Genomic DNA, 115,343 nt, shown 5'->3' on the forward strand with positions numbered 1-115,343 from the left:
TGAATACCTATGCATCCTGAATTACACCATATCGACCTCGACAGCCTGGTGCGCATGCACCAGTCCGCCGCATTCCGCCTCCAGGCGGCCCTCCTCGGAGGAGCCACCTGGCAGGAGGTTCAGGACCAGCGTGAGCTGGTGACCGAGCTTTCCATTGCCATCCAGAAGCGGCGCACCCTGAACGGGAGCCCCGCCGATATGCCCGGGCGCACCCGCGGCGGCGGTGAGCACTCGCCGGCCGACCGGGAGCCCTGACCGGTTCCCGACGCAGCAAAAACGATATGGGGCAGCCTTCGGCGGCCCTTTTTTATTCCGGGCCGGTAACCGGAACGGATTTTGTCCTTTTTCTCCTGCTAAACCTATGACAATGGATGAATTCTACTCTGTAGAGCTCGACACCTTGAAGCACCTTTATCAAACCGAGCTCCATCAACTAAGCAATGCCCTCCTGCAAGGTGCGGCCTGGGAGGAAGTAAGCGTACTCCGGTCGATGGTTACCCGCCTCGAGCGCGCCATCGCCGACCGCACCGAGCCCCCGCGCGTCCTGCATTCCGCCCCGTTGTTCTCCAGCCTGGCAAGGCATTAAGCTCCTCCCTATTTCTGGTGAGTGCCCGTACTTAACGGACTGGTTCCATCTGCGTGTGCCCGTACGAGCGCGCGTACGTGCCTGTTCGGGCACCGGCGGCTGCGGCCTGCGCGGTTGCCACCCGCAAGCCCCGTCCTGCGTGCCGGCAACCGGGTATACGGACCAGCACAGGAGCGCCAGGATCGCTACCCGGCGCATCGGGCGCCGGTTCGGTTTGCGGTTGTCCCTGACCGGGAGCGGGGGCCGCTATTTGTCGAAGAAGTACCCATGAAAGGGTATACATATAGGAGAAATACGGTATTTAGAGGGTTTTTTTACCATTCATCGATGGATTAGCTGCCTAATCATTTGGAATATTGGCTTCAAGCCGTACTTTAGTTGCTCCATGAAGCCGATAGAATTCAACCGTACAGAACTGGCCATCATCAAGATGATCTGCAAACAGCAAACCGCCAAGGAAATGGCGGACAAGCTCGGGCTCAGCTTCCGGACCGTGGAAGAGTACCGGGGATCCATCCAGAAAAAGGTTAAAGCCAAAAATCTGGTAGGGATCGCCCTGTATGCCGTGAAGCAAGGGCTCGTGAAGGTCTGAGCTGAAAAGCGCTAACTGCAGATGTCCTCCGGGGACGGCGCGCCGTCCTGTATTCGCGTGGACGCATCAATCTCTCCTCCTCAGTTTCATCGCTGACCGGGGCCTAGCGCCTTACGCCCCCGAAAAACGCGGTTTCGTTACCGGTTTTCCCTTACCCACTGCCTGCCCCGGGGCCGCAAACCCGCTGCCCGCCTTTATCCGACCCACATCACAACGCCCGGCCGCGTAAAAAAAGAACCGGGCCTCAAAAGGCCCGGCAACGGTCATCTATGAACCACATTTACGGGTATCAGGACAAGAAGCGGGCCTTGGGGAATCTTGCCGTCAACGCCTGCTTTTACCCGTTCTGCGCCCGAAACAGTGCCCCCCGCTCAGTAAAACATTCCGCAAAACGACGCCTGCCGGCCCAGGCCGCAGCCGGCCACCGGTTATGCACAAGCAGTCCGTTCAAGTCATCCCATGCCGGGCTATAAACCTTGTGAAAAACGATGGCGCCCGGGAGGATACCCGGCGGGAGATGCAGCGTAGCCCGAACCCGGGAAGCGGCACATGGCGGTGCGGTAGCCATACGTGCGTCCGACGCTGCTCCTGGGCCGCCGATTACCGGGCACCGGCGTGCCGTGCACCTGCATGCGGAAACCTTCCGCGCAGACCGCCATGCGGGCCCCGTGTATAAATACGGGTAGGGTGCCGCCATTGGGGAAAGAAGGGCCGCAACCGCATTGAATTGGGGTCCGGACAACGGCAAGGCCCTTATATTGGCCATGGCACCGCAATTGAATCAGTAGTAGCCCCGAAATCCGAGTGAATATGATGCGACGTTTAATGTGCTACGCGGCTTTTGCCCTGTTCGTGTTCAGCTTTACCTACACCAGCAACTCCGACGCCGCTTCTGCGGCAGCGGCGGTTTCGAAGAGCACGGAGAAAAAGCCGGTCCCTTCGAAGCCGGCAGCCCCGGTACGGTAACCTCATTCCGCTGAAACACCCACGTGGTCAAGACGCGCCCTGCGCGTCTTTTTTACTATGCCTTCCGGCTCAGGGCACGCCACAGCACGATGCCTGAAACGGCCAGCAGCAATGTGCCGCCACCCAGTATCCAGACAAGCCGCTCCTTTTTAACTACCGGCTCCAGTCGTGGCTCGTGCAGCTTGAACCGGTACGGCTGCTCCGCTGCGTAGGTGTACTCGTTCTTAAGCCCCTGTTGAAGCCGGGCGAGCTGCCGGTACCTGAGGTCGAAAAGCGATCCCTTGTATCCATACGCCGCCGCCGCATCGAATATGCGCAGTGCATCAGTGGTATTGTGAAGTATGGCGGTAAGGTTGCCCATATCAAACAGCAGTTGCGCCACGATGGAATCGGGTGGCGGCACGAGGCCCATGCGCTCCTCTAGCTGATATTGCAGGGCGATGCGTACTTCCTCTGCCCGTGTGGTGTCAAGACCGCCCAGCTGTGGCACTTTATCGTTCCCGGAATCGAAACCCAAAAGGCCCATCGTGCTGAGCGGCAGCTTTCCGAGCTTGACCTTCAAAATATTCACATGGATCCATTCGGATCCATCATGGGCCGCCGGGTTGATGCGGATGGCCCACCCGATCCAGAGCAAGGCGGAATCGTTCTTCCCGATCAGCTCGTAGAGCGTGCCCAGGTTGGCAGCCGTGCTGTAACGCCCCGGGGCGCGGCGCTCGAGGTCCAGAAAGACAGCACGCGCCTCGGCATACCGCTCCAGGTAGACAAGGTGCAGCCCATAATCGGAATAGGCGTCGAGGTCGCCCTTACGGCGCCACTGCGCATCCAGCTCCTGCAACCGGGTTTGGCGGTAAGCCAGGTTTCTGGCAGTATCTCTGACGTGAGGCGTCCATAGGGTATCGTTATACACCTCGCGCCTGTCGAGGGTATGCTTCAACTCGTTGAGGCAGGCATGCGCCGGCAGGAAGAAGAACAGGAGGACCAGGATAAGCAGCAGGCAGCGCCCCATAACGACCGGTTTCTATTAAAGGTATTCATTCATGCTTAGCCTGCAAGCCGCTATGCCCCAAAAGAGCAGTACCCACCGCATTTCTACGGTCTGCCTTGGAGCGCCTGCCGTCGCTACAACACATATAGCGGGAAGGCATCATGGTTTTATACCGCCTGTCGGGTATCCGGCCAACCGCACGGGCGCCTTATCTTGTGCGCAGCACAAAACCGGAGCTACATGAAACCCTTCCTCCTCCCCCTCGCACTCCTTGCCACGGCCACCCTGCAGGCACAGGAGCCGATCCTCTTTTCGTCGGCCGGCCGCTGGGGCTACCTCCACCCCAAAGACAGCTCCGTGCTCATCGCCGCGCGCTTCGACAGCGCGCGCGTCTTCTCGGGACGGTATGCGCCGGTGCTGCAGGGGGGCAAATGGGGCTTTATCGATGCCGCCGGCACCCTGCTGGTGCCGCCGCGTTACGACGATGCCGACCATTTCGCCGAAGGCCGCGCCCCGGTGCTGCGGCATGGCCGCTGGTACTTCGTGGATCCGCAGGGCCGCGAGCTCGGCGCCGGCTACGAAGAAGTGGCGTCCTTCAGCGAGGGCCGGGCGGCCGTGAAGCGGGATGGCGCCTGGGGCTTCATGGATACTGCCGGCCGGGAGCTGGTACCCCCCGTGTTCCGCACCGTGCGCGACTTCTCCGAAGGACGCGCCGCCGTAGAAAAGGGCGGCGCCTGGGGCTACGTCGATGCCTCCGGCAAGCTGCTGGTGCCCATGCAATACAGCAGCGCCGGCGACTTCCGCGATGGCTTCGCCCGCGTGGCCCGAGGCAGCCGCACCACCCTCATCGACAGGGGCGGGCGCGAGCGCTTTGCGCCGGTGAGCGAGATGATCCAGAGCTGGAACCGCGACCTGGCGGCCCTCATGCAACACGACACCGAGCAGGTGTTCCTGCTCAACACCCGCACCGGCAAGCGCATCGGCACCCAGGTCTGGAACGAGGTGAACCTCTACGCGCTCCCGGGCCTCGCTGTGGTCACCAACAACAACCTGGTGGGCATCGTGCATCCCGACGGCCGCGTGCTCACGCCCCCGAAGTACGGCGCCATCGGCACGCTGCACCGGGGCCTTGCCGAAGTGGAAGCCGAGGGCGGCCTCGGCTACCTCGACTCCACCGGCCGCGAGGTGCTGCCCCCGGAATACGAGACCGTAAGCCTCCAGGCCTTCAATGGCAACTATGTTATCCACGCATACCGCCAGGGCAAGGAAGGACTGTTCGACCAGCGTGGACGCACCATCGTGCCCGTTCGGTACACGGGTGTGCAGCCGGTATACGACCGCCCCTTTGTGGAGGTGTCCAGCAGCGACAGCGCGGGGCTATATGACGCGCGGGGAAAAGTGATCGTACCGCTGGGCCTCCACAGCATCAGCCTGCCCCGGAAGACGCGCCTCATCGAGGCGGAGCGTGAAGGGCTGACCGGCCTCTACGATACGAAGGGGCGCCTCGTACAGCCGTATAAATACAACTACGTGGGCCACCATCCCGAGGCGGGCCTTATCGTGCTCGGACTCGAAGAGCAATTCTACCTCGCCGACAGCAACGGCCGGCTCCTGCTTCCCGATGCCTTCGACTACCTGCGTCCCGGCTCCGACGGCCGCGTGCTGGCGAAGCGCGGCGAAACCATCGGCTACCTCGACCGCTCCGGCAGATTGGTCATACCGTACCGCTATACCGATGCGACTCCGTTCAGCGAGGGCCTCGCGGCGGTGAAGGAGGGCGAGAAATGGGGCTATATCGACCGCTCCGGGGCCTGGGCGCTGCGCCCGGCCTGGCGGGTGGCCGGCGCTTTCTCGGGTGGCCTCGCGCCGGTAAAGGAAGGGGCGCTCACGGGCTTCATCAACCGCAAGGGCGTGCTGGTGGCGCCCTATGCCTATACCGAGACAGGCACCTTTTCGGAGGGGCTCATCGCCGTAAAAAACGACAGCGGCTGGGGCTATCTTGACGCAACGGGCACCGAAGTGACCGCACCGCAATTTGCCGAAGCCGGCGCCTTCGCGGAAGGCCTCGCCGCGGTGCGCGTTGGCGACAAATGGGGGTATCTCGACCGGAACGGCACCCTCGTCATCGCGGCGCAATACGAGTCTGCCGACGGATTTGAAAAAGGCGCCGCCACGGTGAAGCGGAACGGGAAATACTTTACGATCAATAAGCAGGGACAGCTGGTGGAGTGAGGGGTGGCTGCCGCGCCGGCGGAAGCCTGCGCCGCCGGGCCCTCTGCATGCACCACTTACCCCAGCGTGTTGGTTGAGAATCATCGACCTCCGGCCATCGGCTGGAGCAGCTGCAACGGCTCCATTGAACCCGGAAGTTCCCGCTTCGAATAACTACTACATCCGTCGTTTCTTTGCACCTGCCTTTTTATGCCCCGGCGGGCGAAGCCCAAAACCTTCCAAAACCTCCAAAACCTTTTCTCTGATGCTCGAGCCCCAGACCCTCCGATACCTCTCCGCCCTCAAGGCCAACAACAACAAGCCCTGGTTCGACGCGCACCGCACGGCCTACGAGGCGGCCCGCATCGACTTCGGCAACTTCATCCAGCTGCTCATCGACGCACTCGGCAAGCACGACCTTTCCGTGGCCGGCTTAACATCGCGCGACTGCCTCTTCCGCATCAACCGCGATATCCGCTTCTCCAACGACAAAACGCCCTACAAGTCCAACTTCGGCGCCTCCATCAAGCGCGGCGGCCGCAAGAGCCCCTTCGCGGGCTACTACTTCCACCTCGAGCCGGGGGGCCACTCCTTCGTGGGCGGCGGCCTCTGGCTCCCCGACGCGCCGAAGCTCAAAACGATGCGGCAGGAGATCGACTACAACTGGGCCGAGTTCCGCGGCATCCTTACCGACAAGACCTTCAAAAAGACCTTCACCGACCTGTACCGGGGCGACGACCAGCGGCTCTCCACGATGCCGAAGGGCTATGAGAAAGACAACCCCGCAGCCGAATACCTCAAGCTCAAAAGCTTCATCGCTGAAACCCGCATTGCCGACGAGGCCCTCACGAAGGCCAGCCTCCATAAGAAAACGCTGGAGGCTTTCGTGGCGCTGAAGCCCTTACTCGACTTCATTAACCGGGGCATAGAGTAAGCCAAAACAAACCCTGCCTGCGGCAGGGTGTCCACGCGGCGGCGCGGCGGGGAACGGCGCAACGTTCCACTTTTTCCTTGATCTTGAATCTGCATGGCAATGCACGGAATGCGGCAGTGTGATCCTTCGATACCTTAAATATGGTTTTTTACCCGTTTGAAAAACAGGAAAAAACCAGAATTCAATGGTGCTTTTCACCTTGCTTGAACGTACTGCAAGTGAACCTTAGCGAAAAAATCATGGTGCTGCTTACTGAAAATCAGATCGCAGATTCCATTCTCGATTGCGCTTTTAAAATCCACCGCAGGCTGGGGCCCGGGTTGCTGGAGAGCGTTTATGAAGAGATCCTGTGCTATGAGCTTCGCAAACTCGGGTTCTTCGTAGAGCGCCAGAAAAATATTACGCTGATTTACGACGAGCTGGTTATTCCTAGGTCATTCCGAGCCGATCTGATCGTGGAACGTCTTGTTCTAGTCGAGCTGAAATCCGCGATTGACTTGCATAAGGAATATTACAAGGTGCTGTCTACCTACCTGACCGTGACCCATATCAGGTTGGGTTTGCTTATCAACTTCGGCGCGCCCCTACTCAAAGATGGGATCCGTCGGATCGCCAATGGATTATAAGCGCTGCGCCGCCCCCCGCCGCGTCGCTGCGTGCGCTCTCCGCTTGCGGAGGCATCAGCTGCGAACTCTTTCGCGTGCTTTTTGTTAGGGTTATCACTACAATTTCTTTCTTATGTCCAAAGTCTGGTTCATCACCGGCGCCTCGAGTGGGCTCGGCGCCGCCCTCGCCGCCGCCGTGCTTCAACGGGGCGATTCGGTTGCCGCCACCTTCCGCAAGGCCGAGCAGGCCTCCGCCTTTTCCCAGCAGGATCCCGTGCGTGCCCAGGGCATCGTGCTCGACCTCACCGACGGCGCCCGCATACCGGCGGCGGTGCAGGAAGCGCTCGCGCACTTCGGCCGCATCGACGTGCTCGTCAACAACGCCGGCTACGGTACCATCGGCGCCATCGAGGAGTTTACGATGGACGAGATCCGGGCGCAGTTCGAGACCAACTTCTTCGGGATGGCGGCGCTCACGCAGGCGGTGCTGCCCCCGATGCGCGCGCAGGGCAGCGGGCACATCCTCCAGCTCTCCTCGGCTGCAGGCATCAAGGCCACGGGTGGCTTCGGCGTATACAACGCGTCCAAGTTCGCGCTCGAGGGTTTCAGCGAAGCGCTGGCGCAGGAAGTAGCCCCTTTCGGCATCCGCGTCGTAATCGTGGAGCCCGGCCCCTTCCGCACCGAGTTTGCCGGCTCCTCCGTGCAGCTCGCCGCCCGCCGCATGGACGAATACAAGACCACCCCCGTAGCCCAGATGTATCACTATATCAGCCGCATCCACGGCCGCCAGGAAGGCGACCCGCAAAAGGCTGCCCGCGTGCTCGTCGACTACGTGCACAACGGCAACGAAACACTGCGGCTGCCGCTGGGTAAGCATCCCATCGATGTCATCAAGGCAAAGCTCAAATCAGTGGAACAGGACCTCGAAACGAACCGGGCGATTGCGTTGAGTACGCTGGTTGATGTTTGAGGAGAGGTGTTGAAGGTTCTTAAGGTTTTTAGGGTTCTTAAGGTTGGTGGGGAAAACAGCAGATTCGGGAAAAAAGACCGCTTCCTGGAGAAAAATCCCGCTTCCTGGTTGCCGTTGGAGCGAAAGGGCCATGCTAGCTTTAGGTATGCCCACATTCAAACGCTTTGAGGATATTATCGCTTGGTAACTTGCGCGAGATCTTTGCCGGGAAATTTACGTGATCAGCAATAGCACTGGTTTAGGAAGGGACTTCAAGCTCCGCGATCAAATCAACGCCTCTTCGGGCTCGCTCATGGACAATATTGCTGAAGGCTTTGGGCTCGGTGGCAACAAAGAATTCATCCAATTCCTCGAGATCGCGCACGCTTCCGGAGCTGAAACGCAATCGCAGCTGTACCGTGTACGGGATCGACAGTATATCCTTCAGCCTGATTTTGAGCGATTATACAAATTAGCCGGGCGCTCCAGGAAAGCGATCATGGAGCTGATTAACTATCTGGGCGGAAGCGATCTTCGGGGCCCTCGATTCAAATGAGCAGGCCCCGATGAAAAAAGTTCGGGAAAACCCGAACCCTAAAAACCTTAAAAACCATCAGAACCCTAAGAACCGGGCTCGATAAGCTTTTCCCGAAGTAAGTACTCCGCAATCTGCACCGCATTGGTAGCCGCACCCTTCCGGAGGTTATCCGAAACGATCCACATGTTGACGGTCTTCTCCTGCGTTTCGTCGCGGCGGATGCGGCCCACGAATACTTCGTCCTTTTCATGTGCCCACAGGGGCATCGGGTAGAGCTGCTGCGCGGGATCGTCCTGCACGATGACACCGGGAGCCTGCGCCAGCACGTCGCGGAGCTCGCCCAGGTCGTATTCGTTGGCGAACTCCACGTTCACGCTCTCGCTGTGGCCGCCCACCGTAGGAATACGGACCGTGGTGGCCGTAACGCGGATGTTGTCGTCGCCCATGATCTTCTTCGTCTCGTTCACCATCTTCATCTCCTCCTTCGTGTAGCCGTTGTCCAGGAAGACGTCGATCTGCGGGAGGGCATTGAGGTCGATTTGATACTTGTACGCCATCGGGCCTTCCTTACCCTGCCGCTCGTTCATCAATTGATCCACGGCCGCCTTGCCGGTGCCGGTGACGCTCTGGTAGGTGCTCACCACCACGCGGTTGATCTTGTATTTGTCGTGCAGCGGCTTCAGGGCCACCACCATCTGGATCGTGGAGCAATTCGGGTTGGCGATGATCTTGTCGGTGTTCTTCAACACATGCGCATTCACCTCGGGCACCACCAGCGGGCGTGCGGGGTCCATGCGCCAGGCAGAGGAGTTGTCGATGACGGTGATACCCGCCTCCGCAAAGCGCGGCGCCCACTCCTTGGACGTATCGCCGCCGGCCGAGAAGAGCGCAATCTGCGGGCGTGCCGCGATGGCGTCTTCCATGCTCACGATGCTGTAGGACTTCCCTTTGAAGGTAACCTGTTTCCCCACCGAGCGGGCCGAGGCCACGGGCACGAGTTCAGTTACCGGGAAATTGCGCTCTTCGAGCACCTGCAGCATCTTGGTGCCCACCAGCCCGGTGGCACCCACAACGGCGATCTTCATAATCTGAGTTTAAGGAAAGCGAAGTTACGGGATCGCTGATCCTTGATCTCAGATCTCGGATGTGTGATCTCAGATTTCAGATCGGTGATCCCCCCATGCGTCAGCCATAGATCCCAGATCCGAGATCACACATCTGAGATCCCCTCTGGTGTTTTTCCCACCGTCCGGCCGGAAAATCCCAGCCGGCGCGGGTCTTCTTCCTTTGTCCGGGGGCCTGGGCCGCGACAATTTTACAACACCATGCGGATCCTTTTCTCTTTATTGCTCCTGGCGCAACTGCCCGCGGCGGCACAGCAGGCCGATGACTTTAACGACGGCGACCTGACTTCCGGCACTGCCTGGACCGCTACGCCGGCGGCCTGGACCGTCAACAGCAACGGGCAATTGCAGAGTGCCGCTACCACCCCCAATAGTTCCTTCGCGATCGCCGCGCCGAATGCGCTTGCATCAGGCGCTCAGTGGGACCTGTGGCTGCGCCTCGCCTTCAACCCGTCTTCGCAGAACTATGTCGATGTCTGGCTGCTGTCGGCTACGGCGCAACCCGACGACCCGGCAAACCGTGGTTACTTCGTCCGCATCGGTGGCGCCGCCGACGAGCTGGCGCTGTACCGCAAGGACGCGGGCGCGCCCGTCAAGATCATTGACGGCGTCGATGGCCAGCTCGACCGCCCCGACAACGAGCTGCACCTGCGGGTGCTGCGTACCGCCGCCGGCGGGTTTCGCCTGCAGCGCAGTAACGGCGGGGCCTTCGTTACGGAAGGGACGGCTACCGACAGCACGTATACGGGTAGCGCCTGGTTCGCCATCGCGGTGCGCCAGAGCACGGCCTCTTTCTTTGGGAAACACTATTTCGACGACCTGCGCATCGCCCCCTACGTGCCCGATCTCGACCCGCCGGAGCTCGCCCGGGTAGTGGCGATCGCCGATACGCTGGTAGACGTCTACTTCTCCGAGCCCGTGGACCCCGCCGGCGCGCGCAATCCCGCAAACTACTCCGTGAACGAAGGCGTCGGAGCACCGCTCTCGGCTACGGGCGATGCTTCCGACGGAGCGCTCCTGCACCTCCGCTTCGCCGGCGCCCTGCCGCAGGGACGTACGCTGCTGCTCACCGCCCGCCGCATCCGCGACGAAGCCGGCAATGAGCTCGTGCAGGACACCGACAGCTTCGTATGGTATGTGCCCCGGCGCAACGACGTGGTGATCAGTGAAGTGATGGCCGATCCATCGCCGCCGCAAGCGCTGCCGGCGGTAGAGTACGTGGAGCTGCGGAACCGATCGCCGTTCCCGGTACCGCTAAGGGGCTGGCAGCTGGCGTCAGGAAGCAACCGGAGCGGCCCCCTTCCCGACCTGGTGCTGGCCCCCGACTCCTTCCTGATTGTGTGCGCTCCGGCTGCCGCAGCCTCCTTGCTGCGTTTCGGCCGCGTGGCTGCACCCGCATCCTTCCCTGCGCTCGGTAATGATGGGGATACCCTGGGCCTTGTTAACGCTGCCGGCGCAGTGGTGCACTCCCTGGTCTATACAAAGAGCGACTACGGCAGTGCGGTCAAGCAGGAAGGCGGATGGAGCCTCGAACTCGTGGACGCCACGCAGCCCTGTCGTACCCGCGGCAACTGGAAGGCAAGCCGGAACCCCGAAGGCGGTACGCCCGCACGCAGGAACTCGGTAGAAGAAGCCTTGCCGGGCTCAGTGTTCCCGCAGCTCCTTCGCAGCTATGTTGCCGACAGCGCTACCCTGGTGTTGTTGTTCAGCGATGGCCTCGACAGCGCAGCGGCGGTGCAGGCGCAGTATGGGTTGAGCAACGGGGTGCAGGTGCTTACGGTGGGGTGCAGGCCGCCGCTGTTCCGGGAGGTCTGGTGCCGGCTGGCAGTACCCTTGCCGCAGGGAGCGCAAGGCACCGTGCAGGCAACAGGGCTGGCTACCTGCACCGGTGCGGTGCCGGCAGGTGCGACAACGCGCTTTGGCCGACCCGTGCTTCCGGATACGGGCTTCCTGGTCTTCAACGAGCTGCTCTTCGCACCGACGCCGGCGGGGGCCGAATTCGTGGAGCTCCTGCACCGGGGCGCCCTGCCGGTGGATGCGGGGCAGCTCTACCTCGCCACACGGGCGCCCTCCGGCAGCCTCGGCGCACCCATGCGGCTCTCGGATGATCCCTTTACCCTGTACCCCGGCGATCACCTCGTGATCAGCGAGGATGCGGCGGGGGTGCAGCGGGGTCACTTCGTGGCGCAGGAGGGGCTGCTGTTGGAGCTGAAAGGCATGCCGGCGCTACCCGACGGAGGCGGCACGCTCGTCCTGCTCAACAGCGCGGGAACGATCCTCGACGAGGTACGCTATGCGCCCGACTGGCACTTCGCGCTGGTGCAGGATCCGCATGGGGTTTCCCTCGAGCGCATCCGGCCCGGGGGCCCTACGCAGGATGCGGGCAACTGGCATTCGGCGGCCCGCACGGCGGGCTACGGGACGCCCACCGCGCGCAACTCGCAATACGCTCCGGAAGGAAACGAAGAGGCAGGCGCCGTAACTGTGCGTCCCGCGGTATTCTCGCCCGACCACGACGGGCACGACGATCTTGCCTTTATCGACTACCGGCTCGAGCGGGGTGGCTATGTGGCCAACTGTAGCATCTTCGACGCCTCCGGGCGGCCCGTGAGGGCCTTGCTGCGCAATGGCCTGCTCGGGCCACAGGGCACCTGGAGTTGGGATGGGCTGGATGACGCGGGTAGAAAGCTCCCGGTCGGCGTCTATATCATCTTCACGGAGCTGTTCGCGCTGGATGGAACGAAGCAACGGTTCAAGAAAACGGTGGTGCTGGCGCGGAGGCTGTAGGTCTATTGGTCTATTTGTAAGGGGGCGTTCACAGTGCAGGAGTTTTCGCTGGGCTGGAATTCATTGCGGGCGCAGTGTGCCTAGGGTTCGGGAAAATCTACTGCATGATGCGGAAGGCGACTGAGGGGCCCAGGCCACATGGCCAGAAACCATGGAGGCTGGTTCATGATCGAATAGCCAGGGCTGCCCCCTTCGCGGAATCTATCCCGCCACCAGCGGGACCACGGGGGACAACGTGGGTTAGTGAAGGGGCAACCGGCAATGTCGTACCTTATCCGGTTAATCTTTCACCCGCTCACGTATAATACGGACTGATCAGCGCATACACGATCGGGCCCGTGACGGCCACATAGAACCAGATGGGCCAGGTGATCTTCGCGAGCTTGCGGTGGCGGGCATTCTCGCCAATGAGGGCGCGGTAGGCCGTGAAGAGGATGAAGGGAAGGATAATGGCCGCCAGCACGATGTGCGTGGCCAGGATGATATAATACACCGTCCGGATGGTGCCCGTGCCGCCGAACTTCGTTTCGCCAGCCAGCAGGTGGTGCGCGATATACGACACCAGGAAAAAGATGGACAGGATCATCGCGCCCATCATGATGCGGCGGTGCGTGTCGTACTTGCCGTTCTTCGCGGTATAGAGGCCCGCGAGCAGTAGTACTGCCACCAGCGAGTTGATCACGGCGTTGATCTTCGCGAAGATGTGCACGTCGAAGCCGGCGTCGATGTCGAGCTTGACGCGGCCCAGTACCACAACGGCGGCAAAGACCACAAAGGAAACGAGTAGGATAAGCGTACGGGCGCGCTTGTCATTTTTGCTGATCAGCAATGCCATGGGAGCGTTTGTCTTTTTTCAGGTAATACGAAAAGGCCATCAACCCGGCGATGAGCGCGAATGCGAGTACCGCTATGAGTTCCAGCTTGCCGGCGAAGATGCCCTTCTTCTTCGGGTCCTTTTCGAGCGAAACGAGGATGATGTCGCGCGACAGCTGGCCGATGGACGCCGTGTCCAGCCCATGGTAATAGCCACGGATGTTGCGGTTCTTGTCGATCAGCACCAGCATATCGGTATGAAGGAAGCTCGTGTCCACACCCTTTCCATCAACAGCCAGCACCTTCATATCGTTGATCGAAAGGTCATAGATCTCTTTTTTATCGCCGGTGAGCAGCCACCATTTGTCGGGGTCGATACCATAGCGATCGGCCCAGGCCTTAAGTGCGGGCACCGAGTCGCGCTCGGGGTCTACGGAGAAGGAGAGCAGCTGCACATAGCGCGGCGCCTGGTCGCCAACCCGCTGGCCGCTGCTGAGGCCGTCTTGCAGACGCTTCATGTTCATCGTCATCCGCGGGCAGATGGTGGGACACTTCGTGAAGAAGAAATTGGCGACCACCACCTTGTTCCGGAACGAGTCGGTGTTACCGACCCTGGCCCGCATCGACTCCCAGGTCACCGTCTGCCCGAGCTGGTTGGTGAGCTTGAAATCCGGGATGCGGTGCCACAGGGTATCGTTGACCTGCTTCCCGTCAATGGTACGCGACGAAACGGAGTCGTAAATGTAATGACGTGGCATCGGCACTACGTCCTTGCTGGCCTGCTTCACGATGAAGTAGCCCACAAGCGGCAGGAGGAGGGCAACGAGCAACCCGTATATGGCGGTCTTGTTCACGGTAGGAGGTTGGTGGCTTTCGGAAAGGTGATCGACGGAGCCTGGTGGGTATAAAAAACCGTCGCCCGCAAAGGTATGCAGGCGACGGCTTCGTTATTTACGTCATGCGGAATTAATGCAGGCCGGTGGCGCGGGTCGTGTCGGCCTTCTTCATTTCGTGCTGCATCGTCGTCTCCTGGTAGTACTTGTCGTAGCGGTTCCGGAGGGTGCGGAAGGAGTTACCGTCCCACAGGAAGGCCGCGATGAACCAAACGAAGAGGAGCAGCGGCATCACGATGGTCATGATCATGTTGCGGATCTCGTCGCCGAGGTGCATGAAGATGCTGACGATGTAGAAGGCCTTGGCGATCGTGAGGATGCAGATGACGCCTTTGAGCAGCAGCAGTACGAAGGACGACATGTCCATAGCGTACATGGCCAGGCCGAGGCCGAGCTCGATAACCGTCAGCACCGACAGGATGATGGTCGTTTTCCAGATGCGGCTTGTGCCGTGCGAAGGCTCGTGGTGATAGGTGATCTCGGGGCTGTGCGTGTTGCTATGCAGGTTGTGTGCCATTGTGTCTTTTTTGTTCGTGAAAGCGGGGAAAGGGTCGGGTTAGATCAGGTAGAAGCAAAGGAATACGAATACCCATACGAGGTCTACGAAGTGCCAGTAGAGACCAGCCTTCTCGATCATCAGGTAGTGGCCGCGCTTTTCGAAAACGTTGTTGCGGGTCATGAGCAGCATCACGATGTTGATGATGACGCCGGAGAATACGTGGAAGCCGTGGAAGCCGGTGATGGCGTAGAAGTAGCCGCCGAAGGCTACCGGGCCGGCCTCACGCACATGCATGTCGGCAAGGTGGATCATGCCGCGCAGCTTGTCGTCGCTCATGGCGAGCAGCTGCTCGTGGGTGAAGCTTTCGTTGTGGAGGTGTGCGAGCTTGGCGAGGCCTTCATGCGGCGTGGCGGCAAGTGCCTGCTGCAGGGCCGGACCTTCTACCAACGGACCCCAGGGGTTAACGGAGGTGGTCTGGCCGATCACTTCGAGGGCGCCGTTCATCAGCACGGGGTGCTCACCGAAGATGAGGTGGTTCCATTCCCAGGCCTGGCAGCCGAGGAATGCGAAACCGCCGATGATGGTCCAGATAAGCCATTTTTCTACCCCTTTCTTGTCGTTGTGGTGGCCGGCGTGTACCGCCAGTACCATCGTCACCGAGGAGATGATGAGGATGAAGGTCATTACCGATACGAACGCGAGCGGCAGGTTGGCGTGGCCGGTAAAGGGCATCGCGTTGAACACCACGTTCGGGTCGGGCCAGTAGTTCTGGGAGAAGCGAATGGTACCATAGGAAATGAGGAAGGCGCCGAAAGTGAAGGCGTCACTCATGAGGAAGTACCACATCATCAGTTTGCCATACTCCACATTGAACGGGCTTCGTCCGCCCGCCCACCATTGCTTACCCGTTACGACAGCAGATTGAGCCATATTTCAGTTTTACTGTTTGAAGTTTGAGGTTTGACGTTCTTCCCGTCGCACCTGGTTTTATTTCTCATAAGGGCCGCTGGCTGTGGATCCCGTTGCTTCAGGCAACTTCAAACCACAAACATCAAACCCCAAACTTATCCCTTATCCGATCCACACAAAGAACACCAGCAGGTAGAGCCACAGCACATCAACAAAATGCCAGTAGGTCGCCATCACTTCTACCGGCACCACGTTGTAGCTTTTGCTCCGGCCGAAGAACGCCTTCAGGAACACTATTGCCAGGGCCACCACGCCGCCGATGACGTGCACTGCGTGCAGGCCGGCGATGACGTAAAGGAACTGGCCGGCACCCGCTCCGCGGAACTGGACTCCGTGCTCCCAGAGCCAGCGGAAGCCGGCATACTGAAGGGCTACGAAGGCGAGGCCGAGCACCAGCGTCACTACCAGCAGCAGGCGGTAGCGTTGCAGGGCACGCTGGCGGAACGAGCGGAGCGCGAGGTGCATCGTAATGCTGCTCAGCACGATCGCCGCCGTCGAAAGCCAGAACGCAGAAGGTGTCTCCACCCCTTCCCAGTTGGCCTGGTTGCGCTTCACGATGTAGGCAGACGTCAGGCCTGCGAACATCATCAGGATGCTGCCGATGGCCACCCAGAGGGTGAACTTGTGGGGATGTATCTTCTGTCGTTGTGTCGTGCTCACGATGTCCATCTCTCGTTTTATCAATCGGTTCTTATAATGGATCCCTTGCGGGACCTTGTCTTACAACTTGTCGGCCAGCAGCGCCAGCAGCACTACCGGCAGGTGCAGGTAGGAGCTGAACATCACGCGCCGGGCGGCCTTGGCATCGTTCTCGCGATAGAGCCGCACGCACTGGAACACCAGGAAAGCGTTCGTCAGCGTCACGATGATGAGGCTCGTGGTGCCCGTCATGCCCGTATAATAAGGCAAGGCGCACACCGGGATCAGCACCAGCGAATAGATGATCGTCTGCAGCGCCGTGAACTTCGTAGGCCCTTTCTCGCTTGGGAGGAGCTTGAAGCCCGCACTCGAGTAATCGCGGTGCGCTACCCAGGCAATGGCCCAGAAATGCGGAAACTGCCACAGGAACTGGATCGCAAAGAGGATCCAGCCGCCCACGTTGGAGTAGGTCCGCTCTCCCACCGCAATCGTGTCGAAGGGCATGAACCGGTCGGTACCCGCCACCCAGCCGATGAGGCAGGGAAGGGCGCCGGGAAATGCTCCCACAAACACGGAGATCGCGTTCACCTTCTTCAGCGGCGTATACACGAAGGCATACAGGAACAGGCTGAAGGCGGCGATGCCAGCAGAGAGGAAGTTGAAGAAGTACGCCAGGATGCCCACGCCGGCGAAGCCGGTGATAATGGCAAAGGCCCATCCTTCGGTTGCCGACATCCGCCCGGAAGCGATCGGCCGCTTGGCTGTCCGCTTCATCACGGCGTCGGTGTCCTTCTCCACCACCATGTTGATGGTATTCGCGGAGCCTACGACCAGGAAACCGCCCACGAACAGCAGGGCGATCATCGTCCAGTCGAAGGCCACCACGTTGGGTGCCATCAGGTAGCAGACCACGCTCGAGAAAGTGACCATGATGTTCAGTGATGGCTTCGTCAGCTGCAGGTAATCCTTGAGCCGGCCGGGCGGCTTTTCCGCCGGCGCCTCTCCCTGATTCATCAAAACGTCCTTTCCGGTTTGCAAACGATCGATTTCAAATAACTAAATCGGATCCCACAATATCAATCACACAGTATGCGCAGCGGCTTAGTGCTTCGTCTCGTTGGGGCCCAGGGGCTCCGTTTGCGGGATGAAGTCACGGCCGTCTTTGCTGTAGTCGTAGGCCCAGCGGTGTACCTCGGGGATCTCGCCCGGCCAGTTGCCGTGGCCCGGGTTGATCGGCGTGGTCCACTCGAGCGAAGCAGAACCCCAGGGGTTCAGGCTGCGCACCTTGCGGCCTTTGAACATGGAATAGAAGAAGTTGAACACGAACAGCAGCTGCACCGCGAAGACGATGATCGACACGATGGTGATGAAGATGTTCAGGTCGTTGAAGTGGTTGAACGAGCTCCACAGGCGGAAGTCGAGGTAGCGGCGCGGAACACCGGCCATGCCCTGGTAGTGCATCGGCCAGAAGATCAGGTAGGCACCGGCTAGCGTCACCCAGAAGTGGATGTAGCCCAGCGTGTTGTTGAGGTAGCGGCCGAACATCTTCGGGAACCAGTGGTACACACCGGCGAACATGCCGAAGAAGGCGGACACACCCATCACGATGTGGAAGTGCGCGATCACGAAATAGGTGTCGTGCAGGTGGATGTCGAGCGTGGAGTTACCGAGCCAGATACCCGTAAGACCACCCGAGATAAAGAGGCTCACGAAACCGATCGAGAACATCATGCCCGGCGTGAAGCGCAGGTTGCCGCGCCACAGCGTCGTGATCCAGTTGAACACCTTGATGGCCGAGGGGATGGCGATCAGGAGCGTCAGGAGCACGAAGAACGCACCGAGGAAGGGGTTGAGGCCCGACACGAACATGTGGTGCGCCCATACGAGGAAGGCGAGGATGGTGATGGCGAAGATGGAGCCAACCATCGCCATGTAGCCGAAGATGGGCTTGCGCGAATTGACCGACATCACTTCGGATACGAGACCCATCGCCGGGAGGATGATGATGTATACTTCGGGGTGACCCAGGAACCAGAAAAGGTGCTGGTAGAGGACCGCCGAGCCGCCTTCGTTGGGGAGCACCTGGCCGGCCACTACGATGTCGCTGAGGTAGAACGAGGTACCCAGGTGACGGTCGAACAGCAGGAGGATGAAGCCCGAGAAGAGCACGGGGAAGGAGAGTACACCGAGGATCGCGGTAAAGAACAGCGCCCAGATGGTAAGGGGCAGGCGCGTCATGCTCATGCCCTTCGTACGCATGTTGAGGATGGTAGCGATGTAGTTAAGACCACCGAGCAGCGACGACACCACGAACAGCGCCATCGACACGATCCAGAGGTCCATACCGATCTTGGAGCCGACCGAGGCCTGGCCGAGGGCCGACAGCGGCGGGTACGAGGTCCAGCCACCGGAGGCGGGGCCCGTCTGTACGAACAGGGAGGAGAACATCACCACGGAGGCGATGAAGAAGAACCAGTACGACAGCATGTTCATGAACGGCGAAGCCATGTCGCGGGCACCCACCTGAAGCGGAATGAGCAGGTTCGCGAAGGTTCCCGACAGGCCGCCCGTCAGTACGAAGAACACAAGCACGGTACCGTGCATGGTGATGAGCGCGTAGTAGAACTCGGGCTGGATCTGACCGCCCTTGGCCCAGTTACCGAAGAATGTCTCCAGGATGGGGAACGACTCGTCGGGGTATGCCAGCTGGAGGCGGAACAGCACCGAGAAGAGACCGCCCACGATCGCCCACAGCATACCCGTGATGAGGAACTGCTTCGCGATGGTCTTGTGGTCCATGCTGAAGATGTACTTCGAGATGAAGGTCTCCTTGTGGTGGCCATGGTCGTGGCCGTTGCCGTGATGGTGATCCACATGCAGGGCGCCGTGTGTGTCGGCGGCGGATTGCGTGTTGTGGTGTGTATGCTCGTTCATAACTTAAAGCTCTTTTGGATGGGTTGTCAAAGGGTTAGCGGTTCAGCATGGCGGTGGGCTGGGCGGCCGCGGCGGCACTGTCGGCAGACTGAACCGGCTTCATGTTGGTACCGCCCGGCTGTGCTGCGGGAGCGGCGGGGGCTGCGGCCGGTGCGGCACCGCCTTTGGCGGCGAGGTACTGCGGCTGCTTCGTAGCGATCCAGGCGTTGTACTCTTCCTGCGTTTCCACGATCACCACACCGCGCATCGAGAAGTGGCCCTTGCCGCACATCTGGTCGCAGGAGATCTCGTAGTTGAAGTCAGGACCGTATTTCTCTTTCATCTGGCGGGTCGTGAACTTGGGGGTAAACCACATGGTGGTGGGGATACCCGGAACGGCGTCCATCTTCATGCGGAAGTGTACTAGGCCCACGTCGTGGATCACGTCCTTGGCGCCGATGATGAACTTGACGGGTTTGTTGACCACTACGTGTACCTCACCGGTAGTATAGATATCATCGTGGTTGGCAGGGTCGTTCCAGTTCTGACCGAGGGGGTTGGCCGTAGCCTCGTTGATGTCTTTGTAATAGCGCTTGCCAAACTGGCCGTCCTTACCCGGGTAGCGGAACTCCCAGTTGAACTGCTTGCCCCACACTTCCACTTCCTGCGCGCCCTTGGGGGCCTCGCCGGTGATCTGGAACCAGTAGTAGAGACCGAAGCCCACGAGGATGGTGAGCGTGATCGCGGGGATCACGGTCCAGATCAGCTCGAGCTTGTTGTTGTGCGGGTAGTAGAACGCTTTGCGGCCTTCCTTCTCCTGGTACTTGTAGGCAAACCAGAAGAGGAGCACCTGCGTGAGCACGAATACGGCGCCGGTGATCCACAGGGTGATCATCAGCATCGAGTCGATGCGCTCGCCGTGGTTGGAGGCAGCTTCGCCCAGCACTTTGTCCTTCAGCGCCTCGTGGCACCACACCACCCCGATGAGGCCCAGGATCAGGAAGGCCAGCAGCAGGAAGGCGTTGATGCGGTTGTTCTCTTTCCGGGTCTTTTCCTCACCCCGCAGGATGGACACATATTCGCTGGCTTTGGCGATCTGGAAGATGATCAGGAATCCCAAAATGACAGCTACTACAATCCACGAAATAGACATATCGTTATACAATTTGAATGGTCATCATCGGCACCGGTGTCCCTTTCGGAACGCATGTGCAAATTTCGTTATAGATTCAGCCTTTCGGCGTCTTTCAATGGTTATAAAACACTTAAGAAACGGTGCCCTTGTGGCACCTTTTGCTTAGGTGTGGTGCACGATGCTCTCCTTCAGGAACGGGTGGTTCTTGGCGTAGAGCGGCGCGCGGCTCAGGGAGCGCGAGGTCACAAACATGATCAGTCCGACGAAGCCGAGGCCGATACCGAGGTCATAGAGCATATTGGGCACGTGGTCTTCGGAAACGCCCGGCATCACCATCTGGTAGAAGTCGATCCAGTGGCCGAAGAGGATCAGCACGGCCATCATGGTGATGGTGCCGTAGTTCCGCTTGGAGCCGCGCCGCATCAGGATCAGCAGCGGTGCCAGGAAGTTGATGATCAGGTTGGCGAAGAACAGGAACCGGTAAGGTCCGTGCACGCGGGGCTTGAAGTAGATCGTTTCCTCGGGGATGTTGGCATACCAGATCAGCATGAACTGGGAGTACCACAGGTAGGTCCAGAAGATGGAGAAGGCGAACATGAACTTGCCGAGGTCGTGCAGGTGCTCGCGGGTCACCAGCTCCAGGTAGCCGTTGTTCTTCAGGTAGATGACGAAGAGGGTGATGAGTGCGATACCGGCTACGAAGGAAGAAGCGAAGGTGTACCAGCTATACATGGTGGAATACCAGTGAGCGTTGATGCTCATGAGCCACAGCCAGGGAATCGACGACATCACGGTGAGTCCGAACAGTACCGCGTAGGCAGCAGCCCATACGGTGTTGTTCCAGATATAGCGCTTGCCGTCTTCGCGGCTGAGGGGAGCGTTATCGATCGAGCGCGAGCGCTTGCGCATCTGCGCGCCGAGGAGCCACCAGCCCACAACGGTGATAATGGTCCAGACGATGTAGAAGGTCTTGTTGAGGAAGCCTTTCTTGGCATTCAGGATCTCGTCGTGCTTTACGTGCTCGGCGTCGGTCCAGTGGTAGATGGCGTGGTCGCCGCCCATTACAATGGAGAGCAGTACGATAAGAGCGATTACGCCGACGACGGGCACGCAGGACGAAACGGCTTCGGTGACACGGTTGAAGGACATTTGCCAGCCGCCCCAGGCGAGTGTGGTAGCGCAGATGAAGAACATGGCGGCATTTACCACCAGGAGGAAGTAAACACTGTTCTGAAGCAGGGAGGCCCAGAAGCGGGCGCGGTCATGTACCGCATGGGCGTCGGCACCGCCATGGGCGCCATAGGCGAAGTAAAGGAGGACCAGCGACAGAAGGCCCACCCCCATCAGAATGAAGGAGAAGGTTTTATATCGCTGGGGAACTAGGTATTGCTCTTTGAGGGCTGCCATTGCTATACTTTATTAAGAGTCGTTCGGGTTGATTAGCGGGTTTGGGTCGTGTCGGTGCCAGCGGCTGCACCGGTAGTGGCCGTTGCAGCGGCAGCGGTGGTGTCGGTGCCGGTGGCAGCGCCCCCGCCCTGCTTGCTGCGGATATAGTTGGTGATCCACCAGCGCTGCTCGGGGTGTACCTGCGAAGCGTAGGCGCCCATCTGGCCCTTGCCGTAGGTGATCACGTGGTAGATCTGTGCGTCGGAGAGCTTCTTGGTGTAGTCGTCGAGGAGGTTACGCGGAGCTGCCGGGTAAGGGCCGTCGCCACCCTTCCAGAGGGGACCGTTGCCATCGAGCTTGGAACCGTGGCAGATGCCGCAGTTGATCAGGTAGAGGCGCTCGGCTTCTTTCAGCTGGGCGGCCGTTACGTTGCGGGGCTGCGTCAGGCTCACAAAGGAGGCGGCACGGGCATAACCACTATCGCCTTCCGGGAGTTCGAAGTGGTTGGCGTCGCCGCGGGCCATGGTGCCGGGTACGGGCATTCCGTTCCAGTAGGCGCCACGCTTCGAAAGGTCGTGGTCCTCGGGTGTATTGTTATAGCCGAGGGCCTCATACGCGCGGCTATAGTACATGTCGGGCATATAGGCACGACCGGGGTCGTTGCCAGAGGCGCCCCCGCAGGCAGCGAAGCTGAGGGTGAGCGCAATGAATCCGGTGAGAAGCAACAATTTTTTCATCATTCCTTGTTTTATCAGCCAGCTACCGCCACTTCGTTATTGTAAAGTTTTTGCTCTTTGTCGTAGCGACCCATCCACCAGCCGGTTTCCTTGGTCACCACCTCTACGCCCTGGGCGCCGGCGCTCTGCAGGAAGCTCATGATCTCCTGCTCGTTGGAGCGGTCGCTGAGCTCGATGGCCATCGTGAAGGTGTCGTCGGTGGAACGCGGGTTGAAGTGGTCCTTCTTCACGAAGGGAGCCAGCTGGCACAGGTAGCAGAAGGTGAGTACCATGCCCACGGCCGCGAAGAGTACCGTCAGCTCGAACATGATGGGGATCCACGCGGGCAGCGAGAAGAAGGGCTTGCCACCGATGTTGAGCGGCCAGTCGGCGGTCAGCGTCCAGGTGATGAAGCTGAAAGCCGTTGTGGTACCCGTGATGCCGTAGATAAAGCCGGCGGTGTGCAGGCTCGTATCGCGGAGGCCCATGGCCGTATCCAGGCCGTGGATCGGGAAGGGCGTATACACATCATGGATCTTGTAGCCGGCCTTACGCACCGCCTTCACGGCGGGGAAGAGTACCTGCTCGTCGTAGAAGTTGCCGACAACGAATTTTTTGAGCGCCATAGTTTTTATTTGGTCCACCGCGGCCCGGGGGCGTTGGCGTTGCTATTTAATGTGTTCCAAACTGCGTTTCCGGTTGCCGGCCGTGGAGCGCCGGCGCCGGTTGGGTTCTTAGTGATGCGTGTGCTCGTGTGCGAAGTGCTCCACGGATTCCTTTTCCACCGGTTCCATCTTCTCCTTGTACACGTCGCCGCTTTTCTTGAGGATGTGCTTGATCTCGGCGATGGCAATAACAGGGAAGTATTTCGAGAACAGGAAGTAGCAGGTGAAGAAGAGGCCGAACGTTCCCATGTAGAAGCCGATCTCCCAGATGGTGGGGGTGTAGTAGGGGCTCCAGCTGGAGGGCAGGTAGTCGCGGTACAGCGAGGTCACGATGATCACGAAACGCTCGAACCACATACCAATGTTCACGATGATCGACATGAAGAAGGTGACTAGGATGTTGCGGCGCATCTTGCGGAACCAGAAGATCTGGGGGGAGATCACGTTACAACCCATCATCAGCCAGTAGCTCCAGCCGTAGGGAGAGGCGAGGCTTACGCGGTTCTGCTCGAAGGCGTACCACTCGTACTTCACGCCCGAGTACCAGGCCATGAAGAGCTCAGTGAGGTAGGCGATACCTACAATGGAGCCGGTGAGTACGATCACCTTGTTCATCACCTCGATGTGCTCGAGGGTGATGTACTCCTCGAGGCCGAGCACCTTACGGGTCACCAGGAGCAGGGTCTGCACCATGGCGAAGCCGGAGAAGATGGCGCCTGCCACAAAGTAGGGCGGGAAGATCGTAGTGTGCCAGCCGGGGATCACCGAGGTGGCGAAGTCGAAGGATACGATGGTGTGTACCGAAAGTACGAGCGGCGTGGAGAGGCCGGCGAGTACGAGCGACAGGGCCTCGTGGCGCTGCCAGTGCTTCGTGGAGCCGGTCCAGCCGAAGGCGGCGAGGCCATAGAACATCTTGCGCCACTTCAGCTTGGCACGGTCACGCAGGGTGGCCATGTCGGGCAGCAGGCCGGAGTACCAGAAGAGGAGCGATACGGTGAAGTAGGTCGAGATGGCGAATACGTCCCACAGCAGCGGCGAGTTGAAGTTCACCCACAGCGGGCCGCGCGTGTTGGGGTAAGGCAGGGTAAAGAAGGCGTTCCATACACGGCCCATGTGCCAGATCGGGAACTGGCCGGCGCACATTACGGCGAAGATGGTCATGGCCTCGGCGGCGCGGTTTACACCCGTACGCCAGCCCTGGCGGAAAAGCAGGAGGATCGCGGAGATCAGCGTACCGGCGTGACCGATACCTACCCACCATACGAAGTTGGTGATGTCCCAACCCCAGCCGATGGTGCGGTTCAGGTTCCACTGGCCCGTTCCGTACATCACCTCCTTGGTTACGGAAACGATGCCGAAGAGCAGCAGGAACACGGAAATGATAAAGCCGATCCACCACAGCTTGCTGGGCTTCGTCTCCACCGGGCGGCAGATGTCCTCCGTAACCTGGTGGTAGGTCTTGCTACCTTCTACAATCGGTGGTCTTACCTGCGATTCGTACTTAAGTAATGCCATATTGTTTGTCGTTCGGCCCTCTGCGTGCATCGGGCCCTTTTAGAAACTTTTTTATTCGAAGGAATCGCAATTGCCGATTCCCGATTACCGATTCCCGTTCTTAGTCGTGTACCGGGGTCGCAGCCGGCTTCTCGCCGTGCTCCTTCACGCCGCCGTGGTCTTCCTGGCGACCGTGGCCGCCCATGTTCTCGGGGTTCACCGGGATCTCCTTGGAGTTGCGCACCTTGGCCAGGTAGCTCACGTTGGGGAGGGTGTGGATCTGCTCGATCACGTGGAAGAGACGGTTCGGGTTGTTCTTGCGCCACTGCGATACGGTGCTGTTCGGGTCGTTGGCGTTGCCGAATACGATCGCGTTGGTGGGGCAGGCCTGGGCGCAGGCGCTCTGTACTTCGTCACCACCGAGGGGACGGTTCTCGAGTTTCGCCTTCAGCTTGCCTTCCTGGGTGCGCTGCACGCAGAAGGTGCACTTCTCCATCACACCGCGCGAGCGCGTCACCACGTCGGGGTTCAGCACCATGCGGGTAAGGTCGTCGTTCATCTGCTCGATCACGAAGTCGCGGGCACCGACGCCGGACTCGGGTCCGAGCTTGCCGTGGGTGGAGGCGCCGGTGTAGTCGGCCCAGTTGAAGCGGCGTACTTTATAAGGGCAGTTATTGGCGCAGTAGCGGGTGCCGATGCAGCGGTTGTAGGCCATCTGGTTGATGCCTTCCGAGGAGTGCATGGTGGCTGCTACCGGGCAAACGTTTTCGCAGGGAGCGTTGTCGCAGTGCTGGCACAGCATGGGCTGGAATACTACCGCCTTCAGGTTGTCGGCATTCTCGCCTTCGCTTACGAAGTAGCGGTCGATGCGCAGCCAGTGCATTTCGTGCGCACGGAGCACTTCGCTCTTACCCACCACCGGCACGTTGTTCTCGAGGTGGCAGGCCACCACGCAGGCACCGCAGCCGATGCAGGAGTTCATATCGATGGCCATGCCCCACTTGGCGCCGTGGAAGCCGTGGTCGTAGTTGTTGCCGCCTTTCTCGTTCGGCTTCGCATAAAGCGTGGCCTCGTGGCGGTAGTCGCCGGTCTTCTTGGCGTAGTCGGCCACGAGCTCGTCGCGCTGGTGGCGGAACTTGGTGGGCTCCAGCAGGAAGGCGGCCATCGTGGTCTCTTTCACCACTTCCTGGCGGTTCTCGTAGGAGTTGTGCACCTGCGTCTGGGCGATCTTGTACTGGCCCTTCTCGGAGATGACCACTTTGCTGGCGGCATTATGGTAGTCAACGGTGTTGCCGTTGAAGCGGGCGAAGGGGAACACGTTCGGACCCGTACCGGCTGCTGCCTTGCCATAGGCTTCGGAGCGGCCGTAGCCGACGGCGATGGCGATGGTATCCTTCTCCACGCCGGGGATTGCGAGCACGGGGAGCGTGAGGGTCACGCCGTTCACCGTGATGTCGATCTGCGGCTTCTCTCGGTAGTATTCGTAGTCGGAATCGAGCTCGATGCCCAGCTCCTTGGCCTTGGCCACGGAGATCATGGCGAAGTTGTCCCAGGTAGCTTTGGTGATCGGGTCGGGCAGCTCGAGCAGCCAGGGGTTGGCGCTTTGCTTGCCGGAGCCCATGGCAACGTTCTGGTACAGCACCACTTCGTTGGCGGGGCGGGTAGCGGCGGCAGAGAGGGCCAGCACCGCTGCGCCTACACCACCGCCATTGAAAGAGCCGGCCTGGCCGCCGCCTGCGGGAGGCGTGGCAAAGGTGGTCGTAGTGCCGTCCGTGTTGATGGTGTCGGTAACGAAGCTTCCGGAGGTGGCAGTGGCCGGTGCGGCAACGGTGCGGCCGTTGGCGAGCACGCCGTCCTGCAGGGCTCCGTCGAATCCGGCGGCGCCACCGAGCTTACCGCTCCAGTAGCCGCGGAAGTAGGTTTCCCAATCGGTATTGTTGCCGCTCCACTTCAGCAGCGAAGTCTGGAAGGGGCGGGTCTTGAACAGGGGGAAGATGGTGGGCTGGATGAAGGAGATATTACCGCTGCGCGATTCGGCATCACCCCAGCTTTCGAGGTAGTGGTGCGAAGGCACGGCGTACTGGCACAGGGCCGTCGTCTCGTCCATCTTGGCGTTGAAGGAAACGGAGAGGCGTACTTTCTTCAGGCCGTCGGTGAAGCCTTTGGCGTTGAAGTAGTCGTAAGCGGGGTTGGCATCGTACACGAGCAGGGCACCCACCTGGCCGGCGTTCATCGCCGTTACGAGGTCGTTCATGTCCTTGTCGATGGCGGCCTTCGTTACGAGCGGGCTACCCCAGTCGATGGTGTTGCCGTAAGCACCGAGGGCGCTGTTGATGGCGTTGACCACCGTCTGAACGTTGGGGTCGTTGGAACCGCACACCACGAGTGCGTTACGGCCGGCGGCCTTGAGCTCCGTGGCGATCTCGGCGATCTTGTTGCGGAGGATGCCGTTGGGGAGGTTGTTGGGCGTACCCGCTACGCCGAGGGCGTTGGCGAGGGCCATCACCACGTTGCCGGTTTCGGAGGGACGGTGCACATAGCGCTCGTCGGCGTTGGAGCCGGTGAGGCTCAGGAAGCTTTCGAGCTGGTAGTGCTTGTTCATCTTGGGCGCAGCCTCGTTGATCTTGCGGCCGGTAGCGTACTGGCGGGCAAAGTCGACGGGGGTGAGCCAGGTGCCGAGGAAGTCGGCGCCGATGGAGACGATGACGGCGGCGCGGTCGAAGTTGTAGCCGGGGATGGCAGACTCCTTCGGGCGGCCGAAGCCGGCCATATTGGCCTGGATCATACCGCTGTAGGAAACGGCGTCGTATTGTACGTGGCGGGCGCCCGGTACGCGGCCGAGGAACTCGGAGATGAGCTGGCGCGTGGAGGGCGAGTTGATGGTGCTGGTGAGGAGCACGACGGCGCCGCCGCCGAGGCCGGCCATAGCGGAAGCGATCTGGCTATCGAGCTGCTCGAACTTCGGGATCTCCTCCCACTTACCGTTGCCGGCGTTGCGCTGCGGGTGGGTGATGCGGAAGGTATCGTACAGGTCGAGCACGGAGGCCTGCATGCGGGGAGAGGTACCACCCTTCGTGAGCGGGGAGAGCGTGTTGCCTTCCAGCTTGATGGGGCGGCCATCGCGCACCTTGGCTACCGCGGGAATCACTTCACCGTCCTGAACGAAGGTGGTGGCGTAGTACTTGGCCACACCCGGCGTCACGTTTTCGGGACGGTTGACGTAGGGAACGGCCTTGCGCACGGGCATCTGGCAGGAAGCGGCGATGGTGGCGGCGGCAGTGCTGAAGCCTACGTACTTGAGGAAGTCGCGGCGCGGCGTCTTGGCATCGAGCAGACCCTTGTCGAGGTCTTCAAACGGCAGCTGCTCCCGGAACTCGTCCTGGTTCTGCTGCTGAAAGCGTTTGTTGTCGTTCAGTTCAGCGAAACTTTGCCAATACTTGTTTGTGCTCATATTTGATGTCTTCCCCGACGCGCTACGCGGTCTGGGTTTGTTTTAGTCTAAGAAGAATATACGGTCCTGGTGCACAGTTGTTTGTAGTGGCGTCCGTAGTCTAAGACGACGAACAGCTGTGCGGGAGGAGTGATGCAGTAATTAAAGAACTGTGTTGCCGTCTGTAGTCATGGACTACAGACAACATTTTAGTAGTGGCACTTCTGGCACTCGAGGCCACCGATGTCGGCTACTTTCACGGAGTCCATCTTGCCGGCGTTGACGTCGTTGTGGAACTTCTCGTAGATGGAGTAGAACTTGTTGCCGGTGCTGTCCTTGCCGTTGAAGAAGTTCACCTTCGTTTCGCGGTGGCAGTTGATACACCAGCCCATGCTGAGTTCCGACACCTGCTTCACCACGTCCATTTCCTGGATGTTGCCGTGGCAGGTCTGGCAGGCTACCTTACCGGCGTTCACGTGCTGGGCGTGGTTGAAGTACACGTGGTCGGGGAGGTTGTGGATCTTTACCCACTCCGGCGACTTGGCCTTGCTCGGATCCCAGGGCTTGCCCGGGGTGTAGCCGGCGTACTTATAGAGCTTCTGGATCTCGGCGGTACCGTTGATCTCGTTGCCTTCCTCGTTATAAAGCTTCGGACCTTTCTCGTAGGTGGAGATGGCCTTGTGGCAGTTCATACAAACATTAAGGGAGGGTATGGCGGCGTGCTTGGATTCCCATGCGGAGCCGTGGCAATAAAGACAGTTGATCTGGTTGACGCCGGCGTGCACCTTGTGCGAATAGTAGATCGGCTGCTCGGGCTGGTAGCCTTGCTGGCGGCCGAGGCCGATGGCGCCTTTTGCAACGTAGTAGCCGCCAACGACGAAGAGCAGGAGCGCGATGAGGGCGATGTATACTTTGTTGCGCCAGAAGGGCACCTGCTCGGGGCGGTTGATGCCTTCCTTATCGTCGGAGAGTTTCTTCAGGTTGTTGTTCACCTGCATCAGGATCAGCGCGATGATGGCCAGGATGATGGACACCACGCCGAAGATGAGCGAGCCGTTGCCTTCGCCTTGCTGGTTAGCAGCGGCGCCGGCACCATCACCACCGTCCGTCTTCTGGCCGGCAGCGGGAGCGCTTACGATATAATCAGTGATGGCGTCGATCTGCTTCTCGGTAAGCTGGGGGAATGCCTGCATGATGGCGCCGTACTTCTGCTGGAGCGCTTTGGCGTAGGCGTTACCCTGGAGATAGGATGCGGGGTTGTGGATCCACTTATAGAGCTCTTTCTGGTCGCCCCAGGGGCCGCGCTCCTTGAAACCACGCAGTGCAGGACCCGTCAGGTCCTTGTCGAGCGCGTGGCAGGTCTGGCAATTCTGCTGAAACAGTTGCTTACCTTCTTGAGCATATATGGAGAAAGAAAAGAACAGCGAAAAGAAACTGAGCAGGGCAATTTTCGTTACGCGAGTCTTAAGAAAAATCATAGATTCAACTGATCTAAATGTGGAAAATTTCCGAATCGGGTGCAAAAATATGACACGGATATTACAAAATAGCATCCCTGTTAAATTTTTTTTAACCCGCTACAGGCCTGCATTTCAGCGAATTAGATAGTGTGTGAAAAGGGGCCGCGAAAAGGTAAGGGAAAGATTCATCAAACACTCTTTTTTTTCGCGGAAATGTGAAAAAACATGACGAAGATCAGGAAATCGGAAGCACCTTCCGGAGCACAATTTTTACAGGATCGACAGCACCGTTTCCCCGATGACCGACATTGTGCTTCCTTTGCGGACGCTTCGGTGAAGCGTTCCTCAACCTAATTGCATGATCCCTACTGTTTCAGCTACCGGCCCCGGTCACACGGAGCGCATCGCGGTGTTCGCCTCGGGCTCCGGTTCCAATGCCGAACGCATCATCCGTCATTTCGCGCAGCATCCCACCGTGCAGGTAACGCTGCTGGTGTGCAACAAGCCGGAAGCAGGCGTGCGGGCGAAGGCCGCGGCGGCGGGCATCCCGGAGCTGCTCATCGAGCGGGGTCGCTTTCTCAGCGGCGATGCCTACCTGCCCGAGTTGAAGGCGGCCGGTATCAGCTTCCTGGTGCTCGCCGGCTTCCTGTGGAAGGTACCGGCAGCGCTCATCGAGGCCTACCCGCGTCGCATCGTCAACATCCACCCCGCGCTCCTGCCCCGGTTCGGGGGTAAGGGCATGTGGGGCGCGCACGTGCACCAGGCGGTGCTGGAGGCCGGCGAAACTGAGTCGGGCATCACGATCCATTACGTGGACGAACATTACGATCACGGCGACCACATCTTCCAGGCACGCTGCCCCGTGCTTCCCGGCGACAGCCCCGATACCCTCGCCGCGCGGGTGCTCGCGCTCGAGCACCGGCATTTCGCCGAGGTGGTGGAGCGGGTGGTGTTGGGGAGTGAGGGGGTGAGCGGGTGAGCGGGTGAACGGCTCACGCCTGTTAACTAAAGAACGGATGCCGAAGGCATCCGTTCTTCTTACGTCGCATCGGCCTCCGCGCCAGAGGCTCCCGGGCCCCTGTGCTAAAGCTTCGGCGCCGGTGCACCGATGGCGCGCGGGCTCACGTGCTGACACGCTCACTTGCTCACCCGCTCACTCGCTGACACGCTCCCCCTCATCGGGCGATCACAATTCGCGTGCTTAGCGCTCCGTCGCGGCCGCTGACGCGAACCGAATAGAGTCCTGGGGTGAGTACCGGAAGCGACACCGGGTGCAGTTCCTCCTTGAGGCCAACGGTCAGCTGGCGGCCGGCCACCACAACACCCGAAGCGTTGATGACCTGCACCTGCACGGGCCCTGCGGCAAAGCCGCGGAGCAGGAGGCGGAAGTCGCCTTTGGTGGGGTTGGGGAAAGCCGTTACGGAAGCCCCGGCAGCTTCGCCGTCCGTCGTCGTCACCATCGTGCCCGTGGCCGCAGGAGCCGGCTCGCTGCCTTTTACTACCTCGCCGATCGTGCGCTGCAGGCTGCCGTCGCAGCGGAAGGCATTCCAGTTTACGCATTTGTCGGAGATCACCTGCTTAGCCACGAAGAGGCCATTGAGGGTCGACGGTGTGCAGGTAGCGGGAATGACGGTGGAGCCGCAGCCCTCGCGGGAGAAGGAAGCCGTGGCCGTATTATTGGCATATTTGACCGCTACGCGGATCGTGGACATGGCCGTGAGCTGCGTTGCCTTCATCGTATACGAAATGGTCTCGGTCTGTCCGTTCTTGATGCCCTCGCCGATCGTATTGAGCTTCAGGCTCCGGAAGGGGTTGGTGGTCGTGTTCTCGGCGCTGTAGCCGATGCTGCTGCTCTTCGTCCAGGAGAGGGCGGTACCGGTGCTCAGCTCAAAGGCCATATTGCTCACTGCGTTGCCGCAGGTATTCATGACCTGGAACGTGACCGTATACGTGCCGTTGCTGTTCTGTACATAGCCCTTATAGGTGATGTAGATACAGGAGTTGTTCTGTGTGCAGTTGCTGGCCGTGGGCGCAGTGGTGGTGGGCACGCCCTGGTTGGTGCCTACACGAATGGTGCCCGTAGGTGCGTAGAAGATGCCGTTGACAACAGCGCCGCCGCCTTTCACATATACCTTATCTGCAGCTGCGTCTGCGCCGAGATAGAAGGTGACGCGGTAATTGGGGGCATTCACTACCGACTTCATGCCGACGGTGAGGCTACCGCTGATGCGTACGTTGCTGTTGGCGGCGAAGTTGGCCGTGGCGATGTTGTTATTGTTGCCGTTGCCCACCACCAGCGTCTGCAGGTTGAGGGTGGAAGCGGTGAACGTCACTTTAGCGCCCTCCTCGATGGTGACTGCGCGGAAGGTGCTGCCCGTAAGCGTTACCGTTGCGCCTTTGGACACATAGAGATCGCCGTAGTTGGCTCCGAGCGTCACCGTGCTGTTGGCGGCCACGGTGTGGTTAGCGAGGCCGGTGTAGCTGCCGCTCCAGGATTGCTGGGCCGGAAGCGTATAGCCGGCGGGGGCCAGGATCTTACCCGGCACGGTGGCCGTTGCGGCGGCGCTGATGACGGGGGCCTTCACGAAGGCGCCGGCGCCGTTCACCTTGCTGGCGCTGCCAATGCTGGCCTTGCCGGTGCTTCCGTTGACGCCTACCGAGCCGGTCTGCACGTCGTTGCTCTCGCCGAGGCTCACATTGTCGAGGCCCACGATCGTATACAGGTCCGTATTGGCCGGGGGCGTATGGGTATAGGTGGCCGGAACCGCGCTGCGGCAGCCGTTGGCGTCGGTAACATAGAGCTGGAAGCTGTTGCTGCAGCCCGGTGCAGCGGGGTTGGAGCAGCCGGCGAGCGGAAGCGCCAGGGCAGACGCGGTGCCAACCGTAGTGGAGCCATTGATCCATTCGTAGCTGCTGCCGCCCGTGCCCGTGAGCGTGGTGCGGTTGCACAGGTCGTCCTGCCCGGTCACCGAGATGGCGGCCGTGGGGCGGGGATAAATGGTCACGGTGGTGCTGCCGGTGCTGAGGTTGCCCGCGGCATCCGTGGCCGTCCAGGTCACCGTGGTCACGCCAATAGGGAAGCCTGCCTGCACCGTGGCGCCCGTGCCGCTGCCGGTGGTGGCGCCGCTGAGGGTCCAGCTAATGGTGCTGACGCAATTGTCGGTAACGGCGGCCGAGAGGATTTCGTTATCGCCTGCGCCGTCGGTGCAGTGCACGATGGGCGCCGGTGTGGAAAGCACCGGGGAGGTGTTATCCGTTACGGTGATGGCTTGCGTGCAGCTCACGGCTTCGCCTGCTGCATCGGTCACGGTCCAGGTGATGGTGGTGGTGCCGAGCGGGTAGGCCGCGTCCATCGACTGGCCGTCGCTGCGGCTGCTTCCAAGGGAAGCCGATGCCGGAGCATAGGAAGGCGCTGTGATGGCCGGAGTGGCGCCGCAGCCGGTTGCCGCAAGCGTGAGGGCGGCAGGGCAGGTCACTACGGGTTGTTGCTTGATGCCGAAATCGATCACCTGTCCGTCGGCTGCCGGGGCGCCGAATACATACTCACCGTTTACAGTGCCGTCGCCGGCGGTGCCACCCGTGCCTTCGCCGGTGTGCTTCCACTGGGTGGCATCGGGGAGGCCGGGTGCCGTAGCGGAGGCCGAGCCAGCCAGCACGAGGCGGTAGGTGCTGATGCCGGCAAAGAGGCCATCGGCGCTGCCGAAGCTGAACGTGCCGTTCGTCAGGGCACTGGAGGCGACAATGGTTTGCGTGGCGTCGTCCACGAGGTTCACATAGAGGCTGCCGCCGGCATTCGAAATGGGCGTGCCATTAATAAGGCCGTCGGTGTTTCCGTTGCCGTCGTTAAATACGGTACCGGAGATGCGGATCTCCGTTACGGTCACCTGCTGGGTGCAGGATACACGATGGCCGGCGCCGTCTACCGCAGTCCAGGTGATGACGGTGGTGCCTACCGGGTAGCAATCCGTGAGGGACTTGCCGTCGGCCCGTACGCCGGTCACGGTCACGGAGCAGTTGTCGGAGCCGGTGGCCTGGCCTACGTTCACGAAGCGGCCACAGCGCTGGTCGGCGGCCACGGTGATGGAGGCGGGGCACTCGATGCTGGGAGGAACGGTGTCGTACACGGTCACCTGCTGCTGCTGTGTGGCGCTGTTGCCGGCGGCATCGGTATACACCCAGCGCACGGTGTAGGTGCCGGGCGTGGTATAAGTGGTGGGGTCCGCAGTGGTGGCGGTGATGACGCCGTCGCAATCCTGCGCGCTGGGCGCGGTTACGGTGGCGCTGCACTCACCCGTTACTTCGGGCAGGTTATCAACGAGGGGCACCGGCACGGAGCTGTCGGTCACGGTCACGAGCTGGGTGCAGGTGGCGGTGTTGCCGGCGCCATCGCGTACCGACCAGGTTACGGTCGTGGTGCCGATGGGGAAGGTGGCGGGTGCGTCGTTGCTGTACACCAGCTCGCTGCTGGGGCAGTTGTCGGAGGCGGTGGGGCCGGGCAACGTAGCCGTGGCCCTGCAGTCGGGGCCCGCAGCCACCACAACGGCGGGTGCGCAGGTGAGGATGATGGGCTTCTGCGTATCAAGGATCGTGATGCTGAACGTCTCGGTGTTGCTGTTGCCGGTGGGGTCGGCCGCCGTATAGGTGACGTTGGTAGTGCCCACCCCGAAATAGGAACCCGAGGGGTGACTGGAAGAGAGCAGGGCGGAGCAGTTATCGGTGGCGGTCGGCAGCGTCCAGGTAATGATTCGGCCACAGCCGGCGAACTCGGCGGTGTCGACAATGGCGGCGGGTACATTCGTAAGCACCGGCGCTTCCACGTCCACTACGGTATAGACCTGTGTGCAGGTGGCCGTATTGCCGGCTGCATCGGTGGCGGTCCAGAGGATGGAGGTGTTGCCCAGCTGGTAGAGTGCGTCGAGGGGCTGACCGTCGAGGCGCACACCGGAGATGGTGACTTCGTTGCATTCGTCGCCGATCAACGGCTTCTCCACCGTTACCGAGAGGGGCGTGCCCCAGCGGGCCGTAGCGGAAGGCGTGCCTTTGTTGCCGCCTTTTACCGGGCCGCCGGTGCGGTAGTCGATGGGCATCGCATCCACGAAGTTGATGTAGGCGCCGCAAAGGCCCGGCTCGGTGTTGACGATGATGGGCGCCTTGCACTGGATGGTCGGCGGGGTCACGTCGGGCGTGTTGGTGATCGTCCAGGTGCGGGTGACCACGCAGCCGCGGCGGTCGCGGACCGTGAGGGTATAGGTACCGGGCATCACGCTGAGCAGGTTCTGAGAAGTACGCAGCGGGCTCGTGTTCCACGAGTAGGTATAGGGTGCCAGGCCGCCTGTGGGCGCAAAGATGCGGATGGAACCGGTGGGGCCATTACAGGTGCTGGGTGTGATGCTCTGCAGGTTCACGGTAAAGGGGCAGACCTGTGCTGTGGTGGTGAGGCCCATCAGCAGAGCGAGCAGGAAAAACGCAAACCGCAGTTGGGTCAACGGCCGTGCCGCTTTCATTTCTTGGCTCATAAAAAGGAGTTTTGCTTTGGTATTCGTCTGGCTGAGGGGGGGGTGCGTATGTGGTTTTTACGGACACGCATCGTGTTTTCACGCAAAAACGGAAGTCAAAGAAAAAACATCAGCAGCGTAAATGCAAGGCTTTTTAAGTGTTTTTATTTAAACTTTTCTAAGCGCAGGTCTAAACGGCACTCAATCAAGCACATCGGTGGGATTTAGCGCCCTACGACGAGCTTATGCACCTGCCGGGTCCCATTGGCTTCGATGCTCAGGAAGTAGAGGCCGGCGCTCAGCGTGCCGATCCGCGAAAGCTCGACGGCGTTGCTGCCGCGCAGTAGGTCGGCCGTCTGGCGGTGCAGCACCCGCCCGGTAGCGTCGCTCAGCAGGAGCTGGGCGCGGGCCGGGCTACCGGCCGACAGCTGGAAGCGGATCGCATCCTTCACCGGGTTGGCGAGGCCGCTGACGCTGAACTCGCCGTTGCTGCGGGCCTGGAGCACCACCACGCGGCTGTAGCGGTAGGAGCCGTCTTCGTCGACCTGGCGGAGGCGGTAATAGAGGCGGTTGTTCGGGAAGGAGGCGATGTCGTCGGAGAAGCTGTACTGGTTACGGGCGCCGCCGAGGCCGGGCACGGTGCCGATGGAGCTGTAGCTGCGGCCATCGAGGCTGCGCTCCACCACGAAATGACGGAAGCGCACTTCGTCGGCGGTGGTCCAGTGGAGGCGGGCCGTGGTTCCGCGCTTTTCCGCGGCAAACTGCAGGAGCGTGAGCGGCAGGCTGCAGGTGGTGTTCGGAACGGTGAGGGTGGTGTCGGTGGAAGAAACCTCGCCGGTCCAGAACCAGGTGTTGAGGATGCGGAAGTTGCCGTAGTCGTCGCAGAGCAGGGCCGGGGTGTTGGCGCCGCTGCCCGCGGACATCGTCGTGGGGATCACGGGCGGGTTGTCTATATCGGCCCCGTCCCAGGCCCGGTTGCCCAGGAACTGCGGGGTGCCGGCCACGTCGTGGTATTGCGATACGCCTGTCTCGCTCACGTTGAGCCCCGCGGGGGTCGTGTTGTTGTTGTTGGTGGCGCCGTTGCAGGTAGCGTCGGTGCCCAATTGCGAGTCGTCCCAGTACAGGGTGGGCTCGTAGGTGTTCGGCGAGAAGGTGGTCACGGTAAAGCCATACTGGTTGAGTTCTGCGTCGAAGAAGGGCAGGTTGGTGCGGCCGCGCATCAGCTTGGAGGAGGTGGCGATCTGGACGTTGCCCGAAACCGGGTCGCCGAGGCCGTCGAGGCCGTCCCAGTCCACTTCCACCATGCCGGGCATGGCGTTCAGGCCATATACATAGCGGTCTTCGGTGCCGGCGTCATAGCCCGGGTTGCCGTCGAGGTCGAGCAGGAGGCGGAGGTCGCCGGGAGATTTGACCTGTACGTTGAGCTTGTAATTGCCGGGGCAGCCCGTGATGCTCTTAAGCACCGGCGCCTCGGGGTCGTCGGCCAGCGGGAAGATCTCCGGGTCGGGGAAATTGATGAATACGTTATAGCCGTTGGCGAGCGTGGTCGGCGACCCGCTTTGCGACTTCGACTGGCGGCTGATGAACCAGTCGGGCTCGGTGGGGTCGGCGCCGTACTTATTGAAGTACACCACGAAGGCAAGGGGTCGGAAACCGCCCTGGAAGGTGATCTGGGCAATGGTGCTGTCGGCGGTATAGCCGTAGAACGAGTTCAGCTCCATGGGCTTGGTGATGTCGCCGCGGAAGCTCACCGGGTTGTACGTCAGGAGGCTCCAGCCCTGGGAGTAGACGCGGCCGGGCTTCACGTTGAGCGGAGTCGCTTCAAACACGGTGAAGTCGAAGAATACCAGCACGGTGTCCTGAGCAGCGAGGGCAGTCTGGCCCCCGTCGTCGCTCTGGTAGATCTCGATGAAGTACTCGCCCGCTGTGCCCGGAATGAATTCGAGGGCTTTGTATCCGCCGGCTCCGGCCAGCGTATCGGGACCGGCCTGGGCGGCGGCAAACGAGGGGATATAGCCCCGGTTTCCGGTTCCGGGGGTCACCAGGGTCGGCGGCACCACCTCCACCTCGTCGGACGACCGGATGATGCGGTAGTACACGGGAACCTGCGTGGGCGTGGGGTCGTTGCGGTTATAGGCATTCCAGCCGAAGTGAAGGCGCTCACCGGCTTTCAGGTAGAACCGGAGGCGGTTCTCGGTGGGGGCATCGCGGTAGGGGCCCGACGTCACGGAGTTGACGTTACTGATGTTGAGGCCGACGCCGTTGACCGAGTTGGTCATGACCTCCAGGGTGCCCTCGGCGCGAACGGCCAGGGAACCGACCAGGCAAAGCAGGACGAGAAGATAGCGGCCGTAGTGGCGGCCAATTCCAGGAATGCGGCTCATAAGCTTAGTTTGGCGATAGTAAATCGTGCGGTTGGAACACGGATTTTTCCTGGAATTGGATCGTACTTTTTCGAGCGGAAACCAAAACTAATCGATTACTCTTAGAAATCCTAATGCATGAGCTTCTGAATGTTTAAGCGTGGGAATAAAAGCGGTTTTTTTGTTAACCAACCCGGAAAACCAAAAAGACTGCCCCGCCAGGGCGCCTCAGCAGGCTATTGTAAGAGTGAACGATTATATTTGTTGTTCCCCCGGGAACCAGCAGCCGATGAAACCATGTTTTTCTTTACCTTCTTTGCGGCATAATGCGCTGATCTGCATGGTCTTTGCGGCAAAAAAAGCAGGAGGATCGTGATGATGACGTTGTTTGCATTCCAATTGCTGACGCCCGCAGAGCAGCTCGACCTGCTTTACGAAGCAGGTACCTACATCGGGAAGCGTAGAGTGGAGGGCCGCGTGCGGATCCTTTACCAGCTGGAAGGCTTTTATATAGAGGTGCACTACAAAAAGTACCGCTGTATTGCCGAAAAGCTGGTCTGTTTTCGCTCCACCATACCGCTGGAGCCTTATCTTGAAGCCATCGATGTAGAGCACCTGGTATAAGCTACCGACCAAAACCCGACCGACCGACACATGACCCATTCCATCACACCTAAGAATATCGTGCTTTATGCCGATGACGACCCGGATGACCTTCAGCTGGTACAGGAAGCCTTTGCCCAGTTTGCCCGGGACGTAGAAGTGGTGACCGCCTCCGACGGCGGACAGGCCCTTTCGTACCTCGAAGCCCTTTCCGACCTCGACCCGCTGCCCTGCCTGATCATCCTCGACGTCAATATGCCCGTAGTGGACGGCAAGCAGGTGCTTCGCCGCCTCCGCACCATGGAGCGCTTCGCCGAAGTGCCGGTGGTGCTGTTCACCACCTCGTCGCAACCCGCCGACCAGGGCTTTGCCGAAAAGCACGGTGCCGGGTTCATTACGAAGCCCCTGCAATTCAAGCAGATGGAGCTCATTACCGACCAGTTCATCGCCCACTGCGCCGAAGAGATCCGTAAAAAGATCCGCCGGCAGATGCAATAACCTTTTTTCTTGCTTGCTTTATGACGGGGCCGCCTGTGAGGGCGGCCTTTTGTTTATTTGTTTATTGGTCTATTTGTTTATTGGTAAAGGATCGTTTGTGTGTGGGCTACGCTTTTTGGATAGGCAAACGGAAGAAATCGGCTGCATGATGGGTTAAAGACAGCTACCGTGCCTTAGCGCCATGGCTGATCCTTACAGGATGACAAACTGGGCTGGTGAGCGCGTTCCCGTCCCGCTATTTCATCCTGATCCGTCATCAAGCGTCGTGCGTCAGCAATAAATCTGAAATCTGAGATCACACATCTGACATCCTCACCGGCGTCAGCCTAAATCTGAGATCCGACATCCGAGATCTGAGATCCTCTGTCGTGCGTCAGCAATAAATCTGAAATCTGAGATCACACATCTGACATCCTCACTCCCCCGTCTCGCTGTTGGGCGCATCCACCGGCTTCGACTGCGGCGAGCCCTTCTGCCGCAGGAAGACGGAAAACAGCACGAGCAACAGCACCGACAGGAACTCGCTCTGCCAGTTCTGGAACGACTCGAACCAGAAGCGCGTTTGTCCCAGGTAGCTCCATGCGGTTTCGGCAGGCTCCCCCTTGAGCAGTTGCTCCTCGTTGTGGTCGCGTAGGGAGCCGTGCCAATGCAGCAGGAAGGAAGCCAGGAAGAGGGCGAAGAGCAAATAGCAAAGCGAATGCTTGTAGAGGCTCCCGATCCAGCCGCCTTTCCGTACCGGCCAGGGCGCCCCGGGACGGTTCGGGTCCGGCTCGCGGTCCACCTCGTCTTTGGGGGCGTCGGGGTCTTTGGATTCGGAGGAGCCTTTTTGATAGAGGAACATCGTCAGCACCACGAAGAGCGCCATCTGGAGAAATTCGCTCTCCCAGTTTTCGAAGGTGGACTGGAAAAAATGCCCGGAGCGCAGGTACTGACCGAGCGGGATTTCGGGCGCCTTGTGCTCCTGCAGCTGCTCGTTGTGCTCGTGGTGGCCGGTCAGCACCTGGCCCACCAGCGAAACGAGGAACAGCAATCCAAAGACGATCGAAAGACCATTGTTCCTGAGCTTCTTCATACAGCCTGTTTGTGCAGCCTGTTGAAAAAACTGTTCCATTCTGCCGGGAAAGCTGCTACCCGCGCTCAGAGCCGGGCTCTACCCAGGAATCCGTGGCGATGCCGTACAGCTCATGCAATAATTCCCGCCAGGCTGCCACATTGCCCGGCTTGCCATAGTAGCCCGCGGCGCCGGAGCGGATGCACTCCGCCACCTCGGGGCCGCGCGGGGCTGTAGTGAGCAGGAAGACAATGATGGACTGATAGCGCTCGAAATCCTTGAGCACGTGCACCAGCTCCCGGCCGCCGATGGCGGGCATGTTGAGGTCGAGCACCACTACTTCGGGGAGCCCGGTGTCGGGAAGGGCATGCAGGTGCTGCAGCAGGTCGCGCCCCCCGCTGAGGATGCGGTAGTCGCCAAGCCCCTCCTCGCGGAGCAGGCGTTCGATGAGCTCACGGTCATCAGGGTCGTCGTCGACAAAAAGAATGCGGGCGCGTTGCATGGTTGTGTGTGCTGGGCGGAAAGGCAAAATAAAGGCAGGAATGGATGCCGCCAAAGTATCATTTTTGAGTGCCGCACGGCCGCCGCAAATCGGGGCTCCCGGTATGTACTGATGTGCTACCTTAGGGGACTCATGCGTACCCGCGCCCTGCCACTCTTCTTCCTGTTGCTGCTACTGCTGCGCGCCACCGGCGGCTCGACGCAGCCGCCCGCCCGGCCGGCCTTCCAGCTTTTGGAAGACCGTACAGCGCGCCTCGACGCAGCGGGCGCCCTCCGGGCCCTCCGCGAGGGCGGCTTCCGCAAGGCCCCACAGCAGGAATTGAGTCCCGGGTTCACCCGCTCCGTATTCTGGATCGCCTTCCGCATCACCCGCCCCGCCGACTCGCTGGTGCTGCATGTTTCCGAGCCCAATATCAACCGCATCGTGCTCTATGGGGTACAGGCCGGGGCACCCCGTTCCCTTTTCGAAAGCGGCGATTTCTTTCCGCACCGGCAGCGTCCCTTCCCGACAGCCGACTTCCACTTCCCGCTGCGCGACACCGGCTGGTACCTGGCGCTCATCGACAAATCGAATGAATCGCTCGAGCTGTCGTTTCACCTGCGCACACAAGAGGAGATGCGCAGGGCCGAGGGCACCAGCGCCCTCGTAGTCGCCTTCTTCACCGGCACCATTGCGCTCCTGCTGCTGTTCGGCGCCTATCTCTTCGCGTTCACGCGCGAGCGGCTCTATGCATTCTATATCCTGTATATCTTATCGGGCTGGCTCTGGGTGCTCTCCAACGGCGGCTACGGCTTTCAATACCTCTGGCCCGACAGTCCCTGGTTTGCAAGCAAGGCCAAGGTGATCTTCCTGCTCAGCACCATTGCCCTGTCGCTGCCCTTTGCCCTCCGCTACACCGGCGCCCGCCCGCATCCGTGGCTGCGCCAGACCGTTTGGGCAAGCACCGCCTTCTTCTGGGTGTGCATCGGGGCTACGCTGCTGCTCGGCGCCTACTACCATGCACCCTGGTGGCTGACGCTGCAGGGCGTGCTGGCCGGCACCGTGCTGCTGTACGTGTGCCTCATGGTTGCGTTGCTGGGCTTCTACAGCTGGCAGGGCAACCGGCTCGCCCGCTTCTACTTCTTTGCCGTGCTTACCCTCATCGCCTGCGCCCTCGTGCAGCTCGGCTCCTACACCGGCGCCCTGCCGTCGGTACCCCCTTTCTACCGGCGGTTCGGCACGGCGCTCGGGTTGCTCATCGAGTCGGTGATCCTGACGGCGGGGCTTGCCTACCGCTTCTATGAATTCCGCCGGAGCCGCGAAGAGCTCCTGCACCGCATGAACCGGCAGCAGCTCGAGAACACGCGCCTGCTTATGGAAGCCCAGGAGGCGGAGCGCAGCCAGATCGCAGGTCAGCTTCATGACGTGGCCGGCTCGCTGCTTTCGGCGGCGCGCCTGAACCTGTCGGCGCTGCGCGAGCAACAGCAACAGGAGCGCCTGCCTGCCGATCCCCGCATCCACCAGACAGAGGAAGCCCTTGGCATCGTGGCGCAGACCGTGCGCAACCTGAGCCATGCCCTGCACCCGCTGATGCTGCCGCGTACCGGCCTGCCCGGCGCGCTCCGCAAGATCACCGATATCTTCAACGCTTCGGGCAAGGTGCACATTACCCTGCTCGTGCATGGCTTCGCTACGTACGAAGAGGAGCAGCAGGCGCATTACAACGGCATCTACGGGCTCGTGTACGAGCTGCTCAACAACCTCGTGCGGCATGCAGGCGCCAGCTGCGCGCTGGTACAGGTAACGGAGCTCGAAGAGAGCTTCGCCCTCATCGTGGAAGACAACGGCGCCGGCTTCCCGCCTGCCCAGGCGGATGCTACGCCCTCGCTCGGGCTTGCCGGCATCCGCTCGAAAGTGGCTTATTTTCGCGGCGCGATCGCCATCGAGCCCAACGAACCCCAAGGCACCCTGATCACTATTGAAATACCGAAAGCGACTTATGACCTATCGTATCCTGCTGGCTGATGACCATCCCTTCCTGCTCAACGGCATCCAGTCGATGCTGGGCGAGCTTCCCGATGTGGAGATTGCCGGCACGGCCACCAACGGCACCGAGCTGCTCGGGCTCGTGGCGCGGCTGCATCCCGACCTGGTCCTGATTGACCTCAACATGCCCGGCAGCAACGGGCTCGACTGCCTGCACCGCATCCGCAGCGCGCACCCTTCGGTACGTGTGCTCATCTTTACGAGCTACCAGCAGGCCCAGCTGGTGGAGGAAGCCCGGCGCAGCGGTGCGGCCGGCTACGTGTACAAGACGGCTTCGCCCGACGAGCTGCGGGCGGCGGTGCTGGCCGTGCTGGCCGGCGGCACCTTTTTCCCCGACACGCAACGCGCGGCGCCCGACGAGGCTCCTTTCTACGACGACTTCCTGAAGAAATACCAGCTCACGCGCCGCGAGGCCGAGATCATCCGCCTCATCGTGCGCGGCGGCACGAGCCGCCAGATCGCGGGAGAGCTGCACCTCTCGGAGCTCACCGTCAACACCCACCGCAAGAACATCATGCGCAAGCTCGAGGTCGGCAACATCGCGGGGCTCGTGAGCTTCGGAAGAGCGAACAACCTCTATTAGGATCTCAGATCTCGGATGTGATGATCTCAGATCTCAGATCTCAGATTTCAGATTTCAGATTTCAGATTTGTTTCAGGTGGAGCAGTTCCTGACGTCCCGAAGCGCATAAAAAGCGACTCGAAAGCTGTCTCCATTAAGGAGAACCGGAATCTGAAATCACCCATCTGAAATCTGCAATCCACCCAGATCACAGATCCGAGATCCTAGATCTGAGATTCCCTTGCGGGTTATATTTGCCGCCTACCTAAGCCTGCCTTTCGATTGACCGTGTCCGTCATCATAGTGAACTACAACGTGCGCTTCTTCCTGGAGCAGTGCCTGCATTCGCTGCGCGCAGCGGCCCGGGGCCTCGCGGTAGAGGCGATCGTGGTCGACAACAACAGCACCGACGGCTCGCCCGAATACCTGAAGGCCCGCTTCCCGGAGCTCATCTACCAGTTCAATACCACCAACGTCGGCTTCGCGAAGGCCTGCAACCAGGGGCTGGCGCTGTCGAAGGGCGAATACATCCTCTTCCTGAACCCCGATACGCTGCTGGCCGAGGACTCCCTTCATGTGTGCCTCGACTTTTTCCGAAAGCACCCGAAGGCCGGCGGCCTCGGCGTGCGTATGATCGACGGCACCGGCACGTTTCTGCGCGAGTCGAAGCGCTCCTTTCCCGGCCCCATGACGGCACTCTACAAGCTCTTCGGCCTCTCGCTCCTCTTCCCGCGCTCGCGCACCTTCGGGCGCTACCACCTCGGGCACCTTTCCGAACAAGCCAACTGGGAAGTGGATGTGCTCGCCGGCGCCTTCATGCTCATCCCGCGCTCCGTGCTCGACGAAGTAGGCTCCTTCGACGAGACCTTTTTCATGTACGGCGAGGACGTGGACCTCTCCTACCGCATCCAGGCGGCGGGTTACCAGAACTGGTACGTGGCCGATACCACCATCATCCACTTCAAAGGCGAAAGCACGAAGCGCGGCTCGCTCAACTATGTGCGTCTCTTCTACAGCGCCATGAACATCTTCGTGCGCAAGCACTACGGCGGCGCGCAGGCCCGCGTTTTCCGCGCCTCCATCCATGCCGCCATCGGCGTGCGGGCGGCACTCGCGGCGGGCGCCAAGTTCATCCGCTGGGTGGGCCTTCCGGTCATCGACGGCGTACTCATCCTGCTCTCGTTCTGGCTCGTGAAGGAACTCTGGACCGAGTACGTACGCACCGACATCGTGTTGCCCGAACAGCTCATCCGCTTCTCGCTTCCAGCCTATGCGCTGGTGTATATCGTGACGGCTTATTACGCGGGCCTGTACGACAAGATCTACCGGCGGAGTAACTTCCTCCGTGCGTCGGCCTTTGCCTCCCTGGCGCTGCTGGCGGGTTACGCGCTGCTGCCCGAGAACCTCCGCTTCTCACGGGGCATCCTGCTCTTCGGCGCGCTGCTCTCCTTCCTGGCCGTGGGCGCCGTGCGCCGGATCCTGCTCCGCGCGGGCATCCTGCAGCGCCCCGCCGAAAGCGCCGACCGGCCCTACGTGCTGGTGGTGGCCGACGGGGCTGGCTACGCCGAGGTGGCGGCCCTGCTCGGGCGGCACAAGCGGCAGCAGAACCTCATCGGGCGGGTAGGCCTCGGCGCCGCCGAAAAGGGCTCGGTGGCCGGCCTCGCCGACGTAGACAGCGCCGTCAGGGCCCTCGGCGCCGAGGAGCTCATCTTCTCGGCAGGCGCGCTGTCGTATAAGGAGATTATCGCACAGACCGGCAGGCTGCGCAGCACGGTGCGCCTTCGCTACCACGCGGCCGGCAGCGCCTCGGTGGTGGGCTCCGACTCGAAAGACTCCTCTGGGGAGGCGCTCTCGCTCCACGAGCCGCTGCAGCTGGCGCTGCCGGGGCCGCGGCGCGACAAGCGCCTTCTCGATGTGGCGCTGAGCGGCGCCTTCCTGGTGACGCTGCCCGTGCACCTGCTGCTCGTGAAGCAGCCCGGGCGCTTCCTGAAGCACTGCGGCCAGGTGCTGGCCGGCCGCCGTACCTGGGTGGGCTATTGCAGGCCGGAGCCCGACCTGCCACCGCTGCGCCGCGGGGTGCTGCGGCCCAATGGGGCCGGGCAGCGCCTGCTGGCCGGGCTGCCGGCCGAAAGCCTCCACCAGATCGACCGCTGGTATGCCCGCGACTGGGACGCCGGCCTCGACCTGCGCATCATTTTGAAAAACTACCGTTGGCTTGGTTTATGAAGGCACTACCGGACCCGGAGCGTACCTTTAGAAAGAAAGGACCCCGGCCGGCGGCAGTTCCCCGGCACAGCGCTAAGTGAAACCGAACATTAAAGATTGTACCCCGAAAGGATGGCGAGAATCATAGACCTGAAACTACCCAAGGCCCTGGCGGCCGCCCTGCGCATCCCGCAGAACGACCCGAGGCGCCAGCAGCTCCGCGTATTGAAGAAGCTGCTCCGCAAAGCCCGCTTCACCGAGTTCGGCCAGCAATACCGCTTCGACGACATCCTGCACAGCAAGCTGCCCGACCGGCAGTTCCAGGCCAACGTGCCGGTGCACGACTACAACAGCATCTACGAGCAGTGGTGGAAGAAAACCCTCGAAGGCGTGCCCGACGTCACCTGGCCCGGAAAGATCAAGTACTACGCCCTGAGCTCCGGCACCTCCGACGCGGCCTCGAAATACATCCCCGTTACGAAGGAGATGCTGCGCTCCAACCGCGTCAACTACCTGCGGCAATGGCTTTCGCTTATGAGCTACGAGCACCTGCCCCGCAACTCGGTTACCAAGGGCTTTCTCATGATGAGCGGCGCCACCGACCTGCAGAAAGGCGCGGCCGGCTGGTATGCCGGCGACCTCTCGGGCATCCTGGCCAAGAACAAGCCCTTCTGGTTCCAGACCTTCTACAAGCCCGGCGGCCGCATTGCCAAGATCAAAGACTGGAACGAGAAGCTGCACGAGATCGTGGAGCATGCGAAGGAGTGGGACATCGGCTACATCGTGGGCGTGCCCGCCTGGTGCCAGATGTGCATGGAGATGATCGTGGAGCATTACAAGGTGAAGACCATCCACGACATCTGGCCCAACCTCGGCTTCTTCGTACACGGCGGCGTGGCCTTCGAGCCTTACAAGAAAGGCTTCGAGAAGCTGCTGGCCAAGCCCATTGTCTATATCGAAAACTACCTCTCCTCCGAAGGCTTCATCGGCTTCAAGGCCCGCGAGCACGCGCAGGGGATGCAGCTCATTCTCGACAACAACATCTTCATGGAGTTCGTGCCCTTCGACGAGAACAACTTCGACGCCGACGGCAAGATGGTAGAGAACCCGAAGGCCTATATGATCCACGAGGTGGAAGAAGGCCGCGAGTATGCGCTGCTCATGAGCACCAACGCGGGTGCCTGGCGCTACCTCATCGGCGATACGCTGCGCTTCGTGAACAAGGAAAAGGCCGAGGTGGTGATCACGGGCCGCACCAAGCACTTCCTCTCGCTGGTGGGCGAGCACCTGTCGGTAGAGAACATGAACCGCGCCATCCAGCTCGTAAGCGAGGAGCTGAATATCTCCATCCCCGAATACGGCGTGGTGGGCTTTCCCTACGAGGGCCTGTTTGCGCACAAATGGTACGTGGCCTGCAACGACGACGTACCCGAAGAACTACTGGCGCAGAAGATCGACGGCTACCTCTGCCAGTTGAACGACGATTACGCCGTGGAGCGCGGCTCCGCCCTCAAGGCGGTGCTGCTGCAGCGCCTGCCCGAAGAGGCCTTCCTGAAGTTCATGGAGAAGGAAGGCAAGCTCGGCTCGCAGCACAAATTCCCGCGCGTGCTCAAAGGCAAGATGCTTCAGGAGTGGAATCAGTTTCTTGCCGAGATCGGCAAGAAATAATGTGCTAATGGGCTAGTGTGCTAATGTGTTAATCGGGGCCTTGGTGAATTCGAGGCCAGCGCCCTGTTTATAAACGGGAAACCTATCTCCGGAACGGTATTTTATTAGCACATTACCCCATCAGCACATTAGCACATTACTATATCTTCGTCGCGCATGTGGTATGCTTTGATCAAGGGTTTGTCGCTCGGCTTGCTGCTCGCCATCTCGGTGGGGCCGCTGCTGTTCACGACCATCAAGCAGAGTATCTACAACGGGCGCAGGGGTGGCTTCGCCTTCGTGGCGGGCGTGTCGATGAGCGACCTGCTGCTGGCCATCCTGGTCAACTTCTTCACCGAGCTGTTCAACAGCATCATCAACGGGCAGGACATCGTGGTGGTGATCGGCGGGCTCTTCCTCGTGGCCGTCGGCATCTACTTCCTCTTTTTCAAGCGGATCCGCGTGGTGGAAGAGGGCGCCACGCCGGAGCGCTTCCGCAAGCGCGACTTCTTCAAGGTTTTCATGACGGGCTTCCTGATGAACGTCCTCAACCCCGGTATCTGGATCTTCTGGCTCGCCGCGGCCACCTCGCTCATCAAGCACTCCATCGACCAGCGCCTCGGCATCTTCGCCATCGCGCTGCTCTTCGTGCTGGGCACCGACGTGCTGAAGGTGCTCGGCGCCGACAAGATCCGCAAGCGCCTCACGGCCCACAACATCCAGTTCATCTCCCGCCTCAACGGCTTTATCCTCGTGTGCTTCGGCGTGGGCCTCATGACCTATTACCTCTTTCTCCAGGACTGACGCGGCATGGCCAAGAAGACCCCACCCAAGAAAAGCGGCAGCCGCTTCTGGCGCATCGTAAAGCGGACGCTACTCTTCCTGTTCATCGCGCAACTCCTCTACATTGTAGTACTACGGTGGGTGAACCCGCCCATCACCCTCACCCAGATCGGTGCCCTCATCGACGGCGACGGCCTCAAGCGCGACTACGTGTCGCGCGCCGAGATTCCCGCGCACATGCGGCTGGCCGTCATCTCCTCCGAGGACCAGGCCTTCCCCGACCACGGCGGCTTCGACTGGAAAAGCATCGAGAAGGCAGTGGAGTACAACAAGAAGAAGCCGGGGCGCGTGCGCGGCGCCTCCACCATCTCGCAGCAGGTGGCCAAGAACGTGTTCCTGTGGCAGGGCCGCAGCTGGGTGCGCAAGGGATTCGAAGTATACTTCACCAAGATGATCGAGTGGATCTGGGGCAAGGAGCGCATCCTCGACGTGTACCTCAACGTGATCGAGATGGGACCGGGGATCTACGGGGTGGAAGCGGCGAGCCAACACTATTTCCGTAAGCCTGCCGCTGCGCTCTCACGCCGCGAGGCCGCGCAGATCGCCGCCTGCCTGCCGGCCCCGAAGCGCTTCCACCCCACCGGCGGCGGCTACGTGCAGCGCCGCGCCGGCTGGATCGGTACGCAGATGAATTTCCTGCAAACCGATGCGGATGTGCGGCAGGTGATCGGGCTGGAGGTGAAGAAAGAGAAGGCGCCCGCGCCGGCGGTGAAAAAGAAGAAAAAGTAAAACAAGATTTTCTTACCGCTAAGGAGCGAAGAGGCTAAGGTTTTCGCGAAGGTGAGAACGTCTATTGGTCTATTTGTCTATTGGTAAAGGGTTGTCTCGGTTCGACATATTTTATCGTACAGGAACATCCTACCGGCGGAAGGTTAGCCAACGTGGGGCCCGAGGCACTGTAAGCGAACATCCGCGCTCATCGTATAAAATCCGTATTATCAGCGTTCCTTCTTTTTCGTTCGCTCAAAAGGGAGCAATCAAAAGCAGCGCTGCCCCGAAGATTTCGGATCTCACATCCCACATTTGCGATCAGCACCGCAGCTATTTTTAGCGAATACCTTAGCTTCTTAGCGGCTTTGCGGTAAAAATCCCTTATTCTCCTTCCTCTTCCTTCCCGAACCGCTCCTCAATTGCACTGACGGCCGATGCGAGCCGCTCTTCTTCTGTTCCCGACACGAGGGCCCAGGGCGTTCCGTCGTTCACAAGGATGTCCTTATACATGCAAAACAGGCGCTCGCGGGCTGCGGGGTCGGGGTATTCGCGGAGGCCGTCGGGCACCCAGGGCAGGTCGGTGTTACAGAGTAAGTACAGGTCGGCGCGTTGCGCGGCGGCCTGCTTCAGGATCCAGGGCGGGCAATCGCCGAACACGACCTCGAACCAGACCTTCATGACATACATATCGGTGTCTACGAAGAAAAACGGCGGCTTTGCCTCCTCGGCCATCCACGCTTCCAGGGCGAGCTGTCCCTGCGCGATCAGGAGCAGGTCCTGGCGGTTATAGTTCATCCCGTTCTGCTCCAGGTAGGTACGCGCATACTCGGGACACCAGACGGTATCGTACTGCTGGGCGAGCTTCCGGCAAAGCGTGCTCTTGCCGGTGGACTCAGGGCCGAGGATCACTATCTTTTTTAATGGGGTAATGGGGGTATGGGATAATGGGGTAATGAATGTGCCGGCATACGGGGTGAAAGTACAAAGCTTCGGTTTGCCGGCATACGGGAAGGCGTCAATAATACAAACGGTTAATCTGAATTCATCGCCGGGAGGATTTTCCCATTTCCCCATCACCCCATTCTCCCCTGACTCCGCGCCTTTCTTTTCCACTCCGCCAATCCCCAGAACGCCATGATCAGCAGGATGAAGAAGAGCACGCTCGTGAACACGAGTCCTTTCACGTAATACAGCGGGATCGAGGAGACATTGGTGGCGATCCACCAATACCAGCTTTCGACTTTTTTGCGGGCCATCAGCCACATGCCGGTAAAGGCAGTGGCGGCGGCAAAGGCATCGGCGGCCGGGTAAAGGTTACCGTCGGGGATGCTGCGCGCGTAGCCGATGAATTGCGCCTCGAGGTTATCCCACACCGAGGGCGCAGGGCCCAGCTGCGGCACCGCGAGGCCGTGCGCGTGCGCGATGCCCTGGTAGCCGAGCCAGATGGCGATGAAGAAGAAGGCGAAGAACAGGAGCTCCATCACCCACTCGCGCCGCGAGCTCCAGGTGATGTGCAGGGCCTTCTCGTTGCGCTCGTTGCGGCGCGCCCAGAGGATCCAGCCCCAGATGCTCATGTAGGTGTAGTATAAATTCACGAGGGCCTCGCCGAAGAGGTGGTGCTTCACACACAGGTACCAGTAGATGCCCGTGTTGACCAGGCCAACCGGGTATACCCAGATGTTTTCCTTGCGCGAAAAATAAACGCTCACGATCCCCGCGATCACCGCGATGAACTCAAGCCCTGTCGTATTCAGGAGGCCTGTCCAGAATTGGCTGAAAAATTCCTGCATGCACTAGTTGGATCCCATATTGTAGACCTCGCGCTGCAAGATAGCCAGGAACTCGGGTTCGGAAGGAGGCGGCAGGTTGGCGTTCACGATGCGGCCGTCGGGACCGATCAGCAGGAAGCGGGGAATGCTGCTGATGCCATAGGCCTGCGCAAAGGCGTCGCCTTCCACATGCAGCTGCAGCACACGCTCCGACTTGAACATCACCTCCCGCTGCCAGGCCTTTTTGTCTTCGTCGATCGAGATGGCGGCGAAGAGCAGGCGCTCGTCGGTATAGCGCTCCGAGAGGTCTTCGAAAGCCGGCGACTCGCGCTTGCAGGGGCCGCACCAGGTGGCCCATACGTCGATCACCACGTAGCGGCCGCGGAAGTTCTCGAGCGAGAAGGTAGTACCGCTGGCCGCGCTGGCCTTGAAGTCGGGCGCCGGCCGTCCGCGCAGCATGCTGTTGAGGCGCACGAGGTCGCCCTGGAGGTGGCGCTGGTATACCGGGTTTTGGATGGCGGCGAAGGCGGCCTGCACCACCTGCTGGCGGCTCGCCGTGTCGTTGGTGCGGGCGAGGCGCTCGCGGGCGAAGCGCAGGTGGATGGCCTCGCGCAGCGGCAGGCTCGGCACCTGCTGCGCGGCGAAGGCGCTGAAGGCGCTGTCGCGGTTGGCGCTCCGGGCCGTCTTCGCCCCGATGTACCGCGTGGCAAAATCCAGGAAGCCGGGCAGGTCGATAAGAGAAGCATCGGCAAAGGAGACGCTGCGGCGGAGTCGTTCCGCTTCGGGGCCAAACTTCAGCTCCTTGTTGGGATGGTAGAGCATAAACGACTTCGGGTACTCGACCTCCAGCTCGTAGAGCGCGCCCACCTCCAGGAGCTTGCGGTAGCTGGCCAGGAAGTCGGGCGCCAACCGCACGTTGTCGGTGGTATGAAAGCGTTCCGCTTCCTTTTCCTGGCCGGCAATCAACTCTTGCAACTCGCGCATGAAGGCATCCGGAAGCGCCTCTGCCTGGAAACGGCGGATGCGGCTGAAGTCGGGGCGGCTGTCTGTCGTTTGCAGGAACTCGCTCTCGGCTGCGCGCGTGCCACCGAATACGAGCTTGAATTCGTCTTTCGAAGCCTGTAGATCTACGGAGAGGCTGTCTTTGCTGCCGAAGTAGATGTCGAGCTTCTGCGCACCTGCGTGGAGGCGGTAGAAGCCTGGAGGCAGCGTGTCGGGCAGCAGGAGGCGGAAGCGGCCGCCGGTGGCGGGTGCGGTCGCGATGGTATCGCTGAAGGCGGGCCGCACGAGCGCCACGCTTTGTACCGGCTGCTCCGCTTTTATGCGGCCGGCGATCACGGTGTTCTCCGAACGCCCCATCACGCGCGGCTTGCTGACCTGCACCACCAGCGCCGCCAGTAGTACTACGGAAAGGCCGGTAACGATACCGCGCCGGCCCCGCAGGTGTGCCGGCACGAAGCCCCGCTGCCGCTGCAGCTGGTAGGCCATCAGCAAAAAGAACACACACCACAGCCCGCTCAGCCACTCATGGTACAACAGGCCGCTGCCGGTGGGACTTCCCTTATAGGCGGCCTGTGAAAGCGCAATGGCATTATAGGGCAGCCAGGTGAGCAAGCCGAAATCATTCAGGATGCCGGCGGCGATGATGCCGATGAGCCCGATCGACATCGGGGCGGCGAAATTGCGGAGCAGGAGCGCCAGGTAGTACTGCAGCGCCAGCAGCCCCAGCGAGGCGATCCAGATACGGCCGACGGCCCCGAACAGCACGCCCCATTCGATGCCGGATTTCGCGAACCCGAGTTCCGGCTTCGCCACCTGCAGGAGCGCGCCGCCCAGGAGCGAGAAGCCCACCAGCAGGAGGAGGCAGAGGGCAGCTACGAGTGCGGCCACTTCGAACTTGACGAGGAAGAGCGCGGGCCGCGATACGGGTTGCGTTTCGAGCAGCTTCCAGGTGTCGTAGCGGTGCTCGAGGTACACGATGCGGCCGATGAGCAGGATGAGAAAAAGCTGGTAGAAGAAGCCGGTGAAGCCCTTCACCGACCATTGGAGGAAGTTGGGCCAGGCGTTTTCCTGGTGTCCGTCGCTCAGGAAGATGTTGGCGAGGGTCTGGATGAGGGGGATGAATAGCGCGGCGCCGATACAGAGCCAGGGCAGCGCGGTACGGCGTAGCTTGAGCAGCTCGGCGCGGAAGCAGGCGTTGTGGGTCTGGGTAAAGGTGCTCATACGATCTCGCGGTCTTTTTGGGTTAAGCGCATGAACCAGTCTTCGAGGCCGCCCTGCATCCGGATGCCGCACACGGGCACGCCGGCACCTACAAGCCGCTGGTTGAGTTCGGTGATCCGGTCGGCGCCGGTGTAGGGGAACAGCACTTCGTCGGCGCTGTGCAGGCGGGCGCCCCAGTCGTCTGGGAATGCGGTGAGGTGCTGCGCGGCAGCCGGGATGGTAAACACCACTTCGCCTCCCTGGCGGGCCTCGAGCTGCAGCTGCTCCAGCGTACCCTCGTAGCGCAGCGTGCCCTTATGGATGATGCCGATATGGGTACAGGTCTTTTCCACCTCGGCCAGCAGGTGACTGGATACAAAGATGGTCTTTCCCTCCTGTTGGTGCAGGTGCCTGATGAGGTCGCGGATCTCGATGATGCCCGAGGGGTCGAGGCCGTTGGCGGGCTCGTCGAGGATGAGGAGGGCCGGGTCGGCAAGGAGGGCGATGCCGATGCCGAGGCGCTGCTTCATGCCGAGCGAGAAGTGCGCCACCTTGCGGTGCTGCACCGAGCGCAGCCCCACGATGGCCAGCACTTCGTCGATGCGGGCGGCGGGCAGCCCCCGGAGCGTAGCGATGAGGCGCAGGTTCTCGCGCGCCGTGAGGTGGGCATAGAGGGAGGGCGACTCGATGAGCGTGCCCATGCCCCGGAAGATGTCGGGGAGGTGCCGGCGCAGCGAGCGGCCGCCGATGAAGATGTTGTCCTTGTCGGAGAGGAGCATGCCGGTGAGGAGGCGGATAGAGGTGCTTTTGCCGGCGCCGTTGGGCCCGAGAAAGCCGTAGATGGAGCCTTCGGGCACATGAAGCGAGAGGCCGCTCACCACCGTGCGCCGCCCGAAGGCGAAGGAGAGGTCCTGGGTGTGGATGGCGTAAGGCATACAGGGGATATGTCTCCTAAACATACCGAATTTCAATCAATGGCAGGAGCCCGGGCCGGGCGTACCGCAGGCCGCCAGCGGTTACAGGCATAGCGTTTGTGATCCTGTCTGTTAAAGACCGATCACCTGTAATCCCCGATACCATGAACAAGACGATCTACACGACCATTTTTTGCCTCCTGATGCTGGCCGCCCTTCCGGCCGGGGCCCAGAAATACGATGCCGCAGACTCGGTGAAGCTCAACAAAGAGATCGTTGAAGTCAGCAACGACATCAGCAGCCTGACGGCCAGGCTGGCGATCGCCCAGAACAACCTCCCCGGCGTGCGCGAGAAAGCCCGCGAGGAAGAACTGGATGCGCAGAAAGCCGCCGAGAAGAGTAGCGAGCGGGCCGCCCGCGCCTCGAGCGGCGACGTGAAGGACGCGCGCCGCGCCAAGAAGGAAGCACGCCGGGCCTACCGCGAGGCCAAGGATGCCCGGAAGGCCCACGAGGAAATCGGTGACCAGGAGAAAAAGATCGCTTCCCTGCAGGCAGAGCTGGCGAAGAAGCAGGCCCGCCTCGAGCAGCTGAATGCCCGGCGCGCGGCGCAGGCAGCGCCCGCAGGCCAGTAGGCACGGCTGATGTTAAGGAGATACTCCCGTCGCTCCGTGCGAGGCGGGCGCGCCTGTCCTCATCCGGATGCGCCCGCTTACTCCTCGCCCATCGCCCCTTGCAGCTGTGTGATATAGTCGTCCACATCGTCGTGGTGTTCAAAGGCGAGGGGCTTGCCGCTTTGCTTGAGGGCCTCGGCCACGGCGAGGGCCAGGTCGAGCGGCTCCGTTTCGGTGCCAGTCATTTCCGCGTCCCAATCGATGCCGACTACGACGTCTTCGCTGTACATGCCGGGCAGCCATTTCTCCAGGAACTCGGCCAGCGGCAGGGAAGCCGGCTTGAACTCCGCCCACTCGTCGCGGGCAAGTACGGCCGCGGCGGCTTCTTCCGACCAGAAGGGCAGCACTTCCACGTCTTCGTATTCGTCGGACTCGGAGGTGGCGAAGCCCTCGTCGGAGGAGAGGGCCCAGACGGTGCCGGTTTCAATAATGCGGTTGATAAAGGCGGACTGATGCTCGGAGGCGGGTGTCGGGGTCATGGTAAAGGGCTGATGATGAGGGCCGAAGATAGAGCGGGGATGTGAGATCTCAGATGTGGGATCTCAGACCGGTGATGTCGGATGTCAGATCGGTGATGTCAGATACATACCGACGCGAGGCCAGATCCGAGATCCGCGATCCGAGATCCCAGATCTCTTTAGCCGTGGATGAGGGCGCGGAGGAAGCTCTGCACGCCGGCGGAACGGCCGATGGGCTCGAGCACGAAGTTGAACAGGTTCACACCCACTGCCAGCCAGGTGGCGGGATGCCACATCCGGCGCCACTTCCAGGCTGCGAGCAGCATACCGCCGATGATGATGACATTGGCGGCATATACGCCGGGCATGATGTCGACGTTCGGCCAGTCCTGCCGGTTCAAGCCCACATAGAGGCCCTGGAGCCCTCTTCCGAGCGCGGGCATCATGATGATGAATACGGAGGAAATCAGCCACCACGCGTGGCTTTCCCAGCGCTTACGGTGCAGGATGCTCATGATCACGGCGATGCCGAAGGCGGTCATCATCACGATCTCGATGGCCGCCACCCCATAAAAGAACCAGGGCTCAAACGGCCCGAAGGCATCCCGCGCCACGGCCGACCGCTCGGCGGTGGCGATGTCGCGGTGCATCATGCTCAGCGCCGTCATACACACGCTTCCGGCCAGGAACATCCCGATGATGCCGTAGGTGCGGTGCTTTGCGAGCTGCCCGTGGCTGGCGAGGTAAGGCTGGCTGATGAGAAACGCGTACCAGGCCGTGCCGGTCCAGTAGTGCACGTGCACCGACCAGGCGTTGTCGGTGAAGTCGCCCCAGTAATCCTTGAAGATGCCGGCCTGCATCACGAGCATCGGCAGCAGCATCCAGAGGTGAAGGGTTTTGTAGCGGTCCATGGCGTTGACCCGTGCAGCAGCGGGCGCCGGCGGGGGGGCGGCCGGCGGGGCGGTTTTGGTTGCTTCCATCCTTTTAAGGTACAAAAACAATTTGAACCAAAGGGCTACGCGAGTTTAAGGCGGGGAAAGAAGAAAAAGGGATTTTTACCGCTAAGAAGCGAAGGGGCTAAGGTATTCGCTAAGAAGAAATTGTCTATTCATCAATTGGTGAGGGATCGTATCGGTGCAGCATAGCTTATCGTACCAGCTGATCATAAAGGCCAGTGCGGGACATGAAGGAAGGGTTCCTCCTATGCCCCACGTATCCACGCTTATCGTATAAAATCCGTACAATTTGCGTTCCTTCTCTTATAGCTGACCCTGCCGGCTACGCTGCCCGCATTCAGCGCAGATCCCAGATCCGCGATCCGAGATCTGAGATCCCATGTTGGGCACGAAAATTTAGGGCATCCGGGCATCTATGAACATCTGCCGGGTCCCGAGCTCTCCCCTGTTCGCGCGCCTTGTGCCGCCGCTGCTCTGCATCGCGCTGGTGCTGGGGCTACTCTATTACGGGGAGCCGGTGCTGAAGCCCCTGGCGATGTCGGGACTGCTGGCCCTGCTGCTCACCTCGCCCTGCCGCTTCTTCGAGCGCCAGGGATTTCCGCGGGGCTACGCGGCCATGATCGTGCTCCTCTTCGCCGTGGTGCTCTTCGTCATCGTCTTCTACCTCATCTTCAACTCGATCCTCTCCTTCCGCGAAGACCTCCCGCAGATGAAGCAGAACATCGACGCCTCGCTCGGGCAGCTCGAAACGCTCCTCGGCAAGTGGCTCGACGTGCCCACGCAGCGGATGCACGAGATCGTGCAGAACTCGAGCGCCAACCTCCTGCCGAAGACCTCCTACCTCGTCAACCGAACGCTCACGCTCGGCTCGGTGGTGCTCTTTGCCGGCATCATGCTGCTCATCATGACCTTCCTGCTGCTGCTCTACCGCTCGCTCATCGTGGGCTTCTTCACCACCCTTTTCGCCGACGAGCACGGAGCCACGGTACAGAATGTATTCAACCGCATCCAGTACGTCATCCGCAGCTACATCGCGGGCCTGCTCATCGAGATGGTGATCGTGGCCGTGGCCTTCTTCGCCGCCCTCTTCCTGCTCGGCATCCGCTACGCGCTGCTGCTGTCGGTGATCGCGGCCATCATCAAGATCCTGCCCTACGTGGGCATCACCATTGCGTGCCTGCTCACGGCGCTCATCTCCATCACCACCAATACACCCGTTACGGTGCTCTGGGCCGTGGTGTCGATGCTCGTCATCCATATGATCGACGGTAACATCCTCAACCCCGTCATCGTCGGCAACAAGATCCGGATCAACGCGCTGGCCGCCATCGTGGCGGTGTTCACGGGCGCGGCGCTCTGGGGGCTTGCCGGCACCTTCATGGCGCTGCCGCTGCTGGCCATCGTAAAGGTGCTCTTTGAGGAGATCCCGGCGTTGAAGCCCTTTGCGCTGCTGATGGGCGATGATACCAACATCGCCAACGAGCGGAGCTTCCTGATTAAAAGGATCCGGCATAAGAAGGCGTAGGAAGTTGAAGAAGGGATTCTTACCGCTAAGAAGCGAAGGGGCTAAGGGTTTCGCTAAGTGTAGGGCCCGGCTGGCGCCGTTCTTGGATTTCGAATGGTAACGATACTATTTTGTGGACAGCCTATAAGCACGTGGCAGGGAGAGAAAGAACGCAGATGTCACGGATTTTATATGATGAACGCGGATAGACCTTTCTACGTCTTCAAGATGCACTCACTACACAGGTATGATTCGTTGGTACGATCGGGTAGGCCGCATTGAAACGACCCATTATGCCGGCGCTCCGGCCGGCATCACGGCAGGCTTCGCCTCGCCGGGACAAATAGACAACTAGACGACCGCTCCTTAGCGAATACCTTAGCTTCTTAGCGCCTTAGCGGTTCAAAACACTTCTTTACCTTCTCCTGCCTTGACCGCCCTGTAACGCCTGCCCGGTTTCAGGTAGAGGATGCCTTTGTCCGTGTAAAACCTTGTCGGGATTGCCCGCCGTCCCTGCGGAGTGGGTCCCCAGGCAATGAGGTGGAGGTGCGGGAAGGCCGAGTAGCCTACGTTGCCGCTACGCCCGATGGGCTGCCCGGCGCGGACGCTGTCGCCCGGGCGCACGAGCACGCTGCGGGTCTGCAGGTGGGCATAGAGGAGGTGCGAGCCGTCGGCATGCCGGACCACGACGGCATTGGCGCGGCCGAGGTACTTCCTGTTGAGCCCATGACCCGAGAACGAATCGACGGCGCGCGTCACCACGCCTTCGCGGGCGGCCAGCACCGGTGTGCCCGCCTTCATCTTGAAGTCGAGCCCGAGCCGCCCGCGGTGCGAGAACCAGGAATTATAGCCCTGCACGAGCCGGTAGCGCTTTCCCTCTTCATAGGGCAGCCGGTATACCGGCGACGAGTCGGCTGCCGCCTCCGCCGCCGTGGCAAAGCGGTGCTGCGTGCCGCAGGAGACTAAGGTGCTTGCTATCAAAAGCAGTGTCAACAGGTAGGGCACTGGGCTCATGAGGGCAAGTTAATGTGCTAATGTGCTAATTAGTTAATGTGCTGATGTGCTAATCAGAGAATAGGGGAATGACCGAATGAATGTACATGACGTCATACTGAAAAGCCCGGATCGCTTTGCGATCCGGGCTTTCTATTAGCACATTAACTAATTAGCACATCAGCACATTCTTATTCGGCTTCCGCCACTACTTCCTTCACCTCGGGGATCATGCGCTTCATCATGCCTTCGATGCCGGCCTTCAGCGTGATCATGGAGGAGGGGCAGCCCGAGCAGGAGCCCTGCAGCATCAGGTTCACCACGCCGTCGTTGTAGCTCTTGAACTGGATGGCGCCGCCGTCCATTTCCACTGCGGGCTTCACGTAGTTCTCCAGCAGCTCCTTCACGCGCTTCACCACGTCGTCGTCGTCGGCAGCCACCTCGTTGGAGCTCTGGGGCACCACGTTGGCGAGCTCCTCTTCGTTGATCACGGCCTTACCTTCCTCGAGGTACTCCTTCAGGAACTGGCGGATCGAGGGGATCACGTCGGCCCAGTCGGTCTCGGGGGTCTTGGTGAGGGTTACGAAGTTGGAGGCGATGAACACCGCGCGGAGAAAGGGAAAGCCGAGGAGCTCCGTAGCGAGCGGCGAGGGCTTGGCGCTCTCCACGTCAGGAAAGTCGATGCTCTTGCCCGGGTAGAGGAGCTTGTTGGCCACGAACTTCATCGTTTCCGGGTTCGGGGTCATTTCGGTGTATATGCTGATGATGGGATTGCCTGTTTTGATCATAACGGTTGCTTTACGCTGCAAAAGTAGGCAAGAATCATGCGGGAACGGCCCCCTGTCCCCCAAAGGGGGCACTTAGGTCAAAAATTTCCGTTAATCGCAACCCGTTTCCTGGCCGAAGGGGTCTTGGACCGGGTGCCGAAAGAAAAAAGGCCACACGGAAACGCTCTTCCGCATGGCCTGTACTATAACCAACCGAGTTTGATATCATTTGAAAGCCAAGGTCACCTTCCCGCTTCTGCGTTTTATCCTGGAAACTCCGACCTTGAGTCTGCCACCACTTTTAGCGGACTGCCACGTCCTTTACCTCGCGAAGTGGAAATGCCCGGACCTACGAACAGGTCACCCAGAATTTCTTCCGCGTGTTCCGCGTGTTCCGCGTGCCCCTCAGAACGTGTATTTCACCGTGGTCGTCACGTAGAATAAATTGTTCCCGCGCTCGCCCGGGAGCAGGTTCTGCGGCAGCACGTAGGCCGGCGTGGCGATCAGCATCCATTTCTTTTTGGCGTAGATGAGCGGCACCGACGCCTCGTAGCTCAGGATCTTGAACTGATTTTCCTCGCGCGTTTCGGTGGTGGGCCCGTTGCCATTGCCCGGCAGTGGAATGAGCGGCAGCCCGCCGTTGTTGTTCTTCTTGGTGTAGGTGCGGCTGTAGCGTTGCGTGCCGGCATTCACCGAGAAGCCCGGGTCGAGCACCACCACGCCGCCCGATTTCAGCGGCAGGCGCACGATGTGGTCGATGCCCGCAGTGGCGCCGAAGTCGACCCCGTCGGTGAACCGGGCATCCACACCCGCATTCACGTTGACGATCTTATGCAGCTTGCTCACGTTGACGCCGGTCTGCGCCTTCAGCGCCGACTGCACCAGCTGCGCGTCGCCTTCATAGAAAGGCTTCAGCACATACGCGCCGGTGATCCACTTGTCGGTCACCTTCTGGTAGCCGATGGTTGCCACCGTGCCAACATAGTCGAACGACTGCAGCGCATTGTTGACGAAGATGGGCGCAGCGTTCACGTAGAACTTCGGGGTGATCCAGAATTCGGCCATGGGAAAAAATCCGCTGCTCCGGAGGCTATCGGTGCGGCCGTAGTAATGCAGCCCGCTGTTGTAGTTGGCCGAGAGCTTGAACTGCGGCTTGTTCTTAAGGGTATCTTTCTTTTGGGTCTGGGTAGAGTCCTGCGCCGCGGCAGCAAGGCCGGCAAAGAGCAGGGAGGCCAGGAATAGCTGTTTCATACACGAGGGAGGTTAGGGTTTTGAAAGGGCCACCTTCCGGCGGCCCTTTGTATTACTACGGGCTCTGTTCTGTCTGTGGGTCAGAAGAGCACGTAGCTGCTGGAAAGAGACGTATATGCATGCATTGTTACTGGGAGACGCATAGGGATGCGTCTTTACTGCACCTTTACTTTGCTGCTGCCCGAGGCGCCGCCCCTGGCGGAAGCGCCGTTCTTACCGGCACGCACTTCTTTCTTCACGCTCGCCTTGCTGCGCGCATCCACTACAGCGGATTGATCAGAGGCATGCTCCCTGGCCTGCGCGGAAGCCCGGGCGGCACCCTGCGATTTGGCGCGGAACTCCGACTTCACCTTGGTCTTGCCCTGGGCGCTCACCTGCTTCGTCTTGCGCACGGCGGCGTCGCCTTGCTGCTCCACGCTGGTTTTTGTTTTCACAGCGCCCTTCTCGGTCTTATCGATGGCCTGGCTGCCATTCACCTTCACATCGGCGCGTGCACCGGCATCCACTTTAGCATCGGTCTTGGCACCGAAGAGGGCGGAGTTCTCGTTGGCCTGTGCGGTAGCCTGCTCGGAAGCATGGGCGGCAGCCTGGGCATTCACGCGGGCCCCGGCTTCTACGTCCGTGGCCGACTTCGCGCTCTGGGCGGCACTTGCAGCGGCGGCGCCCGTGGTGGACGTAGCGGCTCCTTTTACGTCAACAGCTTTGGTGGCGGCGGCGGAGGCAGCACCCTGCGCGGCGGCGCCGGTAGTAACGGCGGCCGACGTGGTGGCCTTGGTAGCGGCGGAAGCGGCATTGGCAGCGGCGCCCGTGGTGGCTCTTGTGGCAGCGGCGGCATTCACCGTGCTTTTTACGGCGGCATTCGCGGAGCCGGCGGCACCGAGGTTCACTTGCGCAAAGGCGGCCGAAGTAAAGAGCGTGGCGGCCATCAGGAGGAAGGTTTGTTTGGCTGATTTCATACGTTAAACGGTTTTTGTTTGTTCGATTTTCCTGCCATATGACAATACTGTGCCAAAATCGAAGAGCTTGAAATCCGCAACCGCCCGCGGGTAGTCTTTCGAAAAAACGCGCTGAGACCGGGAGCCCCCGGAAAGGTTTAATACACCGCACGAAATCGCCTGCTTTCCTCCGGAATACGCAACTCCCTTGTAAAAATTTTAACAAAAAATCGTCCGGCCCTGCATTTCATGCGTCAAAAGCCGCAGGCCGTTCGGCATACCGGTGGCCGGTCTCCAGCGGCTGTAGTAGCTTTACGCACACAACCAACACGAATGCGTTCCGTATTTCTACTAGCCCTGCTCCTGCTGCTCGGGGGGCACGCCGGCTTTGCACAGCTGCCCGACACGCTCACGGCCGAACAGGTGCGCGAAGACATCCGCTTCACCGCGCGCACCATCGAGAGCATGCACCCGAACCCCTGGCACAGCATCCCGCGCAAAGCGTTTTACCGCCTGCGCGATTCCCTGCTCAAGGCGGCCAACCGGCCGATCCCCACCGAAGATGCCTGGCACTTCATCGCCCGCCTCTGCGCCGCCCTCAACGAAGGCCATACGCACGCTACGGTGTCGCCCGCCATCGTCGAGAAGATACAGCAGGGACGCTACGGCGTGTTCCCGGTGCTCCTCGACGAACTGGCCCCGGGTGGCTTCCGTGTCCAGGCCGACCTCTCCGACGACAGCAGCCTCCGGCCCGGCGATCGCCTGCTCTCCATCAACGGCCGCAGCGCCGCCGACATCCTCACGGAGCTGACGCGCTACAGCGGCGGCCTTCCTTCCTGGCGGCGCATCCGCATGAAGAACAATATCCTCGCGCACCTGCACCTGGTCGGCATCCGCTCGCCCTATGCGATCCGCTACCGCCAGAACGGAGCCGAACACGAAAAGGTACTCACCGCGGTCACGTACCAGCAGCTGCTGACCCGCATCGAGGCCTTCAGGAAGCGCCGCGGCGCCGTGGCTGCGGCACCGCCTTACTCCATCCGCCGCCTGCCCGGCGACATCGCCGTGCTCGACTTCAATCACATGGAAGGCGATCCGAAGGCTTTCTACCGCTTTCTCGAGGACAGCTTCCGTGCCTTTCGCAGCGCACCCATCAAAGGCTTTGTGGTAGACATGCGCCGCAACGGCGGGGGCAACTCGGTACTGGGCTGGAACCTGCTGCAGTTCATTACCGACAAGCCCTTTCGCATGTCTGGCGACACCCGCTGGAAAGTGAGCCCCGAGGGAAAGAACGCGTACCTGGCGCTCGACTCCGCGCGCCGCCGCAGCGACAGTGCCCGATGGGCGCCCTACCTGGCGCAGCAGAACGGGTACATCTTCGTTAATAAGGCGGCCGCTCCGGAGCCCCCGCCGGCCAACGAGCTGCGCTTCCGGGGCCCCGTGGCCGTCCTCATCGGGCCCAACACCTTCTCCAGCGCCAACATGACCGTGAACACCATCCAGGATTACCAGCTCGCCACGCTGATCGGGGAGCCGAGCGGCGAGCCTGCGAACGACTATGGTGAGATCCTCTACTTCGATACGCCGAACGCAAAGGTGAACTTCTGCTCCAGCACGCGGCATTTTATCCGCGCCAACGGCGATGCCCGGGACCCGAACCCGGTGCTGCCCGACATTCACGTACCGGCCGACCCCGAGGGCAAAACGGACCCTGTGCTGGAAGCGGCCATCAAGTGGATCGGCACGCAACGCTAGGCTCCCGTTTTGTCATCATCCTCCATACAAAAGCAAAGGGCCGTATTACTACGGCCCCTTGCTTTTGTAGCGGTCACTTACTTCGCTTCCAACACTACCTTGTTGAGGTCGCGGAAGTCCTTTTCCTTAGGCCGGTACGATTTACCGGTGAAGTTGGCGTAGAGCACTTCGCCCGTAAGCCCGTTCACGACGGAGATCATCTTGTCGGCCAAGCTCTGTACGTAGTTCACGTAATACAGCGGTTTGCGGGTGTTGAGGATCAGCTCGCTCAGCTCGTCGCGGCGCACGAGGCGCACCGGGAACTTGTATTCGGAGATCATGTCGCTGATATAGCGCGCCGTGCGGGAGCCTTCGGCCTCGTCGGGCAGCATGGTGCCGCCGGGGCCGTACCAGTAGTTGGGCACATAAAGCGTATAGGTGCGGAGGGTGGCGTAACGGTCTTCGCTGGCTGTGTTGATCTGGACAGCCGCAGCGCCCGACGCGCGAGTGCTACGGAAAGAAGCAGTGTTCTCATGTGCGGTCAATTTTGGAAAAGCAAGAAAGGCCTTCCGCATTAAGCGGTTGAAGGAGCAGTCCGCACTTCTACGAGTGCCGTCCAGCCAAGAAAATACAGGAAGGTGAGCTTTTGCACCAGCGCCAGGTAGCCAAACAGGCCCGGGGTATGATAGCATAGGTTGTTGGCGGCGATGAGCGCGATCACGACGAGCCCGGCACGCAGCAGGGCGCGCTCCCCGAGGTGGCAGAGGCCGATATAGGTGCCTGCCAGCGGCACGAGGCCAAGCGTGGAGGCGGTGTACAAAACGGGATCATGGGGGCCGAAGGGAAGCATGGCTGCAACGGCCATCGCTGCGATGCCGCAGGCCCGCATGGCGCGGCGAAGGGGCCTTTGAACGAGCGCCCTGCCCGCAAAGCCCCACCAGAACAGCAGCAGCGTTGCCGCCAGCACGCCGGTGGCCAGGAGGGCCACGGGCCTTGCCGTATTGGGCGCGCCGTTGAGCGCCGTGGCATCGAGCAGGTTGCACCAGTAGTTCTGCATCCAGCTGAAGCCCGGCGCCTGCGGGTCGGCGTGCGTGCCGCCCGGGTAGCGCAGCGTAGCCAACCCGTAGAGCAGCACATACAGCAGGCAGCCGGCAACCACGGGTAGGCGGAGGAGGGGCATGTTACAGGCTTTTTGCGATGAGGGCACAATAGGCGGCATAGCGGGCCTTTTGCGCAGCCGGGTAGCGGATCCGGAGGTGCTGGTAGGCGGGCGTGCCCGCATCGCCGAAATAGTTGATCAACCGGCGCACCGTTTTCTGGTACACGATATTTCCCTCCTTGTCGATCCCGGAAAAGATAAAGCCGTCGGGCCGTAGTACTTTATAGGTCACCTGCACATCGGTGGACGCCAGGTTGAAATAGCTTGCGGGCGTCCCGAATTCCTCGAGTGCCAGCATCCCCCAGGCAAATACGGTGGCTTTACCGTCGGGCGCGGTGAATTCGTTGCCCCCACCATTGTCGGCAGGCCGCTCTTTCCGGAAATCGGCAGGATAGGGCACACAGAAGCCGAAGCGCCCGTTGCAATACTCCTTATACCGGGGTCCCGGCGCAAAGGCCGTGGCGGAGGCAAGAAGCAGGAGGAGGAGCATTCGGTGCATCGCGTAAAGCTACGGGAATCGGGAATCGGGAATCGGGAAAAGGTCACCCATGAACTTCAGCTCAACATGCGGCGCATACTCTTCTTAGAGGCTGTTGGAATAATGGTGGTTTCTGAGAATCCTGACATGGACGGCCGCCAGCGGCCTTAGCACGCCACCGAAGCTTCGGGGGGCGCAACGACGCGACGGCGCGACGATGAAATGCAGGGAAGATTTGTCAGCCCATTGCTAGTTCGCTGCGCCGCCCCCCGAAGCTTCGGGGCGCTGCGTCGCCGCGCGAAATAGGCCGCTGGCGGCCTGGCCGGCCTGTACATCAATTCAAACAGCCTCTTAAGCCTTTGAAAAAAGAAGCCAGGGAACTCCATTACCGATTGCCGATTGCCGCCCTCAATGGCAGGCCCAGGCAAAGGCGAGCTCGCCGTCGTTGTCGGGGCTTACCGTGAGGTGCCCGATGCCGGAGTCGCCGAACATATAAGGCAGGTTCACTTCGGAGTCGATCTGGAACAGCAGCTCCATGCGCTTGCCGGTCTGCCGGTCGTAGGGATATTCTTCCGACTGCACCCACAACGGCCACCCATAGAGCTTATCGCCCGCCAGCGGGACCCCCTTTTCCACCTCCGACTCCAGCACCTCGTAATCGTCATCATCGATCATTAGTCCCAGTGCCTCATGCTCCTCGTAGTGCGGGTAATCGTCGGCGGCCGTCCACCCGGTGATGCGGCGCTCGGGAAACACCTCGTCGAGATCGGGCTCCGTGGCTGCCGAAGGGCCCCCGACGTCGATGCGTCGCGCCACCACGCTTTTGGAAAAGGGCTCATAGGCGTTGCAGTCGTACTCACAGTGCAGACCATCGGGCCGGTTGGTGGTACAGTAGAACAGCTGGATGAGGCCCTTGCCGCCCATCGGCGGCAGCCGGCGCGCGTCGAGCTGCAGGAACAGCTGCAGGTGGCGGCCGCAGTGCGGGCAGCGGGGCCAGTCGGCGGCATCGCGCAGGTAGGGATAGCCGCCAAACTTCGAGTGCTCCGAGAAGGCGGGCGGCACTTCCTCGGTGCGGGGCAGGTAGGCCGTTCGTTTGAAGGGCTCGAGCTGCGCCAGCGCGCGGGCCGCGCGTTCTTCGTTGGATAGGTCCTCCGGGGCGGCCGGCGGATCGTTCTTCGGCTCCCGGGGGCCGAACCATTTTTTCCAGAGATTCATGGCGTTTGAAGTTTGGCGTCTGAAGTTATCGGAAGAAAGCGTTCCCGCAGGCAAGAATGCTACGTTAAACGGCTCACCCACTCACCCGCTCACCTGCTCACCCGCTCATCTGCTCACCCGCTCACTTGCTCACATCGCCCGTACGCAGAAAGATGCCCTCCACCGTGGCGTTGTGACCGAAGCCGCAATCATACTGGCTTTCGAGGTAATCGATCACGAGGAAGCCTTCATAGAAACGGATGCGGAAGCGGCAGCCAGGTGTCGCTGGATCGGCATAGATAAGGCTGTTGCCCTTCAGCGGCAGCGGGCCCGTCTGCAGATCCGCAATGTTATGGGCGGGGCCCCGCGTGACGCAGTTGATGTCGAAGCGGGCACTGTCGCCCGCAACGGTTACATCGATACCGCCTGCCGCCCCTGTTTCGCCGAAGCTGTACGCGTAGCTGCCCCCGGCCGCCGCGCCGGTAACAGGGCGGGGTGCGGATACGAGCATTCCGCTGTCGGAGGGCGCCAGCGCAAAGGGCAGGGCGCGCTCGCTGCCCGGGTCGTGCCAGGTGCCGTCGAAGCTGCTGCCGGTCATCTTTCCCAGCAGGATGCCGGTGACGCTGCCGTCGGGCGCGAACTCGAAGAGGCGGTAGCCCTCCGGCTCGAGGTGACCGAGGAGCAGGATGGGCTTCCGTTCCTTGCTACGCTGGTACAGGATGCTGCCCCGTACCACCGAGTCGTGCACGGCAAACTGCAGCAGCACGGGCACGCGCCCGCCGAGGGTACCGCTCCAGGCGTGCAGATCGGCCGTTTCCGGATCGCGCGGCGCCGTTGCGGGCGGACGGGCTGCGCTGCTGTCGGCAGCCGGGCGCGGCTCCGGGTCGGTGGAAGGGCCGCTGCAGGCGGCAAGCAACAGTAGGAGGAGGAACAGGCGGCTCATAGTACCCTAAGATAATGGGCGCTGCGATAAGGTGCGCAGGTGGCGGCTTCGCCGAATTAGCAAATCGTTCACGGATGCCGGTATCGTTCTTGGAGCCCTTCCGTAGTACATCGCTCACCTTCTCGCCCATGGATCACACGAAACTATTGGCCCTCGAACTGGAGACGCTGCGGGCGCTCCACCGGCAGACGGCCGAAAAACTGAAAGTCGCCCTCCTCGACGGTGCGCCCTGGGAGGCGGTGCGGGAAGTGCGCCACGACCTCACCGAGCTCGAGATCGCCCTGCACGAGAAGATCCGCGAAACGGGCAAGCATCCCTCCGGCAATGCCAACCGCAGTACCACGTAAGGAATACCTGAACAAGCGAATACCCGAACAGTCAGATGGCGTGGGGAATTGGCCAACCAACATCCTTGGTAATCTACATTCTACCTTCCCCTCGGACAATCAAGTATTCATGTACTCGATTGATCCAGTAATCACCCTCTTCCCCTCGGGCACTCAAGTACTTCTCCCTCCTCCTCCAAAGCTCCCTTCGAATAACACCACGCGCCACCCGTCCGGATCCTCGAACGTAAGGCCCTTCTTTTCCCAGTATGGATTTTCCGGCGCCACCGGCCGCACTCCGTGGTCTTCCAAGCGACGGCTGATGACGTCCAGCTCCTGCCTGCCGGGGAAGTACAACACGAGCAGGTTGTCTTTCGAGGGCGCCGGGCAAGGTGCTCCGTCGTCGTGCTCCGTGAACTCGAGGTGGTGCCCAACACCCGGCAGCCCGATCATGGCGCCGCGGTAGCCGGCATGTGCCTCGAAACGGTACAGCAGCGGCAGGCCGAGGCCTTCGGTATAAAAAGCAACTACGGCGTCGAGTTGATGGGTGGGCCGCGCGATGCGGAACTGCGTGGCGGGGTAGGTGGCGTGCGGGGTCATCGGTCTGTTTTGAAAACGCGGCGTACTCCCGGTGACGTTCCAACTATTGCCCTTGGGAATTTGCACCTGCCAGTAAAGTAACGTATGGTCATCCAACGGGAAGCCGTCAGCAAGATAGGTAATCGCAGGGGAGTCAACCTTAAGCCGTACCGGTCAGCGCCGCCACCAGTCATCCTCGTCGTTATCGTCGTCCTCCCACCCGTAGTTGACGGATTGCCGTAGGCATCATCGTGGTCGGGGTCCAGGTGGTAGGGATAGTAGCGCATCCACCGGTCGCCGTGCTTGCGCTTCAGGTATTCGATCTCCACCGCCAGCCGCCTCCGGCGCTCCTCCTCCGGCGTCAGGTCTTCGTGCACGAAGCCGGCGAACAACTCCTCGAAATAAGCACAGTGACACCAGGCGCCGAGCGCGCAACGCTGATGCTCCGTATCGGGACCACAATGGTCGAAGAAGCCCATATGGTACACCTGCAGCTTAACGCGTTGGCGGAAGTTGAGCCGGATCGCTTCGTACTGCACGCGCGGTGGTACGGAGAACTGCATCACGAAGAGGCAGTTCGCGGCATCAAGCAGGGCCACCAGCGCGTTCAGGAGCAACAGCACCTGCGCGTCGTCGAGCAATTCCTGTGGCGGCAGGGCCTCCCGGCCGATGCCGGTCCAGGCTTCGAGGTCGCGCCCGGGCGCCTGTGCGGCCTCGTCCTCCTCCGAGATCCACAGGTGTTCGCGCGGCTGCGCTTCCAGGTCGGCCGCCACGCGGAGCCGGGCCTCCGCAAGGTCTTCGAGCAATTGAACGATATACCGTTGCATGGAATGGTTTTGAACGCGGCCGGACCCGCACCGGCCATCACAAAACTACTTTGGCCTGCGATCGCCCTCCAAAGGAAAAACACCGGCAGGCAGGGGGAATTTTCCCATGAATTGCTGGTGATTTTCTCTAGGAGCCGCCCGGGCCGGCATCCTACCTTCATACCCGGGAGCCGGCATACGAAAACCGGTTTCCTCATCGCTTATGGGATTAGCACTTCATTACCGCGGCACGCTCCGCGACGTGGCGCAATTACCGGAACTCGTCAGCGAAGTCGAAGCCATCTGCACCGAGCTGGGCTGGACCTACCATATTTTCAACGACGCCAACGTGCGGGGCATCTGCTGCTGGCCCGAGGGCTGCGAGCCGCTCTTCTTCACGGTGCATCGTGGACCGGAGTTCATCTCCCCCGTATTACTACAGTTCGAGCTGGAGCCCTGCACCGACATCTCCGTGAAAACGCAGTACGCGGGCGTGGAAGCACACATGGCCGTGGTGAAGCTGCTGCGGCACCTCTCGGGCAAATACTGCAGCCAGTTCGAATGCCACGACGAAGGCTACTATTGGGAGCAGGATGATGAGGTACTGCTCCGGAAGCGCTTCGCGGAATACAACGCGCTGGTGAGCCTCGTGGCCGGCGCCCTCGAAAACCTGGAGCCGCGCCAAGGTGAAAGCGCCGATGCACTCGCCGACCGGATCGAGGAAGCCCTCAAGGGGCTCGACGGGGAGGTGGCACGCGGAAAGCGCGGAAAACGCTGAAGAATACAGTTAGGTACGATGGGACGATGTCGCATATTTGGAGGGGCATGCGGTGGGCGGCCCCTTGCCTGTACGCGGCCGGGAAAACGCGGAACAGGTTCCTGCCTGCGGCAGGAGATGCGCCGCGTACAGCAATTTGCCGCACGCGCAATACCGGGATGTAGTGGCGGTTCAGTCCGCGGCAACCGGCAAGGCTACCACATCGACCAAGATATCGGAACTGCCACGCCAGAAGGAAGGATGGTCGACGAAACAAATGAAATATTGTTTGTCCGGCGCGCTTTGACGCGCGGAGGATCTTCTACCCATACCAAAGATCATTTCAATTTGGGACCTTACGTGATACACGAGATGCAAAAGCCTTGTTTGATTCCAAGGAACAACAAGTCACAAGAAACAAATCAAGATAATATTTCCGGTCCTTCTGTATCCGTGTTCGATAGTAGTTTTTTCAACTCAGGTAGGTACGGTTTCGTAGCGACTTCAAGTTTATTGATATTCTCCACCAGAAATCCAATGATCTTTGGCCACTCATCTTTGTTGAAATAGTTAACGCCCGTAAGCGCAAAGGAAAGACGCGAACTCTTCTTGTCGCTCAGGCGCTCCCAATTCAACGGACCAGCAAATGAAGCGCCTATAGCGCCGTTGTGTTGCTGCAGGGCGTCGAATAAAATTTTGTTTTCTTCCGTGGAACTACGCCCAATGTTGAACAGTACGGCGGCATACGTCATCGTGACTACGAATTGGTATGACAAGCCGGCGATATTTGTTCCGCCCGCGACCAGCCAGTGGTCTTTTGTCGGGTTCGAATTCTGAAACAGCGGTGACTTGCCTTTTATCTCTTTCAATAGGGCGGCCCAAAATTCGAGGCGCACCCGATGCCTGTTCTTTACTTCTTCCTCGCTGTGGATTTCTTCTTGTGCTTTGTTGGCCATGGAAATTTGGTAATCCTGCGCATCCTTTGTCGGAATAATCTGATCAAGTGTTAAAAAGATATCCTCACCCAATCCGTATGGGGTTACCTTAAAACACTGTAGTTGAATCTTAAAGTTCATCAGCCACAGTACGGTTGACGTGACCTCTTTTCGAAAATTCGCGGCTACTAACATTATGCGTTGCGTCATGCGCTGATTGAGCAACAAATCATTATATTCTGCATCTTCGAAAAACTCGGTCAGCTTTTCCACAGCCTGTTGTCCTGCACCCTGCGCATCCAGATAGCTTTGATAAATTCCACGGATATCCTCCTTGGTAAGCGTGCTGCAATAAGAAGCATATTTCAATGCCTGCCATGTCACATCGCGGCCTGAATCATCAAGTTTATTCTCGATGACGACCAGATTACCGCTTTTATCCAATGCAAGCAAATCTAAACGCTCGTAAGTATCAGGAAACCCATTAAACTCCTTTTGGATGATCAACAACCTCTCTCCCAAACAATCCGGATTCTTTGCGATCCACTCTTGCAGGTGTGCTCTTTCCTTAAATCCAAGGTCAGAGAATGTCTTTCGATCGAGGGCTGTTATAGTATTAGCTTCTTTGTTGATAACGAACATAGCAGTTGTGGTTTTGGTAGCTTAATAGCAGATACGCGCCAAGAAAAACGAATGTAAAAAGAAATGATAGATCGTTCGAAGGAATATGAACGGCATCTACCGCTTCAATCAGTGGTAGATCAATCCCAATGGTCGCTTAGCACCACCCGGTACGGATCAAGCCGTTCCGGAATGAGGCCGGGCTCCTGAAGTGCGGCGCAAAAATCGAATAACTGCACCCCATCGGCCTCCACGAAGCTCTGCCGCACCTCCGCCAACGTGTTCCGCATGCCGGGTGCCTGCGAAAAGAGGAATCGCTCGATCGTCCCGTAAGGATAGTCGGTGCGCAGTGTTACTTCATAGCAGTCCAGCATCCGGTAAAAAGGAAGGTAATGTGCGCGTACCGCCTGCAAGTCTTCTATCACCTCTACGCGCGGCCGCCGCTCCCACTCGTGGCGGCCGCGAATTCGGTCTATAAATGAGCGCCATAGGGAGTCGTACTCCAGGAAGTCGAGCGTAAAGAGGCCGTTCTCGAAGAACTCGAAGTCGAGGGCTTCGCTGTACCGAAAGGCATCGGGCAGGTAAAGATCATAGCTGCACGACAGGAGGCCGGGTGCCCTCTTTCTTTCATAATCGCCTTGCCAATACGACATACGCGCGTCCACGCCGTGGCCGAAATCGAGATACTCGTCCGGACGCTCGCCAAGGCGACCGCCATCGGTCATGTCAGCAAAAGAGAGCTTGATGTTGCAGGAAAAGCGCCGTGCGATCTCCTCCGCGAAGCGATGCGCATCGGGCGTATAGAAATGATATTCCCCGATGGAGTCCACAGATTTGCCATTGCCCATGAGGTGAAGTTACGGCCACCCGAAAGTGAGCACTCCGCGTAACACCGGAGATTGCTTCGCTGCGCTCGCTATGACCTCCGTGGGGGCTAACCCGCGATAGTTCGAATGCTTTTCCTGCCGCAGGCAGGACGCTTTCCGCGTTTTACCTACGCAACCGCAAGCCCGGTCCGAATTGAGTGCAGCGTCTTCCCAATGAAAGAGCCCGTCACTTCGTGACGGGCTCTTTCTATTTTCCGTGTGTTCCGCGCTTTCCGCGTGCTAGTTGACGATCATCAGCTTCGCGTAGTTCAGCATGATCTTCTTCTCGCCGTTCTGCTCGAACAGGATCGTGGCCACGGGGTTGTGCGAAGAGCCTTCCAGCTTTTGCACGGTACCGAAGCCGAACTTCTGGTGCTCCACGCGCATGCCTTCGGCGAGCGTGGCCGGGTCGGAGGGCACGAAGTTGGCCGACGGCGTATGCGCTACCTCTTTGGGCTTGTTGTTCTGAATAAGACTCGCCACGTGCGTTTTCTCCGGTGCGCTGCTCTTCGAAGCCGGTGTGCCCCCCTGCGGGAAGCCGCGCTGCATCCGCTCGAAGGCGGAGCCCTGGCCCCACTTGGAACCCTGGTTCTTGACGCCGCCGCCGGCATAGCTATGATCTAAATACTGCTCAGGGATCTCGTTGATGAAGCGGCTCTGGTCGCTTTGCACCAGCTGGCCGAAGCGGTAGCGCGTGTTGGCGTAGGAAAGGTAGAGCCGGCCCTTCGCGCGGGTGATGGCCACGTAGAACAGGCGGCGCTCCTCTTCGAGCTCCTCGCGCGTGTTGAGCGACATTTGGTTCGGGAAGAGGCCTTCCTCCAGCCCGCCCAGGAACACCACCGGGTACTCGAGGCCCTTGGCGGCGTGGATGGTCATCAGCTTCACCGTATCGGCATTCGGGTCTTTCTGGTCGCTATCCGTGAGGAGCACGATCTGCTGCAGGTACGCAGACAAACTCTTGTCGCCCACCTCGCCGCTCTCCTCGTTCGTCGGCGTCTCCACGAACTCCTTGATCGAGTTGAGCAATTCCTGCACGTTCTCGTAGCGCTGCACACCCTCGGTGCTCTTGTCGTTGAACAACTCCTTCACGAAGCCGGTCTGCTTGCCCACGTGGAAGGCGATGTCGTAGGCGTTCTGCTTGTCGATCATCGAGGCGAAGCTCTTGATCATGAGCACGAACTCCTCGATCGAGGTCAGCGTGCCGCCCTTGAAGCCGAAGTAAGCCGCCTGCTCCAGCACTTCCCACATCGACATATCGCGCTCGTTGGCAGCCAGCAGCGCGCGGTCCACGGAGGTTTTGCCGATGCCGCGGATGGGGTAGTTGATGATGCGCTTCAGCGCTTCCTCGTCTTTCGGGTTTACGATGAGGCGCAGGTACGCGATATAGTCCTTGATCTCCTTCCGCTGGTAGAACGAGATGCCGCCGAAGATGGTGTATGGAATGTTGTGGCGGCGCAGGCTTTCTTCAAACGAGCGGCTCTGCGCGTTGGTGCGGTAGAGGATCGCCACGTCCTTGTTGGTGTAGTGGTTGCGCAGGCGCAGCTCCTGGATGGCGTCGGCGATGAACTTGCCCTCGTCGTTGTCGGTCATGGTGCGCACGAGCTTGATCTTCTCGCCGGTTTCATTTTCGGTGAAGAGCGTCTTGGGAATCTGCCCCTTGTTCTGCTTGATCACCTCGTTGGCGATGGCCAGGATGTTCTGCGTGCAGCGGTAGTTCTGCTCCAGCTTGATCACCTTGGCGTCGTCGTAGTCTTTCTGGAACTGCAGGATGTTCTGGATGGTGGCGCCGCGGAAGGAGTAGATCGACTGCGCGTCGTCGCCCACTACGCACACGTTCTCGTGCGCCGCGCCGAGGAGCTTGATCACCTCGTACTGCGCGGGGTTGGTATCCTGGTACTCATCGATCATGATGTACTTGAACTTGTGCTGGTACTTGTGCAGCACCTCGGGGAAGTTCTTGAGCAGCTCGTAGAATTTGTACAGGAGGTCGTCGAAGTCCATCGCGCCGTTCTTGAAGCAGCGCTTCGCGTAGGCGTCGTAGATCTGCCCGATCATGGGGCGGTTCGAGCGCATGTCTTCCTGCTGGATGTGGTGATCCACGAGGTATTCGCGCGGGCTCACGAGGGCGTTCTTGGCGCCGGAGATGCGGTTGTAGACCTGGTTGGGCTTGTAGTGCTGCACGTCGAGATTGAGCTCGCCGGTCACGGCCTTCACCACGCTCTTGGCGTCATCGGTATCGTAGATCGTAAAGGCGTTGGGGTAGCCGATGCGGTGGGCCTCGGCGCGCAGGATGCGGGCGAACACGGAGTGGAAGGTGCCGATATAGAGGTTGCGGGCCTCGCGGTTGGCGAGGATGTGCTCCACGCGCTCCTTCATTTCGGCCGCCGCCTTATTGGTGAACGTAAGGGCCAGGATATTAAAGGAATCCACACCCTTCGCCATGAGGTGGGCGATGCGGGTGGTCAGTACTTTGGTCTTGCCCGAGCCGGCGCCGGCCACGATCATCAGCGGCCCTTCGGTGGTCATTACCGCTTCCCGCTGCCGCTCGTTCAAACCCTTCAGGTAATCGTTCATGAGATTTCAGATTTCAGATGTGTGATTTCAGATTTTGGCTAGGTCGGTCAGAAAAGAAATCTGACATCCGAAATCACAAATCTGAAATCCAAATGGCCTTGCAAGGTACGCCTCCGGGGCCGGCCCTGCTAAAAAATGTAGCTTAAAATTTTAAGAGCGCCAGGAGCCGGGGCGCCGCGTCGCAGGGGCGTAAGGTAGGGAGCGGGCGCTGCCGGGCCATGGGAAAAAACCCACGATTTTCTGTGTTTTTTCCCGCGGACGCACCCGCCGGCCACCGTACCTTAACGCCATGGTCCAGCTCAACCTCCGCTTCTATGCCCTCTGTATGGCCCTGTTCAGCGTCCTGCTCGTCTGCATCTTCTCGCTTACGTCCGTTATGTACGACTGGCGCACCTATTGGGTCGATGCCCTCGGTTTCTTCGTGTTCGGCAACGCCTACGCCATCAGCGCGGGCCTCATGGCCTTTTACGAGGAGTATATGCCCGATCCGCGCCGCTACGTGCGCCTCGCCTTCGGCCTCGCGGCCATCCCCACGGCGATCTTCTTCTATGCCTTTTTCGTGCTGGCGACAAGCATCTAGCCTTCTCCCGGCAAGCCCTTCCTGTTCGCTGTTCCAACAAAGCGACGCGTCATGACGCGTCGGTACGTCCGTTGATTTGGATCCTGCCCCTGTTCCCCGTTCCCTGTTCCCCGTTCCTTGTTCCTTATTCCCTGTTCCTTGTTCCCTGTTCCTTGTTCTTCCCCCCATGGCTGAAGCCATGGGCTGGTTGAATTCGAAAACCCACGGCTGAAGCCGTGGGCTGGTGGGGAAATCGAACACCCCGACATGCGACACTCACTGTTTCCTTTTCGACATGCCACAAAAAAGCCCCGGCAGGTTTGCCGGGGCTTTCTATATCCGAATGCCGGTCTACAGTTTCACGAGCTTCCGCTGCACCTGCTCGCCGCTGCGGGCGTCCGCCACCTGCACCAGGTAGGTGCCCGCGGACAGGCCCGTAAGGTCGAGCGTGTAGCTGCTGCCACTGAAGGTAGCGGGCCGCGCCACGGGAATGCCCCCTGCATCGAGCACACGCACCGTGTAGGTACCCGTTGACTTTGCATCCAGGAAAAGCGTCGCCCGGCCCTGGGTGGGGTTCGGCCCCAGCACGAGCTTCGACAGCAGTACGGCCGTACGGGCCGCTGCTTCGGCGCTGCCGTTGCCGCCTTGCTGCGCGATGCAGTTGGCGACCCCGTACTGGAAGCTCACGGGTGCCGACACGCACTTGTTGGCCGTGGCGGTCACCGTCACCGTGGAGGTTAGGGTGGATGCCGTGGCATTCTGCGTCACAAAGGCGGGGATGCTGCCCCTGCCCGAGGTGGCGGCAAGGCCGATGGCGGCCGGTGTGCGGCTCCAGGTGTACGCTGCGCCCGGCACGTTGGCCGAGAAGGAGACCGCTGCGGCCGTCACGCCCGTGCAATAAAGCTGGTCGGCGATGGCGGTCACCACTAGGCGCGGCTGCACCGTGATGCGGAAGGTGAACGGCTTGCCGCTGGGGCAGCCACCGCTTCCGAGCGGCGTCACCGTAATGCCGGCCGTTACCGCACTGCTGCCGTTGTTCGTGGCCGCGAAGGCCGGGAGGCTCGTGCCCGTGCCGGAAGCGGGGAGGCCGATCGAGGGGTCGGAGTTCGTCCAGGAGTAGCCGGAGGCCGTGCCGCTGAACGGGAGGGCCGGAACCGCCTCGCCGGCGCAGTACACCGCGTTGGGGATCGCATTCACCGTAGTGGCTGCGCTGATGCTGATCGTGGTGGTGGCCACCTGGGCGCAACCGCCACCGCCCACGCCCACCGTGTAGGCAACCGTGTAGGTGCCGGGCTGCGAGTGGGCCAGGTTCACCTCACCGGTGGTGGCATCGAGCGCGAGGCCTGCGGGAGCGGTGAACGTACCGCCCGCCGAGCCCGAGCGCTGCACGGCGGCATGGCCTGCCGGGCAGTAGGGCGAGGCGGGGTAGGCGATCGTGCCGGCCGAGGGCGTCACCGTGAGGGTGAAGGTGGCAGGCGTACCCGCGCAGCCGCCGCTCACCGGCGTAACCGTTACCGTCGACACCTGCGTGCTGCCGGTATTGTTGACGGCTACGAAGGCAGGGATATTGCCCGTGCCTGCCGTGGCAAGACCGGTGGCGGTATTGTCGTTCGTCCACGAATAGGTGGTGCCGGCGATGTTTCCGCTGAAGGCCACCGGTGTGCTGAGCGAACCGGCGCAGAGCGCACTGCCCGCTACGGCATCTACCGTCGGTGCCGGCTTCACGGAAATCCGGAACGTCATCAGCTTGGAGGCGCAGCCGCCCGTGTTGGCGGCCACCGTAATGATGGCCACCTGCGTGGTCGTGCCCGCATTGAGCGCCGTAAAGGCAGGGATAGTACCCGCACCCGAAGCAGGCAGCCCGATCGACGGGTTGTCGTTGACCCAGGTATAGGAGGTACCCATGCCCGAGAAGGCGATGGCGCCCACCGTGCTTCCGGCGCAGACCACCTGGTTGGGCACGGGGCTAACCGAGGGCAGCGCGTTGATGACCACTGTGGCCGTTGCCTGCACGGGCGGGCAGGAGCCTGCGGCGGCAAGGGTATAGGTCACGGTGTAGGTGCCCGGAGCAGACGCATTCAGGTTGATCGCACCCGTAGCGGCATGGAGGCTCAGCCCGGCCGTTGTTGAATAGACCCCTCCGGTGGTGCCGGTAAGCGTCACCGAAGCGAGGCCGGTGGCGCAATAGGGCGAGCCGCTGTAGGCGATGGAAGCCGTAGCGGGCAGGGCCAGTACCAGGTTGCTGCCGTTGTCGGTGCCTTCGAAGGCCGGGTCGGTGGCCACCACACGGATGCGGTAACCGGTGCCCGGGGCCGTAGCGGCCGGGATCGTGGCCGTGAGCGAGCCGCCGTTGCCCTGGCCGATGATTACGGGCGCTGCGAAGGAGCCCGATGCATCGGAGAGCTGGGCCACGAAGCTGTTGGCTTCCCCGAACGTGCCGGTGGCCACATAGTTCACCGTCAGGGTGCTGCCGGCGCAAAGGCCTGCGGCAGGCACCTGCGTCGTGAGGCTGCGGCAGTCGGCCGTGAGGGCAACCACGGTTACGGTGTCGGTGAGCACGGCGCCGGCAGCATCGGATACCGTTACGATATACGTACCGGGAGCTACGGCGATGGAGTCGCCCGTGGCGCCGTTGCTCCACATCCGGTTGAAGGGAGCCTGTCCGCCCGTGATCGTTACGCGGGCAATGCCGTCGGCAGCCGTGTTGCAGGAAGCGGGAGCGCTGCTCGTTGCGAGACTCATCTGCCCGATGGGGGCCGCGGTCTCGTTGTCGCTCAGCTCAAACTCCATCGGGTCGCCGTCCACCACGCGGGCAATGATGCGGGTGTAGGCGTCGGTGACGCGCCAGTTGGCGCTCACTTCGAGGGCACCGGCCGAATCCACGGAGATGGCGCGCTGCGTGATCAGCACTTCCTGGCCGGCGTCGTTCACATAAAGCAGCTTGAACGTGGCGCCGAGGTCCTGGTAGCCGTTGTTGCGCATGCGGGCCACGATGTGCACCGTCTGGCCGGGGGCGGGCATGCGGTTGTTCACCTCCACCGTGTCCACCACGATATTGGGTGCCTTACCCACCACAATGGCGCGGGTGGCCTCGTTGTTGAGCTCGTCGGTTTCCGCGATCTCGCCATGGCGGTCCACCACCGCGCGGATCACGTGGATGCCGCGGAGCGGGGAAGACCAGGGCTGGCTCATATGCACGGTGCTCAGGTTGCCGGTGGCGAGGCCCTCGGCACGCACGGAGTCGTGCGGGTCGTTGTTCACCTGGCTGTACACCGTCAGCGAGTCGGTGCTGCCGGCGCCCCCGTTACGGTAGGAGATATCGATCGTGATGGGTTCGTCAAGATCCGGGTTCAGCTTCGAGGGCGCGATGTATTCCGAGCGCGTCAGGTAGTCGGGCATCGGGAGCACCACGTTCACGGGCACGAGGATCACGTTGTTGGCCTCGTTGCACTCCGTATAACTACCGGTGGGGTCGGCGGTGATACGCACCATGTACTGACCGGTCTGCGTGAACACGTAGGGGTTGGGCAGGCGCACGCCCAGGGGGCAGGCGCAAATGTTCGCGATCGGCGTCGTCACGGTGCCGAGGTTCAGCCAGCCGGCGATGCCGGGGCCGCTTACTTCGAACCGGACGCCAGCCGCCGTGGCCTTGTAAAGGCCGTAGTTGAGCAGGCCCGTGGCCATCGTCACCGGCTGCCCGATCGTCTGGCGGCCGTTGATGTACACGCCGCCGTTGCAGGAGGCATTGGTGACGGCGAAATCCCAGCACAGCTTCTCGGTCACGACGTTGTTGTTCTCGTTGCTTTCGCCGAGGCTATGCGCGGCGTCCACAGTCACCGTGAGGAGGTTGTTGCCATGGGCAGGTGCGGGCACCGTTATGGTTACCGGCGCCGAGGATCCGGGCGCAAGCGTGCCGTTGAAGAGGGTGCTGTGCACCGAGCCGGCCACGTTGAAGTCGACACGGATGGGACCGCTCACCGGCACGGAGCCGCTGTTCACGAGCATGGCCGTGATGCCGATATTGCCGGGATGGGCCGGGTCAGCGGGCGTTACGTCGATGTTGCCGCAGCCATACACCGTGAGGTCGGGCTGGCAGGCGTTCACCTGCACCTGGAACGACGCCGCATTGTTGCTTTCGTTGTGCTCCGCCACCGCGTTGGGCACGTCGCACTGCAGCTGGAAGGTATACACACCCGTGAAGCCGGTGTAGGTGTAGTTGAACGACACCTGCGTTTCCCACAGCGGGTTGATGTTCGACACCACCTGGTTCAGCACCGTCTCTACGTTGCCGTTGTGCAGCACCGTGAGGCGGGCGTTGAAGGCGCCTGTGGGCAGGCCTCCGAGGTTGCGCACCGTGAAGGATACGCCCGGGAAGGTGCCGCACTGGCTGGCATGGATGTAGGAGCCGTGGCTCGAGGGCGCGATGTCGGGCTGCGCCGGCAGTACTACGATGTGCTGCAGGTCGTTGTTGTTCGACTCGCTGCTGCTGCACAGCTCGGCTACCGTATTGGTACCGTCGGCCACCGTACGGATGTACGTGCTGCCGATGCTGTTGAACTGCATCGACGGCAGCGCGAAGGTCTCCGTGGCATTCACCGCGAGCGCGGGCACCGCAAACGGGCCGGGCACCGGCGTGCCTTCCGGAAGCTGGACGTGCAGCTCGTGGGCGCCGGCGGCAGCATTACCCTGGTTGGTAGTGGTAGCCGTACCGGTCAGCGACTGCCCCACCACGATGTAGCGGGTATTGTAGGCCGGGTATTGCGGCTGGATGGTGCCGGCGCTCAGCGTCACCTTCGACACGAGGTCGGGAGCCGTGCAGGCCGGCGGGATCACCACCACAAACTGCGTGGTCGTATCGCCGTCGAGCGTGAAGTCGGTGATGGTCACCTGCACATGGTAGGTACCCGGCGTGGCGGGACCATGCTGGAACGAGGCCACGTAGTCGCCGAGCGAGTTGGTGAACACGGAGCGGGTCTGGCCGGTCTCGAGGATCTTCACCGTTACGGTAGCGCCCGCGCAGGTGGAGTCGAGGAGCTGCACGGCGGTATTGCGGTACCAGGCCGTACCGGAGAAGGAGATGGCGCCGCTGCTCTGGATGGTGGCGGGGCTCGGGGCAGCCGTGATGGCGATGTCGCCCGGCAGCTGGAAGTCGCCGTTCACGAAGGGACGGATCGCCTGGTTATCGAGCTCGTTCACTTCATCCAGCACGTTGCCGTGGTCGATGAATACCTGCATCGGGCACCACATCGCCACCGGGGGCGTGGTGATCGTCCAGCTCACCTGCGTGACGCCGCTGTTGCCCGAAAGGAAGGGCACGGTGATGTCGGGGAACGTGGTACCGGCATCGTTCTGGTTTACGAGGCGCACGGTGAAATTGCCCGCATCGCGACCCGAGTTGTTGCGGATCGTGGCGGTCACCGTCAGCGGTGCGCCCGGGGCCGGGTTCGGGTTCGAGAACGTGATGTCGTTGGCGAAGATCGACACGTCTACGCGCGGCTGCACTACCGGCCCGTTGAAGGGACCGAAGGAGGTGCTGCAGCCGTTCATATCGGTAGCGGAAATGGTCGTTTGCCAGGTGGCCGACGCGGGGAGCGCGTTGGTCACGAAATAGTAGTCCTTGCCATCAGCCGTATTCTGGTCGGCGGCGTCCTTCTCCGTGAGGTAGAAGGTGCGGTCGCCGCCATTGGTGAACACGCCGTTGCCTTCGAAGTCGAGGAGCAGCTTGATGGTGTTGGATTGCGGCCCGTCGCCATCGGCATCGGTATAGCGCACCTCGAAGCGGTAGTTGCTCGTGGGCGTGCCCGAAGCCGGGCTCATCACGGAGCTCACGAAGGAAGAAGCGCCGGTGAAGGAAAGCACCGGGGCATGATTCGATCCGAAGGTCACCGTTTTGGAGGCCGACGAAGAGCAGCCATTGAAGGTAGCCGTCACCGTATAAATACCGGAAGCCGAAACCGTGATGCTGCGCGTGGTGGCACCCGTAGACCACAGGTAGCTGTCGGCGAGCGACGACGTGAGCGTTACGGTATGACCGGCACAGAGGGGCGTGCTGCCGCTCTCGGAGATCACCGGGGGCGCAGGCACGGAAGAGGCCGCTACCGTTCCGGAGGCCGTGGCCGTGCGGCCGGCGGCGTCGGTGATCGTAACGGTGTAGGTGCCGGCGGCGAGGTTCGTAAGCGACGATGTAGTAGCGCCGTTGCTCCATACGTAGGAATACGGGGGGGTGCCGCCCTGCGGTACGGCCGTTACCGAGCCGTTATCGTTGCCGCAGGTGGTGGCCGTGGCCTGTACCGTTACATATACGGCCTGCTGCACGGTTACCGTGGCCGTGGCCGTGCTGCTGTTGCCCGACGCATCGGTCACCGTAAGGGTTACCGTGTTGGCGCCGAGCTGCGCGGCCGTGAACTGGTTCGGGGTCACGGTCATCGAAGCGATGCCGCAGTTGTCGGTGGAGCCGTCGTTGACGTCGGCGCCCGTGATGCTGGCGTTGCCGCTGCCATCAAGGGTGACGCTGATGTTGCGGGTGATGGCTACCGGGGGCGTCACGTCGTTCACGGTAATAGTGAACGCACAGGAGGTGCCGCCGCATTCGTTGGTCACAAGGGCCGTTACCCAGGTAGTACCCACGGGGAAGGCCGAGCCGGGCTGGTGCGAATAGGTGACGCTGCTGTCGCTCGTAGCCGCGAAGTTCACGATGGCGGAGCAGGCGCCGGGGGCGGCATTCACGGTGATGGGCGCGGGACAGGCGAGGGCGGCGGTGAAGCCTACCTTGATGTCCTGCCCGTTGTCGGCGGAGATGAGCTCCGGATCCGAAGCCACCACGCGGATGCGGTAGTGCAGGCCGCCGGGCGTGTTGCTCGCAAGGGCCGCCTGGATGGCACCGCTGCCCGTGCCGGCGGCGGTGCCGATCACGGTGGGGTTGGCGAAGGAGCCCGACGCGTCGCTCAGCTGCACGCGGAACACGTTCGTGGGGCTATAGGTACCGGTGGCAGTAAAGGCGACGTTGAACGGCGTGTTTACGCACAACATCGTGGGCACTGCGCTGCTGATCGTGATGGTCTGGTCGAAGGCAGGCGGCACGGTGAAGTCGAAGTGGTTCACGAGGCTCCAGTTGCCGGCAGCGTCTTTGGCGCGGGCATAAAAGCGGTGCGAGCCCGCCGTAAGCCCGTTGAGCGATACGGGGATCGCGAGCTGCGACACGTCGGTGCCGGCGGGGAGGGCCACCTGCGTGGCGAGACCGCGGCCGGGGTCGTTGTCGATATAATATTCGAGCTGCACGAGTTGCGGGCGCGGGGCCGCGGCCACGTTGCCGCTGAAGGGCTTGAAGAACAGCCACTCCTGTGTGAGGCTCCAGCTACCGGCCGCATCGCGCGTGCGGAAGGCGAACTTGTGCACCCCGCTCGTGAGCGTTCCGGGGTCGATGTTGACGAGCAGGCCCGTCCTATCGGTGCCACTCACCGAAACGGGAATGCCCTGGCCGTAGCCGGGGTCGGTGTCGATGAAGTATTCGGCGGCGCTGAGCTGCGGAGCGGGCGTCGCCACCACGTTGCCGCTATACGGCTTGAAGAACAGCCAGCGGTGCGAGAGGCTCCAGGCGCCCTGCGCGTCGCGGGCGCGGAAGCCGAACACGTGCACGCCGGGAGCCAGCGTGGCGGGGTCGACGGGTATGCTGAGCGCCGGCACGGCAGCGCCGCTCACGGCTACGGGTGTGGCCGCGCCGAAGCCGGGATCCGTATCGATGTAATATTCAGCGTACACGAGGTCGGGTACGGGCGCAGCGGTGCCGCTCCCTGAATAAGGTTTGAAAAAGAGCCAGCGGTGCGCCAGGCTCCAGCTTCCCTGCTCGTCGCGGGCCCTGGCGCCCAGCACGTGTACACCAGGGGACAGGCTGGCGGGGTCTAGTTGAATGGAGAGGCCGGGAAGCTGCGTGGCCGGCGTCACCGGCAAGGCGGTGGCGGCGCCGGTGCCGGGGTCCGCATCCACGTAGTATTCCACGCGGCTGATGTTGGACTGCGCCTGCACCAGCAGGCCCATGAGTAGTAGCGGCAGGACGGCTGCAAGACGCAGTCGGGCCCCTGCCTGATTCAGGTAGCGAAACATAGGTGTGAGTTTAACCTTGACGGAAAAGAGGTGCCGAGCGCCGATCAGTTATTGCTGCGCACACTGATGGTGATGGTGTACGGGTTGGTAGTGGCGTTCAGCTGCGGGGCCGAAAGCTGGTAGATCGACGGGATGGCGGGAATGCCGCCGGGCTTGTATACGAGGCCCGCGTCGCCGCCGAAGATGCCGGCGTCGGTGGGGGTGTTGGTTCCGCTTACGCCGAAGCCGAGGGCAGGGCTGCCGGCCTTGAGCGCGAGCAGCGATTCGGAGCCGCCGTTGGTGAAGCCGTTCCAGTCCTCGAACACGTTGGCCATCGGCACGTTCAGCTGGTTGTTGGCGCCGGTGACGGTGCAGCTGGATGCAAACAGGTTATTCTCGAAAATGGCGTTGATGCCGGTGGGGCAGGCCCAGGTGGCGTTGTAGGTAAAGATGGAATTCTTCACTACGAAGGCGCCGAAAACGGGATTGTTGCCGATCATCACGTTGTTGGTATACAGGCCGGCGCTGTTGGACAGGTTGTTGACGTTGATGATGCAGTTGCTGATGTGAGCGTTGCTGACGGCGCCGTAGTTGCCATACAGGTCGATGTGGGAGGCGGTCACGGTTACGTTTGTTACCGGCACATGCACCGCGTTGGTATTGTAGCCCAGGTACACGTTGCCCGAGCAGCGCGATACGGTTACGTTCTCGGCGGCGATATAGATATTGCCGCTGATGCCCTGCACCACGGAGTTCTCGGAGCCGGCACGGAAGGAGAGCGTGCTGGTGTTGGCAGCCGCCGGAACCGCCTGCAGGCCCGGGTTCTGGGCGAGGCGGTAGCCGAAACCTACGAACACGAGGCGCTTGGTGACGGTGGCGGTTCCGCCGTAGTTGTTCTGGTACAGCTGCAGCGTATCGTTGGCAGTGGCGGCGTCTACGGCAGACTGCAGGTTCTGGTAGTCGGTGCCGGCTACCTGCGGGCCCTGGTATCCGACGCGGAGCACGCGGGCGTTGGCCGATTGGGAGAAGAGCGCTGCTCCGGCGAGCAGGCAGAAGGTCAATACTTGTTTCATATCCAGTGGTTTTAAGTTGTGACAATACGGGGCCCGTTGCCGTTGGGCGGCAACCGGTGGGGGTGGGCATGCACGTTCCGTATTTCTACGGAACAGGGCCGCCGGTAGTGTCTGAAGGAGTATAAGCAGGACGATCGGGAAGCGCGTTGGCTCGGGTCGTTCCCCGGCCTGCTGTTTTAGAAGGAAAAGCAAGCGCCGTGGAGGGTAAAAGCACCGATCGTGGGCGTAAAGGTATCCCGGCTTCCGGTGCGGCGCGCAAAAGCGGACCCAATCCTGCCCGAACTGTTGAAATCCCGGATTGAACCGTAGGGGCGCGACGATGTCCTGGCGGACATTTGTTCGCCGTTACAAAAAAAGGCCGTTCCGCGTGTGCGCATCGGCCTTTTTACAGGTCCGGTATTTCTACACGGGCAGCCGTATTTACACGGTGTCGCCTTTTTACATTTGGCGTACGGCAACATACGGTATGCCCTGCGGGAGCACTGCGGCAGCGCAGGCAACCGGAATGCGGGTGATGCACGCCGGGACCGTTGCGCTCTTTGAGGCTGTTTGCGTCAACGGATGGGCCGGCAGGGCCGCAAGCGGACCTTTTCCGCACGTCGGCGCAGCGAAGAGACAACGTGCTGAACATTTGTACTTGCATCTCCTCGTCGCGTTGTTGCACCGTTGCGCGGAGGCCGCCCCGGCCGCCGCGCCATAGGCTACGGCCGACGGCCTGCGGCCGATCATTGCAGCACTTCCGGGAAGCGCATGAACTCAAACAACCGCCATGTGGTTGGTTGCGATGGCCGGCGCTGGCCTGCCCGAGGACGTTACCGCACAGTATGGCACAGATTTGTAGCGCGTGCGGGTACCTTAAACGCAGATCTATGAACCGCTTAGCAGGCAAGGTCGCCATCGTCACCGGCGGCGCCACCGGCATCGGGGAGGCTATCTCCCGCAAGTTCGCCCGCGAGGGCGCCCTCGTCGTCGTCAACGGCTTTCCCGAAGACCCCGTCAACGATGTCGTGCGCGACATCCTCCAGGAATCGGGGCAGGCAGCGGCCTTTATCGGCGACGTGGCGCAGGAGTCGGTAGCCCTGGAATGCGTGGCCTACGCGGTGAAGACCTTCGGCAAGCTCGACATCCTGATCAACAATGCCGGCGTGTTCCCCGTAATGGAGCTCATCGAGAACTACCCGCTCGAGGCCTTCGAGTACCTGCTCAAGAACAACGTGCGCAGCGCCTACCTGATGACGCGCTACGCGGTGCCGGAGCTGAAGAAGACGCGGGGCTGCATCGTATCGGCCGGGTCGGAGTCGGGCTTCCTGGGCCTCGGAGAGAACGCAGTGTACGGCGGCACCAAGGGATTCATCCATGCCTTCACGCGCGGCGTGGCGGTGGAGCAGGCGAAGCACGGGGTTCGCGCCAACTGCGTGTGCCCCGGCGGCATCGACACCGCCTGGACGCACAAGGAGCACGGCCCCATGAAGGCGAAGCACGAGCAGATGATCATCAGCGGCACGCCCATGGGCCGCCGCGGCTCGCCGGAGGAAGTCGCGAATATCTATGTTTTCCTAGCGTCCGATGAAGCGTCCTATGTAACGGGAGCTTTGTGGACGGTCGACGGCGGCATCACCATCGGCAAGGGCCCGGTCGGGCTGGAAGCGAAGGACGCGGCCGACGCCGCGCCCAAGGGCGAGTTGGATCTAAAGCATAGCATGGATGGTGCCACGAGTATGATCCGGGGGCGGGAGCCGCAGGAGGGGTTGAAGGCGCCGTGAGGGAACGGCACGAAGTACAAACTGACACTAAAAGTATTCTAATCACCGTTGGCAAGGAAACAACTGAAAACTTCAGACAATTTTGGAAGCAGTTGTTTAATACTGTCACTATACATTAAATTTATATCTTAATAAAAGTTAGGCAATAGTTGGCTACAGGCTGACATTCACTAATTTATATTCACGTGGGTTCCACTTTCAGCACTTAAGTAATCATCAAACTTAAATATATAGGTTCGAGTACTGATTTGGTGCGTTGTTGCAAACAGAATTATTGCCTACGCTAAGAAATGAGTTCCCAAAATAATTGCTAGCACGATGAAGCAATTCTCCCGCGTTATGTGTGGTGATGGCTAGTAAGAACCTTTGAGCACGTAGAATTTCATTCTTTGTATACATCCTCCTGAATTTATAATCCACCAGCTATCTGATCACAACGACTATTTGAAAGCAAACGCAGTCTCTACTTACCGATTAAGTTGACTATAAGAACAATAGTGAAGCCATAACGTGCACATTACATTTAAGATTGGTAACTTATTAGCTCCTGCTCGATATCACGACGTTTTTGATCCTCTAAATCATATTGAGATAACATCTCTAAAATACCAATAATTTTAGCCTTACTTAGTTGGGACTTATCGATTCTATTTGCAGTTGAACGTGCTCTTTCTAACAGTTTGAAAGCATGATTTTGCGAATTGGTGTCTGCAGCTCTACAATAAGCAACTTCGTAAGCAAAGCCGATAGTCTCGGCAAGCAAACTATCTATCGCTGAATAATCTTCACGTTCCAATGTATCCAATTTTGACAGGAGGAAATCGAATGCTGAATTAATTATATTAGACTTCGCTAGCAGTTCTTTATTTGAACAATCTGCAACATCAATCGTATTTTTTGGAAGCGTTGCCCAATACCCTGCAAATTTCATAAACCAATTAAATATTTATCTATTAGAGCGGGTTAATATCAAACAAGTTTGTATTTAGTAGTAGCGTTTGTTTACCTCCACCAGTAGTTGGATAAATTCCCTGACTAGTCCAAGCTACCGTTGACTCAAACACAGTAACCTCTTTTTTTGGCACTGCCACAAACACATCAAACTCTTCAGCATGAGACGATAATGGTAGACCGTATTTTTGACCAGGATGAGTGCCAGAACTCTTCCATGCAAGATACTCACTTTCTGACATGTAATAAGGGGAAGTGGTTGGTTTCGTTGATCCTTTAGGCACCAACTTATATACTTTATCAGCAGGCGTTAGCTTCACGGGAATCGGAACATCAGATCCGGTTTTGATGACTCCTTTCAAAAATTGTTTTTTTTGCTCATTGCTCAGGTGAGCTGCATACCCTTCTAACATTTGTTCTTGAATATCTTTAGGGATATTATCCAATTCTAATCCATGGGCTTTGAACTTCATATTCTTTACCCATTCGTAAACTTTTGGAGTTTTTCTGGACATGATTGCCAACGCCTTAGGGGTAGCGCGTGCTAGTAATCTTCCAACACCTTTTCCAACACCTCCCGTTACTGCCCCCAATAAAGCACCCATGCCTGCTGCCTTTAAGGCACAGGGTACACACACATCTTCCCCTTTCATCTTGTTCGCTACCACACTCTCTACGGCGCCGCCGATAGCACCTGCGACCGCGCCAATTACGATGATTGCTCCAATACCCAAGGCCACAGGCGATGCAGCTACCCCCGCGGCCACAGCCAATGCCGCTAAGCCAGCAGTAGCCAGTCCCGTTGCCACTATCCCGGCTGTCATCGCCGCTGCCGGAGATACCCATGCAGGCATATTTCCGTCAGCGTCAATCCTGTTAAAGGGATCGTTATCGCAATAACTGTAATTCGATGCAGCCAATAACGACCAATTGGAATCCAGTGAAAGAAATGTCTGGCAATGCGGAGAATAGTATCGCGAAAGGCTGTAATGGAGCCCCGTCTCCTCATCATGGTAATGCCCAGCTAACCGCCAGGGTTGTCGGACTTTGGCTACATGCACCTTTGCTTGTCCAAAAGCGGTATAATCCGCAGACCATACCACTGTACCCCGATCGTCGGTGACTTTTGCCACCGCGTGCCGGACATCGGTATGCATCCAGTACGTGTGTCCGTCTTCCACAAAGGCAACAGGAGTAGGATTTTCCAGATCGTAGATGTAGGATCTTTTTGTTGCCGCTCCGTCCTTTTCGATGATTTCCTCGATCAGTTGCTCGCCTAGCCAAAAGAAGCGCCAGGTTTCCCGTCCGTCAGTTTTGCTGGTCCGTCTTCCGACTCCATCATAAGCATACACCCACCGCTTTACATTTGTCGACGCGCTCATCATCCTGCCCTCACTGCTGAAGGAGAGCCGCAGTAAGCCCCCTTCAGCAGTCGGCAGCGAGGTAATGTTGCCGTTTCGATCATACTCCAGGGTCGCGGCACCAATGCGTTGCGGCTCATCCATCGACCCGTACCGGATCGTTATATCCCCGGAGCTTTCCAGATTTCCCTTTATATCATAGGTAAAAACTTCTTCCCTTTGAGTGTTACTTTCATGAACCGACAGCACATGTCCATCATCGTCGTACCGGATCTGGTAATTACGATCTTTCACCGGCAGGGTGCTATCGTGCATTTTCCATGAGGTCAGTCGGAAAACAGCGTCGTATCCATATACATGCCTTGAAAGTAATCCTCCTCGCTCATCAACCAACTTCCACTCCTTCAACCCGGCAATAACTTTTCTGTCTGTGATGAGTTGGCACCCGTTAGGATAATGAATTTCCGAAAGACATTCATTCTGCCCATAATGATACGTGCAAGGCATGCCGCTTAAATTCAGGCTATGCAGCTTTCCATCGCTGTTGTATCGGTATTGGACCTCGAGGCCCGAGGGGTAGTGAATCGTGCTCAGGCGCTCTTGTTCGAAGGAAAGCCGAACTTCCCGTCCCATACGTCGCTCACCGCAGAACTGACCACCTTCATCATATAAAAACTCGAGAGTGCCTGCCCCATTCGTCACCGAGGCGGGAAGCTGAAAGTTGTTATAAGCAATACTTAAAAATTGTCCGTCTTCCCAGAGGATCTGTTCCGGGTATTGTGCTCCATAGTAGGTTCTTTTTTTCCGGCCGTTGCGCAGGGTGGTTACTTCTGCTTCTTCCTCTGCATCATAAAAGATCTTCTCTTTAGACCCATCCGCAAATTGAATCTCGCGCTCGCCACTAACCGGGTGTTCCTGAAGACGAAAACTTTGACCTAATGCATCCCTTACCGAATACTCAGTCGCTCCATTGCGGATTGCGTATTGAAATGTGGTTGTAGCCCTCCCACGGCTGGTGTAAGAAGCTACTTGCGCACTTTTATTGTAAGAGATCTGTTGCTTTCGCCCATCAGCGGAAGTAATTTCCGTAATGCGCGCCTGTGTATCGTAGGAAAATTCTGTTGATTGCCCGTTGAAAAGAATCTTGTTAATGAGATCTCCGTCATACTCAAATCCGATAGTCTCTTCACCCCCGGGCAACAACAACTCTGCTAAACGGTCTTCCCGGTCGAAGCGAAACTTGTATTCTGTTTCCGCGTTTTTGACCAGCTTATCGACCTGAAAACGCTCATCGAAATGCAGTGTAGCGCGTGAATTGTTGTTCGTTATGACCAGGCTCCTTTCATCGCCTTCTTGCGCTTCCATTCCACGAACGAGCAGTGCCTGAAGAATCTCCAGACGTTGCTTTTTGCGCACAGGAACGCGAAACGCTTCGAGTTGATCATTGGTAATAACGAACACAAAAACTTTATTTACATTTTTTCATTGCCAGAGCGCCTTTTGCAGAAGCTGATTTCGCCGTATTGAACTGCGGAGGCATCAACCCACCACCCCCACCTCCTGCCGCCGACTCGCCAATCAGCACAGTAGGGCATCCCGCCACGATCTTTCCTCCATGCGCACACTGGTCGCCCAGGCGTGCGGCGGGCTTGCCCCCGATGAGCACACCCATGGAGCCCAGCACCACTGTATCCGGCGGGCCCACGCAGGTACACATGTCGCCCATTACAGCCGCCGGCATCCCGCCGATCAGCACCGTGGGGCAGCCCGGGCCGGTGATGGGCCCGCCCACATGGGGTATGGGCGGCAGGCCCGGCGTTACCATCGGGCAGGCATGCATGTCTCCTATTCGTGCGGCAGGTTTTCCCATGGCAGTATTTTCTTCATGAATGATTTAGCGATAGCCCATCCCTTTGAGCATAGCCGCTTCTTCCTTACGACGCCCCTTGTACTCGGGCGCGTTTTCCAAGGTATTCGCCAATGCGTTATAATCCTGTTTCGTATAGCCGTCCCATACCTTCTGGAGGAAGTCGTTCTCCTTGGCGTGAAAGTTGGGCCCATACTGAAAGGCAAGCGAGGCAAGGGCCGTCTGTGCCTCCGCAGGCAGCTCGTCGAACTTCACATTTGAGTCGCGGTCGAAGTTCTTGGCCAGCACGCCTACCGTCTTTTCCTTCAGCCGCTGGTTGATGATCTTGGCATCGGTCATCGTGATCTGCACGGATGTATTATGCTGGGTCTCGAATTCCTGCAGGCTCGATACGGCTTCGTCCTTCTTCTTGCCTACAAATGGCTTCAACAGGGTTTCCAGGTGCGCCGGCAGCTTCAGCTTCGAGAACTCATGCTCGTTCATCTGGCCCAGGTCCACCCCGGCAGCGATCGTCACGCCGCTTTTCCCGATCACGGTACCCGTAGGCTTGCCGAAGCAGGTACGGTTCTCCGGGTTGATGACCGACTTCGCGGTACACACCGGCACGTAAGCTTTTGTCTTCGTGCCGCCTTCCTTATTGGAAATAAAGTCCCAATCAATTGCATATGCTCCTGCCATAATTGGTTATTTATCAGGTGATGAGTTAGGCTATCGATGTTTCAATACGGATCGCACTCCAGGTAGTGCCGCGCCGACTCCGCGTTGAACTGCACCCGCTCATTGCCCTGGTGCAGCGAGAACAGCACGCGGAGCATGCCCGCCTCGAAGCCATCGCTGACCACATACCCTTTCGCGTCCTGAGCAATCGGGTACTTGTTGCCGAAGCCGTGATTCACAGGCAACTCCTTGGCCGTGTAAACCGCCTTGTTCTTTTTTACAAACCTGGGTTCCACTCCGGTACGCATACGTTCGTTTTTTATCCATTATTATTTGAACCGGTCGGCATAATCCTGCATATGATCGCGGGTCACGAAATCAACCATCTTCCCGGCTTCCTTTTGCATGCCCTCCATCTTTGCCACAGCCGCTTCCTTCATTCCCGAAGCTAGGTTGCACAGGCTGCTCCAGGCACCCGATGTCGCTTTCTTCACATCCACCGCCGCGCGCTGCACCGAGCTGCCGATCAGGTAATCGATCTCCGCTTCGCCTCCATAGGCAGTCACCCGCATGAATTCGTTCTGGTCTTCGTCCGTAAAGTTCTTATGTCGCTTACAGGGCACCCGGCCGTTGCGGTCCTTTGCATTCAGGATGATCACAAAGTCGGTGTCCTCTTCGATCTCTTTTACAATACGGCTACAGGCGTGGTCCAGAAGCTCCTTGGCCACATCACCGCGGCTAGCCATGTCCATACCCACGCTGGCCATGGTCAATAGGTTTCGCTTGAAGAACACATTGAAGGAAACGTGCATTTCTTGCATAACAATGTTTTGATACGTTTACTGAGAGGTTATAGATTTTTGTGCGCCGGTCTCAGCCACCATCCCGGGAGCGGCTTCAAACTATTGCGCGCAACCTGTGCGGCGCTCTACTCCGAACTTCCGCCGCTCTTCAGACTCCTGTGAAATTTATCGAGCTGCAGGCCCACCGTATCTGAGCCTGTATGCAGGGCCCGCGCACCAATACCTGCCACGCAGCCACCTATGGCGCCGGCAATAGCCGTAACCCCAAGCAGCGGCGCTCCAGCTAAAGCGCCCACTGCCGCACCGGCACCGCATGCCTTTGCATAGTCTTTTGCCAGCGAACGTAGCTGGCCCGTATCATACTGGTGCCCGTCGACGCCAGGGATCTGATTCAGTTGGCGGGCAAAATTTCTGTCCGATTGAAGTTTAACATCGTCGTTTGCCATATTTCAAGCGTTTTTATCGTAATCAGCCGGATGCTTCCTGGCTATTGGTTTTAATGGTTGATCAAATGAATCAGATCCTTACCCCCACCAACCGGGCACTCCTGCGGATATATTCATCCGCCTCCCTCGACTCCACCAGGCAGCCGGCCCGCTTCGCCTGCTGGGCCGCGCTGCGCTGCAGGAGCGTCACCGCGCAGCTCGTATCGTCTACGAGCGGGATGCCTACTACGGCTTCCGTCAACACGTCGCCGCCGATGCCGCCGTGCGAGGTGCGGAAGAGCCGCTCCTGGTAGGCCCCGCCGTCGCCGGTGCTCGTGCCCGTGTTGCCGAAGTCCATGAGGCGGCTCCCGGCAGCGGTGGCGAGGGCCGAGCCCCAGCCCCAGCCCGGGAGCGCCTCGCGCCAGGCGAGCGGCTGCGCCGTGCGCGAGCCCACCTCGGGGTGCCGCCGCGCATGGAACACGTGGTCCACGTTATAGATCGTACGGCTGAACGAGTCCCAGCGCGTCGACGTCCGCTCCACCGCATCGTACAGCCCCATGAAATGGCTCCGGTACTTCAGCATCGCCGCCAGGTGGATCACCACGTGGCCGCCGCGCGAATGGCCTACCAGGATGAAGCGGAAGCCCGGGTTGCGGCCGATCGTGCACTGGTAGCCGTTGAAGAAGCTCTCCTCCCCGTACTTGCGCGCCACCCGATCGAGGTCGCTCCGCAGCTGGTTGCGGATCACGAGCCAGTCGGCACCCGCAATCCCGCCTCCTTCCGACGGACCGTCGTGAAACACCTTCTCCTGGGCCTGCACGCTATGGTAGAAATTCCGGACGCTGCTGTTCTTGTACGTCTTCGAATTCGTTCCGTCCACACAAATCACAATATCGATCATGCCCCCTCGGTTTTCGTTCGTTCAATGATGGGTCCTCAGTCTTCCAGCCGCACCCGCACCTGGTAATGCATCGACACGGCCGACTGCAGCTCGAGGTCGCTCACGAGGTCGGCCTTGATCGTGTCCCATTCCTCGGGGTAGCGGAACCCCGGCAGGGGCAGCACCTCGATGTCGATCAGGTTCACGAGGCCGGCATGGGGCAGCGGGCTCACGCCCACGCCTTTCTGCACGGTCACCGAGTGGGCGCGGCCCTCGAGGCGCATCTGGCAAAAGCTCCGGATGTCTTCCAGCGTCACCATGCGGCCGCGGGTGATGAGCGTATTGCGGTAAGCGTCGAGCACCTGGGTGTTCTGCAGCTTGTCCTTGCCCCCGGTGGTGCTCGTCATCAGCAGCATGCTCTCGTGGGCCAGGTCGGCGCCCTGGTACAGGTCGAGGCGGAGGCCGCTGCGGATGCCGTTGCCCATCTCGCCGTTAGTGGTCCAGTACTCGGCAAAGATGTTCTCCCCTTCCACGTGCGGGTTCACCAGCAGGTAGGTAGGCGTCTGGTTCAGCATCGACAGGTTCTGGCGCACCTTCTGCTCGAGGAGGGCGATGTTCTGGTTCAGCTCTTTGATCAGCGAGGCTACGAAGTCCTGGCCCAGGGCGGCAAAGGCACGGCTTTCGTCGCGCAGCAGCTCCAGGGCATAGTTCAGGTACTCGATGGCGTCGCGGCTGTCGAAGCGCTCCACGTCGCCGGTGCGTACCGAGTAAGTGCCCTTCGTATCGCGTGCCTCGAAGGGGTTGCTCGAATAGAAATGCCCCTGCCCGGTGGCCAGGTCGGTGCCGTGCACCGACTTCACCGACAGGAACTGCTCGGGCGAGAGCAGGGGAATGATGTTGAAGCTCTGGTTGAGCCGGTAGCGCACCTCGTTGAGGTGGCGGTTCACGATCGGGAAGCAGTTGATCGATACGCTCAGGTCGTCGAGCACCTGCTCGTCGAACTCGGGCAGCAGCACCAGCTTGATCCAGTGCAGCGGTTGCTGGAAGCGCCCCAGCTCCGATTGGCTCAGCACCTGGGCGAACTCCGCGGGGTAGGGCGCCGCCGTGATGAGGGCGCCGGCCGGCTGGCGCACCGTGATGAATTGCTGGCGGTACAGGTGGTTCACCTTCCGCTCCACGTTCTGGTTGATGTCGAATTCGTCGAAGCTCGTAAAGGCCGAGAAGGCGGGCGCGCCGGTGAGCGCATCGCACAGCCCCTCCTCGATCTCGAGTGCCCGGCCCTCACTGCTCCACTGCCCATAGTGCAGCAGCGGGAAGAGCGCGTTCTTGGTCGGGTAGTTCTTCAGGTCGAAAAAGAAGGTGAGGCCGTCGAGGCTTTTTACCTGTGGGTCGAGCTCAATGCCAAGCCAAAGGGTATGGGCGGGCAGGCGGCGGCCGTAGCCCCCGGATACGCCGAAGGACTCCTTCAGCTGCTGCGCGTTGACGTTATAGAAGCTGTTGCCCGAGGCCATGAAGCGGACGTCGCCGTTGAACACGCGGTAGTTGCCGGCGGGCGAGAAGAAGATGTCGAGGTTGGCGTCGTTCGGGCCGCCGGGCTTGGAGGGCACCTTGCGCTGGAAGAAGAACTGCATCGCCGGGTACACCGAGAGCTCGGGCTCCACGGCGCGCGCATGCAGGATGGCGTGGGCCGGCGTCGGCGCCGTATATACCTCCGGGGTGAGGAGGCGGGCCAGCTTATCGAGCATGCGCTCCTGTACCGACGAGATCTCGTTGGAGATCCGGTACAGCTCCACCGAGCAGGCCTCGATGAGGAGGCGCACCAGCGGGTCGAAGTTGTCGATATCGGCATCGTTGTAGCCCCAATAGCGGGCGGCATGGCGAAACATACGCGCCGCCACGGCTTCCTTGCTCACAATTGCATTCGTGCTGTTCATATCAATCCAATGAGAGGGGGCTCAGGTAGATGGTGGTCGAGAAGGGGAACTCCTCGCCGGTTTCCCGGATGCGCCCTTTGATGTAAATACTCAGTTTCTTTTTGACGGACTTCGAATCCTTCAGCGACGTGAGGTTCTCGTCCTGCCCGATCTCGATCTCCACGGCGATCTCGTAGAGCCGCACCTCGTGGCGCGTCACCGAGTTGGCCACCGACTTGCGGATGCGCTCGAGCCAGAGGTTCTGGTTGGCGATGAGCTCGAAGTCCATATCCCAGAGCTCGCAGCCGTAGCTTTTGTCGTAGCGGTGCTCCTCGAACTTGGAGGTGATGATGAGGTAGAGGTTCTGCGCGATCGACTTTTTAAGGTCGCAGGTATTGAGGTCGCTGTTGCGCTTCAGCAGCGAGGAAAAGCGGATCGGGAGCTCGTAGTAGTGCTTGACCATGGTTAGTTGATTTTAACGAGGCCGGCTTTGAGGTTGGCCATGCCGCCGCCGTCGAGGTCCAGCTGCGCGGACGCCTTCACCTTTACAGTGGCGCTGCCTTCGACCTTGACGTTCGTGCTCTTCGCCCCGATCTCCTGGCTGCCTTCCATCTTGATCGTCTTGGCCTTCATCTCGATGGAGTCGCTGGCCTCCACCTTGATCGTTTTGCCCTTCACCGTGATGGCTTCGGACGAAACGTTGATGGTGGATTCGGAGTGCACCTCGATGGCCTTGTTCGACTTGATGGTGATGGTGCCTTTATCGTTCTTCAGCAGGATGGAGATGATGTTGGCGTCGTCGGTCTTGATCACAATCTCCTGCTCCTTCTGCTGGTCTTTATCCTTGAAGTAGATGGTGTTGCCGCTGCGGGTGCGGATGGCCTTGATGTGGTTGTCGCTGTTCTTAGCCGAGTCCACGGCCTTGCCATGGGCCACGCTGCCCATCACGAAGGGGCGGGCCGGGTCGTTCTGATGAAAGCCCACGATCACGTAGTCGTCGATCTCCGGGGTAAAAAAGAGGCCGCGGTTCTTGCTGTCGTCGGAGCGGAGGCCGGCGTGGAGGCTCATCACGCGGATCCAGGGCGTCGTTTCCGGGCCATCCTGCCAGAAGAGCTGCACCTGCACCCGGCCCAGGTTGTCGGGGTCCTTGTTGTTCTTGACCACGCCCAGCTGCGGTTCGGCCTGCGGCGCGCGGTCGTAGGGATTGGGCATGACGGTCACCTTGGAGGGGACGGCCTCGAATGAGTTTTGGTAGTTACCCAGTCCGTCGGTGGAGTGGGTGACGCTGGTTACGGTATAGGTGCCGAAGTCGGTCTCGCCTTTCTTGTCGGGCTGCACGGCCACGATCTGCACGTTGATGCCGGGGCGCACGTAGGGCGAGTCGGAAACCGCATGCAGGTACACGAGGTCCGACACGCGCGACGATTTCTCGTGCGTTACGAGGTTGTCGAGCTCCTGCTTCGTGGCGGCTTCGGGCGCCGACAGCTGCACGGGTTTGTAAGAGAAGAGGCTCGCAGACGCGCTGGCGGCGCCATCGTTGAACTTGGAGAGGTTGTTGGCCGATACGTCGGCAGAGGCCGTGGTGAAATGCTGTTCTTCCTTGTAGCTGTACTCCACCTGCTCGAAGTTGACCGGTGCCACGCGCACGTTCAGTTTCAGGTCCGAGATGTCGCGGGGGTATTTGAGCTCGATCTGCTTCGCGCTGGAAGGCTTTCCGAAGCAAAGCTGGAGCCCGTCGTAGAAGAACCACTCGCCGTACTCGCCCGCAAGGCGCCGGAGAAACTGGAAGTTCGACTCCTTGTACTGCACGATGTAGGGGACGGTACTCTTGAACTTCGGGTCCGGGGCAATGCCCATCAGGTTGGACGACACGTTCCGGGTGGCGTCGCGAACGATCTGCGCGAGGCCCTTCTTGGTGAAGGAGGCATTGTGCGGCCCGCCTTCGAGCAGGATCGTGGGGCTGTGGCCGCGGAAGATGATGTCGCCCATCGATCCCACGGTGTTGGCCAGCGATACGTCGGTAACGACGCCCTTGAAGATGTGATCCGCGTAGTTGCTGTCGTCCCGTTCGCGGAAGGTGAAGGTGATCGCCTTGCCGAGGTACGCCTGTGCCCCGTCGAGCAGCATCGTGTTGGGCTCCTCGATCACGTCATGGTTGAAGCGCAGCTCGAACTGGTGGTGGCCGTTGAACTGCTGCGTGACCGTCAGGTACGAGAAGGGAGTGATTTGCTTCCCGCTTTCGGTGGTGATCTCGATATCGATTTGCTGGGACACGGTGGCGGCGTTGAATAAGAAATAAAGGCCACAAAATCGGTGCTTCAGAAACTGAAACGCAAACTTTGTGGCGCTTGTTATTTTGGATCGGCGGACGGTTACTTCTTATCCGGCCAGTCGTTCTGGTGCTCGGCGTTGCCGATCTTCAGCGTGCGGGCAGAAACGATGAAGTTGATGGTCATCGGGTTGCTGCCTACGGAGTCGAGGGCCTCGGAGTACTGCACGATGTAGCCATCTTCGAAGGAAAGCTCCTTCATCTTGGCGTCCTCATCGCGCTTCTGGAACGTGATGGTGCCTTTCTGGGACTTGTACACGTTGTTGATCATGGATTCCAGTACGGAAGTATCATCGGTGGACTCCACTTCGAGTTGAACCGTGCCGCCGTAAACGCTGGAAGCCGGGCGACCTTTAGCGTCGACGTCGCGGCGGAAGGTGTAGCTGCAATGGAGTACGTCGAACTCCTTGCCTCCCATTTTCAATTTTGCTTTGAAAGACATAGTGATGGTTTTAACGATGAAGAATTATTGCTGTTTGGTTTGTGTGTCCCAGTTGGTGTTGCCGTCATCACCCTTCGTACCATCGAGCTTGAGCATGAAGCTCTTGGCCGGGAAGTAGGGCGTGATGTGGATGTCCAGGTGGATCCGGTCCTTATTGACCTCGTCGCGCTCGAAGCGGTCGATCCGGAACTTCTCGATCAGGTTGGAGGGCCCGGTGATGCCGTCGAGGAATTTCACGATCTGCTCGCGCAGCTCTTTTTCCGTCTTGCCGGTCCAGTTCTCGAAGGCGCGGCGGTTGAGGAAGTCGATGAGGGTCTTGTTGATGTAGTCGAACACGCGCACTACCGAATAGGTCTGGAGGCCGAGGTTGTCGCCGTTGAAGAGCGTCTTGGCGGAGAAGGCCATCACCTTGCCGTACTCGTTCACCATCGGCACGAGGCCGATGCGGTCGAGCGTGGAGATCTCACTTTTCTTGAGGTCGAACTTGACGCCGTCCACCTCGTTCATGCCACCGTGCTTCTTACCCGCAGCCACCTGCGACATCAGCGTGGTATAGAGCTTTCCGGCCATGGCGGAGGAGGGCGGAACCATTACGTCTTCTTCCTCGCCTACTTCCTGGTTCTTGCCGCGGCCTACGAGCCAGTTGCAGGTCATCATCACGTTGGAACGATACACGTCGCCGCCGGTGAGGTTCTCGGACTCGAACATGTCGATCACTTCGTCCACGTTGTCGAGGTTCTCGAAGTCGGTCACGAGCATCACCTTGTTGGAGTGCGCGATCTTCGCCCACTTCTCCACTACCTTGTTGGAGCCCAGGTAACCCGGGAGCGCCAGGATGGCGTAGTGGTTGCGGAGGTCGAGTCGGTCGTAGTTCTGCTTCAGCTCGTCGGCGATATAGTCGATGAAGCGCGTGTTGTCGAGGTCCTTCATGTCTTCGAAGGCCGCATTCACGATCGTTACGTTCTTGATCTTGTCCGACTCGGCGTTCTTGTAAAAGAGGGCGAGCGAGCGGTAGTTCGTTTCGAGCTGGCGGGTCGTTTCGAGCGCCACGCGCAGGTTGTTCTTCAGTGTATAGGAGATGGAGGTGAGCCGCTGCGTGGCCTTGTCGAACATTCCCGACAGGTCGTCGGACTCACTTAACATCTTGATCCAGAGGTCCAGCTTTTTCTTGAGCGACTCGCGCTCCGCTTTTTTCGAGCCCTCCGTAAGGAAGATCTTCTTGAGGGCCTTGCGCTCGGGGTTGAGGTTCTTGACGCCGTCGATGGAAGATTCCAGGAAGTCGAAGCCGCCGAACTTGGCGAGGGCCTTCACGCTTTCGTCGAGGCTGCGTGTCGGCAATGCGGAGGGAATGGGCTTGGCGTCCAGGAACGCGGCTTCGGCCGCAACTTCCTGCTGCTGTAAATTCGTTTCTGACATGAGGAGGTTGTTTTACGGTTATTTATTGTCTTCCAGTTCCTGCCGGAGCGACTGCAGGGCGCTGAGGAAAGCGGCCTTGGCGTCGGGGTTGGCCATTACGAGTTTCATCAGCTTGTTCTTGTCCAGCTGCTTGATCATTTTCTGGTACTGCTCTTCCTGCACGGCAAGATCCTGCAGGTAAGGGCTCTGCGCGGCGATGCTGTTGGTGCTGAAGTCGCCCAGGTTGCCGAAGCGAAGCGTTTCGGTGCGGGTAGAGCCTTCCTCCGTTTCGAAGTCGACGTCCACCTCCGGCTTGAAGTGCGCAAATACCTCCTCGATCGTTTTGAGGTCATACACGGCTTCGGGCTTTACCGGGGCGTCCTGGGTGAGCTGCTGTACAAAAAGCGTTCGGTTCTGTGCCAGGTTGGTAATCGCTTCCGAGGCGTCCTGCGGCACGTCATTGCCTCCTACTCCATACTGATACATAAGGGGTTGTTTTGGTATTTGAATAATGGGGGGTTCTTGAGGTGTACTGGATGCCCCCGGAGTGAACAATCTTCTCAAGTATGAAAATAAACTCTTAAGTGACACGTAACAAGAATTTAGGTAAGTTCTTGAGAAAAATACCCGCTTTTGGGTATAGCTGAAACCCTTTCCCGGCGGGCGTTTCCGGCGACATCGTTCATTATCAATCGATTTGCCATTGGATGACATCCTCGGCGTCGAGATGCACGCGCACCTTCGAGCCTTTTTTCACCTCACCCGATACGATGAGGCGCGAAAGCGGCCGGCGCAGGTGCGTCCGGATAACGCCCGAAATTTGCCGCGCGCCGTACTTCGGCGTGAAGTCCGTGAGCGCGATCTTCTTTTTCGCCGCTTCGTCGATCTCGAGCGAGATGGACTGCTTGTCGAGGCTCTCGAGCAGGCTCTTCATCTGGATCTCGAGGATGCGCACCACGTTGGCCTCGGAGATCGGCGCAAACGGAACGATCTCGGTGAGGCGGGCGAGGAACTCGGGCCGGAAATGGCGGGCCATGATCTCCATCAGCTGCGACGACTTCGGTTGCACGCCGGTATTGAACTGCTCCACGATCCACTCGCTGCCGATGTTGGACGTGAAGATGATCAGGGCGTTGGAAAAGTCGCCCTCCTTGCCGAGGCGGTCGTGCATTTTGCCCTCGTCGAGGATCTGCAGGAAGATATCGAACACGGAGGGGTGCGCTTTCTCGATCTCGTCGAACAGCACCACCGAGTAGGGCTGTGCGCGGATCTTGTTGACCAGCATGCCGCCCTCTTCGTAGCCCACGTATCCGGGAGGCGCGCCATAGAGCAGTGCCGCCGAGTGCTCCTCCTTGAACTCCGACATGTCGAAGCGGATCATGGCCTTCTCGTCGTTGAAGAGGAAGTCGGCCAGGGATTTCGTGATCTCGGTCTTGCCGGTGCCGGTGGGCCCGAGCAGGAAGAAGGAGCCGATGGGCTGACCGGGCTTGTTGAGGCCGCTGCGCGATTCCACGATGGCGTTGGAGAGCGACTTCACGGCGCCGTCCTGGCCCACCACACGGCGCTTGATGATGTCTTCCATCTGCAGCAGCTTCTGCTGCTCCTGCGCCTGGATCTTCCCGATGGGGATGCCGGTCTTATAGGAAACTACGGCAGCGATCTCCTGCTTCGTCACTTCATTGGAGATCTCCTGGCTGAGGGCGGTGAGCTTGCTCAGCTGGTTGGCGAGATGCTGCTGCAGCGCTTCGAACTCCTCGATCGCGGCGGCGTCAGTGGCGTCCTGGAGCAGGCCGATGAGCACGGGGCTGAGGCGGTTGTGCATGGAGCGGGAGAACCAGCGGTATTCCGAAAGGCGGCCCGCGTCATCGAGCTCCGCATCGGTCTGGATGCGCTCGAACTCGGCGCTGAGGGCGATGAGCTCGTTTTGAGAGGTCTCGTTCATCATCCGGATGGCGGCCATGGTGCGGTCGAGCAGGTCGATGGCGGCGTCGGGCAGGCGGCGGTCTTTCACGTAGCGCTTCGCGAGGCGCACGCATTCGGCGAGCACATCGCGGCGTACCTGCAGGCTGTGGTGCGCCTCGTAGGCCGGCACCACTTTCTCCATCATCTTGGTAGCGGTAACGAGGTCGGGCTCCTCCACGCGCAGCGTTTCGAAGCGGCGGTTGAAGGCCTGCTCGGGCTCGATGATCTTGCGGTACTCGTCGTTGGTGCTGGCGCCGATCACGGTGATCTCGCCGCGCGCTAGCTCCGGCTTCAGCAGGTTGGCCGCACCGCCGCTGGCCGGCCCTTTCGGGTCGAGCAGGGTATGGATCTCGTCGATGAAGAGCACCGCCTTGTCGAACTGCTTGATCTCGCGGATGATGTTTTTGAGGCGGTCTTCCACCTCGCCCTTGTAGGAGGCGCCGGCGGCGAGCGCGCCCATGTCGAGCTCGAAGAGCATGGCGCCTTTGAGGTTATCGGGCACCTTGTCTTCGGCGAGGGCGAGGGCGAAGCCTTCCACGAGGGCCGTTTTACCCACGCCGGGCTCGCCGATGATGATGACGTTGGGTTTCGAGCGGCGCCCGAGGATCTCCAGCATCATGCGGGTCTCCTTGTCGCGGCCCACGATGGGGTCTACCTTGCCCTCCCGCGCCAGCGAGGTCTTGTCGACGCAGTACTTGAGCAGGGCGTTGGTGCTGCGGGCTGCTCCACCGCCTGCATCGGGGGCGCCGCCGGCTACGGCGGGCATGCCCACGGCCTGCTTGATGGAGGAGTCGTTGAGGTAGAGGTCGAGGATCTCCTTCTCGCGGAGGGGGAACGATTTGAGCTGGTCTACGGTGAACCCGACGTTGGGTTTCACCAGTGCAGCAAGGACGCAGATCGGCGATACGTCGTCGAGCCCGAGCTTGAGGCGGATGTTGTCGGCCTCCTCCAGCACGCGGGCCACGGCATCGTCGGCGGTGATGAGCTCGGGCAGGCGGGCGGAGCGCGGGAAATCCTCCATCCGGATCTCGGCCCACTCCTGCATGTAGGAGATGTCCTTGTCGATCGACTTCAGGAAGTCGGTGAGGCCGGCCTCTTTGTGCAGGAGCCCGCGCAGCAGGTGGGGCAGCGAGAATTTCTCGGAGTAGTTCTCCCGGGCAAAGGACTGCGCGATCTGGATCGCGGTCTTGAGGGAGTCGTTCAGCGAAAGCGTCACCATAGTCTGTGTTTTGTGGACGGGCCCGTCTAACGGTTGTAGATCAGGTCGCCCGGGGTTTTGTTCAGGATCTTTTTGATGGTCATCCAGGAGATCGCGATGGAGGAGGCCAGGACCACGGCGAGGGCGATGGCGGTGTTGGCGTCCACGATCTTGAAGTAGTTGATGTCCTGCTCCACCACCATGTTCATGGTGAGGAACCGGTCGAGCAGGAGGCCGGTGGCGGAGGCGAGCACCAGCGCCAGCAGGGTCGACACCAGGATGAACATCAGGATGATGCCCATGTAGATGCTGCGTGCCTCGCGGTCGGCCAGGCCGATGGCCTTGAAGGTGCCGATGTTCATCTTCACCTTGGAGAGGTGGCTCTTGAGCAGGTTGAAGATGAAAAGGCCTACGGCGAGCGTGCTGAATACGACCAGCAGGATGGAGATGGTGTACGTGACGTTGGAGAGGAAGTTGATGTTCTCCTTTTCCTTTACCTGGTTGATGTCGACCTCGATCAGGTAGTTGTCGCTCTGCGTGTTGAACTTTGTGAGCAGGAACTTCGAGAAGTCACGCACGCGGTCGAGGTTGTTGAAGTAAACCGAGATCTGGTCGTAATACGGATCGGAATACTGCTCCACCTCGCTGTACATATACGTCCGTACGAATTCTTCCGGCTTTGCCTGACCGGCGGCCAGTGAAACCAGCTTTTTCTGGAGGCTGTCGAGCGTGCCGTAGGTCGGGAAGGGTTCCAGGAACTGCACCTGGAACGTATACCCGGGTTTGAAGCCAAATGTATCCGCTTCCAGGAACACTTCGGGCTGGAAGCTGCTGTAGCGGGCGTCCTTGCTGAGGAAGTCGGCGTACGCCGTCTTGATCTTGCGGGCCTTCTCCTGGTCCTTGCCGTAGTAGAACAGGAAGAAGGACTTCACGTTCTGTCCCGGGTCGAGGGTAGCGGAGTTATTGACGTACGCCTTGTAGAAATACAGCGGGTAGACGAGGTCGAGGCGGCCGGGCAGCTCCGACACGATGGTACGGATCGGGATCGGCATCGATACCGGCACCATGCGGCTTTGGCCGGCGCTGGTGTCGGCGCGCGACATCCGCATCAGGATGTGGTCGGCATCGGCAGGATAGCCATAGTCGCGCAGAAAGCGCTCCGTCACGATCACGGCCATATCGCTCTTGTTGCGGAAGCCTTCCGGCCGGCCGGCGATCACGTTCTTCGGCGCCAGCACGAACTCCTGCACGAGGCGGGCATCGCGGTCCATATCCACGCTGCGGGTCTTCGCCGGGTTATACTCTTTCTCGGCATGGTTGTACACGAACGCCACCGAGGTCACGAACGGCGTTACGCTCTGGTAGTTGAATGCCGTCTTGTTGTTCGGCGACTCGAGCACGTCCACCAGCTCCTTTACCTTTTCCTTGTCGGCGCGGAGCACCGGGATCGAGATCTTGACCCAGTTTACGAAGGCGCTGCTCATCTTCTTGTTCAGGTAGTCGAGCCCCCCGTTGGCGAAGCCGATCGCCAGGAAGGTAAAAAAGAGGATCAGGGAGAGTACCCACAGGTTCATGAACTGTCGGCCCAGGAGCACGCGGCCCTCTTTGCGCTGGAACAGCTGCCGGTAAGTGATGCCGGTGTTGACGTTGCCCTTTCCGGCAGCCGTCTGCACCTTGTTTTCATTAGCCGCTACATAGTAGGAGCGGAGGCGACGCTTGAAGCGCTCAATGCCGGAATCGTCCAGCCCTTCCCAGTCGGGTGCGTTGAAGATGTTGCGGTCGTGCACCTCGCCGTAGCCTTTCTCGGGCTCCTTCGTGATCACGATGATCTGGTCGGCATAGGCCACGGCCAGGTCGATGTCGTGCGACACTACGATGGCCGAGAGCCCCCCGTTGAGGTTCGACTTGATGGTGGCGAAGAGCTCGTGCGCGTTGGCCTCGTCGAGGTTGCCCGTGGGCTCGTCGCCGAAGAGCACCGTGGCCTGGTTGGTGAGCGCCCGCACAAAGGCGAGGCGCTGGCGCTGGCCGCCGGATAGGTTCACGGCGAGGGTTTCGAGGTCCACTTCGCTTTGCGGGAGCTTCACCCGCGCCATGAGGGTCTGGGCCTCCGGCAGCACCTTGGCCTGCGCCACGTTTTCCTTGATCATCCCAGAGAGGCACACGTTCTCGTAGGCCGTGAAGTTCTCCATCAGGTTGGTGTTCTGGAAAATGAAGCTGTAGTAGCGCTTGCGTACGGTGTTCAGCTCCTGGTAGGCGCCGCGGTCCCACAGCTTCGCGATGTCGACGGGTTTGTTGCCATCGGCCGGCGTAAACGTTATGGAGCCGTCGGCCACGGTATTGTTCATGAGGCCGAGCGTCTCCAGCAGGGTACTCTTGCCGCAGCCGGAGGCGCCGAGCAGGAACACGAGCTTTCCCTGCGGGATCTCCAAGTGCTTGATCCGGAGCACGGCGTCGTCTTCCTGGCGGTTATAGGCGCAGGCGAGGTTCTCGATCGTAAAAAGGGGAGCGTTCATGCAGTGTGTGTTCTGGTGTTTTGGTTAGGGTAGGTTCTCCTCGTTGACCCAGTAGTACACACCCCAGGAAAGTGCCAGGCGATACTTAGGGTTACCGATGACCGAATTGATATCGTCGAACTTCGCTTTGAAGACCCTCGTGAGCTTGATGATCTCCTCATCCGGAGTAGCCTTCGGATCCAGGTAGTCGAGGATCGGCTTCTTGGTGAGCAAGGGGTTCTTGCTCGGGAGGCTGGTGGCTACTTCCATTACCTGGGCCGCGTTCCACTTCTTGTTCATGATATTCTCCCGCGCCTTCTTCTGGTCTCCCAGGTAGGAGCCGAGAATGGTGATGAAGGTATTGACCAGCTTTTCGCGGGTCTCGCTCATATTTGTTTGGTCGTACAGCGATTTCAGGTTCTGCTGCAGGTTGATCAGTTCATCCTCCGACATGTACAGGGTCTTCGTATACACATCATTATCATACCCTTCTCTGGACAGGGTTGTATAGCCAGGGATAAAGAACTGGTAGTTATCCTTGTAAAACCGCTTGATGAGTTGCGGATCGTCTACTTTTTCGCTGATGGATTGTAAGTAGCGGACTACGGAAGCGTCCACCTTGAAGCCTCGCTGCCCGATACCATCGAACACTGCGTTCAGCTCCACAACCTTACGCTCGATATCTGCGTCAACCACGGCAAATGTGGAGTCCAGACTCTCGTTGATGGTTGCTGCGGAAAGTGCGCTGCCGGGAGGCGGAAAGGCCACCACACCCATGATATCGGTTGTGGTCGGGTACACGAGCCGGAATCCATAATCACCATAAGATTCGAACTTCGGATCAATGCGCGCATTGATCAGGGCGGCCGTTCCGGCATTCAGCTTCACAGATTGCTTGCTCGCCTCCACCATCAGGCGGCGGCAAAACAAGGGGAACTGATCGTAGTCGGCGCCACGGCCTTGCGCCACCTGGAAAGTGAGCAGGTTGACCTTATTCTCGGCCGCCATCTTGATCAGGTTCTCATCTGCGTACTGGCCGGTGCTGCGGCCCTTGCCTCCACCAAGCACAACGAGCACCTTGGTTTCGTTCTTGTTCTTGGAGGCGCTCGCCAGGAGGCGTAAACCCATGTAAATTCCCTTGTTGACTGCGCGGGATGTACGTTGACATCCTGCTATCGACCCATTTTTCTTGATGAAATCGATCACCGTCTCGGCGTCGGTATCCAATGCCTTCATCTGGGAGATATCCAGTTCACCACCCGGGCACCGGTTATCCATCTCGTCACGGTAAAGAACAGCACCGTACTTGATGTCATTATCCGAACGGATACGTCGACGACGTTCTACAAGACGCTCGACTACGTTCTCGACCACGGAAAGGTATTCCTTCATCCCGCTGCTACCGTCCACTACGAACACAATGTTTACTTTACGGGCGCTCGTCTTCGCATCATGTGCCTCACGTTCGATCCTGGCCGCGTCATCCACGGTCATAACCTGCTTGCCGCTTTCGTCAAGGATACTGGTTACGTATCCGGTCTTGAACACGTTATTGTCCTTGTCTTCCGAAATGATCGGCAGGCGTTTCTCGAGCGGGCTTCGTTCGCGGTCTAACGGGTCGGCGTCCCAGATCGGCGCGCCGCCTTTACCCTTTTTCCACTCGGTCGCATCCTGCTGCGAAGCGAACAGGGAAGCCTTTCCCTTTGATTTCCGCTCCGCGATCGCCGCGTCACTCATGTTAAATTCCAGGCAGACCCGATCCGCCCAGGTTACGGCGATATCGTCGCTCACCCATCCGAGCACGTCGCTATCGATACGGTCGGGGAAAGACACGGCTCCTTTACCCACAAGTACACTTTTTCCTTCCCGCTTGTATACAAACAGGAATTGGAACATGGTGATGCCAATATCGCTTACCTGGGTGAGTCCCGGGTCTTTGAACAGTTTTAAGCGGCCGCCCTGCTTCACGTGCACATCTGAGTTCTTGTATGATTTATCAGTCAAGATCGGCAGGACCTTCTCGGAAATCTTCCGGTTCGAGACCTGGCTACGCAGCCACAGCAGCAGTTTGGATTTGGGCGCCCAGCCGTAATCAACCGCTGTTGGTTTCAGGTCATAGCTTGCGCCACCCATCCGTTCCAGCTCGTCATATTTATACAGGTGCAGGTATTCTCCTTTCTCTTCCGTTACATAGAACTTCTCCATGAAGTCCATCGTCTTGTAGGAGCCATCTCCATTCGAATTGCTGAAGGTCTTGTTGTTCGACCGGTCGGAGCACACCACCCATACGATACCTTCATCTGTCGGGGAGTTTGGCGGCAAAATAGTGCCATTGGGCTCGTCCAAGTATCGCTTCGGCACCTTCATGATCCTCCGCTGCGCTTCGACTTCCGAAGTCACATTTAGCAGAAGTGCTAAAAAAATAACTGCTTTCCACATAGGTTACTGACTTATAAACTGATGAAATGATACTGAATGCCGGACTTGAAATCGGCCCGTGCATTCCCGAAGTCTTGCATCCCCCTGAGCGATGCCTCATAGGAGCCGGTCGCTTTCTTGGGGTAATACAGGTACACATGAATCTTCTCTTCCGGGCAGTTTGCAAACAATCCCATTCCCTTGGGTAAGAACTTGAGCAGCACACCGGACTGGCTGCTGAGCAGGTCCGTCTTAAGGAACGCTTCCGATACGAACAGGTGCAGGTTGATCTCCCGTGCATTCGCGAGGTTCTTGTCTTTGCTCAGGTGTTCGTCGATCATCTTCTTTTCCTCCCAGGTAGCCGGAAGTGGGGAAGAGCCGCTCGTTAGTCGGGACATCGCTTTGCGGGCCGAAGTGGCATTCGTGGTGATATCCGGCCGCTGCCCGTTGCTGATGTAAAAAGTAATGGCGCTGTTGTCCTTTCCGGCAGCCTCAATGGTCTTATCTACCTTGTCCATCATTTCTGAAGAGATGGAGGCCAGTTCGCTGTTGCGGCTGTTATCTACATACACAAAGTGGTAGGTGCCGGCGGCCGGCGGCTCGGGCTTATTGCGGAAGGACAGGAAAAAAGCCGATGTGAGCACGGCTGCCGTCAACAATATCTTTTTCATGTTGAATGTTTTAGTGGGTTATTCCGAATGTCTTACCTCGAGGGCAGTGATGCACTTGCGCTGCGGATCGCGGATCTGCTTTACCGATACGATCGTGGGCTGCATGAACATGAGGTGCTTGCAATAGCTGTTGAAGTCTTTTGTCTTCTCGCCCTTGTCGTTGAAGGTCACCTTCACGTCGTTGGGGCTGCACATGAATGCTGCCAGTGCCGTGAAGTTGGGGCGATACGCAGCTTCGCCTTTCGCGGAGATCTGCTGAAGGCGGCTCAGCACCGCACCGTCGGTCATCTCGCGCGCGGGAGGAGGGGCCGGAGTCCCGCCACCTCCGCTACCGCCACCACCGCCGGTGGGGACGACTGCATCCTTTCGTTTCACCACGATATCGAAAAGCGATTGCGCCTTCGTTTTCTCGTCCAGGGCCACGATGGTATACGGGCCCTCGTTCTGGTACGTATAGCTCACCGTCTGTCCCTGGCCGTCGATATCGAGCCCGTTCTCGCCGAACTTCCAGACGGCGTTGGAAGCACTCGGCGACTTAAGCGTCATCGTGATCTTCTCACCCACGAACGCGACCTTCGGCCCGCTGATCGCGGCGGCAGGTACCGGGATGCCCGGGCCGGCGTCGCGCACATACACCTCCTTGGTGCTGGTTGCGCTGCCGTTTACGGTGAGCGTAACCTTGAACACGCCCGGACGGGTAAACGCATGGCTTACCGACTGTCCGTCGCCCGTGCTGCCGTCACCAAAATCCCAGCTCCACTTGGAAGCGCCCGGAGTCTGGTCGTCGAATTGCACTTCGGCGTTCATCATCACGCTGTCGCGCGAGGAGGTGAAGGCAACAGCGCCCAGCTCTACCCCTTTTTTCGGGCGCGTCATTTTCCAGGCAAAGATGCCGGCAACAATCAGCAGGACGCCGGCAACAACAAATAGAAATCGTTTATCCATGGTAATCGTTATTTGGAATTAGAAGGGACGGTAGGTTTCGGTCCGCAGCTCTTGATACCGTTCTTCTGGTGGTCATCGAGATCACGCTTCCAGCGGGCACGGGGGTAGAACAGCGAGCGGGTGATAGAAAGGGAAACGCCATAGCTGCTAGCCTTCAGCTTATCGAAGCCGTTGAGCATGGTATTGTACCGGCCGCTCTCGTTGACCAGCTGGTATTGCGATGTGCTGTTGGTGAACGACGTGGTGCTGTAGAAGAAGCCCAGGTTCAGCGAGAAGTCGGGATTCACCTTGTAGCTGAGCGAAGGACGTACGAGAATGCCGACGCTGCTTTTCAGGGTGCTTTCGGTTGACTGGCTCGGGGCGGCGATGCCCAGGCCCACCGGGTAGCCGTTGCCGCGGAGTGCGGAGAAATAGCTTTCGGCGTTGCCGTGCTTGCTCACATAGTCGCGGGTGATGATCCAGTCGTTCTCTCCGGTGGTGGGGCTGTACACCGACTGGTTGTCGCTGTTAAACCGGTAAACCGCTTCATAATCAAAGGAGCCTTTTGCCGACTCCATCGTCGTCTTGGAGCTTACATTCAGCTGCGCGCCGGCTTCGATGCGGAAACCAAGCTTGCTGGAGATGTCGCCTTTGTAGATCAGCAGGATGGGAACAGACATCGTCGTGTTCTTGATCTCTTCGGAAAAGCTGCCGTTGCTGCTGATGATCTGGCGGTAGTCGAAGGGGCGGCCGGGGATATGCGCGTCGGTAGCCTTATACTGTACCCGGAAGGCGCTTCCTTCCATCGTGCCCTTCATCATCGTGTAGGCGATGCCCACGCCGATGCCGAAGTTGGCCTTTGTACCGAAGTAGCGCTCCACCTGTACAAAGCCGCCCATGACGCTGCCCGACTTGAAGTTCATGGTCGGAGCGCGAAAAGAGTCGGCATTGGCCTGCTGGTAGTTGGCGGCATAATTGGCCTGGGTGCCGTCGAATTTTCCGGTACCTCCCATAACACCCGCTGTGATCCACCATTTTGGCGGAACGGCGGACAGGGCTTTGACCTTAGCGATGTAGTTGGACCGGCTCACGCTGTCGCTGTAGCATTTCGCCCAGGCATCGTAGAGCTCTTTTACGCGGCGGATGGAATCAGCCACGAAGGTCCTGCGCTCGTTCTCGATGTTCTTCTCGCGAACCGTGGGGCAGCCATCGGCGCTGAAGAAGCCGGCTTCATTCGGGCACTTGTCGTTCTTGTCGGCCACGAAGTCGCGGTCGGCGTCGTTCACGTGGCGCACCTGGTAGCCCATCATGGCGATGTTGCTGATGGCGGCATTCGAGAAATCGTCGGTGAGGCGGATCGTGAGCTGCACGGTGTCCTTCGTTTCGAGAATGAGCTCGTTGTTGAAGAAGCTCTGGAGACTCTTGGCCAGCAGCACCTTCACGTTGCGGCTCCCGACCTCCTTGTAGGAGACGTTGGCGTTGGCGAGGCGCACCACGAAGCCGTCCTTGTTCAGCGCTTCTACCTTGCGCACAAAGTCCTGGACGCTTACCGTGCGCAGGTGGCCAGCAATGCCTTTCTTCTCGAGCAGGTCGCGGTAGCCCGTGAGGTTCTCCGCCTTCATATCGCGGTAGAAGTACTCGGGATGCACCTCGTTCGGGATCTGCGCATCCGGTGTGAAGAGACGGGCGAACGCCGCGGTGGCCTCCGGCGTGATCGTGCTCTTGCCCGGGGCAATGAACGACGAGTAGCGGATGTAGAGCGCCACGATCGAATCGGCCTTCTGCACGGCTGCTTTCTTCTGCTCGGCCGTGGGGCCCTGGGCACTGGCACCGACAGCGCCCAGGAGGGATATGATTACCAAAAGCTTTTTCATATACAGGGGTTAGAATGTGAGGGTTACTATTCTTTGATGAATTTGGCGGTCCAGGCGGCGCGGTCGGTGCCGGTGAGCGTTACGAAGTACAGGCCGGAGGGCAGCGCGCGCACATCGAGCGAAGCGCGGTTGAGCCCGGCGGTGTTGTCGATCTGGCGGCTCATCAGGGTGCGGCCGGAAACATCGGTCACGCGTACCGTGAAGCGGCCGGCGGGCAGGCTGCGGCCCAGCAGGTGCAGGGAGCCGCGCACCGGGTTCGGCGCTACCGTGAGCACGGCGGCAGGCGCTTCGGGCTGGGGAACCGGGAGGCTCACCCTGCGGTACGACTTGTTATAGTAGTTCTTCGAAGAACAGGCACCCTTGGTCACGATGGCATAGTAGTGTCGGTTCACCGTATCGGGAGCCGGCAGGAAGTAGCTCTGCATGCGCTCGTTGGGAACGTCGTTGCGTACCAGGTCCTTGGTATCGAAGCCCCACTGGTAGGTGTCCACCGTGTTGCGCAGGTGCACGAAGTGCTGGCCGTTGTGGATCACCATCGACTGCAGGTTGTCGGCGCCGCCGGTGATATCCACCAGTCTCGTAGCAGCCGCGCTCGTACACGCAACATTGTGATAGGTAGCGATGCTGCGTACATTGATGGTGGCGTCGTTCGGCGACAGGAAGGAAATGATGGCATTGCTGGTAGCGGTGCCGGCGCCGATGTTGCGGGCCACGGTGACGGCCGTATCGATGAAGTTGGAAGCCGGCGTGGTGCCCGCGTCGGTGATGCTCCAGGTGAACTTCACATTCGCGTCGTTCATATCGGCACCGGTAGCGGTAAAGTTCTGGTGGCGCGAGAACTGGCAGAGCGCGGCTGTGGTGGTGGTGATCACCGGTGGCGCCGGGATCGGGTTCACATTCACACGAACGGAGAACGGGTTGCTCAGGCAGGAGCCTACGGAGGCGCCGCCGGTAGCGCGGACCGTGTAGGTCAGGAAGGCTGCCGCGTTCGACGTGGGGTTATTAAGTGTTTGGCTGATCGTAGCCAGACCCGTTGCCTGTGCCGAGCCGTTGGTGACTGCGCCGGGAGGCGAGCTCACCGGGGCCGTCCAGGTGTACGTGGTACCCGTCGGAACGATGTTGGTGGGCTGGGCGTTGGCGTAGGTCAAGGTAAACGCTGCACCGCTGCAGATGGTCAGGACCGTATCGCGCATCTTCGGCTTCGGGTTCACCGTCACGTTCACGGTGAAGTTGGCGCCCACGCAGTTGCCGGCGGCACCCGAGGTCGGCGTTACGGTGTACGGCGCAACGAGCGCTGCGTTGGTGTTGTTGGTGAGCGTTCCGGTGATGCTGGCCGCGGCGTTGCCTGCAGCCCCGCCGGTGAGTCCGGTGGGCAGTGTCGGAGCCGTCCAGGTGTAGGTGGTGAGGTTGGGAATGATCGTCGTCGGTGACGCATCTACCGGGCTCAGGGTGAACTGGGCATCGCTGCAAACAGTCACCGTTTGGGGACTGGGGACCACAGGCTTTGCGTTCACAGTGACCGTGACGTTGAACGGAGCGCCCGGGCAGCTGCCGGCAGCACCCGAGGTCGGCATTACGTTATAGACGACCATCACCGCTGCGTTCGTATTGTTCTTCGGAGCCCCGGAGATATTGGTAGCATTGTTGCCGGCGGCAAGATTGGAAAGTCCCGGGGCACTCGGTTGCGCCCAGCTGTACGTGGTGTTCGCAGGAACGATCGTTCCGGGCAGGCTGGTGGCCGGGTTTACCGTGAACGTGGCGTCACTGCAAATGACCTGGTTTTGTGCGGGGATAGCCGGCGTCGGATTAGCCGTGATCGTAAAGGTCACCGGGGCGCCCGTGCAACCATCGGCCGTAGGCGTTACGGTGATAGTCGACGTTTGTACAATGTCGCTGTTCACCAGCGTGGTGAATGACGCAATGTTGCCGCTGCTTGTAGCTGCAGCAAGGCCGAAGTTGGTGTTGCTGTTGGTCCAGTTGTACGTAGTCGGCGAAACGATACCGCTAAAATTGACAGCATTCGTGGAAGTGCCGGCGCAAACGGTCTGATTCGCTATCGGGTTCACCGTCGGTGTCGGCTTGATCGTCACTGTAGCGGCAGCGGTTACCGCGGCGCAGCCACCGGCAACTGGGGTTGCGTAGGTCACCGTGTACACGGTATTACCCGACAGGTTGGTGTTGGAGGTACTCGGGTTGAAGGTGCCCGTGCCTGCTGCGAACGCATCGAGCGTGTAAGCGGGTGTACCCACTGTAACCGGAACGTAGGTGTAGGTGCCGCCGGTATACGCGTTGGTGCCGGTAAGCGTCGGAACGGCCGTGGTCAGATCCTTACAGAACGGCGTTCCTGCATACGAAAGCGTGGCGGTCGGGCGGGCCGTGATGGTGACGCTGGCCGTAGCCGTTACCGCGGCGCAGCCGCCCGCTACCGGTGTGGAGTAGGTCACCGTATAAGTGCCCGCCGTGGACGTGCCGGTGTTGATGGCGCCGGTTGCCGCGTTGATGCTCAGACCCGCAGGAGCACTGTAGGTACCGCCGGTATAGGCGTTGGTGCCATTCAGCGTCGGGTTTACCGTACCGGCATTGGAGCAGTACGGGGTACCGGCATAAGAAAGGGTGGCGGTCGGGCGCGCCGTGATCGTTACCGATGCGGTCGCAGTTACTGCGGCGCAGCCGCCGGCAACGGGGGTAGCATAGGTGACTGTGTACGTACCAGCCGTAGAGGTACCGGTATTGATAGCGCCTGTGGTGGCGTCGATCGAAAGTCCTGCGGGTGCGCTATAGGATCCACCCGTGTAGGCATTCGTACCGCCCAGGGTCGGGTTCACCGTACCGGCATTGCTGCAATAAGGCGTTCCGGCGTAAGCTAGCGTTGCTGTCGGGCGGGCCGTTATGGTTACGCTGGTGGTCGCGGTCACCGCGGTGCAACCGCCGGCAGCCGGAGTCGAGTAGGTAACGGTATAGGTACCAGCAGTGGACGTGCCTGTATTGATGGCGCCTGTAGCGGCATCGATCATAAGGCCCGCGGGGGCGCTGTATGTTCCGCCCGTGTAGGCGTTCGTTCCGGCAAGTGTGGGATTCACGGTACCGGCATTGCTGCAATAAGGCGTACCTGCGTAAGAAATGGTTGCCGTGGGTCGGGCGGTAATGGTGACGCTGGCCGTAGCCGTTACCGCGGCGCAGCCGCCCGCTACCGGTGTGGAGTAGGTCACCGTATAAGTGCCCGCCGTAGAGGTGCCGGTATTGATGGCGCCCGTCGTGGCATTGATGCTAAGTCCTGCCGGAGCGCTGTAAGAGCCGCCCGTATAGGCGTTGGTGCCATTGAGCGTCGGGTTTACGGTGCCGGCGTTGCTGCAGAAGGGAGTACCTGTATAAGAGAGCGTCGCTGTGGGGCGCGCCGTGATCGTTACCGATGTGGTTGCGGTTACTGCCGCGCAGCCGTCAGCCGCCGGTGTTGAATAAGTAACCGTGTAGGTGCCGGCGGTAGACGTGCCTGTATTGATGACACCCGTCGTGGCATTGATCGAAAGACCCGCGGGTGCACTAAAGGTGCCACCGGTATAAGCATTCGTGCCAGTCAGTGTCGGGTTGATCGTGCCGGCATTGCTGCAGAAGGGAGTACCTGTATAAGAGAGCGTTGCCGTCGGGCGGGCCGTGATGGTCACACTGGCTGTAGCCGTAGCTGCGGCGCAGCCGCCGGCTGCCGGAGTCGAGTAGGTAACGGTATAAGTACCAGCGGTAGAAGTACCCGTGTTGATGGCACCCGTTGTGGTATTGATCGAAAGACCTGCGGGTGCGCTATAGGTTCCGCCGGTGTAGGCATTGGTACCATTCAGCGTGGGGCTGATGGTGCCGGCATTGCTGCAGAACGGCGTTCCTGCATAAGAAAGTGTAGCGGTGGGAGGCGCTGTGATCGTAACCGTAGCGGTCGGCGTCTGGATACCGCAACCGCCGCCGGCATCGACGGTGTAGGTCACCGTATAAGTACCAGGTGTGGACGTTGCCGGTTCGAAAGTGCCGGTTGCAGCATCGAAGTTACCGAGACCAGATTGGGCGAGGGAAGCGTTCACATAGGAATAGGTCCCGCCTGCAGCGCCGGTGCGGGTAACGGAAGCGGAGGCTGCAGAAGTGCAATACGGGCTTCCGGTATAGCTGATGGCTGCGGTCGGGTTCACCGTAATGTCAAACGTCTTCGCCGTTCCGGCCGTAGCGCAGGCAACGATGAAGTTGCCGAGTGCGATGGGCGAGCTTCCCGCGGCAACAGGCCCCGTCACCGCGTTCGTAGCCGTATTGATCACCGAGAGGTTGTTGGAGTTCTTATTGGCAACGTAGGCCTGGGTGCCATCCGGGGTTACCGACACACCATAAGGATAGTCGCCCACATTAACCGTAGCAGTCACCGTATTGGAAGCCGTGCTGATCACCGATACATTGTCGCTGCCGCTGTTGGCCACGTATACCTTGGTGCCGTCGGGCGATACGGCTACACCGAGTGGCGCATCGCCAACGACGATCGTAGCCACAACCGTGTTGGAGCCCGTATTCACCACCGATACGTTGTCGGAGCCGTTGTTGGCGACGTACACGAACTGGCCGTTGGGCGTCACCGCCACCCCATGGGGAGCCGTGCCCACCGGTATGTTCGTAACCGCGTTGGTAGTGGTATTTACCGACGCGAGGCTGTTGCCGGTGGCGCTGGCCACATACAGGCGCGCGCCGTCGGGGCTCACCGCCATGCCCTCGGGGCTGGGCACGTTCGCCATAAAGGTGGAAACGTTGGTAGCGGCATCGATCCGCGAAACCGTACCGGCCGAAAAACCGCCCACGTACACGCGGCTTCCGTCCGGGCTGGCCACGAGGCCATGCGGGTTCGTATGGTTGATGGTAGCCGTAACGGTATTGGTGGCCGTGCTGATGACGGAAACGTTATCGCTGCCGCTGTTGGAAACGAATACCTTGTTCCGGTCGGGCAGCACTGCTACGCCGAACGGAAAGGACCCGACCGTGATCGGGCTCCCGATGGAGGCCCCGGTAGCCAGGTTGATCACCGAAACCGTTCCGGCATTGACGTTGTTCGGAATATACGCCCTGCCGGTCAGCACCGGAGTTACCGTGATCGTTGCGGTCACCGCGGCATTGGTGGCGTTGGTGGCGCTGAAAGCCGGAATGTTCCCGGATCCGCTGGCCACCAGCCCGATCGACGGGGTGTTATTCGTCCATGTGAAGGAAACGCCGCCGGGCGTGCCCGAGAAGTTCACCGCAGTGGTGTTGGTGCCAGCGCACACCGTTTGGTTCGTGGGCTGGACCACCGACGCCGGGCACTGCGCCTGGGCGGTGAAGACAGATGTACATGCAAGGCTGAGCGCCAGCAGGACTTTTCTCATAAAGCAATGTTTAGTTCCGATTGATAAAAACGTGATAGCAGTGGTGTATTGAATCTTCTGTTGGTCATTAGTAGCGTGGCGTACTGAGGGCGGCTTCGAGCGCCTGCACCCTGTTTCGCTTCTCCGCCAGCTGCTCGCGCAGGGTTTGGTCGTTACGCTTATAGGTCATGGCGCTTGCCTTCGCCTCGAGCGTTCGCTCATAAAGCCGGTGGATCCGCTGCAGGTAAGATGTCTTGCTGGAATCTTCGCCCGCTGCCGGCTGCGCCATCCGGCCGAAGTCGTTGACGAGCGTCATGGCTTTTTGCTGCTCGAAGGAAGGATTGCTGCTCCGCTCGATCGCGTTGAGCGACGCGTCGATGGAATCCATCTTTGCGATGATGTCGCGCTGATTGCGGAAGAAGGACTTCGTTTCGTCGTACTGCTTCTTCTGCTGCTCGCTCAGGGCATGCGGCACCTCGAAGTCGAAGTTGAGCGCGAAAACGAGGATCATAACGGTGGCAATAAACAGGAACAGGAATTGCCAGAAGAGCGAGTTCCGCTCCTTGTGGTTCAAAGGCTTCATAAGCAGTATTACAAGTTATCAGTTACAGTGTCGGGTGAACCGTAAAGTCAGGGCATGGAGGTGCCGGCCCGTCTTAACGGTTACATTTTTCAGCATCGGTGCCACGCCGTGGCCGGGCCACGGGTTAAGCCATAGGTAAGGAAGCCGGGGTCACCGGCAGGTGTAGATCAGCAGT

At 60.1% G+C, this 115,343-nt stretch carries 89 protein-coding genes and 1 pseudogene; 26 read left to right on the forward strand and 64 right to left on the reverse strand.

Translation table 11 applies throughout. From position 1 onward, the window contains the following. Positions 1 to 9: 9 nt before the first annotated feature. The 4 genes from ABD937_RS21195 (at position 10) to ABD937_RS21210 (ending at position 2,144) form a co-directional block, all read left to right on the forward strand. Positions 10 to 255 carry a hypothetical protein gene (locus ABD937_RS21195; protein ID WP_345257963.1) on the forward strand — a complete coding sequence of 82 codons (246 nt, stop codon included), beginning with the start codon at positions 10 to 12 and terminating at the stop codon, positions 253 to 255. A 112-nt stretch (positions 256 to 367) separates the two neighbouring features. Continuing rightward, positions 368 to 586 (forward strand): hypothetical protein, encoded by a 219-nt coding sequence (locus ABD937_RS21200; RefSeq protein ID WP_345257964.1) that lies wholly within the window; start codon positions 368 to 370, stop codon positions 584 to 586. Positions 587 to 971: 385 nt separating this feature from the next. Next, positions 972 to 1,178: a response regulator transcription factor gene (locus tag ABD937_RS21205; protein WP_345257965.1), complete on the forward strand. Its 207-nt coding sequence runs from the start codon at positions 972 to 974 to the stop codon at positions 1,176 to 1,178. Between the two features lie 810 nt (positions 1,179 to 1,988). Continuing rightward, positions 1,989 to 2,144 carry a hypothetical protein gene (locus ABD937_RS21210; RefSeq protein WP_345257966.1) on the forward strand — a complete coding sequence of 52 codons (156 nt, stop codon included), beginning with the start codon at positions 1,989 to 1,991 and terminating at the stop codon, positions 2,142 to 2,144. 55 nt (positions 2,145 to 2,199) lie between these two features. Here the strand turns inward: ABD937_RS21210 and ABD937_RS21215 are convergent, their stop codons facing one another. Further along, a complete protein-coding gene (locus ABD937_RS21215) occupies positions 2,200 to 3,153 on the reverse strand; it encodes a tetratricopeptide repeat protein (protein ID WP_345257968.1) in 954 nt (317 codons plus the stop codon). A 219-nt stretch (positions 3,154 to 3,372) separates the two neighbouring features. On the opposite strand from ABD937_RS21215, the gene ABD937_RS21220 reads away from it, so the two are divergent. The 5 genes and pseudogenes from ABD937_RS21220 to ABD937_RS21240 form a co-directional block, all read left to right on the forward strand. Then, a complete protein-coding gene (locus ABD937_RS21220) occupies positions 3,373 to 5,364 on the forward strand; it encodes a WG repeat-containing protein (RefSeq protein WP_345257969.1) in 1,992 nt (663 codons plus the stop codon). A gap of 244 nt (positions 5,365 to 5,608) precedes the next feature. Next, positions 5,609 to 6,277 carry a DUF2461 domain-containing protein gene (locus ABD937_RS21225; protein ID WP_345257970.1) on the forward strand — a complete coding sequence of 223 codons (669 nt, stop codon included), beginning with the start codon at positions 5,609 to 5,611 and terminating at the stop codon, positions 6,275 to 6,277. Between the two features lie 203 nt (positions 6,278 to 6,480). Further along, positions 6,481 to 6,903 carry a GxxExxY protein gene (locus ABD937_RS21230; RefSeq protein WP_345257972.1) on the forward strand — a complete coding sequence of 141 codons (423 nt, stop codon included), beginning with the start codon at positions 6,481 to 6,483 and terminating at the stop codon, positions 6,901 to 6,903. A gap of 112 nt (positions 6,904 to 7,015) precedes the next feature. Then, positions 7,016 to 7,852, forward strand: coding sequence for an oxidoreductase (locus ABD937_RS21235; RefSeq protein WP_345257973.1), 837 nt, complete (start codon positions 7,016 to 7,018; stop codon positions 7,850 to 7,852). A gap of 202 nt (positions 7,853 to 8,054) precedes the next feature. Then, positions 8,055 to 8,387, forward strand: a pseudogene (locus ABD937_RS21240) (four helix bundle protein); the annotation flags it as partial. Between the two features lie 65 nt (positions 8,388 to 8,452). Here ABD937_RS21240 and ABD937_RS21245 read toward each other — a convergent pair. Continuing rightward, the gene (locus ABD937_RS21245; RefSeq protein ID WP_345257974.1) at positions 8,453 to 9,454 is read right to left on the reverse strand and encodes an aspartate-semialdehyde dehydrogenase; all 1,002 of its coding nucleotides are present in this window, start codon (positions 9,452 to 9,454) and stop codon (positions 8,453 to 8,455) included. A 240-nt stretch (positions 9,455 to 9,694) separates the two neighbouring features. Between ABD937_RS21245 and ABD937_RS21250 the strand changes: the two genes are divergently transcribed. Beyond that, complete coding sequence (locus ABD937_RS21250) at positions 9,695 to 12,280, forward strand: lamin tail domain-containing protein (protein ID WP_345257976.1); 2,586 nt, start codon at positions 9,695 to 9,697, stop codon at positions 12,278 to 12,280. 295 nt (positions 12,281 to 12,575) lie between these two features. On the opposite strand, the gene ABD937_RS21255 is transcribed toward ABD937_RS21250, so the two are convergent. From ABD937_RS21255 to ABD937_RS21320, 14 genes are all read right to left on the reverse strand, one after another. Then, positions 12,576 to 13,115 carry a DUF420 domain-containing protein gene (locus ABD937_RS21255; protein WP_345257977.1) on the reverse strand — a complete coding sequence of 180 codons (540 nt, stop codon included), beginning with the start codon at positions 13,113 to 13,115 and terminating at the stop codon, positions 12,576 to 12,578. Continuing rightward, on the reverse strand, positions 13,090 to 13,947 hold the full coding sequence (locus tag ABD937_RS21260) for an SCO family protein (protein WP_345257978.1): 858 nt from the start codon (positions 13,945 to 13,947) through the stop codon (positions 13,090 to 13,092). Before ABD937_RS21260 ends, ABD937_RS21255 begins: the two co-directional genes overlap by 26 nt. Before the next feature lie 112 nt (positions 13,948 to 14,059). After that, on the reverse strand, positions 14,060 to 14,503 hold the full coding sequence (locus tag ABD937_RS21265; protein WP_345257979.1) for a cytochrome C oxidase subunit IV family protein: 444 nt from the start codon (positions 14,501 to 14,503) through the stop codon (positions 14,060 to 14,062). 39 nt (positions 14,504 to 14,542) lie between these two features. Continuing rightward, positions 14,543 to 15,415 (reverse strand): cytochrome c oxidase subunit 3, encoded by an 873-nt coding sequence (locus tag ABD937_RS21270; RefSeq protein WP_345257980.1) that lies wholly within the window; start codon positions 15,413 to 15,415, stop codon positions 14,543 to 14,545. A 141-nt stretch (positions 15,416 to 15,556) separates the two neighbouring features. Then, positions 15,557 to 16,123, reverse strand: a complete 567-nt coding sequence (locus tag ABD937_RS21275) for a cytochrome c oxidase subunit 3 (protein ID WP_345257981.1) — start codon at positions 16,121 to 16,123, stop codon at positions 15,557 to 15,559. A 51-nt stretch (positions 16,124 to 16,174) separates the two neighbouring features. Continuing rightward, positions 16,175 to 17,107 (reverse strand): heme o synthase, encoded by a 933-nt coding sequence (gene cyoE / locus ABD937_RS21280; protein ID WP_345257982.1) that lies wholly within the window; start codon positions 17,105 to 17,107, stop codon positions 16,175 to 16,177. An 87-nt stretch (positions 17,108 to 17,194) separates the two neighbouring features. Next, complete coding sequence (locus ABD937_RS21285; RefSeq protein WP_345257984.1) at positions 17,195 to 19,027, reverse strand: cytochrome c oxidase subunit I; 1,833 nt, start codon at positions 19,025 to 19,027, stop codon at positions 17,195 to 17,197. A 34-nt stretch (positions 19,028 to 19,061) separates the two neighbouring features. Further along, a complete protein-coding gene (locus tag ABD937_RS21290) occupies positions 19,062 to 20,159 on the reverse strand; it encodes a cytochrome c oxidase subunit II (RefSeq protein ID WP_345257985.1) in 1,098 nt (365 codons plus the stop codon). Positions 20,160 to 20,303: 144 nt separating this feature from the next. Further along, entirely contained in the window at positions 20,304 to 21,548 is a 1,245-nt protein-coding gene (locus tag ABD937_RS21295) for a quinol:cytochrome C oxidoreductase (protein WP_345257986.1), read from the reverse strand. Positions 21,549 to 21,580: 32 nt separating this feature from the next. After that, positions 21,581 to 22,264: a c-type cytochrome gene (locus tag ABD937_RS21300; RefSeq protein WP_345257987.1), complete on the reverse strand. Its 684-nt coding sequence runs from the start codon at positions 22,262 to 22,264 to the stop codon at positions 21,581 to 21,583. Positions 22,265 to 22,278: 14 nt separating this feature from the next. Beyond that, complete coding sequence (locus ABD937_RS21305) at positions 22,279 to 22,869, reverse strand: DUF3341 domain-containing protein (RefSeq protein WP_345257988.1); 591 nt, start codon at positions 22,867 to 22,869, stop codon at positions 22,279 to 22,281. Between the two features lie 108 nt (positions 22,870 to 22,977). Further along, positions 22,978 to 24,423: an NrfD/PsrC family molybdoenzyme membrane anchor subunit gene (gene nrfD / locus ABD937_RS21310; protein WP_345257989.1), complete on the reverse strand. Its 1,446-nt coding sequence runs from the start codon at positions 24,421 to 24,423 to the stop codon at positions 22,978 to 22,980. 100 nt (positions 24,424 to 24,523) lie between these two features. Further along, a complete protein-coding gene (locus ABD937_RS21315) occupies positions 24,524 to 27,853 on the reverse strand; it encodes a TAT-variant-translocated molybdopterin oxidoreductase (RefSeq protein ID WP_345257990.1) in 3,330 nt (1,109 codons plus the stop codon). 188 nt (positions 27,854 to 28,041) lie between these two features. Beyond that, a complete protein-coding gene (locus tag ABD937_RS21320; protein WP_345257991.1) occupies positions 28,042 to 29,310 on the reverse strand; it encodes a c-type cytochrome in 1,269 nt (422 codons plus the stop codon). 340 nt (positions 29,311 to 29,650) lie between these two features. Between ABD937_RS21320 and purN the strand changes: the two genes are divergently transcribed. After that, the gene (gene purN / locus ABD937_RS21325) at positions 29,651 to 30,271 is read left to right on the forward strand and encodes a phosphoribosylglycinamide formyltransferase (protein WP_345257992.1); all 621 of its coding nucleotides are present in this window, start codon (positions 29,651 to 29,653) and stop codon (positions 30,269 to 30,271) included. A 196-nt stretch (positions 30,272 to 30,467) separates the two neighbouring features. Here purN and ABD937_RS21330 read toward each other — a convergent pair whose 3' ends face one another. Both ABD937_RS21330 and ABD937_RS21335 read right to left on the reverse strand, forming a co-directional pair. Continuing rightward, on the reverse strand, positions 30,468 to 34,808 hold the full coding sequence (locus ABD937_RS21330; RefSeq protein WP_345257993.1) for an HYR domain-containing protein: 4,341 nt from the start codon (positions 34,806 to 34,808) through the stop codon (positions 30,468 to 30,470). Positions 34,809 to 35,011: 203 nt separating this feature from the next. Then, positions 35,012 to 37,171, reverse strand: a complete 2,160-nt coding sequence (locus ABD937_RS21335; protein ID WP_345257995.1) for a T9SS type A sorting domain-containing protein — start codon at positions 37,169 to 37,171, stop codon at positions 35,012 to 35,014. Between the two features lie 354 nt (positions 37,172 to 37,525). Here ABD937_RS21335 and ABD937_RS21340 point away from each other — a divergent pair, with 354 nt between their 5' ends. Together ABD937_RS21340 and ABD937_RS21345 are read left to right on the forward strand one after the other, a co-directional pair. Then, positions 37,526 to 37,774 (forward strand): hypothetical protein, encoded by a 249-nt coding sequence (locus ABD937_RS21340; protein WP_345257996.1) that lies wholly within the window; start codon positions 37,526 to 37,528, stop codon positions 37,772 to 37,774. Positions 37,775 to 37,804: 30 nt separating this feature from the next. Continuing rightward, entirely contained in the window at positions 37,805 to 38,251 is a 447-nt protein-coding gene (locus ABD937_RS21345; protein ID WP_345257997.1) for a response regulator, read from the forward strand. Positions 38,252 to 38,666: 415 nt separating this feature from the next. Here the strand turns inward: ABD937_RS21345 and ABD937_RS21350 are convergent, their stop codons facing one another. Then, entirely contained in the window at positions 38,667 to 39,323 is a 657-nt protein-coding gene (locus ABD937_RS21350; RefSeq protein WP_345257998.1) for a DUF6766 family protein, read from the reverse strand. 55 nt (positions 39,324 to 39,378) lie between these two features. Continuing rightward, a complete protein-coding gene (locus ABD937_RS21355) occupies positions 39,379 to 39,804 on the reverse strand; it encodes a response regulator (RefSeq protein ID WP_345257999.1) in 426 nt (141 codons plus the stop codon). Between the two features lie 132 nt (positions 39,805 to 39,936). On the opposite strand from ABD937_RS21355, the gene ABD937_RS21360 reads away from it, so the two are divergent. The 6 genes from ABD937_RS21360 (at position 39,937) to mtgA (ending at position 47,815) form a co-directional block, all read left to right on the forward strand. Next, positions 39,937 to 41,808 (forward strand): sensor histidine kinase, encoded by a 1,872-nt coding sequence (locus tag ABD937_RS21360; RefSeq protein WP_345258000.1) that lies wholly within the window; start codon positions 39,937 to 39,939, stop codon positions 41,806 to 41,808. Further along, positions 41,783 to 42,412, forward strand: a complete 630-nt coding sequence (locus ABD937_RS21365) for a response regulator (protein ID WP_345258001.1) — start codon at positions 41,783 to 41,785, stop codon at positions 42,410 to 42,412. Before ABD937_RS21360 ends, ABD937_RS21365 begins: the two co-directional genes overlap by 26 nt. A 267-nt stretch (positions 42,413 to 42,679) precedes the next feature. After that, positions 42,680 to 44,617, forward strand: a complete 1,938-nt coding sequence (locus ABD937_RS21370; RefSeq protein WP_345258002.1) for a glycosyltransferase family 2 protein — start codon at positions 42,680 to 42,682, stop codon at positions 44,615 to 44,617. Positions 44,618 to 44,728: 111 nt separating this feature from the next. Next, positions 44,729 to 46,264: a GH3 family acyl-acid amido synthetase gene (locus ABD937_RS21375; RefSeq protein WP_345258003.1), complete on the forward strand. Its 1,536-nt coding sequence runs from the start codon at positions 44,729 to 44,731 to the stop codon at positions 46,262 to 46,264. 156 nt (positions 46,265 to 46,420) lie between these two features. Continuing rightward, the gene (locus ABD937_RS21380; protein WP_345258004.1) at positions 46,421 to 47,047 is read left to right on the forward strand and encodes a LysE family translocator; all 627 of its coding nucleotides are present in this window, start codon (positions 46,421 to 46,423) and stop codon (positions 47,045 to 47,047) included. Between the two features lie 6 nt (positions 47,048 to 47,053). Beyond that, on the forward strand, positions 47,054 to 47,815 hold the full coding sequence (mtgA, locus tag ABD937_RS21385; protein WP_345258005.1) for a monofunctional biosynthetic peptidoglycan transglycosylase: 762 nt from the start codon (positions 47,054 to 47,056) through the stop codon (positions 47,813 to 47,815). A gap of 363 nt (positions 47,816 to 48,178) precedes the next feature. On the opposite strand, the gene ABD937_RS21390 is transcribed toward mtgA, so the two are convergent. The 4 genes from ABD937_RS21390 to ABD937_RS21405 form a co-directional block, all read right to left on the reverse strand. Further along, positions 48,179 to 48,706 carry an AAA family ATPase gene (locus ABD937_RS21390; protein WP_345258006.1) on the reverse strand — a complete coding sequence of 176 codons (528 nt, stop codon included), beginning with the start codon at positions 48,704 to 48,706 and terminating at the stop codon, positions 48,179 to 48,181. Positions 48,707 to 48,870: 164 nt separating this feature from the next. Next, positions 48,871 to 49,587, reverse strand: a complete 717-nt coding sequence (gene pnuC, locus ABD937_RS21395) for a nicotinamide riboside transporter PnuC (RefSeq protein WP_345258007.1) — start codon at positions 49,585 to 49,587, stop codon at positions 48,871 to 48,873. Between the two features lie 3 nt (positions 49,588 to 49,590). Beyond that, a complete protein-coding gene (locus tag ABD937_RS21400; protein ID WP_345258009.1) occupies positions 49,591 to 51,789 on the reverse strand; it encodes an ABC transporter permease in 2,199 nt (732 codons plus the stop codon). Then, on the reverse strand, positions 51,786 to 52,703 hold the full coding sequence (locus ABD937_RS21405; RefSeq protein WP_345258010.1) for an ABC transporter ATP-binding protein: 918 nt from the start codon (positions 52,701 to 52,703) through the stop codon (positions 51,786 to 51,788). The genes ABD937_RS21400 and ABD937_RS21405 overlap by 4 nt, the downstream gene beginning before the upstream one ends. 143 nt (positions 52,704 to 52,846) lie before the next feature. Here ABD937_RS21405 and ABD937_RS21410 point away from each other — a divergent pair, with 143 nt between their 5' ends. Next, on the forward strand, positions 52,847 to 53,314 hold the full coding sequence (locus tag ABD937_RS21410; protein ID WP_345258011.1) for a hypothetical protein: 468 nt from the start codon (positions 52,847 to 52,849) through the stop codon (positions 53,312 to 53,314). Between the two features lie 77 nt (positions 53,315 to 53,391). Here the strand turns inward: ABD937_RS21410 and ABD937_RS21415 are convergent, their stop codons facing one another. Together ABD937_RS21415 and ABD937_RS21420 are read right to left on the reverse strand one after the other, a co-directional pair. After that, complete coding sequence (locus ABD937_RS21415; RefSeq protein WP_345258012.1) at positions 53,392 to 53,832, reverse strand: DUF2750 domain-containing protein; 441 nt, start codon at positions 53,830 to 53,832, stop codon at positions 53,392 to 53,394. Positions 53,833 to 53,990: 158 nt separating this feature from the next. After that, entirely contained in the window at positions 53,991 to 54,791 is an 801-nt protein-coding gene (locus tag ABD937_RS21420; protein ID WP_345258013.1) for a hypothetical protein, read from the reverse strand. Between the two features lie 391 nt (positions 54,792 to 55,182). On the opposite strand from ABD937_RS21420, the gene ABD937_RS21425 reads away from it, so the two are divergent. Next, positions 55,183 to 56,292, forward strand: coding sequence for an AI-2E family transporter (locus ABD937_RS21425; protein WP_345258015.1), 1,110 nt, complete (start codon positions 55,183 to 55,185; stop codon positions 56,290 to 56,292). A gap of 381 nt (positions 56,293 to 56,673) precedes the next feature. On the opposite strand, the gene ABD937_RS21430 is transcribed toward ABD937_RS21425, so the two are convergent. The 4 genes from ABD937_RS21430 to ABD937_RS21445 all read right to left on the reverse strand — a co-directional run bounded on the left by ABD937_RS21430 (position 56,674) and on the right by ABD937_RS21445 (position 60,238). Beyond that, positions 56,674 to 57,285: a M23 family metallopeptidase gene (locus ABD937_RS21430; RefSeq protein ID WP_345258016.1), complete on the reverse strand. Its 612-nt coding sequence runs from the start codon at positions 57,283 to 57,285 to the stop codon at positions 56,674 to 56,676. Positions 57,286 to 57,455: 170 nt separating this feature from the next. Beyond that, complete coding sequence (locus ABD937_RS21435; protein WP_345258018.1) at positions 57,456 to 58,052, reverse strand: NifU family protein; 597 nt, start codon at positions 58,050 to 58,052, stop codon at positions 57,456 to 57,458. Positions 58,053 to 58,436: 384 nt separating this feature from the next. Further along, a complete protein-coding gene (locus ABD937_RS21440; protein WP_345258019.1) occupies positions 58,437 to 59,282 on the reverse strand; it encodes a hypothetical protein in 846 nt (281 codons plus the stop codon). A 155-nt stretch (positions 59,283 to 59,437) separates the two neighbouring features. Next, complete coding sequence (locus ABD937_RS21445; RefSeq protein WP_345258020.1) at positions 59,438 to 60,238, reverse strand: hypothetical protein; 801 nt, start codon at positions 60,236 to 60,238, stop codon at positions 59,438 to 59,440. 312 nt (positions 60,239 to 60,550) lie between these two features. Between ABD937_RS21445 and ABD937_RS21450 the strand changes: the two genes are divergently transcribed. Then, a complete protein-coding gene (locus tag ABD937_RS21450; protein ID WP_345258021.1) occupies positions 60,551 to 61,972 on the forward strand; it encodes a S41 family peptidase in 1,422 nt (473 codons plus the stop codon). A 77-nt stretch (positions 61,973 to 62,049) separates the two neighbouring features. Here the strand turns inward: ABD937_RS21450 and ABD937_RS21455 are convergent, their stop codons facing one another. The 5 genes from ABD937_RS21455 to ABD937_RS21475 all read right to left on the reverse strand — a co-directional run bounded on the left by ABD937_RS21455 (position 62,050) and on the right by ABD937_RS21475 (position 65,725). Next, positions 62,050 to 62,496, reverse strand: a complete 447-nt coding sequence (locus tag ABD937_RS21455) for a hypothetical protein (protein ID WP_345258022.1) — start codon at positions 62,494 to 62,496, stop codon at positions 62,050 to 62,052. A 29-nt stretch (positions 62,497 to 62,525) separates the two neighbouring features. Then, the gene (locus ABD937_RS21460; RefSeq protein ID WP_345258023.1) at positions 62,526 to 63,131 is read right to left on the reverse strand and encodes a hypothetical protein; all 606 of its coding nucleotides are present in this window, start codon (positions 63,129 to 63,131) and stop codon (positions 62,526 to 62,528) included. A 1-nt stretch (position 63,132) separates the two neighbouring features. Beyond that, positions 63,133 to 63,609, reverse strand: coding sequence for a hypothetical protein (locus ABD937_RS21465; RefSeq protein ID WP_345258024.1), 477 nt, complete (start codon positions 63,607 to 63,609; stop codon positions 63,133 to 63,135). A 387-nt stretch (positions 63,610 to 63,996) separates the two neighbouring features. After that, positions 63,997 to 64,803 (reverse strand): DUF1963 domain-containing protein, encoded by an 807-nt coding sequence (locus ABD937_RS21470; RefSeq protein WP_345258025.1) that lies wholly within the window; start codon positions 64,801 to 64,803, stop codon positions 63,997 to 63,999. Between the two features lie 121 nt (positions 64,804 to 64,924). Further along, a complete protein-coding gene (locus ABD937_RS21475) occupies positions 64,925 to 65,725 on the reverse strand; it encodes a hypothetical protein (protein WP_345258026.1) in 801 nt (266 codons plus the stop codon). Positions 65,726 to 65,799: 74 nt separating this feature from the next. Here ABD937_RS21475 and ABD937_RS21480 point away from each other — a divergent pair, with 74 nt between their 5' ends. Beyond that, a complete protein-coding gene (locus tag ABD937_RS21480; protein ID WP_345258027.1) occupies positions 65,800 to 66,072 on the forward strand; it encodes a hypothetical protein in 273 nt (90 codons plus the stop codon). Positions 66,073 to 66,225: 153 nt separating this feature from the next. Here ABD937_RS21480 and ABD937_RS21485 read toward each other — a convergent pair whose 3' ends face one another. Next, positions 66,226 to 66,651 (reverse strand): VOC family protein, encoded by a 426-nt coding sequence (locus tag ABD937_RS21485; protein ID WP_345258028.1) that lies wholly within the window; start codon positions 66,649 to 66,651, stop codon positions 66,226 to 66,228. Further along, positions 66,648 to 67,457, reverse strand: coding sequence for a hypothetical protein (locus ABD937_RS21490; protein WP_345258029.1), 810 nt, complete (start codon positions 67,455 to 67,457; stop codon positions 66,648 to 66,650). Before ABD937_RS21490 ends, ABD937_RS21485 begins: the two co-directional genes overlap by 4 nt. 202 nt (positions 67,458 to 67,659) lie before the next feature. Here ABD937_RS21490 and ABD937_RS21495 point away from each other — a divergent pair, with 202 nt between their 5' ends. Further along, on the forward strand, positions 67,660 to 68,214 hold the full coding sequence (locus ABD937_RS21495; protein WP_345258030.1) for a hypothetical protein: 555 nt from the start codon (positions 67,660 to 67,662) through the stop codon (positions 68,212 to 68,214). 401 nt (positions 68,215 to 68,615) lie between these two features. Here the strand turns inward: ABD937_RS21495 and ABD937_RS21500 are convergent, their stop codons facing one another. The 3 genes from ABD937_RS21500 to ABD937_RS21510 form a co-directional block, all read right to left on the reverse strand. Further along, positions 68,616 to 69,770: a DUF4268 domain-containing protein gene (locus tag ABD937_RS21500; protein ID WP_345258031.1), complete on the reverse strand. Its 1,155-nt coding sequence runs from the start codon at positions 69,768 to 69,770 to the stop codon at positions 68,616 to 68,618. Positions 69,771 to 69,889: 119 nt separating this feature from the next. After that, complete coding sequence (locus tag ABD937_RS21505; protein ID WP_345258032.1) at positions 69,890 to 70,597, reverse strand: hypothetical protein; 708 nt, start codon at positions 70,595 to 70,597, stop codon at positions 69,890 to 69,892. A 258-nt stretch (positions 70,598 to 70,855) separates the two neighbouring features. Then, a complete protein-coding gene (locus ABD937_RS21510; protein ID WP_345258034.1) occupies positions 70,856 to 73,189 on the reverse strand; it encodes an ATP-dependent helicase in 2,334 nt (777 codons plus the stop codon). Positions 73,190 to 73,478: 289 nt separating this feature from the next. Between ABD937_RS21510 and ABD937_RS21515 the strand changes: the two genes are divergently transcribed. Further along, positions 73,479 to 73,769, forward strand: a complete 291-nt coding sequence (locus ABD937_RS21515) for a hypothetical protein (RefSeq protein WP_345258035.1) — start codon at positions 73,479 to 73,481, stop codon at positions 73,767 to 73,769. Between the two features lie 330 nt (positions 73,770 to 74,099). Here the strand turns inward: ABD937_RS21515 and ABD937_RS21520 are convergent, their stop codons facing one another. Further along, on the reverse strand, positions 74,100 to 81,848 hold the full coding sequence (locus ABD937_RS21520) for a CARDB domain-containing protein (RefSeq protein WP_345258036.1): 7,749 nt from the start codon (positions 81,846 to 81,848) through the stop codon (positions 74,100 to 74,102). Positions 81,849 to 81,892: 44 nt separating this feature from the next. Continuing rightward, positions 81,893 to 82,900 (reverse strand): hypothetical protein, encoded by a 1,008-nt coding sequence (locus ABD937_RS21525; RefSeq protein WP_345258038.1) that lies wholly within the window; start codon positions 82,898 to 82,900, stop codon positions 81,893 to 81,895. 869 nt (positions 82,901 to 83,769) lie between these two features. Between ABD937_RS21525 and ABD937_RS21530 the strand changes: the two genes are divergently transcribed. Then, on the forward strand, positions 83,770 to 84,663 hold the full coding sequence (locus tag ABD937_RS21530; protein WP_345258039.1) for an SDR family NAD(P)-dependent oxidoreductase: 894 nt from the start codon (positions 83,770 to 83,772) through the stop codon (positions 84,661 to 84,663). Between the two features lie 523 nt (positions 84,664 to 85,186). On the opposite strand, the gene ABD937_RS21535 is transcribed toward ABD937_RS21530, so the two are convergent. The 22 genes from ABD937_RS21535 to tssO all read right to left on the reverse strand — a co-directional run bounded on the left by ABD937_RS21535 (position 85,187) and on the right by tssO (position 115,168). After that, positions 85,187 to 85,594: a hypothetical protein gene (locus ABD937_RS21535; RefSeq protein ID WP_345258041.1), complete on the reverse strand. Its 408-nt coding sequence runs from the start codon at positions 85,592 to 85,594 to the stop codon at positions 85,187 to 85,189. A gap of 22 nt (positions 85,595 to 85,616) precedes the next feature. Next, complete coding sequence (locus ABD937_RS21540) at positions 85,617 to 88,436, reverse strand: RHS repeat-associated core domain-containing protein (protein WP_345258042.1); 2,820 nt, start codon at positions 88,434 to 88,436, stop codon at positions 85,617 to 85,619. A gap of 7 nt (positions 88,437 to 88,443) precedes the next feature. Beyond that, a complete protein-coding gene (locus ABD937_RS21545; protein WP_345258043.1) occupies positions 88,444 to 88,815 on the reverse strand; it encodes a PAAR domain-containing protein in 372 nt (123 codons plus the stop codon). A gap of 54 nt (positions 88,816 to 88,869) precedes the next feature. Further along, positions 88,870 to 89,520 (reverse strand): pesticin C-terminus-like muramidase, encoded by a 651-nt coding sequence (locus tag ABD937_RS21550; protein WP_345258044.1) that lies wholly within the window; start codon positions 89,518 to 89,520, stop codon positions 88,870 to 88,872. A gap of 41 nt (positions 89,521 to 89,561) precedes the next feature. Beyond that, the gene (locus ABD937_RS21555) at positions 89,562 to 89,807 is read right to left on the reverse strand and encodes a hypothetical protein (protein WP_345258045.1); all 246 of its coding nucleotides are present in this window, start codon (positions 89,805 to 89,807) and stop codon (positions 89,562 to 89,564) included. Between the two features lie 21 nt (positions 89,808 to 89,828). Continuing rightward, on the reverse strand, positions 89,829 to 90,320 hold the full coding sequence (locus ABD937_RS21560) for a hypothetical protein (RefSeq protein WP_345258046.1): 492 nt from the start codon (positions 90,318 to 90,320) through the stop codon (positions 89,829 to 89,831). A gap of 107 nt (positions 90,321 to 90,427) precedes the next feature. Then, positions 90,428 to 90,748 (reverse strand): hypothetical protein, encoded by a 321-nt coding sequence (locus ABD937_RS21565; RefSeq protein ID WP_345258047.1) that lies wholly within the window; start codon positions 90,746 to 90,748, stop codon positions 90,428 to 90,430. Positions 90,749 to 90,818: 70 nt separating this feature from the next. Further along, positions 90,819 to 91,628, reverse strand: a complete 810-nt coding sequence (locus tag ABD937_RS21570; RefSeq protein WP_345258048.1) for a hypothetical protein — start codon at positions 91,626 to 91,628, stop codon at positions 90,819 to 90,821. A gap of 35 nt (positions 91,629 to 91,663) precedes the next feature. Then, positions 91,664 to 93,541, reverse strand: a complete 1,878-nt coding sequence (locus tag ABD937_RS21575; RefSeq protein WP_345258049.1) for a type VI secretion system baseplate subunit TssF — start codon at positions 93,539 to 93,541, stop codon at positions 91,664 to 91,666. Between the two features lies 1 nt (position 93,542). After that, positions 93,543 to 93,983, reverse strand: a complete 441-nt coding sequence (locus tag ABD937_RS21580) for a GPW/gp25 family protein (protein WP_345258050.1) — start codon at positions 93,981 to 93,983, stop codon at positions 93,543 to 93,545. 2 nt (positions 93,984 to 93,985) lie between these two features. Then, the gene (locus tag ABD937_RS21585; RefSeq protein WP_345258052.1) at positions 93,986 to 95,794 is read right to left on the reverse strand and encodes a type VI secretion system Vgr family protein; all 1,809 of its coding nucleotides are present in this window, start codon (positions 95,792 to 95,794) and stop codon (positions 93,986 to 93,988) included. Positions 95,795 to 95,892: 98 nt separating this feature from the next. Continuing rightward, the gene (tssD, locus tag ABD937_RS21590; protein WP_345258053.1) at positions 95,893 to 96,291 is read right to left on the reverse strand and encodes a type VI secretion system tube protein TssD; all 399 of its coding nucleotides are present in this window, start codon (positions 96,289 to 96,291) and stop codon (positions 95,893 to 95,895) included. A gap of 24 nt (positions 96,292 to 96,315) precedes the next feature. After that, positions 96,316 to 97,707: a DUF5458 family protein gene (locus ABD937_RS21595; protein WP_345258054.1), complete on the reverse strand. Its 1,392-nt coding sequence runs from the start codon at positions 97,705 to 97,707 to the stop codon at positions 96,316 to 96,318. Between the two features lie 18 nt (positions 97,708 to 97,725). Then, a complete protein-coding gene (locus ABD937_RS21600; protein WP_345258055.1) occupies positions 97,726 to 98,172 on the reverse strand; it encodes a hypothetical protein in 447 nt (148 codons plus the stop codon). Between the two features lie 202 nt (positions 98,173 to 98,374). Then, positions 98,375 to 100,867 (reverse strand): ATP-dependent Clp protease ATP-binding subunit, encoded by a 2,493-nt coding sequence (locus ABD937_RS21605; RefSeq protein WP_345258056.1) that lies wholly within the window; start codon positions 100,865 to 100,867, stop codon positions 98,375 to 98,377. Positions 100,868 to 100,893: 26 nt separating this feature from the next. Then, positions 100,894 to 103,359: an ATP-binding cassette domain-containing protein gene (locus ABD937_RS21610; RefSeq protein WP_345258057.1), complete on the reverse strand. Its 2,466-nt coding sequence runs from the start codon at positions 103,357 to 103,359 to the stop codon at positions 100,894 to 100,896. A gap of 24 nt (positions 103,360 to 103,383) precedes the next feature. Continuing rightward, positions 103,384 to 105,777, reverse strand: a complete 2,394-nt coding sequence (tssR, locus tag ABD937_RS21615; protein WP_345258058.1) for a type VI secretion system protein TssR domain-containing protein — start codon at positions 105,775 to 105,777, stop codon at positions 103,384 to 103,386. Between the two features lie 11 nt (positions 105,778 to 105,788). Beyond that, complete coding sequence (locus ABD937_RS21620; RefSeq protein WP_345258059.1) at positions 105,789 to 106,427, reverse strand: hypothetical protein; 639 nt, start codon at positions 106,425 to 106,427, stop codon at positions 105,789 to 105,791. 18 nt (positions 106,428 to 106,445) lie between these two features. Further along, positions 106,446 to 107,372: a PKD domain-containing protein gene (locus tag ABD937_RS21625; protein WP_345258060.1), complete on the reverse strand. Its 927-nt coding sequence runs from the start codon at positions 107,370 to 107,372 to the stop codon at positions 106,446 to 106,448. Between the two features lie 8 nt (positions 107,373 to 107,380). After that, the gene (locus ABD937_RS21630) at positions 107,381 to 109,225 is read right to left on the reverse strand and encodes a porin family protein (RefSeq protein ID WP_345258061.1); all 1,845 of its coding nucleotides are present in this window, start codon (positions 109,223 to 109,225) and stop codon (positions 107,381 to 107,383) included. 26 nt (positions 109,226 to 109,251) lie between these two features. Then, positions 109,252 to 114,606, reverse strand: coding sequence for a PKD-like domain-containing protein (locus ABD937_RS21635; protein ID WP_345258062.1), 5,355 nt, complete (start codon positions 114,604 to 114,606; stop codon positions 109,252 to 109,254). A gap of 67 nt (positions 114,607 to 114,673) precedes the next feature. Next, positions 114,674 to 115,168 carry a type VI secretion system TssO gene (gene tssO, locus ABD937_RS21640; RefSeq protein WP_345258064.1) on the reverse strand — a complete coding sequence of 165 codons (495 nt, stop codon included), beginning with the start codon at positions 115,166 to 115,168 and terminating at the stop codon, positions 114,674 to 114,676. Positions 115,169 to 115,343: the final 175 nt, after the last annotated feature.

Source organism: Flaviaestuariibacter amylovorans (genome assembly GCF_039541815.1).
In the GTDB taxonomy this organism is placed as follows: Bacteria; Bacteroidota; Bacteroidia; order Chitinophagales; family Chitinophagaceae; genus Flavisolibacter; species Flavisolibacter amylovorans.

Coding starts and splice junctions, on each gene's coding strand:
- ABD937_RS21245 (WP_345257974.1), bottom strand. CDS start 9,454: ATGAAGATCGCCGTTGTGGGTGCCACCGGGCTGGTGGGCACCAAGATG.
- ABD937_RS21380 (WP_345258004.1), top strand. CDS start 46,421: ATGTGGTATGCTTTGATCAAGGGTTTGTCGCTCGGCTTGCTGCTCGCC.
- ABD937_RS21305 (WP_345257988.1), bottom strand. CDS start 22,869: ATGGCGCTCAAAAAATTCGTTGTCGGCAACTTCTACGACGAGCAGGTA.
- ABD937_RS21375 (WP_345258003.1), top strand. CDS start 44,729: ATGGCGAGAATCATAGACCTGAAACTACCCAAGGCCCTGGCGGCCGCC.
- ABD937_RS21300 (WP_345257987.1), bottom strand. CDS start 22,264: ATGAAAAAATTGTTGCTTCTCACCGGATTCATTGCGCTCACCCTCAGC.
- ABD937_RS21275 (WP_345257981.1), bottom strand. CDS start 16,123: ATGGACATCGTGAGCACGACACAACGACAGAAGATACATCCCCACAAG.
- ABD937_RS21330 (WP_345257993.1), bottom strand. CDS start 34,808: ATGAGCCAAGAAATGAAAGCGGCACGGCCGTTGACCCAACTGCGGTTT.
- ABD937_RS21210 (WP_345257966.1), top strand. CDS start 1,989: ATGATGCGACGTTTAATGTGCTACGCGGCTTTTGCCCTGTTCGTGTTC.
- mtgA (WP_345258005.1), top strand. CDS start 47,054: ATGGCCAAGAAGACCCCACCCAAGAAAAGCGGCAGCCGCTTCTGGCGC.
- ABD937_RS21595 (WP_345258054.1), bottom strand. CDS start 97,707: ATGTCAGAAACGAATTTACAGCAGCAGGAAGTTGCGGCCGAAGCCGCG.
- ABD937_RS21440 (WP_345258019.1), bottom strand. CDS start 59,282: ATGAAACAGCTATTCCTGGCCTCCCTGCTCTTTGCCGGCCTTGCTGCC.
- tssD (WP_345258053.1), bottom strand. CDS start 96,291: ATGTCTTTCAAAGCAAAATTGAAAATGGGAGGCAAGGAGTTCGACGTA.
- ABD937_RS21565 (WP_345258047.1), bottom strand. CDS start 90,748: ATGGCAAACGACGATGTTAAACTTCAATCGGACAGAAATTTTGCCCGC.
- ABD937_RS21435 (WP_345258018.1), bottom strand. CDS start 58,052: ATGATCAAAACAGGCAATCCCATCATCAGCATATACACCGAAATGACC.
- ABD937_RS21340 (WP_345257996.1), top strand. CDS start 37,526: ATGATGACGTTGTTTGCATTCCAATTGCTGACGCCCGCAGAGCAGCTC.
- ABD937_RS21250 (WP_345257976.1), top strand. CDS start 9,695: ATGCGGATCCTTTTCTCTTTATTGCTCCTGGCGCAACTGCCCGCGGCG.
- ABD937_RS21575 (WP_345258049.1), bottom strand. CDS start 93,541: ATGAACAGCACGAATGCAATTGTGAGCAAGGAAGCCGTGGCGGCGCGT.
- ABD937_RS21200 (WP_345257964.1), top strand. CDS start 368: ATGGATGAATTCTACTCTGTAGAGCTCGACACCTTGAAGCACCTTTAT.
- ABD937_RS21505 (WP_345258032.1), bottom strand. CDS start 70,597: ATGGGCAATGGCAAATCTGTGGACTCCATCGGGGAATATCATTTCTAT.
- ABD937_RS21485 (WP_345258028.1), bottom strand. CDS start 66,651: ATGACCCCGCACGCCACCTACCCCGCCACGCAGTTCCGCATCGCGCGG.
- ABD937_RS21235 (WP_345257973.1), top strand. CDS start 7,016: ATGTCCAAAGTCTGGTTCATCACCGGCGCCTCGAGTGGGCTCGGCGCC.
- ABD937_RS21450 (WP_345258021.1), top strand. CDS start 60,551: ATGCGTTCCGTATTTCTACTAGCCCTGCTCCTGCTGCTCGGGGGGCAC.
- ABD937_RS21360 (WP_345258000.1), top strand. CDS start 39,937: ATGCGTACCCGCGCCCTGCCACTCTTCTTCCTGTTGCTGCTACTGCTG.
- ABD937_RS21520 (WP_345258036.1), bottom strand. CDS start 81,848: ATGTTTCGCTACCTGAATCAGGCAGGGGCCCGACTGCGTCTTGCAGCC.
- ABD937_RS21265 (WP_345257979.1), bottom strand. CDS start 14,503: ATGGCACACAACCTGCATAGCAACACGCACAGCCCCGAGATCACCTAT.
- ABD937_RS21470 (WP_345258025.1), bottom strand. CDS start 64,803: ATGAATCTCTGGAAAAAATGGTTCGGCCCCCGGGAGCCGAAGAACGAT.
- ABD937_RS21490 (WP_345258029.1), bottom strand. CDS start 67,457: ATGCAACGGTATATCGTTCAATTGCTCGAAGACCTTGCGGAGGCCCGG.
- ABD937_RS21320 (WP_345257991.1), bottom strand. CDS start 29,310: ATGATTTTTCTTAAGACTCGCGTAACGAAAATTGCCCTGCTCAGTTTC.
- ABD937_RS21430 (WP_345258016.1), bottom strand. CDS start 57,285: ATGAGCCCAGTGCCCTACCTGTTGACACTGCTTTTGATAGCAAGCACC.
- ABD937_RS21545 (WP_345258043.1), bottom strand. CDS start 88,815: ATGCATGCCTGCCCGATGGTAACGCCGGGCCTGCCGCCCATACCCCAT.
- pnuC (WP_345258007.1), bottom strand. CDS start 49,587: ATGCAGGAATTTTTCAGCCAATTCTGGACAGGCCTCCTGAATACGACA.
- ABD937_RS21570 (WP_345258048.1), bottom strand. CDS start 91,628: ATGATCGATATTGTGATTTGTGTGGACGGAACGAATTCGAAGACGTAC.
- ABD937_RS21335 (WP_345257995.1), bottom strand. CDS start 37,171: ATGAGCCGCATTCCTGGAATTGGCCGCCACTACGGCCGCTATCTTCTC.
- ABD937_RS21425 (WP_345258015.1), top strand. CDS start 55,183: ATGAACATCTGCCGGGTCCCGAGCTCTCCCCTGTTCGCGCGCCTTGTG.
- ABD937_RS21480 (WP_345258027.1), top strand. CDS start 65,800: ATGCCGGTATCGTTCTTGGAGCCCTTCCGTAGTACATCGCTCACCTTC.
- ABD937_RS21530 (WP_345258039.1), top strand. CDS start 83,770: ATGAACCGCTTAGCAGGCAAGGTCGCCATCGTCACCGGCGGCGCCACC.
- nrfD (WP_345257989.1), bottom strand. CDS start 24,423: ATGGCATTACTTAAGTACGAATCGCAGGTAAGACCACCGATTGTAGAA.
- ABD937_RS21580 (WP_345258050.1), bottom strand. CDS start 93,983: ATGGTCAAGCACTACTACGAGCTCCCGATCCGCTTTTCCTCGCTGCTG.
- ABD937_RS21495 (WP_345258030.1), top strand. CDS start 67,660: ATGGGATTAGCACTTCATTACCGCGGCACGCTCCGCGACGTGGCGCAA.
- ABD937_RS21635 (WP_345258062.1), bottom strand. CDS start 114,606: ATGAGAAAAGTCCTGCTGGCGCTCAGCCTTGCATGTACATCTGTCTTC.
- ABD937_RS21285 (WP_345257984.1), bottom strand. CDS start 19,027: ATGAACGAGCATACACACCACAACACGCAATCCGCCGCCGACACACAC.
- ABD937_RS21345 (WP_345257997.1), top strand. CDS start 37,805: ATGACCCATTCCATCACACCTAAGAATATCGTGCTTTATGCCGATGAC.
- ABD937_RS21205 (WP_345257965.1), top strand. CDS start 972: ATGAAGCCGATAGAATTCAACCGTACAGAACTGGCCATCATCAAGATG.
- tssR (WP_345258058.1), bottom strand. CDS start 105,777: ATGTGGAAAGCAGTTATTTTTTTAGCACTTCTGCTAAATGTGACTTCG.
- ABD937_RS21605 (WP_345258056.1), bottom strand. CDS start 100,867: ATGGTGACGCTTTCGCTGAACGACTCCCTCAAGACCGCGATCCAGATC.
- ABD937_RS21445 (WP_345258020.1), bottom strand. CDS start 60,238: ATGAAATCAGCCAAACAAACCTTCCTCCTGATGGCCGCCACGCTCTTT.
- purN (WP_345257992.1), top strand. CDS start 29,651: ATGATCCCTACTGTTTCAGCTACCGGCCCCGGTCACACGGAGCGCATC.
- ABD937_RS21315 (WP_345257990.1), bottom strand. CDS start 27,853: ATGAGCACAAACAAGTATTGGCAAAGTTTCGCTGAACTGAACGACAAC.
- ABD937_RS21405 (WP_345258010.1), bottom strand. CDS start 52,703: ATGCCTTACGCCATCCACACCCAGGACCTCTCCTTCGCCTTCGGGCGG.
- ABD937_RS21355 (WP_345257999.1), bottom strand. CDS start 39,804: ATGCAACGCGCCCGCATTCTTTTTGTCGACGACGACCCTGATGACCGT.
- ABD937_RS21465 (WP_345258024.1), bottom strand. CDS start 63,609: ATGCACCGAATGCTCCTCCTCCTGCTTCTTGCCTCCGCCACGGCCTTT.
- ABD937_RS21290 (WP_345257985.1), bottom strand. CDS start 20,159: ATGTCTATTTCGTGGATTGTAGTAGCTGTCATTTTGGGATTCCTGATC.
- ABD937_RS21415 (WP_345258012.1), bottom strand. CDS start 53,832: ATGACCCCGACACCCGCCTCCGAGCATCAGTCCGCCTTTATCAACCGC.
- ABD937_RS21600 (WP_345258055.1), bottom strand. CDS start 98,172: ATGTATCAGTATGGAGTAGGAGGCAATGACGTGCCGCAGGACGCCTCG.
- ABD937_RS21400 (WP_345258009.1), bottom strand. CDS start 51,789: ATGAGCACCTTTACCCAGACCCACAACGCCTGCTTCCGCGCCGAGCTG.
- ABD937_RS21610 (WP_345258057.1), bottom strand. CDS start 103,359: ATGAACGCTCCCCTTTTTACGATCGAGAACCTCGCCTGCGCCTATAAC.
- ABD937_RS21215 (WP_345257968.1), bottom strand. CDS start 3,153: ATGGGGCGCTGCCTGCTGCTTATCCTGGTCCTCCTGTTCTTCTTCCTG.
- ABD937_RS21460 (WP_345258023.1), bottom strand. CDS start 63,131: ATGCCCCTCCTCCGCCTACCCGTGGTTGCCGGCTGCCTGCTGTATGTG.
- ABD937_RS21410 (WP_345258011.1), top strand. CDS start 52,847: ATGAACAAGACGATCTACACGACCATTTTTTGCCTCCTGATGCTGGCC.
- ABD937_RS21525 (WP_345258038.1), bottom strand. CDS start 82,900: ATGAAACAAGTATTGACCTTCTGCCTGCTCGCCGGAGCAGCGCTCTTC.
- ABD937_RS21270 (WP_345257980.1), bottom strand. CDS start 15,415: ATGGCTCAATCTGCTGTCGTAACGGGTAAGCAATGGTGGGCGGGCGGA.
- ABD937_RS21295 (WP_345257986.1), bottom strand. CDS start 21,548: ATGGCAGCCCTCAAAGAGCAATACCTAGTTCCCCAGCGATATAAAACC.
- ABD937_RS21560 (WP_345258046.1), bottom strand. CDS start 90,320: ATGCAAGAAATGCACGTTTCCTTCAATGTGTTCTTCAAGCGAAACCTA.
- ABD937_RS21510 (WP_345258034.1), bottom strand. CDS start 73,189: ATGAACGATTACCTGAAGGGTTTGAACGAGCGGCAGCGGGAAGCGGTA.
- ABD937_RS21630 (WP_345258061.1), bottom strand. CDS start 109,225: ATGAAAAAGCTTTTGGTAATCATATCCCTCCTGGGCGCTGTCGGTGCC.
- ABD937_RS21620 (WP_345258059.1), bottom strand. CDS start 106,427: ATGAAAAAGATATTGTTGACGGCAGCCGTGCTCACATCGGCTTTTTTC.
- ABD937_RS21255 (WP_345257977.1), bottom strand. CDS start 13,115: ATGGCATTGCTGATCAGCAAAAATGACAAGCGCGCCCGTACGCTTATC.
- ABD937_RS21365 (WP_345258001.1), top strand. CDS start 41,783: ATGACCTATCGTATCCTGCTGGCTGATGACCATCCCTTCCTGCTCAAC.
- ABD937_RS21535 (WP_345258041.1), bottom strand. CDS start 85,594: ATGAAATTTGCAGGGTATTGGGCAACGCTTCCAAAAAATACGATTGAT.
- ABD937_RS21550 (WP_345258044.1), bottom strand. CDS start 89,520: ATGGCAGGAGCATATGCAATTGATTGGGACTTTATTTCCAATAAGGAA.
- ABD937_RS21475 (WP_345258026.1), bottom strand. CDS start 65,725: ATGAGCCGCCTGTTCCTCCTCCTACTGTTGCTTGCCGCCTGCAGCGGC.
- cyoE (WP_345257982.1), bottom strand. CDS start 17,107: ATGAATCAGGGAGAGGCGCCGGCGGAAAAGCCGCCCGGCCGGCTCAAG.
- ABD937_RS21500 (WP_345258031.1), bottom strand. CDS start 69,770: ATGTTCGTTATCAACAAAGAAGCTAATACTATAACAGCCCTCGATCGA.
- ABD937_RS21225 (WP_345257970.1), top strand. CDS start 5,609: ATGCTCGAGCCCCAGACCCTCCGATACCTCTCCGCCCTCAAGGCCAAC.
- ABD937_RS21350 (WP_345257998.1), bottom strand. CDS start 39,323: ATGAAGAAGCTCAGGAACAATGGTCTTTCGATCGTCTTTGGATTGCTG.
- ABD937_RS21420 (WP_345258013.1), bottom strand. CDS start 54,791: ATGGAAGCAACCAAAACCGCCCCGCCGGCCGCCCCCCCGCCGGCGCCC.
- ABD937_RS21515 (WP_345258035.1), top strand. CDS start 73,479: ATGGTCCAGCTCAACCTCCGCTTCTATGCCCTCTGTATGGCCCTGTTC.
- ABD937_RS21220 (WP_345257969.1), top strand. CDS start 3,373: ATGAAACCCTTCCTCCTCCCCCTCGCACTCCTTGCCACGGCCACCCTG.
- ABD937_RS21555 (WP_345258045.1), bottom strand. CDS start 89,807: ATGCGTACCGGAGTGGAACCCAGGTTTGTAAAAAAGAACAAGGCGGTT.
- tssO (WP_345258064.1), bottom strand. CDS start 115,168: ATGAAGCCTTTGAACCACAAGGAGCGGAACTCGCTCTTCTGGCAATTC.
- ABD937_RS21625 (WP_345258060.1), bottom strand. CDS start 107,372: ATGGATAAACGATTTCTATTTGTTGTTGCCGGCGTCCTGCTGATTGTT.
- ABD937_RS21195 (WP_345257963.1), top strand. CDS start 10: ATGCATCCTGAATTACACCATATCGACCTCGACAGCCTGGTGCGCATG.